The organism is Acidicapsa dinghuensis (assembly GCF_025685685.1).
GTDB classification, from domain to species: Bacteria; Acidobacteriota; Terriglobia; order Terriglobales; family Acidobacteriaceae; genus Acidicapsa; species Acidicapsa dinghuensis.
Genome location: NZ_JAGSYH010000005.1, coordinates 692,059 through 805,962, shown reverse-complemented (window position 1 = coordinate 805,962; position 113,904 = coordinate 692,059). Strand labels below are relative to the sequence as shown.

At 57.8% G+C, this 113,904-nt stretch carries 109 protein-coding genes (2 of these 109 cut by a window edge); 38 read left to right on the top strand and 71 right to left on the bottom strand.

Annotation, left to right across the window (positions count from 1 at the left end; translation table 11 throughout):
* The 3 genes in view from OHL22_RS18170 to OHL22_RS18160 are tightly spaced (each overlapping or abutting the next) and all read right to left on the bottom strand, a layout consistent with a single transcriptional unit that may run on beyond the window.
* On the bottom strand, positions 1-691 hold the 5' portion of the coding sequence (locus tag OHL22_RS18170; protein WP_263340491.1) for an MFS transporter. It extends 503 nt beyond the left edge of the window; the window shows 691 of its 1,194 coding nt (coding positions 1-691); its start codon is at positions 689-691; the stop codon falls past the left edge of the window.
* Positions 682-897, bottom strand: a complete 216-nt coding sequence (locus OHL22_RS18165) for a hypothetical protein (protein ID WP_263340489.1) — start codon at positions 895-897, stop codon at positions 682-684. The genes OHL22_RS18170 and OHL22_RS18165 overlap by 10 nt, the downstream gene beginning before the upstream one ends.
* A complete protein-coding gene (locus tag OHL22_RS18160) occupies positions 890-1,459 on the bottom strand; it encodes an isochorismatase family protein (RefSeq protein ID WP_263340486.1) in 570 nt (189 codons plus the stop codon). Before OHL22_RS18160 ends, OHL22_RS18165 begins: the two co-directional genes overlap by 8 nt.
* 51 nt (positions 1,460-1,510) lie before the next feature.
* On the opposite strand from OHL22_RS18160, the gene OHL22_RS18155 reads away from it, so the two are divergent.
* The 3 genes from OHL22_RS18155 to coaD all read left to right on the top strand — a co-directional run bounded on the left by OHL22_RS18155 (position 1,511) and on the right by coaD (position 4,123).
* Positions 1,511-2,125: a TetR/AcrR family transcriptional regulator gene (locus OHL22_RS18155; RefSeq protein WP_263340483.1), complete on the top strand. Its 615-nt coding sequence runs from the start codon at positions 1,511-1,513 to the stop codon at positions 2,123-2,125.
* 291 nt (positions 2,126-2,416) lie between these two features.
* The gene (recA, locus tag OHL22_RS18150) at positions 2,417-3,487 is read left to right on the top strand and encodes a recombinase RecA (protein WP_317890907.1); all 1,071 of its coding nucleotides are present in this window, start codon (positions 2,417-2,419) and stop codon (positions 3,485-3,487) included.
* Between the two features lie 150 nt (positions 3,488-3,637).
* Positions 3,638-4,123 carry a pantetheine-phosphate adenylyltransferase gene (gene coaD / locus OHL22_RS18145; protein WP_263340476.1) on the top strand — a complete coding sequence of 162 codons (486 nt, stop codon included), beginning with the start codon at positions 3,638-3,640 and terminating at the stop codon, positions 4,121-4,123.
* A gap of 108 nt (positions 4,124-4,231) precedes the next feature.
* On the opposite strand, the gene OHL22_RS18140 is transcribed toward coaD, so the two are convergent.
* The 3 genes from OHL22_RS18140 to OHL22_RS18130 form a co-directional block, all read right to left on the bottom strand.
* Positions 4,232-5,575, bottom strand: coding sequence for an alpha-amylase domain-containing protein (locus OHL22_RS18140; RefSeq protein ID WP_263340472.1), 1,344 nt, complete (start codon positions 5,573-5,575; stop codon positions 4,232-4,234).
* Between the two features lie 139 nt (positions 5,576-5,714).
* Positions 5,715-6,164 (bottom strand): carboxypeptidase-like regulatory domain-containing protein, encoded by a 450-nt coding sequence (locus tag OHL22_RS18135; protein ID WP_263340470.1) that lies wholly within the window; start codon positions 6,162-6,164, stop codon positions 5,715-5,717.
* The gene (locus OHL22_RS18130) at positions 6,161-6,364 is read right to left on the bottom strand and encodes a hypothetical protein (protein WP_263340467.1); all 204 of its coding nucleotides are present in this window, start codon (positions 6,362-6,364) and stop codon (positions 6,161-6,163) included. The genes OHL22_RS18135 and OHL22_RS18130 overlap by 4 nt, the downstream gene beginning before the upstream one ends.
* Before the next feature lie 151 nt (positions 6,365-6,515).
* On the opposite strand from OHL22_RS18130, the gene OHL22_RS18125 reads away from it, so the two are divergent.
* The 3 genes from OHL22_RS18125 (at position 6,516) to fabD (ending at position 9,921) form a co-directional block, all read left to right on the top strand.
* Positions 6,516-7,997: a M28 family metallopeptidase gene (locus OHL22_RS18125; protein ID WP_263340465.1), complete on the top strand. Its 1,482-nt coding sequence runs from the start codon at positions 6,516-6,518 to the stop codon at positions 7,995-7,997.
* Between the two features lie 84 nt (positions 7,998-8,081).
* Positions 8,082-8,900 (top strand): rhomboid family intramembrane serine protease, encoded by an 819-nt coding sequence (locus OHL22_RS18120; protein ID WP_263340462.1) that lies wholly within the window; start codon positions 8,082-8,084, stop codon positions 8,898-8,900.
* Positions 8,901-8,964: 64 nt separating this feature from the next.
* Positions 8,965-9,921: an ACP S-malonyltransferase gene (gene fabD / locus OHL22_RS18115; protein WP_263340459.1), complete on the top strand. Its 957-nt coding sequence runs from the start codon at positions 8,965-8,967 to the stop codon at positions 9,919-9,921.
* A 25-nt stretch (positions 9,922-9,946) separates the two neighbouring features.
* Here fabD and OHL22_RS18110 read toward each other — a convergent pair whose 3' ends face one another.
* The 3 genes from OHL22_RS18110 to rocF all read right to left on the bottom strand — a co-directional run bounded on the left by OHL22_RS18110 (position 9,947) and on the right by rocF (position 12,874).
* Positions 9,947-10,450, bottom strand: coding sequence for a hypothetical protein (locus OHL22_RS18110; RefSeq protein ID WP_263340457.1), 504 nt, complete (start codon positions 10,448-10,450; stop codon positions 9,947-9,949).
* A 142-nt stretch (positions 10,451-10,592) separates the two neighbouring features.
* Complete coding sequence (locus OHL22_RS18105) at positions 10,593-11,792, bottom strand: D-alanine--D-alanine ligase family protein (protein ID WP_263340454.1); 1,200 nt, start codon at positions 11,790-11,792, stop codon at positions 10,593-10,595.
* Between the two features lie 65 nt (positions 11,793-11,857).
* Positions 11,858-12,874, bottom strand: a complete 1,017-nt coding sequence (rocF, locus tag OHL22_RS18100; RefSeq protein WP_263340452.1) for an arginase — start codon at positions 12,872-12,874, stop codon at positions 11,858-11,860.
* A gap of 324 nt (positions 12,875-13,198) precedes the next feature.
* Here rocF and OHL22_RS18095 point away from each other — a divergent pair, with 324 nt between their 5' ends.
* The gene (locus tag OHL22_RS18095; RefSeq protein ID WP_263340449.1) at positions 13,199-15,454 is read left to right on the top strand and encodes a diguanylate cyclase domain-containing protein; all 2,256 of its coding nucleotides are present in this window, start codon (positions 13,199-13,201) and stop codon (positions 15,452-15,454) included.
* Positions 15,455-15,481: 27 nt separating this feature from the next.
* Here the strand turns inward: OHL22_RS18095 and OHL22_RS18090 are convergent, their stop codons facing one another.
* The 5 genes from OHL22_RS18090 to OHL22_RS18070 all read right to left on the bottom strand — a co-directional run bounded on the left by OHL22_RS18090 (position 15,482) and on the right by OHL22_RS18070 (position 21,929).
* The gene (locus OHL22_RS18090) at positions 15,482-17,578 is read right to left on the bottom strand and encodes a S9 family peptidase (protein ID WP_263340446.1); all 2,097 of its coding nucleotides are present in this window, start codon (positions 17,576-17,578) and stop codon (positions 15,482-15,484) included.
* A gap of 85 nt (positions 17,579-17,663) precedes the next feature.
* Positions 17,664-18,128 (bottom strand): ATP-binding protein, encoded by a 465-nt coding sequence (locus tag OHL22_RS18085; protein ID WP_263340443.1) that lies wholly within the window; start codon positions 18,126-18,128, stop codon positions 17,664-17,666.
* Between the two features lie 62 nt (positions 18,129-18,190).
* A complete protein-coding gene (locus OHL22_RS18080; protein ID WP_263340440.1) occupies positions 18,191-18,526 on the bottom strand; it encodes an STAS domain-containing protein in 336 nt (111 codons plus the stop codon).
* A gap of 113 nt (positions 18,527-18,639) precedes the next feature.
* Complete coding sequence (locus tag OHL22_RS18075; RefSeq protein ID WP_263340438.1) at positions 18,640-20,334, bottom strand: SpoIIE family protein phosphatase; 1,695 nt, start codon at positions 20,332-20,334, stop codon at positions 18,640-18,642.
* Between the two features lie 149 nt (positions 20,335-20,483).
* Positions 20,484-21,929, bottom strand: coding sequence for a GH1 family beta-glucosidase (locus tag OHL22_RS18070; RefSeq protein WP_263340435.1), 1,446 nt, complete (start codon positions 21,927-21,929; stop codon positions 20,484-20,486).
* 392 nt (positions 21,930-22,321) lie between these two features.
* On the opposite strand from OHL22_RS18070, the gene OHL22_RS18065 reads away from it, so the two are divergent.
* Both OHL22_RS18065 and OHL22_RS18060 read left to right on the top strand, forming a co-directional pair.
* Positions 22,322-22,642, top strand: coding sequence for a PadR family transcriptional regulator (locus OHL22_RS18065; protein ID WP_263340431.1), 321 nt, complete (start codon positions 22,322-22,324; stop codon positions 22,640-22,642).
* Positions 22,643-22,651: 9 nt separating this feature from the next.
* The gene (locus OHL22_RS18060; RefSeq protein ID WP_263340429.1) at positions 22,652-25,408 is read left to right on the top strand and encodes an ABC transporter permease; all 2,757 of its coding nucleotides are present in this window, start codon (positions 22,652-22,654) and stop codon (positions 25,406-25,408) included.
* A gap of 123 nt (positions 25,409-25,531) precedes the next feature.
* Here the strand turns inward: OHL22_RS18060 and rpoD are convergent, their stop codons facing one another.
* A complete protein-coding gene (gene rpoD, locus OHL22_RS18055) occupies positions 25,532-27,214 on the bottom strand; it encodes an RNA polymerase sigma factor RpoD (protein WP_263340427.1) in 1,683 nt (560 codons plus the stop codon).
* A 374-nt stretch (positions 27,215-27,588) separates the two neighbouring features.
* On the opposite strand from rpoD, the gene OHL22_RS18050 reads away from it, so the two are divergent.
* Entirely contained in the window at positions 27,589-27,915 is a 327-nt protein-coding gene (locus OHL22_RS18050; RefSeq protein WP_263340424.1) for an addiction module protein, read from the top strand.
* Positions 27,916-27,919: 4 nt separating this feature from the next.
* Positions 27,920-28,213, top strand: coding sequence for a type II toxin-antitoxin system RelE/ParE family toxin (locus OHL22_RS18045; protein ID WP_263340421.1), 294 nt, complete (start codon positions 27,920-27,922; stop codon positions 28,211-28,213).
* A gap of 20 nt (positions 28,214-28,233) precedes the next feature.
* Here OHL22_RS18045 and OHL22_RS18040 read toward each other — a convergent pair whose 3' ends face one another.
* From OHL22_RS18040 to OHL22_RS18025, 4 genes are all read right to left on the bottom strand, one after another.
* On the bottom strand, positions 28,234-28,674 hold the full coding sequence (locus OHL22_RS18040) for a hypothetical protein (RefSeq protein WP_263340419.1): 441 nt from the start codon (positions 28,672-28,674) through the stop codon (positions 28,234-28,236).
* Positions 28,675-28,705: 31 nt separating this feature from the next.
* Entirely contained in the window at positions 28,706-30,550 is a 1,845-nt protein-coding gene (gene dnaG, locus OHL22_RS18035) for a DNA primase (RefSeq protein WP_263340417.1), read from the bottom strand.
* 266 nt (positions 30,551-30,816) lie between these two features.
* Positions 30,817-31,218 (bottom strand): VOC family protein, encoded by a 402-nt coding sequence (locus OHL22_RS18030; protein ID WP_263340415.1) that lies wholly within the window; start codon positions 31,216-31,218, stop codon positions 30,817-30,819.
* A gap of 76 nt (positions 31,219-31,294) precedes the next feature.
* Positions 31,295-32,935: a GGDEF domain-containing protein gene (locus OHL22_RS18025; protein ID WP_263340412.1), complete on the bottom strand. Its 1,641-nt coding sequence runs from the start codon at positions 32,933-32,935 to the stop codon at positions 31,295-31,297.
* Positions 32,936-33,348: 413 nt separating this feature from the next.
* On the opposite strand from OHL22_RS18025, the gene OHL22_RS18020 reads away from it, so the two are divergent.
* Positions 33,349-34,800, top strand: a complete 1,452-nt coding sequence (locus OHL22_RS18020) for an MHYT domain-containing protein (protein WP_263340409.1) — start codon at positions 33,349-33,351, stop codon at positions 34,798-34,800.
* A 31-nt stretch (positions 34,801-34,831) separates the two neighbouring features.
* Here OHL22_RS18020 and OHL22_RS18015 read toward each other — a convergent pair whose 3' ends face one another.
* Together OHL22_RS18015 and OHL22_RS18010 are read right to left on the bottom strand one after the other, a co-directional pair.
* Entirely contained in the window at positions 34,832-37,345 is a 2,514-nt protein-coding gene (locus OHL22_RS18015; protein WP_263340405.1) for an ABC transporter permease, read from the bottom strand.
* A 27-nt stretch (positions 37,346-37,372) separates the two neighbouring features.
* The gene (locus tag OHL22_RS18010; protein WP_263340402.1) at positions 37,373-37,708 is read right to left on the bottom strand and encodes a PadR family transcriptional regulator; all 336 of its coding nucleotides are present in this window, start codon (positions 37,706-37,708) and stop codon (positions 37,373-37,375) included.
* 255 nt (positions 37,709-37,963) lie between these two features.
* On the opposite strand from OHL22_RS18010, the gene OHL22_RS18005 reads away from it, so the two are divergent.
* The 3 genes from OHL22_RS18005 to OHL22_RS17995 all read left to right on the top strand — a co-directional run bounded on the left by OHL22_RS18005 (position 37,964) and on the right by OHL22_RS17995 (position 40,172).
* On the top strand, positions 37,964-38,302 hold the full coding sequence (locus tag OHL22_RS18005; protein ID WP_263340399.1) for a YciI family protein: 339 nt from the start codon (positions 37,964-37,966) through the stop codon (positions 38,300-38,302).
* Positions 38,303-38,404: 102 nt separating this feature from the next.
* Positions 38,405-38,830, top strand: a complete 426-nt coding sequence (locus OHL22_RS18000) for a YciI family protein (protein WP_263340397.1) — start codon at positions 38,405-38,407, stop codon at positions 38,828-38,830.
* A 40-nt stretch (positions 38,831-38,870) separates the two neighbouring features.
* Positions 38,871-40,172 (top strand): RNA polymerase sigma factor, encoded by a 1,302-nt coding sequence (locus tag OHL22_RS17995; RefSeq protein ID WP_263340395.1) that lies wholly within the window; start codon positions 38,871-38,873, stop codon positions 40,170-40,172.
* Here OHL22_RS17995 and pdxH read toward each other — a convergent pair.
* The 3 genes from pdxH to OHL22_RS17980 form a co-directional block, all read right to left on the bottom strand.
* Complete coding sequence (gene pdxH, locus OHL22_RS17990; RefSeq protein WP_263340393.1) at positions 40,163-40,798, bottom strand: pyridoxamine 5'-phosphate oxidase; 636 nt, start codon at positions 40,796-40,798, stop codon at positions 40,163-40,165. The genes OHL22_RS17995 and pdxH overlap by 10 nt on opposite strands.
* A gap of 122 nt (positions 40,799-40,920) precedes the next feature.
* Positions 40,921-43,641 carry an ABC transporter permease gene (locus OHL22_RS17985; protein WP_263340390.1) on the bottom strand — a complete coding sequence of 907 codons (2,721 nt, stop codon included), beginning with the start codon at positions 43,639-43,641 and terminating at the stop codon, positions 40,921-40,923.
* The gene (locus OHL22_RS17980; RefSeq protein WP_263340388.1) at positions 43,638-43,985 is read right to left on the bottom strand and encodes a PadR family transcriptional regulator; all 348 of its coding nucleotides are present in this window, start codon (positions 43,983-43,985) and stop codon (positions 43,638-43,640) included. The genes OHL22_RS17985 and OHL22_RS17980 overlap by 4 nt, the downstream gene beginning before the upstream one ends.
* A gap of 131 nt (positions 43,986-44,116) precedes the next feature.
* Here OHL22_RS17980 and OHL22_RS17975 point away from each other — a divergent pair, with 131 nt between their 5' ends.
* A complete protein-coding gene (locus OHL22_RS17975) occupies positions 44,117-45,043 on the top strand; it encodes a DMT family transporter (protein ID WP_263340386.1) in 927 nt (308 codons plus the stop codon).
* 186 nt (positions 45,044-45,229) lie between these two features.
* Here the strand turns inward: OHL22_RS17975 and OHL22_RS17970 are convergent, their stop codons facing one another.
* The 11 genes from OHL22_RS17970 to OHL22_RS17925 form a co-directional block, all read right to left on the bottom strand.
* Positions 45,230-45,472: a phage tail protein gene (locus tag OHL22_RS17970; protein WP_263340384.1), complete on the bottom strand. Its 243-nt coding sequence runs from the start codon at positions 45,470-45,472 to the stop codon at positions 45,230-45,232.
* Between the two features lie 235 nt (positions 45,473-45,707).
* Positions 45,708-46,298 carry a DinB family protein gene (locus OHL22_RS17965; RefSeq protein ID WP_263340381.1) on the bottom strand — a complete coding sequence of 197 codons (591 nt, stop codon included), beginning with the start codon at positions 46,296-46,298 and terminating at the stop codon, positions 45,708-45,710.
* Positions 46,299-46,505: 207 nt separating this feature from the next.
* Positions 46,506-47,072 carry a DUF3592 domain-containing protein gene (locus OHL22_RS17960; protein WP_263340379.1) on the bottom strand — a complete coding sequence of 189 codons (567 nt, stop codon included), beginning with the start codon at positions 47,070-47,072 and terminating at the stop codon, positions 46,506-46,508.
* A gap of 237 nt (positions 47,073-47,309) precedes the next feature.
* Complete coding sequence (locus OHL22_RS17955; RefSeq protein WP_263340374.1) at positions 47,310-48,806, bottom strand: choice-of-anchor tandem repeat GloVer-containing protein; 1,497 nt, start codon at positions 48,804-48,806, stop codon at positions 47,310-47,312.
* Between the two features lie 185 nt (positions 48,807-48,991).
* Positions 48,992-49,540, bottom strand: coding sequence for an ester cyclase (locus tag OHL22_RS17950; RefSeq protein ID WP_263340371.1), 549 nt, complete (start codon positions 49,538-49,540; stop codon positions 48,992-48,994).
* 85 nt (positions 49,541-49,625) lie between these two features.
* Positions 49,626-49,964 (bottom strand): LysR substrate-binding domain-containing protein, encoded by a 339-nt coding sequence (locus tag OHL22_RS25125; RefSeq protein WP_377819680.1) that lies wholly within the window; start codon positions 49,962-49,964, stop codon positions 49,626-49,628.
* Positions 49,965-50,173: 209 nt separating this feature from the next.
* Positions 50,174-53,806 (bottom strand): MFS transporter, encoded by a 3,633-nt coding sequence (locus OHL22_RS17945; protein WP_263340368.1) that lies wholly within the window; start codon positions 53,804-53,806, stop codon positions 50,174-50,176.
* Positions 53,807-54,052: 246 nt separating this feature from the next.
* Positions 54,053-54,700, bottom strand: coding sequence for a hypothetical protein (locus OHL22_RS17940; protein WP_263340365.1), 648 nt, complete (start codon positions 54,698-54,700; stop codon positions 54,053-54,055).
* A complete protein-coding gene (locus OHL22_RS17935) occupies positions 54,697-55,032 on the bottom strand; it encodes a PadR family transcriptional regulator (RefSeq protein WP_263340363.1) in 336 nt (111 codons plus the stop codon). Before OHL22_RS17935 ends, OHL22_RS17940 begins: the two co-directional genes overlap by 4 nt.
* 82 nt (positions 55,033-55,114) lie before the next feature.
* Positions 55,115-56,029 (bottom strand): GntR family transcriptional regulator, encoded by a 915-nt coding sequence (locus OHL22_RS17930; RefSeq protein WP_263340361.1) that lies wholly within the window; start codon positions 56,027-56,029, stop codon positions 55,115-55,117.
* A gap of 281 nt (positions 56,030-56,310) precedes the next feature.
* Positions 56,311-56,781: a hypothetical protein gene (locus tag OHL22_RS17925; RefSeq protein WP_263340359.1), complete on the bottom strand. Its 471-nt coding sequence runs from the start codon at positions 56,779-56,781 to the stop codon at positions 56,311-56,313.
* Positions 56,782-57,428: 647 nt separating this feature from the next.
* Between OHL22_RS17925 and OHL22_RS17920 the strand changes: the two genes are divergently transcribed.
* A complete protein-coding gene (locus tag OHL22_RS17920) occupies positions 57,429-58,295 on the top strand; it encodes a 2-dehydropantoate 2-reductase (RefSeq protein WP_263340356.1) in 867 nt (288 codons plus the stop codon).
* Positions 58,296-58,367: 72 nt separating this feature from the next.
* On the opposite strand, the gene OHL22_RS17915 is transcribed toward OHL22_RS17920, so the two are convergent.
* The 7 genes from OHL22_RS17915 to OHL22_RS17885 form a co-directional block, all read right to left on the bottom strand.
* A complete protein-coding gene (locus OHL22_RS17915) occupies positions 58,368-58,628 on the bottom strand; it encodes a hypothetical protein (RefSeq protein ID WP_263340353.1) in 261 nt (86 codons plus the stop codon).
* 8 nt (positions 58,629-58,636) lie between these two features.
* Positions 58,637-59,005 (bottom strand): hypothetical protein, encoded by a 369-nt coding sequence (locus tag OHL22_RS17910; RefSeq protein ID WP_263340350.1) that lies wholly within the window; start codon positions 59,003-59,005, stop codon positions 58,637-58,639.
* 416 nt (positions 59,006-59,421) lie between these two features.
* Positions 59,422-60,024 (bottom strand): REP-associated tyrosine transposase, encoded by a 603-nt coding sequence (locus OHL22_RS17905; protein ID WP_263340347.1) that lies wholly within the window; start codon positions 60,022-60,024, stop codon positions 59,422-59,424.
* Positions 60,025-60,033: 9 nt separating this feature from the next.
* Entirely contained in the window at positions 60,034-60,246 is a 213-nt protein-coding gene (locus OHL22_RS17900; RefSeq protein ID WP_263340345.1) for a hypothetical protein, read from the bottom strand.
* A 76-nt stretch (positions 60,247-60,322) separates the two neighbouring features.
* Positions 60,323-61,483, bottom strand: coding sequence for a nucleoside hydrolase (locus OHL22_RS17895; RefSeq protein ID WP_263340343.1), 1,161 nt, complete (start codon positions 61,481-61,483; stop codon positions 60,323-60,325).
* 41 nt (positions 61,484-61,524) lie between these two features.
* Positions 61,525-62,268, bottom strand: coding sequence for a DUF4262 domain-containing protein (locus OHL22_RS17890; protein ID WP_263340341.1), 744 nt, complete (start codon positions 62,266-62,268; stop codon positions 61,525-61,527).
* Positions 62,269-62,343: 75 nt separating this feature from the next.
* The gene (locus tag OHL22_RS17885; RefSeq protein ID WP_263340339.1) at positions 62,344-62,973 is read right to left on the bottom strand and encodes a hypothetical protein; all 630 of its coding nucleotides are present in this window, start codon (positions 62,971-62,973) and stop codon (positions 62,344-62,346) included.
* 210 nt (positions 62,974-63,183) lie between these two features.
* Here OHL22_RS17885 and OHL22_RS17880 point away from each other — a divergent pair, with 210 nt between their 5' ends.
* The 4 genes from OHL22_RS17880 (at position 63,184) to OHL22_RS17865 (ending at position 67,820) form a co-directional block, all read left to right on the top strand.
* Positions 63,184-63,966 (top strand): hypothetical protein, encoded by a 783-nt coding sequence (locus OHL22_RS17880; protein ID WP_263340335.1) that lies wholly within the window; start codon positions 63,184-63,186, stop codon positions 63,964-63,966.
* 38 nt (positions 63,967-64,004) lie between these two features.
* Positions 64,005-64,604, top strand: a complete 600-nt coding sequence (locus tag OHL22_RS17875; RefSeq protein ID WP_263340333.1) for a TetR/AcrR family transcriptional regulator — start codon at positions 64,005-64,007, stop codon at positions 64,602-64,604.
* 351 nt (positions 64,605-64,955) lie between these two features.
* A complete protein-coding gene (locus OHL22_RS17870; RefSeq protein WP_263340331.1) occupies positions 64,956-66,008 on the top strand; it encodes an SDR family oxidoreductase in 1,053 nt (350 codons plus the stop codon).
* Positions 66,009-66,461: 453 nt separating this feature from the next.
* A complete protein-coding gene (locus OHL22_RS17865; protein WP_263340328.1) occupies positions 66,462-67,820 on the top strand; it encodes a cytochrome-c peroxidase in 1,359 nt (452 codons plus the stop codon).
* Between the two features lie 7 nt (positions 67,821-67,827).
* Here the strand turns inward: OHL22_RS17865 and OHL22_RS17860 are convergent, their stop codons facing one another.
* Entirely contained in the window at positions 67,828-68,637 is an 810-nt protein-coding gene (locus tag OHL22_RS17860) for a carbohydrate-binding family 9-like protein (protein ID WP_263340325.1), read from the bottom strand.
* Positions 68,638-68,956: 319 nt separating this feature from the next.
* Positions 68,957-69,115, bottom strand: a complete 159-nt coding sequence (locus tag OHL22_RS17855; RefSeq protein WP_263340323.1) for a hypothetical protein — start codon at positions 69,113-69,115, stop codon at positions 68,957-68,959.
* 78 nt (positions 69,116-69,193) lie between these two features.
* Between OHL22_RS17855 and OHL22_RS17850 the strand changes: the two genes are divergently transcribed.
* Positions 69,194-71,551, top strand: a complete 2,358-nt coding sequence (locus OHL22_RS17850) for a tRNA uridine-5-carboxymethylaminomethyl modification enzyme MnmG/GidA (protein ID WP_263340321.1) — start codon at positions 69,194-69,196, stop codon at positions 71,549-71,551.
* Between the two features lie 190 nt (positions 71,552-71,741).
* Here OHL22_RS17850 and OHL22_RS17845 read toward each other — a convergent pair whose 3' ends face one another.
* From OHL22_RS17845 to OHL22_RS17835, 3 genes are all read right to left on the bottom strand, one after another.
* A complete protein-coding gene (locus OHL22_RS17845; protein ID WP_263340318.1) occupies positions 71,742-72,146 on the bottom strand; it encodes a VOC family protein in 405 nt (134 codons plus the stop codon).
* Between the two features lie 89 nt (positions 72,147-72,235).
* On the bottom strand, positions 72,236-72,859 hold the full coding sequence (locus OHL22_RS17840; protein WP_263340316.1) for a nuclear transport factor 2 family protein: 624 nt from the start codon (positions 72,857-72,859) through the stop codon (positions 72,236-72,238).
* A gap of 85 nt (positions 72,860-72,944) precedes the next feature.
* On the bottom strand, positions 72,945-73,517 hold the full coding sequence (locus OHL22_RS17835; RefSeq protein WP_263340314.1) for a hypothetical protein: 573 nt from the start codon (positions 73,515-73,517) through the stop codon (positions 72,945-72,947).
* Positions 73,518-73,729: 212 nt separating this feature from the next.
* Between OHL22_RS17835 and lepB the strand changes: the two genes are divergently transcribed.
* From lepB to OHL22_RS17820, 3 genes are all read left to right on the top strand, one after another.
* A complete protein-coding gene (gene lepB, locus OHL22_RS17830) occupies positions 73,730-74,569 on the top strand; it encodes a signal peptidase I (protein WP_263340312.1) in 840 nt (279 codons plus the stop codon).
* Between the two features lie 258 nt (positions 74,570-74,827).
* Positions 74,828-76,216, top strand: a complete 1,389-nt coding sequence (gene dnaB, locus OHL22_RS17825) for a replicative DNA helicase (RefSeq protein WP_263340310.1) — start codon at positions 74,828-74,830, stop codon at positions 76,214-76,216.
* Between the two features lie 257 nt (positions 76,217-76,473).
* The gene (locus OHL22_RS17820) at positions 76,474-77,331 is read left to right on the top strand and encodes a trypsin-like serine protease (RefSeq protein WP_263340307.1); all 858 of its coding nucleotides are present in this window, start codon (positions 76,474-76,476) and stop codon (positions 77,329-77,331) included.
* Between the two features lie 291 nt (positions 77,332-77,622).
* Here OHL22_RS17820 and OHL22_RS17815 read toward each other — a convergent pair whose 3' ends face one another.
* A complete protein-coding gene (locus OHL22_RS17815) occupies positions 77,623-78,531 on the bottom strand; it encodes an alpha/beta fold hydrolase (protein ID WP_263340306.1) in 909 nt (302 codons plus the stop codon).
* Between the two features lie 518 nt (positions 78,532-79,049).
* On the opposite strand from OHL22_RS17815, the gene OHL22_RS17810 reads away from it, so the two are divergent.
* Both OHL22_RS17810 and OHL22_RS17805 read left to right on the top strand, forming a co-directional pair.
* Positions 79,050-79,805, top strand: a complete 756-nt coding sequence (locus tag OHL22_RS17810; RefSeq protein ID WP_263340304.1) for a hypothetical protein — start codon at positions 79,050-79,052, stop codon at positions 79,803-79,805.
* A 258-nt stretch (positions 79,806-80,063) separates the two neighbouring features.
* Positions 80,064-80,930: a dienelactone hydrolase family protein gene (locus OHL22_RS17805; RefSeq protein WP_263340301.1), complete on the top strand. Its 867-nt coding sequence runs from the start codon at positions 80,064-80,066 to the stop codon at positions 80,928-80,930.
* Between the two features lie 107 nt (positions 80,931-81,037).
* On the opposite strand, the gene OHL22_RS17800 is transcribed toward OHL22_RS17805, so the two are convergent.
* On the bottom strand, positions 81,038-81,748 hold the full coding sequence (locus tag OHL22_RS17800; RefSeq protein WP_263340298.1) for a M24 family metallopeptidase: 711 nt from the start codon (positions 81,746-81,748) through the stop codon (positions 81,038-81,040).
* Between the two features lie 54 nt (positions 81,749-81,802).
* Here OHL22_RS17800 and OHL22_RS17795 point away from each other — a divergent pair, with 54 nt between their 5' ends.
* Genes OHL22_RS17795 through OHL22_RS17785 form a run of 3 tightly spaced genes read left to right on the top strand, consistent with a single transcriptional unit; the run spans position 81,803 to position 84,010 of the window.
* Complete coding sequence (locus tag OHL22_RS17795; RefSeq protein WP_263340296.1) at positions 81,803-82,885, top strand: thioredoxin family protein; 1,083 nt, start codon at positions 81,803-81,805, stop codon at positions 82,883-82,885.
* Between the two features lie 20 nt (positions 82,886-82,905).
* On the top strand, positions 82,906-83,496 hold the full coding sequence (msrB, locus tag OHL22_RS17790) for a peptide-methionine (R)-S-oxide reductase MsrB (protein WP_263340294.1): 591 nt from the start codon (positions 82,906-82,908) through the stop codon (positions 83,494-83,496).
* 19 nt (positions 83,497-83,515) lie between these two features.
* The gene (locus tag OHL22_RS17785; RefSeq protein ID WP_263340292.1) at positions 83,516-84,010 is read left to right on the top strand and encodes a GAF domain-containing protein; all 495 of its coding nucleotides are present in this window, start codon (positions 83,516-83,518) and stop codon (positions 84,008-84,010) included.
* Between the two features lie 4 nt (positions 84,011-84,014).
* Here OHL22_RS17785 and OHL22_RS17780 read toward each other — a convergent pair whose 3' ends face one another.
* Both OHL22_RS17780 and OHL22_RS17775 read right to left on the bottom strand, forming a co-directional pair.
* Positions 84,015-84,350 carry a CHY zinc finger protein gene (locus OHL22_RS17780; RefSeq protein ID WP_263340290.1) on the bottom strand — a complete coding sequence of 112 codons (336 nt, stop codon included), beginning with the start codon at positions 84,348-84,350 and terminating at the stop codon, positions 84,015-84,017.
* A 53-nt stretch (positions 84,351-84,403) separates the two neighbouring features.
* Positions 84,404-85,537: a glycosyltransferase gene (locus OHL22_RS17775; RefSeq protein ID WP_263340287.1), complete on the bottom strand. Its 1,134-nt coding sequence runs from the start codon at positions 85,535-85,537 to the stop codon at positions 84,404-84,406.
* A gap of 252 nt (positions 85,538-85,789) precedes the next feature.
* Between OHL22_RS17775 and OHL22_RS17770 the strand changes: the two genes are divergently transcribed.
* Complete coding sequence (locus OHL22_RS17770) at positions 85,790-86,749, top strand: hypothetical protein (RefSeq protein ID WP_263340284.1); 960 nt, start codon at positions 85,790-85,792, stop codon at positions 86,747-86,749.
* Between the two features lie 80 nt (positions 86,750-86,829).
* Here the strand turns inward: OHL22_RS17770 and OHL22_RS17765 are convergent, their stop codons facing one another.
* The 8 genes from OHL22_RS17765 to OHL22_RS17730 all read right to left on the bottom strand — a co-directional run bounded on the left by OHL22_RS17765 (position 86,830) and on the right by OHL22_RS17730 (position 95,842).
* A complete protein-coding gene (locus OHL22_RS17765; protein WP_263340281.1) occupies positions 86,830-88,209 on the bottom strand; it encodes a DUF3863 domain-containing protein in 1,380 nt (459 codons plus the stop codon).
* 89 nt (positions 88,210-88,298) lie between these two features.
* Positions 88,299-90,035 carry a peptide-N4-asparagine amidase gene (locus OHL22_RS17760; protein ID WP_263340279.1) on the bottom strand — a complete coding sequence of 579 codons (1,737 nt, stop codon included), beginning with the start codon at positions 90,033-90,035 and terminating at the stop codon, positions 88,299-88,301.
* Positions 90,036-90,204: 169 nt separating this feature from the next.
* A complete protein-coding gene (locus tag OHL22_RS17755) occupies positions 90,205-90,534 on the bottom strand; it encodes a PadR family transcriptional regulator (RefSeq protein ID WP_263340277.1) in 330 nt (109 codons plus the stop codon).
* A gap of 87 nt (positions 90,535-90,621) precedes the next feature.
* The gene (locus OHL22_RS17750) at positions 90,622-90,957 is read right to left on the bottom strand and encodes a hypothetical protein (protein WP_263340275.1); all 336 of its coding nucleotides are present in this window, start codon (positions 90,955-90,957) and stop codon (positions 90,622-90,624) included.
* Between the two features lie 3 nt (positions 90,958-90,960).
* Positions 90,961-91,527: a hypothetical protein gene (locus tag OHL22_RS17745; protein WP_263340273.1), complete on the bottom strand. Its 567-nt coding sequence runs from the start codon at positions 91,525-91,527 to the stop codon at positions 90,961-90,963.
* A gap of 33 nt (positions 91,528-91,560) precedes the next feature.
* Complete coding sequence (locus tag OHL22_RS17740; protein WP_263340269.1) at positions 91,561-92,436, bottom strand: transporter; 876 nt, start codon at positions 92,434-92,436, stop codon at positions 91,561-91,563.
* A 507-nt stretch (positions 92,437-92,943) separates the two neighbouring features.
* Positions 92,944-95,115, bottom strand: a complete 2,172-nt coding sequence (locus OHL22_RS17735) for a S9 family peptidase (protein WP_263340267.1) — start codon at positions 95,113-95,115, stop codon at positions 92,944-92,946.
* Positions 95,116-95,230: 115 nt separating this feature from the next.
* Positions 95,231-95,842 carry a hypothetical protein gene (locus tag OHL22_RS17730; protein WP_263340264.1) on the bottom strand — a complete coding sequence of 204 codons (612 nt, stop codon included), beginning with the start codon at positions 95,840-95,842 and terminating at the stop codon, positions 95,231-95,233.
* A gap of 137 nt (positions 95,843-95,979) precedes the next feature.
* Here OHL22_RS17730 and OHL22_RS17725 point away from each other — a divergent pair, with 137 nt between their 5' ends.
* Positions 95,980-96,594, top strand: coding sequence for a cupin (locus OHL22_RS17725; RefSeq protein ID WP_263340262.1), 615 nt, complete (start codon positions 95,980-95,982; stop codon positions 96,592-96,594).
* A gap of 11 nt (positions 96,595-96,605) precedes the next feature.
* Here the strand turns inward: OHL22_RS17725 and OHL22_RS17720 are convergent, their stop codons facing one another.
* From OHL22_RS17720 to OHL22_RS17690, 7 genes are all read right to left on the bottom strand, one after another.
* Positions 96,606-97,745 (bottom strand): hypothetical protein, encoded by a 1,140-nt coding sequence (locus OHL22_RS17720; RefSeq protein ID WP_263340259.1) that lies wholly within the window; start codon positions 97,743-97,745, stop codon positions 96,606-96,608.
* A 62-nt stretch (positions 97,746-97,807) separates the two neighbouring features.
* Entirely contained in the window at positions 97,808-98,326 is a 519-nt protein-coding gene (locus OHL22_RS17715) for a hypothetical protein (RefSeq protein WP_263340255.1), read from the bottom strand.
* The gene (locus OHL22_RS17710; RefSeq protein ID WP_263340253.1) at positions 98,323-98,652 is read right to left on the bottom strand and encodes a PadR family transcriptional regulator; all 330 of its coding nucleotides are present in this window, start codon (positions 98,650-98,652) and stop codon (positions 98,323-98,325) included. The genes OHL22_RS17715 and OHL22_RS17710 overlap by 4 nt, the downstream gene beginning before the upstream one ends.
* A gap of 11 nt (positions 98,653-98,663) precedes the next feature.
* Positions 98,664-100,019: a methyltransferase family protein gene (locus OHL22_RS17705; RefSeq protein WP_263340250.1), complete on the bottom strand. Its 1,356-nt coding sequence runs from the start codon at positions 100,017-100,019 to the stop codon at positions 98,664-98,666.
* Complete coding sequence (locus tag OHL22_RS17700; RefSeq protein ID WP_263340247.1) at positions 100,016-100,915, bottom strand: hypothetical protein; 900 nt, start codon at positions 100,913-100,915, stop codon at positions 100,016-100,018. Before OHL22_RS17700 ends, OHL22_RS17705 begins: the two co-directional genes overlap by 4 nt.
* 59 nt (positions 100,916-100,974) lie before the next feature.
* The gene (locus OHL22_RS17695; protein WP_263340244.1) at positions 100,975-101,673 is read right to left on the bottom strand and encodes a TetR/AcrR family transcriptional regulator; all 699 of its coding nucleotides are present in this window, start codon (positions 101,671-101,673) and stop codon (positions 100,975-100,977) included.
* 145 nt (positions 101,674-101,818) lie between these two features.
* Positions 101,819-104,293: an ABC transporter permease gene (locus tag OHL22_RS17690; protein WP_263340242.1), complete on the bottom strand. Its 2,475-nt coding sequence runs from the start codon at positions 104,291-104,293 to the stop codon at positions 101,819-101,821.
* 94 nt (positions 104,294-104,387) lie between these two features.
* On the opposite strand from OHL22_RS17690, the gene OHL22_RS17685 reads away from it, so the two are divergent.
* Positions 104,388-105,401: a carbohydrate kinase family protein gene (locus tag OHL22_RS17685; RefSeq protein WP_263340239.1), complete on the top strand. Its 1,014-nt coding sequence runs from the start codon at positions 104,388-104,390 to the stop codon at positions 105,399-105,401.
* On the opposite strand, the gene OHL22_RS17680 is transcribed toward OHL22_RS17685, so the two are convergent.
* From OHL22_RS17680 to OHL22_RS17665, 4 genes are all read right to left on the bottom strand, one after another.
* Positions 105,369-106,217, bottom strand: coding sequence for a DUF4145 domain-containing protein (locus OHL22_RS17680; RefSeq protein ID WP_263340236.1), 849 nt, complete (start codon positions 106,215-106,217; stop codon positions 105,369-105,371). The two genes, OHL22_RS17685 and OHL22_RS17680, sit on opposite strands and share 33 nt — an antisense overlap.
* Positions 106,218-106,506: 289 nt before the next feature.
* Positions 106,507-106,917 carry a RidA family protein gene (locus tag OHL22_RS17675; RefSeq protein ID WP_263340233.1) on the bottom strand — a complete coding sequence of 137 codons (411 nt, stop codon included), beginning with the start codon at positions 106,915-106,917 and terminating at the stop codon, positions 106,507-106,509.
* 93 nt (positions 106,918-107,010) lie between these two features.
* On the bottom strand, positions 107,011-107,415 hold the full coding sequence (locus OHL22_RS17670) for a hypothetical protein (RefSeq protein WP_263340230.1): 405 nt from the start codon (positions 107,413-107,415) through the stop codon (positions 107,011-107,013).
* Positions 107,412-108,149, bottom strand: coding sequence for an RNA polymerase sigma factor (locus OHL22_RS17665; protein WP_263340227.1), 738 nt, complete (start codon positions 108,147-108,149; stop codon positions 107,412-107,414). The genes OHL22_RS17670 and OHL22_RS17665 overlap by 4 nt, the downstream gene beginning before the upstream one ends.
* A 190-nt stretch (positions 108,150-108,339) precedes the next feature.
* On the opposite strand from OHL22_RS17665, the gene OHL22_RS17660 reads away from it, so the two are divergent.
* Positions 108,340-108,795 carry a hypothetical protein gene (locus OHL22_RS17660; protein WP_263340224.1) on the top strand — a complete coding sequence of 152 codons (456 nt, stop codon included), beginning with the start codon at positions 108,340-108,342 and terminating at the stop codon, positions 108,793-108,795.
* A gap of 75 nt (positions 108,796-108,870) precedes the next feature.
* Here OHL22_RS17660 and OHL22_RS17655 read toward each other — a convergent pair whose 3' ends face one another.
* Positions 108,871-110,805, bottom strand: a complete 1,935-nt coding sequence (locus OHL22_RS17655) for a DUF6600 domain-containing protein (protein WP_263340222.1) — start codon at positions 110,803-110,805, stop codon at positions 108,871-108,873.
* Between the two features lie 233 nt (positions 110,806-111,038).
* Between OHL22_RS17655 and OHL22_RS17650 the strand changes: the two genes are divergently transcribed.
* From OHL22_RS17650 to OHL22_RS17635, 4 genes are all read left to right on the top strand, one after another.
* Positions 111,039-111,656 (top strand): hypothetical protein, encoded by a 618-nt coding sequence (locus tag OHL22_RS17650; RefSeq protein WP_263340220.1) that lies wholly within the window; start codon positions 111,039-111,041, stop codon positions 111,654-111,656.
* A 76-nt stretch (positions 111,657-111,732) separates the two neighbouring features.
* Positions 111,733-112,443 (top strand): zinc ribbon domain-containing protein, encoded by a 711-nt coding sequence (locus tag OHL22_RS17645; protein ID WP_263340219.1) that lies wholly within the window; start codon positions 111,733-111,735, stop codon positions 112,441-112,443.
* Positions 112,444-112,538: 95 nt separating this feature from the next.
* Entirely contained in the window at positions 112,539-113,105 is a 567-nt protein-coding gene (gene pyrR, locus OHL22_RS17640) for a bifunctional pyr operon transcriptional regulator/uracil phosphoribosyltransferase PyrR (RefSeq protein WP_263340217.1), read from the top strand.
* A 177-nt stretch (positions 113,106-113,282) separates the two neighbouring features.
* Positions 113,283-113,904, top strand: the 5' portion of a protein-coding gene (locus OHL22_RS17635) for an aspartate carbamoyltransferase catalytic subunit (RefSeq protein ID WP_263340215.1). 401 nt of this gene lie beyond the right edge of the window; the window shows 622 of its 1,023 coding nt (coding positions 1-622); it begins with the start codon at positions 113,283-113,285; its stop codon lies off the right edge, out of view.

Genomic DNA, 113,904 nt, shown 5'->3' with positions numbered 1-113,904 from the left:
TGCGCCCGCAACTGCGAATCAGATAGAGCGGCAGCAGCATCTGCGTGGCATACACAATCCCGTTCTGAAGAAACTGGGTCTGCGCCGAGACCGAAAAGGCTCCCTTACGAAAGAGCTCCAGATCCACGAGCGCTCGCCGTCCTTTGCGCAGGGCTGTGCGCGCGAACACGCATATCACCAGAACTCCGGCGGCAAAGCAACCCTGTCCTTCACGAATGCCGATGTGGTCTGCTCCGTAAAGGAACAACACCAGCGCCGGAGACAACAGGAGGAAACCTTGCACATCGAAGGCTCGCTTCTGGGCCCGTGTTTCACTCCGGGGCAGAAAAAGAACCGCCAGCAGCAAGCCCAGCGCGCCTATAGGAAGGTTCACCAGGAACAGCCATCGCCATGTGAGATATTGCAGGATCGCTCCGGCGATAATTGGCCCCAGGAGCGGCCCAAGCAGGATAGGCACAGCGGCATAACCCAACACCTTTGCCATGTGCCGCCCGGCGGCCTGAGCCATGATCAACTGGGCCATGGGCGCAAGCAGCCCACCCGCCATGCCCTGCAGAATGCGGAAGCCGATCAGGGACTCCGCCGACCATGCCGCGCCGCACAACGCAGAGGCAAGCGTGAAGGCGCTGAAGCACCAGAGATAAAGCGTCCTGACGCCAACGCGATCCACAAGCCAACCGTTCAGAGGCATCTCAGCAGCGCAAGAGCCAGCAGGTAGCCACTCGTCACCCACTGCATTGTCTGCAGCGTGCTGTGCAGGCTCACGGTGAGGCTGGACAGTGAAACGTTGACCACTGTCGAATCGATCTGCGCCAGCAACGATCCGAGGATTGCGACCGAGGCTACCTTCCAGATATGCGCAGGCAGCCTCTCGGATGGAACTTCCAGGCTAGGCAATAGCTTCCAGAACCTGCTGTGTCGTGCGGACATGCGACAGACGCGGGAAGATCGCCTTGAAGGCAAAGTTCTGCATCTCAGGCGAGAAGGTGCTGCACGCATCCTCCACCGTCACAAATGCGAACCCCAGCCCTGTACCTTGCCGCAGCGTGCTCTCCACACCCATGTTGGTGGCGATACCTGCAAGCACCACCGTCGCAATGCCGCGGCTGCGCAGTTCGCTTTCGAGGGGCGTCTGTGCGAATGCCCCCCAATGACGCTTACTGATGAGCAGATCACCGCTTTGCATAGCTGCGGCCTCTGCAATTTCGCTGGCAGCGGCAGGGAGATCCTTCGGCAGAATCACCGGTTCATCTGTAGGCAGGGAAAGAAAGTCGCTGAGAGGAACGCGCACGTACACTACTAACGCTCCTTTGGAGCGAAATGCTTCTGCCATGGCGTGCGACCGCTCCACGACCTCACTGGCGGTGTAAGGGCTGGTTTCACGGCCCAGAATGGCGTTCTGCAGATCGATCAACACCAGCGCGGTCGTCTTCGGGTTCAGTTTCCACTCGGCACTCATCTTCACTCCTTTGCAATGTGAGGGTCTCCTCACATTCACTAGAGTTAGAATATGAGGGTGGGCTCACATTCGTCAAATACCGTCCGGCGCTCTCCTCAGCAGGATCGTTCGACCCGGCGAGTCGGCGCGTTTCTCGAAGCGGCCGAGACACTGTTTGCCGAGCTTGGATTTGAAGCTGCAACGATGACAGAGATAGCCGAGCGGGCAGGCTCGTCGATAGGTGCTTTATATAGCTATTTCCCAGACAAGAAATCAATCGCCCTGGCCTTGCTGGACACCTATGCGGCACAGATTGAAGAACATTGGCGGCCACTCTTCGATGAGATTGTTTCGCTTTCGGCGGAAGATTTTTCCGAGCGCTTCATTGACCGCTTTCTTGACTTCGTCGCCGCGCACCCTGCCTACCTGCAGCTGCAGGCCGCGCCTATTCGGCTGCGTCGAAGCGCCGCGGCAAAACGCGCCTTTCGCGCTTCTCTCATCAAAGCGCTGTCGCTGCGTGTCCCTTCCATGCCGCAGCAGAGATCCGAGCTGTGCGCAAATGTCGTATTGCAAATTGTGCGCGGCATGATGCTGATGTACAACGACGCGGAACTCTCCCAGCGGGCGATTGTGAGCCGGGAGTTTAAGACCGCTCTTTCGGCTTACCTGAAGACTGTTTTCAGGTGATCGCTGCCGAGACCGGTCCTCGCAGCCCGACTTGTGTCCCCTATGGAGCGATAATCAGCCTCCCAGCAACACAGGAAGCTGGCTGGCCCCTATTCCCACTCTCACGCCTCCCTTGCTACCCTCTTCACAGAAGCCCAATAACCATCAACACATCTTCGCTTTTTCTTCTATCTTTCTCCCCGTCTGCCCTGCTACAATCCCATTCGAATACGCGATTTCCGCCCTGCATTTTCGCGGGTTTTCCCACGAGAACAGCATTGCGAACCGCGACAGGAGACGTACATCATGCCCATCGCGGACGACCGCGCCCGAGCAGTAGAAAGCGCACTCTCACAAATCGAAAAGCAGTTCGGCAAAGGCTCCATCATGCGTCTCGGCGCAAAAGAAGCCATTGTGCCGATCTCCGTTATCTCGACCGGCTCCATCAGCTTCGACGCCGCCCTCGGCGTCGGCGGCGTTCCCCGTGGCCGTGTCATCGAGATATTCGGCCCTGAGTCTTCAGGCAAGACCACCATCACCCTGCAGATCATCGCCGAGGCGCAGCGCAACGGCGGCCTGGCCGCCTTTGTCGATGCCGAGCATGCGCTCGATCCCGTCTACGCCAAGAAACTCGGCGTTGACACCGACAACCTGCTCATCTCGCAGCCTGACTACGGCGAGCAAGCCCTCGAAATCACAGAGGCTCTGGTCCGCTCCGGCGCTATCGATGTCCTAGTTGTTGACTCTGTAGCCGCTCTCGTTCCCAAGGCCGAACTTGACGGCGAAATGGGCGACTCTCACGTAGGCCTCCAGGCTCGCCTAATGTCTCAGGCGCTACGCAAGCTGACCGGCACGGTCTCCAAGTCGCGCACTTGCCTCATCTTCATCAACCAGATCCGCGAGAAGATCGGCGTTATGTTCGGCAACCCCGAAACAACTACCGGTGGCCGCGCCCTCAAGTTCTACTCCTCGGTTCGCGTCGACATCCGCCGCATCGCTGCCGTCAAGGAAGGCGACACCGTCGTTGGTTCCCGCACCAAAGTCAAGATCGTCAAGAACAAGGTTGCCGCGCCTTTCCGCGAAGCTGAATTCGACATCCTCTACGGCGAAGGCATCTCCCGCGAAGGCGATGTGCTTGATCTTGCCGTGCAGCACAACATCGTCGAGAAGTCGGGCGCATGGTACAGCTATGACGGCGAGCGCATCGGCCAGGGCCGCGAAAACGTCCGCAACTTCCTCAAGGAACACGCCGACATATTTGCGAAACTCGACGCTCAGGTTCGCCAGAAGCTCAACATCGGCGTCCAGACCAAAGCCGAAGTTCCTGAAGTTCCAGCCGACGGCCCGGCTGTAGCTCAGCAGGCTGTCCGTTCCCGTCGCTAGCAACGAAACGCTGCCGGCCTGACCGGGACCGTGCAACCAAGTCTCACAATCCGGGCGGCTGTCATTCGATCCAAGACAGCCGTCTTTCTCCGCGCTGCTAGAATGCGTGAAGTTGTGCGCAGCAAGATGCGCTGAAGGACCAGCATTGGCATGGGCGTAAAGGCCATCTATCCCGGAACATTCGATCCGCCCACCAACGGCCATCTGGACCTGATTACCCGCGGCTCAAAGCTCTTTGACGAGCTAACTGTCGCCATCCTCAACAACCCCGTCAAAAATCCGCTATTCACAGTCGATGAACGCGTAGAGATGTTGCGCGAAGTCACCCGGCAGATCGGCAACATCCATGTCGCAACATTCGAAGGACTGATGGTGGATTTTGCTAAGAAGATCGGCGCAACGGCTGTTTTGCGGGGCATCCGCGCCATTACCGATTACGAGTATGAGTTTCAGATGGCGCTGATGAATCGGCGGCTGGCTCCAGAGATTGAGACGGTGTTTCTACAGCCGGCGGGACGTTACTCGTTCGTGAGCTCGCGGCTGGTGAAAGAAGTGGTGAGCTTCGGCGGCAAGGTGGATGGACTGGTGCCGGCGAATGTGGCGCGGCGGCTCGTGGGCCGCATGAAGCGCGGCTGAACACTCTCAGTCACCGGCATTCTCCTGGTCGGCCTCAATCCTTAAAGCAAAAATTGGCGCAGGCAGATTGCTCTACCGAAATATCGCGGTAGAGCCTTGCTTTACGCTTCAATCAAAGACTGGAATATAGACACAGTATCCGCGGGGTGGTGCGGGAAATTCCGCGTTGCCTTCGGCATCGGTCGTGCGTTCGTCAGGGTGCGCAGCGTCGTGGCCGTCCCATGCAACGGGACGGAACTTTGTGTTCTGCCACTGTGTCTTGACTGAAGTACCGCTCCATTTATCGCCAAGGTTGTTGAGCACGTAGATGAGGCCGGGCTGATCGACAATATCGGACTTGTAGCCGGCGCGCTGCATGATGTAAAGATCGGGATCGGCGTGCAGGATCTGTGAGTCGCCGCCGGCGTGCGAATGATGCACGGCGATGAGGGCGTCGATACCGTTGGGAGTGCCTCCACGGCCAAGCCCATTGTTGTAGTAGTCGTACCAGAAGATGCAGGGATAACCTTCATGAACCATGATGAAGGAGTAGGCAAGCATCTTGTCGTTAACGATGGCGTTGTCGCCCATGTCGTGGTTATCGACGAAAGTGGTGGCGTGCATGGGACGCTGCGTGACCACTGCGCCATTGTCGGTGAGGTTGCGCAGATCGTAGTTGGGGGTGTCGCAGACGTCTTTAAGTTTATAGCGCATGGGAAAGTCAAAGCAGGAGATCTGGTTGTCGGTCATGGCGTTGACGCGTTCGAGCCATGCATTGATCTCTTCCGTGCCTGACCATAGCTCGGCTACAACGAAAGGCGTGAAGTCGTGTCCGTCTTTGACGTAGCGGTACTTGGCAAGAACGCTGATCATCCATGAGCCGAAGCCCTTGGCGAAGTCGAAACGGAAGCCGTCGAAGCCGAGCTCTTCGATGAGGAAGCGCGCATAGTCAAACATGGCTTTGTAGACATCGGGATTGCGATGACAGAGGTGCGGGAAGTCGGCGAAGTGCTCGCCCTCGATCATGACCTGCTCGAAGCGGCTGGGGTGAAAGCTGTTCCAGTCACGGGGAAATTGGCCGCTCTTGGGGCGGAATTTGGTCCAGCGCTTCTGGCCGTCGAGAGGATTGACCTCCTGCTCATCGGCGCCTGAGTTGTGGTTGATGACCATGTCGGCGTAGAGGCCAATGCCGTGTTCGTGGGCCTTTTTGATGAGCGCTTCAAGCTCGGCGCGATTGCCGTATAGAGTCTTGACGCCGCCCTTCTGATCGTAGTCGCCGAGATCCCAGTAGTCGTAAGGGTCGTAGCCGTTGCCGCGGTGGTCGGCGGCTTTGGAAACCGGAGGCAGCCACAAGGCATTGATCTTCGAACCCGCCAGAGCTTCGATGCGCTCACCTATGTAATTCCACCAGTTGTACTCCTGCTTTTCCAGGATGGGCGCATCCCAGTAAAAGGCCTGCATCATGACAGCCATCGCCGTTCTCTCCTATGAAGACGGAAAGTGTGATGCAGGCCGCCAGAGGAAAGCTGTACGCAACCGGGAAGCTTACAAAAGGAGGGGTGAACGCGCAGCCGTCATTGGATCGGCTGCGCGTCTGTGGAGAGCTGCTGGTTTACTTCAGGTGCAGATCGAAATCGACTTCCTTGCGGGAATCGAAAGAGCTGATAGTTTTAACCGAGCTCTTCTTTTTACCCTTTTCAGCCCAGACCTGGTAGTCATCAACCATGCCCACCTGAGCAAAACGGAAACTTCCGCTCTGTGGGGTGGTAAAGCTTTTGACATCCCGGCTCTTCACGTTCTCCAGGAACACGGTAGCGCCCACAACCGCTTGTTCGCTGTCGTCAAGAACCTTGCCCTGAATGACGCGCTGGCCAAAGTTCTGAGCCTCAGCCTCAGGGGCAACGATCGACGGCTCAACATGGGAAGAGCCCCAGGTGAAACTCGCTCCCGGCGTTATGCCAAGCGCAATACCCGCTGCGGCGATCGAGAGAACTTTAAAGGCAATTTTTGAGCAATAGCGCAATCTGTCCGTTCCATATCTGTAGCGTGTTGGCAGGTTCACTCCTCTTCCTCTTCTTCGTCAAGAAACTCGTCATCATCTTCATCGTATTCGTCGCCCTCGACGTGTGCCAGCTCGATGGGATCGGTACCGACGACTTCGAATTCGGTTCCACACTCGTCACAGGCGACGATGTCGCCCTCTTCTACTTCATCTTCTTCGAAATCCAGCGGGGTCTCGCATTCTGGACAATTTTTCGGCATTTCGCCTCCTTCTTTCTATGTACCAGCCAGGGATTATGATGGCAACTACACGTACAGGTGTTTCGTTTAGTTTGAAAAACGGTACCGCTGCCGGTCAAGACCAGTGGAAAAGCACGCATATTGGAATATCCGTTTTACGGAAAGGAATCCGATGAAAATTCGGGTAATACGGCGCGTTGTTGAGTCTGGTCTACCACGCTTTCTCCGGATGCCGATAGCGGCTCTTGCGGTTGTATCCGTTTTGACGCCGGCACTGGCGCAAACGGATTACAAACTTGGCGGAGAACCTGTAACCGCAGCCAAGGCCGATCCGGCAATTGTGGCAGCGCTCAGCCAGGTTTCACAGACCCGCATTCGTCAGACGATTGAGAAGCTGGTTAGTTTCGGCACGCGGTCTACGCTGTCGAGCATGGCGACAGACCTGCCCCTGGGACAGGGCGTAACGGCTGCGGCGGACTGGATCTATAGCCAGTTTGAGGAGATCTCGAAGGAGTGCGGCGACTGCCTGGAGGTGAAGCGCGACACCTTCACCAACCCCGTTGCGGAGCGAATTCCGAAGCCGACGACGATTACGAATGTGTACGCGATTTTACGGGGAACGGGCGCTGCTGACGACAAGGGATACGGTCGCATGTACCTGGTCACCGGGCATTATGACTCGCGCAACTCCGACGTAATGGACGATCATGGCACGGCACCCGGGGCGAATGACGATGCCTCAGGCGTGGCGGTTTCGCTGGAATGCGCGCGGGTGCTGAGCAAGTTGAAAGAAAAGCTGCCGGCTTCGCTGGTATTTGTAGCAGTTGCGGGCGAAGAGCAGGGACTGAATGGCTCGTCGCACCTGGCAAAGCTGGCGAAGGATGAGGGCTGGGATCTTGAAGGCGTGCTGAACAACGACATTGTTGGCGGCAACACGACGCCGGGCGACACGCTGCAGCGCAAGGATGTGGTGCGCGTGTTCTCTGAGGGTATTCCGACGGTAGCTACGCCGGAGCAGGTGCGGCGGATTCGCGCGCTGGGTACAGCAGACGATGCCCCGAGCCGCGAACTGGCGCGGGCGACGGCCGATGTGGCGCGAACCTACGATAAGGGAAGCAATGGGAAGCTGGGCTTTGCGCCATTTCTGGTTTCGCGGCCTGATCGCTATCTGCGCGGCGGTGATCATACGAGCTTTAATCGCGAGGGATTTGCGGCAGTACGGATCACGGAATGGCGCGAGGACTACAACCATCAGCACCAGAATGTTCGCATGGAAGATGACGTGCAGTATGGCGATCTGCTGCAGTATGTGGACTTCAAATATGTGGCGAATGTGGCTCGGCTGAATGCGGCAACTCTGGCAACGCTGGCGGCTTCGCCGGGCATACCAGTTGACGTGAAGGTGAATGCGCGGAAACTGGAGAACGGCACGACGCTGACGTGGAAAGCTCCTGCGGGCGCGGCGGCGGGACTGCACTATGAACTGCTGTGGCGCGAGACAAACGCTCCTGACTGGCAATATCTGAAGGTGATTCCAGCGGCGGCTGGCTCCGATGAGGTAACGATCACCGTACCTGTCTCAAAAGACAACGTCTTCTTTGGTGTGCGGGCGGTGGATGCCGCCGGGCATCGTGGACTGGTCGCTGTCCCATAACGGCGAGGTATCGGTACCGGAGTGGTCATATCGGCATGACACTGGAACGGCTTTGGTTGTAGGCTCGGGATGAGAGGGCCAGCGATGCCGGGGCAGATCCAATTTGCGATGCCTGATTTCAAGGGCGCGACTCGACGCCTGATTCTGTGGAATCTGGGCGCTTTTTTCGTCGTGCTCCTGGCCGGCGTGGCGCATATCGACGCACTGGCTTCGTTCTTCGGCAGCGTGGCCTTGCGGCCGGAGATGTTTCTGGCTGGGCAGGTATGGCAGCCGTTTACCTACAGCCTGATCCATGTGGGCGTTATCAACACGGCGTTTGAGCTGCTCTCGCTATGGTTTCTGTGCGGGTTTCTGGAGATGATGCACGGTGACCGCTGGCTGATGTGGCTCTATGCGATCTCAGTGCTGGGCGCGGCGATTACGGCAATCGTGATCTTCGTAGTCGGGATGAAGATTGGCTATCCGCCTCCGCTCATTCCGATTTACGGCTGCATGGGCGGCATCTTCGGACTGCTGGTGGCGATCGGGCTGCTGCACGGAGAGACCGAGTTTCAGCTCATGTTTGTGCTGGGGATGAAGGCCAAATACATGGCCATCGTCTATGGGCTGATTACGCTGGCCATGACCTTTGGCGAGTCCCGTATGTATGCCTTCGCTGAGCTTGGCGGAGGACTGGCCGCGCTGTTCTATGTGCGCTTTGCGCCCAGCAAGGGCTTTGGCTTTGCCTTCAGTGAGAGCTGGTATGGCCTGCGCAACCGATATTACCGCTGGAAGCGCCGCCGCGCCGCAAGCAAGTTCGAGGTTTACATGAAGAAGCAGGGGCGAACGGTGCGGTTTGATGGGCAGGGCCGCATGATCGATGACGACGATGTGCGGCATGACGACCGCAAGCGGTGGAACTAGCGAGTCCATCAAGCTACATAGTGCTCTGTCTCGTCAATGCTCAATCCGTTAGAATTCCCTTCGGATGAATAACAAAAAGATCGCTTTTCTCTTTCCCGGCCAAGGTTCGCAGACCGTCGGCATGGGGCGTAATCTCGCCGACAACTTTCCCGTTGCCGCAGCCACCTTTGCCGAGGCCGACGAGGCGCTTGGCTTCCCGCTGAGCCACATCTTTTTCGATGGCCCGGAAGAAGATCTGCGGTTGACGGAGAATACGCAGCCCGCAATCCTGACGGTGAGCGTGGCGGCGATGCGCGTGCTCGTAGAGCATGGCGTTACACCTGCGCTGGCTGCCGGGCACTCGCTCGGCGAGTGGACTGCGCATGTGGCTGCCGGAACCATCAGCTTTTGCGATGCGGTTCGCGCGGTGAAGGCGCGTGGGCGGGCAATGCAGATCGCCGTGCCAACCGGCGAAGGTGCGATGGCGGCGATTCTGGCTCTGCCTGCGGATCAGGTAGGCGCAGCGTGCGATGAGGCTGCGGCGGAGACGGGGCTGACGGTGTCAGCTGCGAACTTCAACTCGCCGGATCAGACGGTGATCTCAGGCTCAAAGCTGGCCGTCGAAAAAGCCGCCGAACTGGCCAAGGCCAAAAGGGCTCGCAAAACCGTGATGCTGCCGGTGAGCGCGCCTTTCCATTGCACGCTGATGCGGCCTGCGCAAGATGCGGTGGCGACTGTGCTGAGCGAACTTACGCTACATCAACCGGCATTTCCGGTGGCTGCGAACGTGAACGGCTCACTGGTAACAACCGCCGATGCAGCGCGCCAGGCGCTGATCGATCAGGTGACGGGAACGGTGCGCTGGGTGGACTGCGTGCGCACGCTGGCAGGTGCGGGAGCCGAGATCTTTATCGAAGTGGGACCCGGCAAGGTGTTGACCGGCCTGCTGCGACAGATCGATCGCGGACTGAAATGCGTGAATGTAGAAGACGCGGCGAGCCTGGAGAAAGCACTGACAGAGCTCAATTCCGCTGCGTCCTGAGGCGCAGCGGACGAGCAGCTGAATCTCAATAGGGATTCAGGTTCAGCTCAAAGGGTGAGAAGCTCAGCGTGTGGTCATGCCGGTCAAAGGCGAGAAAGAGCGGATGGCTCTTGCGCCCATTCATCATGGCCGCCACGATGAGCGCCGAGCCAGTAAGCCTGCGCGCGACGATCTCATGGCTCTTGATGGTGCCGTAGTCGTTGGCATTGCTGTTTGGGCCGAAGTCCTGCTGAAAACGCGCGAACGTATAGGTCTGGTACTTGTCCGGGTGATTACGCCAGTCGAAATCGTTGTTCCAGATGGCGTAGGCGCGCACCATGTCGTTGCTTTCCACCGCTAACAGGAACTGGTTGACGTCTCGCTCGCCCGCCCAGTAGGTCCACCAGGTCCAGGGATAGTCAAAAGGCCGGCCCGTAAAGAACCACAGGAAGACAACAAGAACGAGGACTCCGATCAGCGTTCCTGAGATGATCTGACCGCGGCGTTTGACGCGAGCTGCATCGTACTTGGGCGCATCCATTATTGTCATCGTCTTCCACCACCTCCATGCGGCGGGCCTGTCAGATGGGATATCGTCGGGCAAGGCTTAGGTTGTCCGGATAAAGAGACGCGGACACGAAACCACTATTTATAGAGACAACGAAGAAGCTAAAACTGTTCCCGCAAGTGGCTCATTTTGATTCTTTTTGATCTGGAACATCGTAGCTGAATGTGGTGCGGGCGCGGTCTTTGTGCCGTTCAAGGCCAAGCTCGATAAGACGCGTGATGAGATCGGAGTAGCTAAGGTCCGAGGCCTGCCACAGCTTGGGATACATGCTGATCGAAGTAAAGCCGGGCAGAGTGTTCACTTCATTGAGATAAATACGACGCTTGCCGTCTGGCTCCATGAGGAAGTCGACGCGGGCGAGACCGGCGAGATCGCAGGCGCGAAAGGCCTGGACGGCCATCTCGCGGATACGCTTCGATTCTTCACGCGTAAGTTTTGCGGGGATGATGGGAATGGAACCATCACTCAAATACTTGGCTTCGTAATCGTAGAACTCCTTGCCGGGTACGATTTCGCCGACAACCGAAGCCTTTGGATCGTCATTGCCGAGTACGGCGACTTCGAGCTCTCTAGCCTTCTTTGCCTTGCCCGATTTGCCCGAACCGGTGACACCCTGCTCGATGACGATCTTGCGGTCGTAGCGGGCGGCAAGTGCGATGGCAGGGCCTAACTCTTTGCGGTCATGAGCCTTGCTGATGCCGACCGAGGAACCGAGATTCGCTGGTTTTACGAAGAGCGGGTAAGTGAGCTCTGCCTCAACAGACGAGATCGTCTTACGCGGCGAGGTTTCCCAGGCTGAGCGCAGTACGGTGATGTGCTTGACGATGGGCAGACCGGCCTGGGCAAAGAGACGCTTCATCACGTCCTTGTCCATACCGGCCGAGGAGCCGAGTACGCCTGAGCCAACATACGCGATATCAGCTAGTTCGAAGAGGCCCTGGATGGTGCCGTCTTCGCCAAAAGTGCCGTGGAGAACGGGAAAAACAACATCGAAAGGCTTGCCGCTGGAGGCGGATGAAGCCGAAGCGGTCTGGATGGCATTGAGAGCTGCGGCATCCGGCACGAGAGCATCGACAGTGCCTACGGGTGCGGCTTGAGAGCTGGCGCTAAGCACAAGGCCGGACGACTCGGCGGACGTACCCTCGAGCAATGCCTGGGCCGCACCGCCAGTGAGCCAGTGTCCCTGTTTGCTGATGCCGATGGGGAAGACTTCGAACTTTTTGCGATCGATCGCCTTGAGAATAGAGGCAGCAGAGAGCAGCGAGACCTCATGCTCGCCGCTGCGACCACCGAAGAGAATTCCGACACGAAGCTTTTTAGCCATTCCCCTTCGATTCTAGTGGCCGTAGCGCTGCCGGTGGCCCGCGCCGGGTAACCGCGCAGGTTCAGCTAGAGAATCTTCTTCCCAAACGCGGAGCAGGCAAGTTCCACGGCGAGATCGGCAGTTCGGTTGTGCTCGTCGATCACGGGGTTGACTTCGACTATCTCGAAGCTGAGCAGGTGGCCGTGGTCGGCGAGGATCTCCATGGCAAGGTGAGCTTCGCGATAAGTGACACCGCCACGGACGGGAGTGCCGACGCCCGGCGCGTCTTCCGGGTCGATCCAATCCATATCGAGCGAGACGTGATAGCCAGCGGTTCCCTGCCCTGCCGCGCGGATGGCCTCTTCCATCACGGCGCGCATGCCGCGCTCATCAATATCGCGCATGGTGTAGACGTGGGTCATGCCGGCGCGGCGCAGGTTTTCGCGCTCTGCCGCGTCGATGTCGCGCACCCCGACCAGCACCGTGTTTTCGGGCGCGATCTTGGGCGAATAACCAAGCAGGCCGGTGAGCGGCGCCAACCCCGCATCGACACCGAGGCCAAGCAAGGCGGCCAGCGGCATGCCGTGGACGTTGCCGGAAGGCGAAGTCTGTGGAGTGTTGATGTCGGAATGAGCATCGATCCAGATGACGCCGATTTTCTGGTCCCGACGGCGGTAAAACTCCGCAACGCCCGAGACGGAGCCTGCGGCAAGGGAATGGTCACCACCGAGAACCAGTGGCATCATACCGTCGCTCAGCGCGCGGATAACGGCGTTAGCGGTATGGCTGCAGGTTTCGGCTATCTCATTGAGAAAACGTGCGTGGACATCGCCTGTGCTGCGCGTTTCAGCGATTTCAACCGCCACGTTGCCACCGTCTGTGACCTGATGACCGAGCGATTCAAGACGCGCTTCGAGGCCCGCGACGCGGACAGCGGAAGGTCCCATGTCCACGCCGCGCCGGCTGGCGCCTAAATCAAGAGGAACGCCAAGGACGCAGATGCGCCGGGTGGGCAGCGACTGTGTTCCACCCTGCGAGTACTGCGACGGAACCGGCATCTGCGCCGGTGTCTGGAGATCTGTCAGATTGTTTACCACCGCCATCTCAACTTATCCGTATCATTAACTACAGCGCGCCCGGGGCTCGCGCAACCGTCATTAGACCAGATTGGGCCAACACCTGACACTTCTGGCGTACGTTTGCACATTCGGGGTATTGGCTACTGCGCGACGGCGTGAGAAACTAAGTGCCACCATACAGAATTCATCCCGTATATCAGTGTGGGGCAATGAATTTTCGGATAGATCCGTGTCTGTATTTCCGGTGAGAGAGCCGATAAGAAAGATAAGAAGGACGGTGCAAAGGCAATGCGAAAGGTTCGATGGATCTCATCGATTACCGTAACTCTTTTCGCTTGCAGCGCAGCTATGTCTGCGCAAACTCAGTCGGCTCCGCTAACGTCCATTCCTGACATACATGCACTAACTCCTGGGCAGGCCGCACAGGGATTGCCGGTCCAGTTAGAGGGTACGGTTACGTTTGTCCAGCCCCGGGACAGCAGTCTTTTCATACAGGAAAATAATCAGGGAATCTATGTTGATTTTGACAAAAACATCGGGCTCCAGCCGGGAGACAGGGTAGCTCTTACCGGAAAGACAGTTACAAGTTTCAAGACCGATGTGAACGCCAGTAGCGTTCAGCTACTGGATCATGGCAAACTGCCGTTGGCTCCAGAGGCGGGATTCGCCGATCTGATCGACTCCAAGTTCGACGGCGAGCTGGTGAAGGTCAGGGGGCACATCATCTCGGCGACGAGAGACCGGGGTTCGGTCTATTCCGACCTTCGCTTTCACCTGAAAGTGCCGGATGGCATGATCGAGGGCGAGATAGCTTATCCCGGCAACCTCAGCCCGGAACAGCTTCTGGATGCCGATGTCGAGATGACGGGTGTTGCGGGTGGCGCCTTCGACAGCAAGATGCAGATGGGCGGCGTCTGGCTTGATATCGATTCGCCTGACCAGGTGACAATTCTGCAGCCAGCAGCCGCAGATCCATGGTCGATCCCATCAGTGCCGCTGGATCAGGTCATTCAAGCCTATCGTCTGGGCGATGCCAGCAAACGCGTTCGCATTACTGGCACGCTGACATATTTCGAGCCCGGCGCCGTCGCTGTTATCCAGAACGACGGGAGGTCTTTGCTGCTGAACACAGGCACAACGGAACCGATGCACACCGGAACTGAAGTCGAAGCCATTGGATTTCCGGAAATCACAGACGACAGCGTCTGGATGAACCACGCGCAGTTACGCTCACTGAAGCAGACAAGCCTGATTAAGCCGCAAACGATCAATTGGGGAGATGCCTCACAAGGCAAGTTCGCCTATGACCTGGTTTCGATGGAAGGTGAGATCGTCGGCACCGTCCATGACTCTCGTGTGGATCTCTTCATTATTAAGGCCGACGGGCATCTGTTTTCAGCGACACTCCGGCACTCCTCTTCCGATGCAACCCAGACCACAGCTGATGCCTCGCTTGACACCGGCACCAAGGTACGTGTCACAGGTATCTGTTTCACAGACCCCGGCAATCATTGGCGCGACCGCCTTTGGTTCGATGTCCGGATGCGATCGCTCAACGATATCGCAGTGGTAGAACCGCCCTCATTGTGGACCGTCCGGCGGCTTTCCATTGCCGTGACTATTTTGAGCGTGGTCATTCTCCTCGCCGTAATCTGGGCCGGCCTGCTCGATCGGCGTCTGCGCCGCCAGACCGAAGTGTTGGCAAGGCAGAGTCAGGAAGACGCCATTCGCGAACGCAGGCGCGCACGTCAGGAACAGCAGCGGAGCCGCATCCTGGAGCTCATCAGCAGCTCCGAGCCATTACCGAATGTGCTGAATGATATTCAAGGGATTGTGACCGCCCGCCTGCTTGGCGCCAGATGCTGGATCGAACTGCCAACGGCTTCGGGAGAAGATCCGAGCGCAGGCACTCAATTACCTGCTGGATCCGTTACGCGCATTCTCAAGTCTCCCGATGGAACCGTGCTGGGCTATCTGCGCTCGATTCCGCAACCGAAGGCTACGTCCCCGCAGGAAGTGGATGACGTCATGCTGGCAGGAGCCTGCCTGGCGGAACTGGCGATCGATACGCGAAGGCTATACACCGACCTGCGGCGGCGTTCAGAGTTCGATCTACTGACCGACGTCCCAAACCGCTTCAGCATGGAGAGAAAGCTGGATCAGCTGATGCTGGCTGCCAACAGCAGCCACGAGAGATTTGGTCTGATCTATGTTGATCTGGATCACTTCAAGGATGTGAACGATCAATACGGCCATCGTATCGGCGATCTGTATCTGAAAGAAGTGACAAAGCGCATGAAGCTGCAGCTACGCTCGCATGATTTTCTGGCGCGAATTGGGGGAGATGAATTCATCGCCCTTACTCCTGTCTCAGATGGCCGTGCCGATGCGGAAGAGATTGCCCTGCGGTTGCAGCGATCCTTTGAAGAGCCTTTCCTGATCGAAGGAATCCAGCTCTTTGGCGGCGCGAGCATTGGGCTGGCGATCTACCCCGAAGACGGCATCAATAAGGAAGACCTGCAAAAAATCGCGGATACGGCGATGTACACAGATAAGGAAAGCAAGCGGCCAAATCGCCGCGGCGATTCCCGCATGACTGTCTAGGTTCCATTCATCCCATGCAGCCACAATTCACTCTGTGGCCTTCTTCGCGGGCTTTGGCTCAGGCGTGAGCGCGGGCGCCAGCGGATCGCCCCAGATATAGTGATCGAACCAGTTCTCGTTCTCTTCCATCACAGCGCGTTGCTGCTTAGGTTTGTTGATTGGGTGCCCGAAGCCATCGTAAAGCACCATCTTGACCGGCACATTGTGATCTTCAAGCGCCTGCCGCAGTTCAAAGCTGTCGGGCACGGGAACGCGGTGGTCCACGCTGCCCTGCTCGATCAGCGTGGGTGTCTTTGCCTTGGCGATGTAAGTGATCGGCGAAGTCTTGCGATAGATCTCCGGATCGTCCCACGGTGTAGCGTGGAGATACTGGCGCGTAAAGGGTGTGATGTCGGTGTTGACGTAATACGTCGTCCAGTCGGAAATGCCGGCACCAACGGAAACGGCTTTGAAACGATCACTGAAGGTCGTGATGAAGGCCGAAATGTAACCGCCTTCACTCCAGCCCATCGAGCCCACGCGGTCTTTGTCTACGAAGCCCTGAGCGATGAGATAGTCCACGCCGGAGATAACGTCGGCATAGTCGCCTACTCCGAGATTGCGCACATTGAGCGAGCGGAACTTTTCACCATAACCCGCGGAGCCGCGATAGTTGGGGCGCAAGATCAGCGCGCCTTTGGCAATGAAGCGCTCGATGGGGTAGTAGCGATCAGGATTGATGTTGGGCATGTCGATGCCCGTGGGACCGCCGTGAATGACGACCAGCAGCGGATACTTCTTTTGGGAATCGAAGTCCGCCGGCTTATAGAGAACGCCTTCAATCTCGGTACCGTCGCCCGATTCCCAATGCACCACTTCGCGTTTAGCCGTATCGAAATCGCTGAGTTGTTCACCCGCGTGGGTGACTTGTTTTGCAGTATTCAGCGGAAAGGCTCCAGTGAAGATCTCGGAGAATTTATTTGCGCCAGAGCCGCGATATGCAATGTTCTTGAAGTCTTTGGAAAAGGAGAATTGCGCCGCAATTTCGGAGCCGGGAACATCGATGGGTTTGACCGTATCCGCCTTCGGATCGGCGAGGAACAGGCCTGAGCGCGTCTTCTGCAGGGCGGAAAAGTAGATGCCTTCGGGCGACCATTCGAGCAAGCCAGGATCTTCGTCGAAGCCAGCCGTGACAATATGCGGCGTGCCGCCATTGGCACTTACGACGGCGATGCGCTGATCGGTGTAGAAGAAGTAAGTGCTGGCGTTGGCTGTCACATAGGCTATCTGTGTGCCGTCCGGTGACCAGTGCGGATCGCCGTCCGGCCCGGGCGTATCGACGAGCTTTTTCACCGCACCATCGGCAACAGTGACGGCATAGATATCTTCCGAGCCCGTCGAGATCAAATCAGGATCCTTAGCAGCGGCGAAGGCAATGCGCTTGCCATCGGGTGACCACTTGAAGCTGCTCACGCTGAAACTGTCACCCTGCGTCAAAAGTTTCGGCTCAGCAAGCGGTTTGCTACGTCCGGCTTCATCTGCGGTGGGCAGATCGACGAGCCAGAGGTGGCTCATCTGGTAGTCGGCATGGATGACGTGATAGTCGCCGAAACTGTCCTTGCGGTCCTTCATCGACTTGCTCTCGGGCGACTCGGCGGATATGGCAAAGCGCTTTGAATCAGGCGACCAGTCGAACCCGTCGACGCCGTTCTCCATCTTTGTAACCTGCTGCGCTTCGCCGCCATCGGCGGGCATTACGTAGAGTTGCGTTTTGCCGGCGGGCGAGTCCTTGATCTGGCCGGAACGCGATGAAAGAAATGCGATCCATTTGCCGTTCGGCGACCAATCTGCGCCATGGCTGGAGCCTGCCGGAGCAGTGAGCCGGTGGCTCTCGCCGGTCTGTGTATTGGCAATCCACAGATCTGTCTCGAAGCTGTTGTTTTCCCAATCGGTACGGCTCTGCTCGTAGATCACTCGTGTGCCGTCAGGCGAGATGCGCGGAGACGAAACGCTGTGCATCTCAAGCGACTGATTGATGGTAGGCGTGCGGCTGGTAGCGGGTGTTTGAGCAGTGAGGATCGCTGCCGGCAACGTGACCAACGAAACAATGAGAACAAAAGCAAAATTCCGAGGAAGGCTGCGCACGCTGGTTCTCCTTGGCATAGGCTGGCTGGAACCGTGAGTGAACGCAGTATACCGGCGGAGCGGCCCTGTTCGGGCGATGTTCTCTTCAGGAAAGTGAACCGAGTGTAAAGCCGATGGTCAGGCGGTTGCCGGCGGGCAGCGCTTCGTAACGTAGAGTGCCCGCATATTTACGCAGCAGGCCGATGCCGCGGCCACCCTCGGCGATCTCTTCAATGGATGCCGGTGCTGCCTTGATCTGCGCCACAGGTGCAGCGAGAGGATTGAAATGAGGAGCGTCGTCTTCGATAACGAAGTGCAATTCCTGCGCTCCATCTGCTTCATGAAGGATCGACCGCACCACAACGGAATGATTGCAGTCATTGGCCAGACCATGCCGGACGACGTTTGAGATTGACTCTTCCAGGCACAGATCAATGATGAAGCGCTGATTGACGGGCAAACCGAGATCGGCAACGACCCGGTCAACCCAGGGTGTAACCAGCACGAGGTCTTCCAGCCTGCTGCACAGCGTCAGTTGTTCTTCACGTTCCATCGAGAGCGATCCCAGCATTCTCCCGCCTTATCTTCGCATTCCTGCTGGACAAAATCTGCCGCGAGCCGCACAACTGTGCGTCAGCGCAGCGCCTGCACCGCTGCATCCAGATCGTGATAGATCGGAATGATCTGGTCGATGTTGCTGGCCTTGATGACTTCCTCAACCATCGGTTGCGGAGCAAACAGAGCTGTTTTGCCGCCGCGGCGATTGACGTTCTTCGCTGGCACGACGATGGAGCGCAGCCCCATGGATCCTAGAAACGCCACATCTTTCAGATCGATCAGCAGGAGCTTCGCACTGCCTGCGATGATATTCATCTTCAGATCGACTTCCGCAGCGCCTGCGATATCCAGCCGTCCATCCAGAACGACCCGTGTAATGCCGCCATCCATCTCTTCTACGGAGATATTCATTCCTGATCCTTTCAGGTGCGCTCAATTCAGATGCGCTCAAGGAGCGATGCTGCCGGGAAATCTTCTTCATGCTAGCCGCCTAGTGTGAATAGCACGTTACATCGATTAGGCAGCTAACCCAGGTAGCGCACCGTCAGCATGGTGATGTCGTCGGACTGACTGGCTCCTGCAGCGAATGTCTCGATGGCGTCGAGTACGTTCTGCTGCACCCGCTCGACGGTCGCAGCGGCATCGATGGCGAGCGTCTTGCCAAGACGATCGAAACCAAAGAGATTGCCTGATATATCCTCTGCCTCTGTCACTCCATCGCTGTAAAGAACCAGCGTGTCGCCGGCCTCTAGCTGCACGCTGACCGAGGCGAAGTTTGCCTCGTCCACGAGTCCAACAGGGAACGAGCCGCCCTTGTAGAGTTCGGTAACCGTGCCGTCGCGCAGCAGCATGGGCGAGGGATGCCCGGCGCGTATGTAGTCGAGTTGCCCATCGCGGCCAAGCACAGCAAAGAACATTGTCGCGTAACGGCCCAGGTTGCCGTGCTCGCAGAGAAAGCGGTTCATCTGCTGGATTACGCGCGCGGGATCGACACCGAGAGTCATGCCGGAAAGCGCGCCCTGCAGCATGGTAGTCAGCAGCGCAGCGCCGAGCCCTTTGCCTGAGACATCAGCGATGAGGATTGCAGTGCGATCGTCGTCGATGGAAAAAATGTCGAAGTAGTCGCCGCCGACCTCATGACACGGACGATGAACGCTGGTGATCGCCAGGTGAGGATACGAGTCGAGACCGCGCGGCAGGAGCGCCATCTGAATCTCGCGGGCGATGGAGAGCTCCTGCTCCAGGCGCTGGCGTTCACGTTCACGGGCGACGAGATTGGCATTGTCGAGAATGCTGGCGGCCTGTGCACCGAGCGCATCGAGGATCTGTCGATCAAGAGCCGAGAATGCCGCCGTATGCTTCGAGTCGAGATAAACCGCGCCTAGAAGATTTCGCGCGAATGGCCCGGCTGGATCATCAGCACCGCCGCGAGGCATGGCGTAGAGCGGAATCACAACCGTGGAGCGCAGCAACTGATAGACGACCGAGTGCGCGCTCTGCACGGTGAGATTAGCAAGGTTCACATCGGCGTTGATGACAGCGCTTTGCTGCTCGATAGCCTGCGCGATCACCGTACGGCTCGGCTTCATGTTTTCGGCCGGCAATGGCTCGCCTTTGCTGTTATGGGCAAGCTGCACCGCGAGCGTACCCGAAACTTCGGGAACGAGCAGCATGCCGCGATCCGCACGGGTAATCGCGATAGCGTGATCGAGCATTGCACCGAGTACAAGTTCCAAAGGCCGCTGCGAATTGAGCAGCAGCGATGCTTCAAGCAGCAGGTTGATCTTGTTCAGGCCCTCGGCAGGCCTCTGGAATTGTGCCGTCGGAACCTGCTCCACTTCCTGAATGACCCTCTCGAAGGCGGACCCGGCGGCATGCGTGCGGAAGATAAGTTGATGTCCGCTTTCGCCGCCGATGGTAATGGTGTCGCCATCGCTCAGTCTCTGCTGCGTGATCTTTGCGCCGTTGACATAGATACCGAGAAGCTGACCGAGATCGTCGATGCGAAAACCGTCGTCTTCGCGAACGATAGCCGCACATCGTCGTGAGACGCGCAGGTCGTCGATGGGGAGATGATTGCCGTTTTCCGCTCCACGGCCGATGAGAAAGGGCGATTGAGCAATCGTGAAGGTGCGGCTGCCTGAACCGTCAGAGCTGACGCCAGCGCCTGCAAGGATGAGTTCGACGGAAGCTGTGGTCAAGGCTGCAGATTCAGGCATGGCTCGCGAGGTAGCAGAATTCTAACATTCGCCGCGAGCTACCCTTCAATGCCGGGCTCTGATGTGCATAGCCGCCACGAAATCGAACGCGCCGGATGCGCTACCTGAATGCGCGCCTCCGGCTTCCGTAAAGGCCAACAAAACGGAGGCTATACCACCGCATTCTCCGCAATCATCTGACGATAATACTCGGCGCTCTGTTTTGGCGTTCGCGTCAGGGTCTTGAAATCTACATAGTGGATGCCAAACCGCTTGCTATACCCATCCGCCCACTCGAAGTTATCGAGCAGGCTCCAGAGGAAGTAGCCCTTGACCGGATAACCCTCCGTAGCTGCACGGTGCAGATGCGTCAGATGGTTGCGCAGATACATCACGCGATCCGTGTCTTCGATATGTCCAGCGGTATTCGGCACATCGTCGGATGAGCAGCCATTCTCGGTGATGTAGATCGCCGGAATCTTCCAGAGATCGACCACGTTGCGAACGCCCCAGTAGAGGCACTCCGGCGCAATCTGAATCCAGGGCGAAGCCATATGCGGATAGGAAGTGGGCGCTGGTTCAACAGCAAATCCTAGCGGCGAGTTGTCAGCCCGCACATAAGACGGCGTGTAGATATTCAGGCCCACAAAGTCGAGCTTGCTGCCGATCGCTTCCATATCGCCCGGCTCAACCTTGGGAGCGTTTGCGTCTTCATGCCTCAGATACTCCTCTGGATATTTACCCTCCATCAAGGTGGTCAGGAAGGGCGCATTGCCAATGCGAGTGGCGCGCTGGGCAGCCTTGATATGCTCCTCCGTCTCCATCACCGGAACAAAGACATTTGCATTTTCCGCAAGGCCGATCTGGGTACCGCTAGGCGTGTTCGCTCGCAGCGCTTGCACACCCAACCCGTGGGCGAGAATGCCATGGTGCCGCACCTGGTTTGCCGGACCATCCGCAAGCTTGAGTCCCGGCGCAAAGCGGCCATCGCGATAGCCAAGATCGGTGAAGCAGACAAACTCATTGGTCGTCATAAAGTGCTTCACGCGGTCGGAGAGATGCTTGCCGATGAAGGCCGCGTAGTCGCCAAATGCCTTGGACGTATCGCGATTCTGCCAGCCGCCGGGCAGCGCCTGCGGCAGATCCCAATGAAAGAGCGTGATATACGGCGTGATGCCATTCGCTAGCAGCTCATCGACCACTCGGTTGTAGTAATCGAGACCCTTGGGATTGAGCGAGCCGGTCCCATTGGGAAAAACGCGCGACCACGAGATCGAGAAGCGATAGGTGCTCACGCCGAGGGCCTTGAGCAGCTGAATGTCCTCTTTGTAACGGTGATAGGAATCGTCGGCAACGTCGCCCGTGTCGCCATCGTGCGTCTTGCCCGGTGTGTGCGAAAAGGTGTCCCACACCGACGGCCCGCGGCCATCTTCCGCTGCTGCGCCCTCGATCTGGTACGCCGCAGTGGCGCATCCCCAGAGCATGCCTTTCGGAAAAGCAAGGCCACTCGAAGGCGTCTGGCTCCAGACAAATTCCGGTAGCACGCCGGCTGTCATCACTGCGGCTGCGGAAGCGATTGCTGATTTACCAAACTGACGGCGGCTGATCCTGGGCATGGACTGGTCTCTCCTTCTTCTCTCTAGGCATAGAACTGGGCAAAGTCCTCAACAAAAACGTTTGAGTTCTGCCCTTCTGAAATGCAAGCGCGATTATAGAGCAGCCGGCGAGGCATAGTCTCTGGTGAAAGAAAAGGCTGCCCACCCGTTCGAAATTTGAATGTTCGGAGTGTCGCTCTGATCAAGGCAGCTACCGGCAAGCCACTAACCGGGCCTCATCGATTCTTGGTGAGACTCGGGCGAAGGTTCCGAAAAACCGTTTTCGAGAGCGACAGAGCCAATCGTTCACTGTCAGCCATGTGCGATGAAAGGGACGCGCTGTTAGACAATCTTTACCCCTTGACATTCGACAGGTAAATCATGCATTCTCTTGTCGAATGTCGAGGGGAACAATGTCTGCTACTGATCTGCTGCAAGGAACGCTGGATTTACTGATATTGAGGACACTTGCCCTTGAATCGATGCATGGCTGGGGTATTGCGCAACGAATTCAGCAGGTGTCCAAGGATGCACTTCAGATTGGACAAGGGTCGCTGTATCCCGCTCTTCACCGGCTGGAATACAAGGGGTGGATACAGGCCGAGTGGGGAGCTTCGGAGAACAATCGCAAGGCGAAGTACTATTCGCTAACCAGGACTGGGCAGAAGCAACTGCAAGCTGAGCTCGAAGACTGGGGCCGCATTTCAACAGCAATCGCGTTAGTGCTGAAGTAGGAGGGATAGATGCTCAAAGAATGGTTGACTCGCCTTCGTTTTCTGATCTCTCCAAAGCCCCATCGTGAGATAGACGACGAGTTGCAGTTCCACATCGAGCGGCAGGTCCAGGAATACGTCGCGACCGGGATGCCGCAACACGAGGCACGGCGAAAGGCGGTTGTAGCGTTCGGGGGGATCGAGAGCGCGCGAGCACAAACTCACGAGCAACGTCCGAGCATCTTCCTCGGAACTCTTCTTCAAGACGTCAGCTATGCCCTCCGGCAGCTCAGAAAGAGCCGCGGCTTCACCGTCACTGCCGTTCTAACCCTCGCCCTCGGCATTGGAGCCAATGCCGCTATTTTCACGCTGGTCAACGCCATCCTGCTCAAAAATCTCCCTGTCGTTGACCCCGCCAATCTTATCCGCATCGGCGACAACAGCGAGTGCTGCGTTGACTCGGGAATACAGGATCCCGGTGACTACGCCCTATTCTCGACCGACACATGGCAGCAACTACAGAAGAACGCACCAGAGTTTGAAGAATTAGCCGCGATGCAGTCTGGCCTCGGCACCGTCATCGCTAGACGCGACAAAACCCAGGAGGCCGCCCGCTCGGTCGCCAGCGAATTCGTCTCTGGGAACTACTTTCGCACCTTCGGCCTGCAGCCGCGCATCGGGCGTCTCTTCACAGACGCCGACAATGTTATCGGCGCACCACTCGTCGCCGTTATGAGCTACAACACCTGGCAGAACAACTATGCCGGAGACCCCTCCGTCGTCGGCAGCATATTCTGGATCAACACCAAGGCTGTCATCATCACAGGCATCGCCCCCAAAGGCTTCTTCGGCGATCGTCTCTCCAGCTCCCCTCCAGACTTTTATCTTCCGATCGAAACCGTGCCTGTCTTGACCAACCGCACTTTCGTGCACGAACCCGAGCAGCGTTGGCTTTACATCATCGGCCGCGTAAAACCCGGCGTAGCTATCGCTCCTCTTCGAGCAAAGATCAATGAGTTGGTCCGCCAGTCGTTCGCAGCTACGACGACGTTCTCTAGCGAACTAGGCAAGCCCTACCTGGCAAAGGTCAGCGTAACCCTCTCGCCCGGCGGCGCCGGTATTCAGGAGATGCAGGACGACTATGCCTCCAAATTGAAGCTTTTGATGTGGATCTCCGGCCTCGTACTCCTCATCGCCTGCGCCAACATCGCCAATCTTCTACTCGTCCGCGGAATGAACCGCCACGAAGAGATGTCCATCCGAACCGCACTTGGTGCGATGCGTACAAGGATCGTCCGCCAGCTGCTGACGGAGAGTCTTGTCCTCTCGATGATCAGCGGAATGGCCGGCCTCATCGTCGCCTACGCAGGCACTCGCATGCTTCTCGCCATGGCCTTCCCCGGCGCGCAGGGCGTCCCCATCGACGCCCGGCCCTCCGGAATGGTGCTCGCCTTCGCCTTCGGAGTTTCACTCCTCACCGGCATCCTCTTTGGCGTAGTCCCTGCATGGATCACATCGAATGCAGATCCGGCCGACGCTCTCCGCAGCGGGAGCCGCGCTACCACCTCCGGAGCCTCACTCCTGCAGCGCAGTCTCATCGTGTTGCAGTCTGCTCTTGCCCTGGTACTGCTGGTCGGAGCGGGCATGTTTATCCAAAGCTTGAATAAGCTCAGGAACATTGATCTCAAGCTCAACGCGACCAACCGATACATCGTTCATTTCAACCCACAGGCGGCGGGCTACTCCCCTGCGCAAGTGGAAGCGCTCTATCGAACCATCGAAGATCGCTTCCACGCCATCCCCGGTATCCGAAAGGTTGGCATCTCCTCCTACACGCCAATGGAGGCCAATAACATGGGCCGCGGCGTCCAGATCCAGGGCCAGCCCGACCTTCAAGACGGAGCATCCTGGCTCAGGACCAGCAGCGAATACTTCGATTCCGTAGGAACCCACATCCTCATGGGACGTGTCTTCACTGCCCGGGACACCTCGACCTCACCATCCGTCGCCGTCGTCAATCAGTCCTTCGTCAACCGATTCTTCAAGCTCGGCGAGAACCCGATCGGACGCCACTTTGGCTCACCCGGACCACAAACTTCAGGAGACTTTGAGATCATCGGCGTCGTCGAAGACACCGCATACAACTCCGCGACCTGGAAGGATCACCACATGTATTTCCTTCCATTAACCCAACGCGACCCTAAGAGTGCTCGCAAGGGCCCGATCGATGGGGACACTTCCCTCTACGCAGAAGCCATCGTCCTCCAGACCGATCGTCCCATGGACAATGTGCAGTCGCTCGCTCGCCAGACACTCGCTGCCATCAATCCGAATCTCTCTGTTGTTAAATTCCAGACCTTCGACGAGCAGATCGCCGACCGTTTCACTGAGGACCGCATGATCACGCGCCTCATGACTCTCTTCAGCATCGTGGCTCTTCTGCTCGCAACGCTCGGGCTGTACGGTGTCACCGCCTACACCGTAACCCGCCGCACCTCTGAGATCGGTATCCGCATGGCCCTCGGCGCAAGCCGCGGCTCCGTTGTCGGTATGATCATGCGCGGAGCCATGCTCCAGACCGCGATCGGCCTTGCAGCCATCGGAATACCCGTAGCCTGGTTTTGCGTCCGCTACATCGAATCTCAGCTCTATGAATCCAAGGGCATAAGTCTCGCCGTCCTCACCATCGCCACACTGACACTGACGGCGGCAGCCACAGCTGCTGGACTCATCCCGGCCCGGCGCGCAGCCTCAACGAACCCATCGCAAGCATTGAGGACTGAATAGCGATTTGCTCTCTGTTCGTAGAACTGTGATGGCATCGGCCTGACCCGTAAACAAGAAGGCAGCGTCTCCACTGGAGACGCTGCCTTTGATTCGTGTCGTGCCCGTTTCGCGACGAGCGTGGAGTTACAGTTCCTTCACACCTTCAACGAAGGCGCGCAGCTTGCGGCTACGCGAAGGGTGACGCAGCTTGCGCAGCGCCTTGGCTTCGATCTGGCGGATGCGCTCGCGCGTGACCTGGAAGCTCTGACCCACTTCTTCGAGCGTGTGCTCGGAGCCGTCTTCGAGGCCAAAGCGCATCTTGATTACCCGCTCTTCACGCGGAGTCAGTGTGCGCAGCACCTGTGAGGTGTACTCCTTCAGATTCACGCTGATGACGGCTTCCGAAGGCGAAACAGCCTGGCGGTCTTCGATGAAGTCACCAAGGTGCGAGTCTTCCTCTTCGCCGATCGGGGTTTCGAGCGAGATGGGTTCCTGTGCGATCTTGAGGACCTTGCGGACCTTCGCGACGGGGATGTCCATACGCCGGGCGATCTCTTCACTCGAAGGCTCGCGGCCAAGCTCCTGCACAAGCTGACGGCTGGTGCGGATGAGCTTGTTGATGGTCTCGATCATGTGCACCGGGATACGGATGGTGCGGGCCTGATCCGCGATAGCGCGGGTGATGGCCTGCCGGATCCACCAGGTGGCGTAGGTCGAGAACTTGTAACCGCGGCGGTACTCGAACTTGTCCACCGCCTTCATCAGGCCGATGTTGCCCTCCTGAATCAGGTCGAGGAACTGCAGTCCGCGGTTGGTGTACTTCTTGGCGATGGAGACAACGAGTCGCAGGTTGGCCTCGATCAGCTCTCGCTTGGCCTTCTCCGCGTCCATATCGCCCTGGATCATTTCGCGCTGAGTGCGGCGGAGTTCGGCAACAGAAACACCGGCCTCCTGCTCCAGGCGCTCGAGATCGACATGGCAGTTTTTCTGCTGCCGGCGATACTCCTTCTTCATCTCCTCGCTCTTCGAGGTGTCGAACTTCTGATCGAGCGATTTGATCTGCCGTTCGAGCGAGCGCATGATCTCGACGGTCTTATTGACCTTATCGAGCAAGCGCTTGCGCTCCTGAGGCGTGTACTTGAGCTCGCGAACGATACGGGAGATGTAGACCTTCTCACGCGCAATCATCCAGCGCGTCTTGCGCGCTTCGCGGGCCTTGGTCTTTACCTGCGCGACGGTTTCAAGCTTCTCTTCAAAACCTGCGATCTTCTTCTGGTGACGCACGATGGCGTCGATGCGGCCGGCTGTGGCTTTCACGCGGGCCTGCACTACATCTTCGGTGAGTTCTTCTTCATCGAAGGTGACCACTTCCTTGACGTTGCGAACGCCGCGCTTGAGGTCTTCGCCGAGGCCTACGATTTCGCGAATGACCACGGGAGAACGCGACAGCGACTTAAGCACGCGCATCTGCCCGCGCTCAATGCGCTTGGCGATTTCAACCTCGCCCTCGCGGGTGAGCAGCGGAACGGTGCCCATCTCGCGCAGGTACATGCGGACGGGGTCGTTGGTTTTTTCCAGCGTGCCAGGGGTCAGATCGAGCTCGACATCTTCGCCGTCCTCGTCGAACTCCTTGTCGCTGTACTTCGGGCCGTCGAGCAGGTCGATGCCCTGGGTTCCGATCGTAGTGATCAGGTCGTCCAGATCGTCAGCATTGTGCATATCTTCCGGCAACATGTCGTTCACGTCGCCGTAGGTCAGATAGCCCTTCTCTTTGCCTGTATCGATCAGGTTTGTGATTTCGTCGTCGAATTTGTCTTCAATGGCCAAAGCGCTTATGTCTCCTGCGCAGAAAGTCTCGACTCACCTGCCGTGCGGGCGCACAACACAGCACGGCTTACCGGATTTATCGGCCGAAAAAAGCCAACCGCCGGATGCCGTGCAGGCAATAACGCCCAAAACATCGGAAAGCGATGTCTGTTTGAGTGGCTCGAATCGGGACTTAATGCGCTATTCGCCTGGATCTGGCGAGCCCCGGAGCCGCAGCTCTTCTGTGGGGCAGTCGTGCGCAAGTCCTTCAGAGAGCCCCAGAATACCACATTGCACCTCCCGGATTAACAGCAAAACATCCGCAGTCGTCAAGTATTTTCTTGCCGCCGCGGCCAGCCGGGTCTTTCCTGCCGAGGGCCGTGCAGTTCTCACTCATGTATATAGATGTATTTGCGAGCGTTTTAGCTTCCGCTCCAGAGAAGATCGGTGTACTAATTGGTTCATCGGTCCCGTGCTACCCTAGTTCCATGCTGATTACGGTTGAAATTTCAGAGCAATTTGCAGCGAGAGCGGCAGACCTTGGCCTCAGCCCGGAGGCTTATGCTCTGGAAATTCTGGCTGCAACAGCGTCCAATGAAGCCATTGAAGCGGGCTGGATCACCGAGGCAGAAAGGCGTGCTGCGGATATTGACTCTGGGAAGGTTACTCTGACCTCGTGGGAGCAAATCGAACAGCGGCTACGGCAGCGCATCGCAAGTTAACTGGATGCCACGAGTTACGGTTCACCCAGAAGCAGAAAATGAGATCGATCAGGCCTTCGAGTGGTATTGGGCTCAGAGCCGCGATGCCGCAGCCGACTTTCTCGACGAACTAGCTATTGTTCAGGCGCGAATCAGACGCAGCCCACGGCAGTTTCCATCGGTATCGTCCAGCCTCCGTAAAGCAACTCTGCACAGGTATCCGTACTACCTGCTCTTCCGCGAAGTTGATGAAGAAGTACAGATTTTGGTCGTGGCTCACGCCAAACGTAGACCTGGGTATTGGAAGAAACGGCTTTAGAACTGGCATGCTGCGCAAGCTTACTCTTTGGCGCGTTCCCGGTTGGCTTCACAAACTTCAGAAAACAGGTCGTGAAGCATATCCGTGTTCTCTGGGTTGATGATTGTTCTGCTCTCATCACCATCAACTGCAACTATCTCAAACACCCCCTCGAAGCTTCCGCCCGTTCCATCGATCAAATTTAAGAAATGAAAGGCGGTTGCTTCGGCGCACTCCTGCAGAAGCTCTTTCAATGTTTGTTGCCCTTCCTCATCCAATTGCACGAACCAAGCCGCCCGTCGCTGCTTGGCCAGCACGGCATCATTGAGCCACTTATCCAAATCAGTAGAGATTGGGTCTTGAGAATTACCTGCGGGCACTGGACGGGAGGAGCGCGGATTTTTCAGGGTCTTAAGAATATCTCCGACAGTTGGATCTACTGCCTCTCGCTTAACCATTTCCGCGAACATCCGGTTGTCCATTTTGTCTCCATGAGATAAAGGTTCTGAAAGACTATTCACCGCACTCCAGGTCGCGGAGTTTGCGCTCGAGTTGCAGGATTTCCTGCATCAGCCGGAGGGTTTCCGGCGAATTGGGGTCGGAGGCGGAACTGATGGCGGCACGCTTCTGGCCAAGGATCCACCGAAGAGCCTGGATCTCCAGGTCGCGGACGATCTCCATGTCTTGCTGATGGGTCTTCGTCAGTTCGCCGGCTTCGAGAAAAACCTTGCGCAGGAAAATCTTCTGCTCTTCGGTATCTCCTGTAATTTCAACATCCTGCTTCTGAGCGCGATTGACGAGGCGGTCAAAGAGTCCAGCGGGAAGATTGGGCAGAACATGGCGCTGCCAGTCCTCGCCGGATTGGGCGCGGGTCTTGTCGTCGAAAGCACGCAGGTTCTGGTGCAGTTCGGCATATTCTTCGGGTGATTTTTCGTCGTTGCAGGCGGATTCGACGAAGAAGCGCTCGAAGGGTAGCAGGCCTGCACTGTTGTTGTTTATCCCGCGCGGCTCGATGTGATCCTGGCGTTTCAATGCGGCCTGGCGCAGCTCTTCGCGCAGCAACGCTGAGTCGATGCCGAGCTTCTGCGCGGCATCATGAGCGAACTGGTCGCGCTCTAGCTTGTGAGGAATGCGCCGGATGTGCGGCAGCAAGTAATTCATTGCGTTGATCTTGTCAGCGGAGTTTGAGCCGGGATACTCGGCACGCGCCCGTTCGATGAGATAGTCAGCCTGGCTGCGTGCACCTTTGATGGCAGCTACATAAGCCTCAACGCCGCGTTCTCGAACGAAGCGGTCGGGATCAAGACCGCCGTCGAGGGTGATGATCCGGATAGAGAAGCCTTCCTCAGTAAGCAGAGCGATGGATTTTTCAGCGGCGTTGGAGCCAGCCAGATCCGGGTCGAAGTTGACGACCGCGTTCGTGGTCTGGCGCCGCAAGAGCGCTACCTGCTGCTCGGTAAAGGCGGTGCCGCTGGTGGCAATTACGTTCTGAATGCCCCGCATGTAGACAGAAATACAGTCCATCTGGCCCTCGACCAGAAGGGCGAACTCCATGGCGCGCATGGCGGCTTTGGCCTTGTCCAAATTAAACAAAACATGGCCTTTGGTATAAAGCGGTGTCTCCGGCGAGTTGAAGTATTTGGGACCGGCTTTTTCTCCTGCGGGCTGGCTTGGCGAGTCGACCAGGCGGCCGGTGAAGGCGATGACACGGCCGCTTTCATGGCAGATGGGGAACATGATGCGGCGGCGGAAGGCGTCGTAGAGCTTTGCCGGTGGGGGTGGACCACCTTCCTGGTCTTTCCATTTGAAGAGACCGCTGGCGCGCAGAGTTTCGGGATCGAACTGGCTGGCGAAGCGGTCGCGCAGGGCGTTGAAGTTGTCGGGAGCGTAGCCGATGCGGAAGGTTTTGACGGCTTCCGGAGTGACACCTCGACCGGAGAGATATTCGCGGGCGAGAGCGCCCTCGGGAGAGCGTAGCTGCTCTTGAAACCAGACGGTAGCGGCTTCGTGCAGGTCGAGGAGTTTGCGGCGCAGGCCAGCTTCGGCGGCTTCCTCGGCGGAGTGGAACTCCTTTTTCGGCAAGGGGATACCGCACTTCTGGGCTACAGCTCGGACGGCTTCGGGAAAGGTCAGATTCTCGATTTTGGCGACAAAGCTGAAGACGTCTCCGGACTGGCCGCAGCCGAAACAGTGGTAGAACTGGCGGCTGGCGTGGACAGAAAACGAGGGCGATTTTTCCTTATGGAAAGGGCAAAGGCCGTTGTAGTTCTGCGCTCCGGCTTTGCGCAGGCGAATGTAACCGCCGATGATCTTGACGATGTCGGCATGCTGCTTGACGGTCTGGGCGAAGTCGGACACGAGGGTTCTGTGCTTGCGTGGAATTACCGGTTGCAGGTTCAGAATAGAGCTTGCGGGGATGTGGGTTCAGAGAACCGGAATGCTGCATTGTGCAAAAAGACGGCGGAATCGCTGTTTCCACTGCGCAATCGGCGTCGAGCAATGTGCAATCGCTGCGCGGCAATGTGCAATCGGCGTGCGACGTTGCGCAATCGGTGCGTGACGATGCGCAATATTTGTCGCACGCTGCGCAATCCGCGTCAGCACGATGAACAAAAGCTGAGCCGTCAGGCGGATGGGCTTTGGCTGAGGCTGAGGACATTGCCGAAGGGGTCGCTGAGCCACGCGACCTGCGTACCGCCGGGAGCAGTCCAGATGGCGAGCGGGTGCGTGTCGTTCATGCCAGGGTAGCGGTTGAAGTGGACTCCCGCATCGAGCAGGCTCTGGATCTGACCGGCGATGTCTGCGACGTGCCAGCCGAGGATGGTGAACGGCTGCGGTTTGAACTCGCCGACAAAGGTGGCTCGGAGGGTGATGCCGTTCAGATCGAAGACAAGGGCGAAGGGCGTTTCATCGGAGAGCAGCGTGAGGCCGAGCTGATCGCGATAGAAGGCGAGAGCTTTGTCCTTGTCTGTGATGGGAACGAACGCGACGAGAGGGGCAGAGGCGAGCGATGCGGCGGCAGTCATGGCGTAGCCAGAGTACACGGTTTTCTGTTGTGAGAATGGAAAATTGCGGCGCAATTGAAGTGCGAGGAGTCTGGTTTCAGGCGGGCGAGCCGAGGTCGGCAGCAGCGCGGCAGAGGAGAGTGTTCGAGAGCCCATCCGCTTCTGGACGGATACCCGGAGATGGCTGCGCTATGCCGTGCGAAGGGATCATGCCGATGGCCTGGTCTTTGCCTGATTCCTTGGCCTGAATGAGGGCTTGATCGGCGAGATTGAGCACTTCTTCATAGCTGAAAGCGTTCACGTTGTCTTCAAGCCATGGAAAGGCCGCCCAGCCGATGGAACAGGTGCGGCGGAGGGTTTGGGTAGTATTGACAGCGAAAGGCTCGGTGCGCACAGCGCGCATGACACGGAGAGCCAGCGCGTCGGCAAATCTGCGATCCGCTGAGCGGGAGACGATGAGAAACTCTTCCCCGCCCCAGCGCATGAGGACATCGGTAGCGCGGATGGCGGACTGGAGGCGGCGCGCCGTTTCCACAAGAACGCGGTCGCCGGCGTCGTGGCCGCACTGGTCATTAACTTCCTTGAAGTTATCAAGGTCGATGAGATAGAAGATGAGGTCGCGCGTGGAGTGGTCCGCGCTTTCGGTAAAGGCGCGCAAGGTACGGGCGATATCGCTCTCGATGGAGGTGGAAAAGAAGCGGCGATTTCGGATGCCGGTGAGAGGATCCGTCATCGACGCCTCTTCGAGGATGTGGTTTGTCTGACGAAGATCCTGATGGAGGCGATGCTGTTTGAGGAACATCAGAATCGCGAGAATGAACATCGTGATGGCGGTGAGAACGATGCGGAAGTGAACAATGGCGGGCGGCTGAGAACGATCATTCACAGCAGCAACCACGATAACCGGCAGGGACAGAACTGCGACGACCGCGAGCCGGGACAGCCAGGAGTTGTAGCGTTGATCCTCGTCGGTTTCTAGCGTGGGGGTGAGATCGCGCGAGATGACCGCGACGATCAGGAAGAAGACAAAGGAAGCGGCAAAGGGAACGTCATACCAACTGCCGTTGTAGTAGGTTTTGGCTTCGATGGCGGTGTTTTCGGCGACTACAGAGAGGCAGTTGAGCGTGGAGGCCGCGAGGAAACAGGCGTAGAACCGCTTCCATTGGCCTGAGCTTTGCAGGAACAGCGGCACGAGAACCGCGAGCAAGATGACAAACTGCGCGAGATAGAGACGGTCGAAGTTGATGTTGTACTGCGCCGGGTCTTCGGAGACATATATCCAGCACATGACGAAATAGAGATAGATGTAGATCCACCAGAGCATGAGCTGGAGGAAGTCGAGAAAACCAAGGCGGATGCTGCGCGTGGATGGCAGCAGGTGAGGCCGGAGCAGCAGACCTGCCAACATTGGCACGCCAGCGAGAAAGAGGATGACGTCTCCTGGGAACATCTCAGGCATGGGCCGGCGCAGGATCACGTCATAGAGCATCCAGAAGCACTGATCCACCAGCCAGAGGAACCAGCCGAGCGATTGCAGTATCCAGACGGAACGGAGACGCCCCTGGCTGGCGAGGGCGTTGCGCGCAAATGCGATGACGAGCAGCAGGATGAGCACCGTGCTCACAACGTCGCTGACGGCAGTAAGTATGAGACCACCAGGGAGAAATGCGGATGCACAGGCCTGAGCGAACGCCAATGCCGCCGCGGCGCCGATCCATAACCTGGAACTGGCCTGCACAGATACCCCCTTACAGCACTCTCATGATTTTTATGAGCCTGGCAGCGATCTGGAGATCTGACTCTGCCGGGAAAAAACGCCGAACAAGGGCTAAGCCATCGACCGGACCGATCACAAAAACCTTAGTTCCAGATTCTAGGGTAGATACAACAGGATTGAAGTGATGAACAGCACACATCCACGGTATTTTAGTGCTGTCTGTACATATGAAGCACCATTCCGGGAAACTGGCGGTTGCGATCTCGCCGAGGAATGATCTAGTCCAGCAAAACGATCTAACTAAGGCAAAATCTGGCTGGCTGAAATTGATGCGATGAAACCGGCAAGAAAATGCAGGAACCTATAATGATTGCAAGCGGAACGATCCCGAGCCGGAGTTCCCTGTTCGCTCCAGCTCATTTCGAGGATATTGCTTGCCGGGCCACTATGATTCCTGGACGGTTTTTCTCTCGTTCCTGACGGCATGCCTTTCGGGGTTTGTGGCGTTTGAGTCCGTCGACCATACGCGACGCAGTTCGAAGCCGCGCTTGTGGGTGCTGCTGGCCGGAATTACGCTCGGCCTGGGCATCTGGTCTATGCACTTTCTGGGCATGATGGCGTGGCACCCGCCGTTTCCGCTGTATTACTCCATTCTTCCTACGCTGATATCAGTACTGGTTGCGATTGGCGCTTCATGGCTGGCGCTGCGGCTGGTGACAGAGGAAGTTTCGGAGCGCTCGAAGCTGGTAGGCGCGGGCATTGTTGGGGTGGGCATCTGTGCGATGCACTATATCGGCATGTCGGCGCTGACGTTTGATGGGCCGGTGCACTGGATGGCAGGCTGGGTGATTGCTTCGCTGGTGGTTGCGATCACGGCGTCGTGGGCTGCAATCGAGTTGCTGGCGCAGAGCGGCAGCGGCATCAACAGTCTGGGTCGCCAGATTGGCGCATCTGTTGGCATTGGCGTTGCAATCTGCGGCATGCACTACGTGGGCATGCAGGCTTTTATGATTGGCGGAAACAGCCGGTCTGTAGCCGGACCGTGGTCATTGAATGGGCAGATACTGGCGCGGGTTGGCGTGGGCAATGCAATGCTGATAACGCTGGCGCTGCTGGTGGTTTCGTATCACGAGAAGACGGCCTGGATTCAGATGGTGACGGCGGCGCGCTCGGAAGCGGACCGGCTCTCGGCCGCAGGCAAGATTGCCGCATCGGTGGCGCATGAGATCAACAATCCATTGGAGGCGGTGACCAACCTGTTGTATCTGGCGCAGATGGGCCAGATAGGAGAAGCCGAGCAGCAGTATCTATCGATGGCGCAGGCAGAGCTGAAACGCATTGCCGCGATCACCGCCCATACGCTGAAGTTTTACCGGCAATCGAGCTCGCCGGGGCCAACATCGGTTCCTGAATTGTTCGAGTCGGCGCTTGCGCTGTTTCATAAGGCGCTGACACGCTCTGGCATTATGGTCGAGAAACAGTGGCCGGATGAAGTGCCGCAGATAGTTTGCCGCGAGGGCGAGATACGCCAGGTGATTGCCAACCTGGTAAGCAACGCGATTGACGCAATGCCGATGGGTGGCATGCTGCAGTTGCGTATAGCGGTAGGGCGTGAGGATTTGGAGATCTCGGTTTCCGACACAGGCAAGGGAATTACGCCCGACGTGCAGAAGAGGATGCTTGAGCCTTTTTTTACGACGAAAGGATTGGGGGGCACAGGGCTTGGCCTCTCGATCAGCGCGGAGATCGTGGCGCGGCACGGTGGCAGATTCGGCTTTACCTCCGCGAGTGATGGCGCGGCATCGGGAACACGCTTTCGATTTACTCTGCCGCTTAAGCCGGTAGACGCGATTGCGCAGAAGATGGGACAACGGACGACAACCTAATTTGCAATCTGCTCATTGATAGCGGCGATTCTTATTCGTAACGCAAAATCGTGGCAAGCTGCAGACGCAGAGCGCGGGCCGCAGGCAGCAGCATCGCCAAAGCGATCATGATGCCGATGAGCGCAATGGCTGTGATGTAGCTGAGGGGATCGAGATTGTCGATGCCGAAGAGCACCATGCGCAAGAGCTTTGAGCCAAACGCGGCGAGGGTAATTCCAGCAAAGATACCGATGGCAACCGGCCAAAGAAATTGATGCAAGACCGCGCTGAGCACTGCGCCGGGACGCGCGCCGAGTGCGATGCGGATAGCGATCTCTTTGGTGCGCTGAGTGACAACGAAGGCGACGAGGCCGATGATGCCGACGGCGGAGATAGCGATGGCAACCATGCCGACGAGACTGATGATGCCGGCGACCTTCTCGATGCCATTGACGTTTTGGAGATAGAGAGCCTTGAGCTGGCGAATCTCAGGGAAGACGGATTGGTCGAGATTGCCTGCGATCGATTTTATGGTCGGCGTGAGCGAGCCGGGCGAACCAGCGGCGCGAAGGATGATGACCATGTCAGGCATATCGCCGGGCTGCATTGGCCAGTATTGTTCGACTGCGTCGTCATCGTTGAGGGCGTTGATATGCGCGTCGCCCGCGACGCCGATGACGGTGCTCTTGTCCGGGTCATCGCCCACGGTTTGTCCCAGGGGATTCTGGCCGGGCCATTGCTCTCGTGCGAAGGACTGACTGACGATGACAACGTTCTTTTCGCCGGGATGGAATGTGCGGCCTAGCTGCATGGGAATGCCCATGGTCTGAAAGAATTCGGGCGCGATCCAGTTGGGATAGATCATCACCTTGCGGTTGTTGATCTCGGTGGTTTCGCGATCGGTCACATGGCCGAGCGGTGGCATCTTGACGAGCGAGACGGAGAGCACGCCGGGGGTGGCGCGAAGGCGGCTTTCCATTTCGGCGAGGTAGGCCTGCGAGGATGAATTGGAATAACCGTGGCGGCTGAGATGTGGATCGACGGAGACGATCTGCTCGTAACCGAAGCCGGGATCGGTATAGAGCGCATGCAACGCTGCACGCATCATGAGTGAGGCGATGATCATGAGGACTGAGCTGCCGGCGATCTGGATGCCGACGAGGATCTGGCGGGCAATGGTCTTGTGCTGCTTCTGACGCGCGATCTGAATGGCGGGCATGAAGCCGAAAGAGACAGATGCTACTACGGTTGCGACGACGGTGAAGAGGAGCACGCGCCAGTCGGGCGTGGGGCTGATCCACTTGGGCGCATCAAGCTGCGCGAGCGTGATGCGGAGCACAATGTAAGCGAGAACGATGGCGGCGATAGAGCCGAGAACAGCAAGCATGAGGCTCTCTGTGCAGAGCTGACGGAAGATGCGCCAGCGGCCCGCGCCAACGGCTACACGAATGCCCATCTCATGCTGGCGTGCGACGGCTCGCGCGGTGACGAGGCCTCCGAGATTGGCGCATGCGATGATGAGGATCAGCAGCGTCAGCACGCCAATCATGACGGCTACGCGATACATCTCCGGTTGCATGACCTGCAGATGGCCGCCCGGAGAGATAAAGATGAACTCGTCCTTCCAGACAGCATCGGGGTGATCGCGGCGAATAGCGTCGGTGAGAGCGCGCAGCTCCTGCGCCGCGGCAGCGGCAGTGACGCCGGGTGCTAGCTTGCCCCACATGCGGATGCTGGAGTTGGTCCAATCCTCAAGCACTTTGCTTTTGGCGATGAAGTAGGGTTGCTGCGCGACAGGAATCCAGATGGAGGGGCCCTGACCTCCGAGCGTGGCGACGTCGTAGGGCTCAACGCCGACGATGGTAGCGGGCTTGCCGTCCAGATGGATGACGCGGCCGACGATGCTGGGGTCGCTGTCGAAGCGATGCTGCCAGAGGAAATACGTGATGACTACTACGGGGGATGCGCTGGGGCTGGAGTCGCGCGAGGGATCGAGCATGCGGCCGAGAGCAGGTATAGTGCCAAGTTCGGTGAAGTAGTTAGGCGTGACAAACGAGACGGGTGTGGGTTGCACGTCATTGTCTAACTGCATCGGGGGGATGCCGAACACAGCTATGGCAGCAGAGAGTGTGTGTGCGTGGTCGCGATAGAACTCATAGGAGGGATAGGCCATCTCGCTGGTATAGGCGTTGGGCGAGCGACGCTCAAGGCGCACGATGCGATCAGCATCGCGTACAGGGAGCGGCTTGAGCGCGAACATGTCGAAGAGGCTAAAGGCCGTGACGTTGATGCCGATACCGATGGCGAGAACGAGGACAGCCATGAAGGTGAATCCGGGGGAACGGCGCAGGATGCGCGCGCCGTAGTGAAGATCCTGCACGAGACGGTCGAGCCATGTCCAGCCCCAGGCTTCGCCGGCGCGCTCGCGCATCAATTGCGGATTGCCGAAGTTTTTGCGTCCGGAGCGGGCGGCCATTTCGCGATGGAACGCCATCTCGTCCTGGAGTTCCTCATCGAGACGCCGCCGATGGAACAAGTAGTAGATCTGGCGGAATAGCTCTTTCATCGGCGGACCCTCCTGTGAGATGCGTGCTTATGCGGTGCGAAGAACTTCCTGAATAGCCTGGGTGATGCGGTCGTAACTGGAGAGCTCGGCTTTGAGTTGCGAGCGGCCTTCGCGGGTGAGGCGGTAGAAGCGGACCTGGCGGTTGGTTTCGGAGACGCCCCACTCAGACTCAACCCAACCTTTGCGCAGCATCTTCTGGAGCGTTGGATAGAGCAGGCCCTCCTCGACGGCGAGGACTTCGCTGGATAGAACGTGAATGCGTTGGGCGATGGCATAGCCGTGCAGAATTCCCGATTGAAGAACGCGGAGAACGAGCATGGGCAACGCGCCTGCAGGACTTACGACATCATTCCTATCGATCATAGGCATAACAATATTATGGGTATGAAAAATATGTCAAGAGACAAGTTTCGAGTGCGAGTGTGAAAGACGTATCGATGGTTAAGGAAAGGAGTGGCTTTTCAAAGGAAAGTAGCGGCAAGAATGATCGTGTGGGATACTCGTGAAATTTTTTTTGTAGTGGTTGTCGATTTTGAGTTGGCCTGGACGTTGTCAATATGAAGCCGGGGAGAAGCCAGCAGGTGGATTCCGGCAAATCATGAGAATGGAGAGTTTTCAATGCGATTTCTGAGCATCTACAAGTCCCCTGAGCGCGACACCCCGCCAACGCCCGAAGAGATGGCTTCTATGGGCAAGCTGATCGAGGAATGGATGAAGGCCGGCAAACTGCTGGGTACGGAAGGCTGCATGCCGAGCGCGCTGGGCGCACGCGTGCGCGTGGAGAATGGCGCGTTCACCGTGAAGGACGGTCCTTTTACGGAAGCGAAAGAGGTTGTCGGTGGATTTGCGATTCTGGATGCGCCTTCGAAGGAAGCTGCTATCGAGTACGTGAAGGAGTTTCTGAAGCATACGGGCGTGGGTGAGTGCGAATTGCGCCAGCTCTATGACATGGGGTGATCGGTGTAAATAATTTTTGATGAACGCGGCTCCTCTGATGCGTTGAGACAGCGGAGTCGCATTTCAGACACTGATATTTTTTGTACGAACAAGGAGATGACGATGCGGTTCATGGTGATTGTGAAGGCGACGAAAGATTCGGAAGCTGGGATACCGCCGGACGCGGAGATGCTGGAGGCAATGGGCAAGTTTAATGAAGAGCTGGTGAAGGCCGGCGTCATGCTTGCCGGTGAAGGTTTGCAGGCTAGCTCAAAGGGCGCGCGGGTGCGCTTCCTGGGAGATGAACGGACGGTGATCGATGGGCCGTTTGCCGAAACGAAGGAACTGATTGCGGGCTTCTGGCTGTGGCAGGTGCGGTCTAAGGAAGAAGCAATTGAGTGGGTAAAACGCTGCCCTGCGCCGTTTCGTACCGAGTGCGAGATCGAGATCCGGCAGGTATACGAAATAGAGGACTTTGGGCCAGATGTGCCGAAGGAGACACTGGAGCGGGAAGAACGGTTGCGAGCTCAACTGACCAATCAGAAGTGAGTTTGCCCGGTCAGTGCCCGGCGTGATGTGATCGATTGGCATGTCGAACGCCGATTTGCATCGCGCCGTAGAGGCCGTCTGGAAGATGGAGGCCGCAAAGGTGATTGCCGGACTCACACGCATGGTTCGCGATGTGGATCTGGCAGAAGACCTGGCGCAGGAGGCTCTGCTGATTGCGCTGGAGAAGTGGCCGGTCTCGGGCATTCCTCCCAACCCTGGGGCGTGGCTGACGGCTACGGCTAAGAACCGCGCGATCGATCATTTCAGGGCGACTGAACGCAGTGGGCGCAAGCATGAAGAGATTGGCCGCAGCCTGCTGGAAGTGGAGCGCACGCCGCCCGATTTCGACACTCCGCTAGATGACCCGTTTAACGACGATGTGCTGCGGTTGATCTTCGTTGCGTGCCATCCTGTGCTGTCAACGGAAGCGAGAGCTGCCCTGACGCTGCGTGTGGTTGGCGGCCTGACGACGGATGAGATCGCGCGGGCTTTTCTGCTGCCGGAGCCGACGATTGCGCAGCGTATTGTGCGCGCAAAGAAGACGCTGACTCAGAAGCGTATTCCGTTCCAGGTGCCGCGCGGGTTGGATCTGGCCGCAAGACTGTCGTCGGTGCTTGAGGTGGTTTACCTGATCTTCAACGAGGGATATGCGGCAACATCGGGTGCCGAGCTGATGCGGGTTTCTCTTTGCGAAGAAGCGCTGCGGCTGGGGCGCATCCTGGCGGAACTGGAGCCACGCGAGCCGGAGGTGCATGGGCTGGTGGCGCTGATGGAGATGCAGGCCTCGCGATTGCGGGCGCGTACGAATGCGGCCGGAGAGCCGATTCTGTTGCTGGATCAGAACCGTGCTCAGTGGGATTGGCTATTGATTCGTCGCGGGCTGACGGCACTGAAGCGCGCCAACGAGATTGCGGCTGCGAGAGGACCGTATCTGATACAGGCGGAGATTGCTGCGTGTCATGCGTGCGCGGTACGCGTGGAGGATACAGATTGGAGGAGAATTGTTTCGCTCTACTCTGAGCTGGGCCAGGTTATGCCATCTCCGGTGATTGAGCTGAACTATGCAGTTGCGGTGAGCATGGCGGATGGGCCGATTGCCGGTCTGAAGCTGATTGACGATCTGATGGAGGAGCCGGCGTTGAAGAACTACCATCTGCTGCCCAGCGTGCGCGGCGATCTGCTGGCGCGGCTTGGACGGCATGAGGAGGCTCGGCTGGAGTTTGAGCGCGCCGCTGCGATGACACGCAACGCACGGGAGAAAACCCTGCTGGCGGAGCGGGCACGCTTGAGTGCTGAGGCTGTACTGCAGAAAAGCATCGAGACGCAGGTAGGTCAGGGATAGAGGCGGGTTTTTAGCCATCCGTCGCCGCCGCGAGTAAATAGAAAACGGTCGTGGAGGCGGTTGGCGCCGTCGATCCAGAACTCGATGGATCTGGGATCGAGACAAAAGCCACGCCAATAGCCGGGACGTGGAATTTCGCCGGGATGCGTATCGGCGAAGGCTTCGAAGCGCTGCTCCATCGTTGCACGGTCGGCGAGTGCGCGGCTCTGGTCTGAGACGGCTGCGCCGATCTGGCTGGCTCGGGAGCGGCTGTGGAAATAGGTATCGCTTTGCTCTGCGTTTAGCCCGGTGATAGAGCCTTCGACGCGGATCTGACGGCGGAGAGACTTCCAGTGAAAGCAAAGAGCCGCGTGGGGGTTGGCGAGGAGCTCGGAGCCTTTGCGGCTTTCGCCGTTGGTGTAGAAGCAAAAGCGTTGGTGCGCAGTGGGCTTGACGAGAACCATGCGTACGCTGGGGATGCCGCCTGGCGTGCTGGTGGCGAGGGCCGCAGCTGTGGGGTCGTTGGGCTCAGTGGCCGTGGCGCGGTTGAGCCAGAGGTCGAAGAGGGCGATGGGATCGGTGGCGCTTTCGGCGAAGAAGGTTGAGAGTGGATCAGCCGTATTGTCCGGATCGCGCAGTGTGGTCACGATGCGATTGTAGATTGTTGCTCGATCAAAGCGACCCAACTGGTGGTTCGAGTGGTGATTGATCTTCCGCCAATTGCAACGGCGAACCGAGCGTTATTGGCTGCCGCGCATGAGTGAAGAGTTCAGGCTTCGCGCAACGCAACGATGGGATCGACCCGCATGGCGCGGCGTGCGGGAATATAGCAGGCCGCAAGCGCTACAAAGCTAAGTACAAGGGTGACGCCGGCGAAGGTGGAAAGATCGTTTGGTGACACGCCGTAGAGCAGTCCAGCCATGAGGTGCGAGACGATGAGCGCGCTGGCCACACCCAACCCTGCGCCGGCAGCGGTCAGACCGAGTCCTCGACGCAGAACCATTCGGAGAATGTCGCCCTTTTCCGCTCCCAGCGCCAGGCGAATGGCTATCTCACGTCTTTGTTCATTCACCACATAGGAGATGGTTCCGTAGATTCCAAGGCCGGCTAACAACAAAGCCGTTGCCGCAAAAAAAGCTACCATCTCCATCGAGAACCGCCTGACGGAAAGTGAGCTGGAGAGCATCTCATCCAGCGTCTCTGCGTGGAAGACGGGAAGTTGCGGATCGATGGATTGAATCTGGTTTCGCTCCTGTCCGAGAATCGCGCTCGGATCGAGTTGCCCGCGAAGAAAGACGGCCACGCTTTTGTCGGGGTGCTGATACAAGCTGCGGTAGATCTGCGGAATTGCCGCGTCGGCCAGCGATTCCGTGCGAGCATCCGCAATCACGCCAACGATCGTGGTCCAGGCCGGTGTGGCAGAGTTCAACAACTCGCGGTCATCCAGGTGCAAACGAACGCGTTTGCCAAGCGGATCTTGATTTGGCCAGTACATGCGAGCCGCGGCCTGATTGATTACCGCAACCTCGGGCGTATCCTCGACGTCATGGTCGCTGAAAAGGCGTCCACGCAACAGCGGCATGCCTAACATGTGGAAGTATTCGGGCGAAACGATGGGGCTATCGATCACAGGAGCCTGATTGTCCATTGTCTCGACGCCTTCACGGATCAATGGCTGCAAACTGGGTTGGCTGTGGCCCAGGGGCAGTGATGGCACGTCGCCGATTGCCGCTTCTTCCACGCCCGGCAGGCTTCGGCTGCGGCGAAGAATCTCGCGCAGCAAGACAGATTCCTGGGTCGCGGTTCGATAGATATCTGCGCTGGGATCGTTCGGTCCCGGCAGCCAGGTCTGAATGGCCACAACGCGGTCGGGATTGAAACCGGGGTCCGCCTTGTATAAGTCCCAGAAACTGCGCAGCAGAAGGCTTGCGGCAACCATAAGCACAAGGGAGAGCGCCAACTCGCTGACGACCAAAATCTGGCGTGTGCGCGAGCGTCCTGGAGAGCCCTTGGAGCCGCGTCCTTCCTGCCGAAGCGTACCGATCAAATCAACACCGCTCATCAGCCAGGCGGGAGCAAGCCCGAAGATCGTTCCGGCTGCGACGGAGACGGCCACGGCAAATACCAGCACGCCCCAGCCAATCGCGATGTCGCTGAGGTGCGGCAGGCTCTCCGGAACAAGCCGCAGCAGGAATCGCTGGGTGCAGAAGAGAATGGTAAAACCGGCGATTCCGCCAAGCAGGAAGAGAAGCAGAATCTCCGTCAGAAGCTGGCGGACGAGGCGTGTTCTTTGCGCTCCCAGAGCCTGTCGAACCGCGATCTCGCGGCCTCTCCCGCTGGCCCTGGCGAGCAGGAGATTCGCGACGTTAACGCAACTGATCAGCAGGACCAGACCTACCGCGCTGAGCAGCAGGATGAGGGATTGGCGAACACTGCCGACCACCGTTTCGCTGAGCGGACTTAGTCGCACGGTCCATGCGGCCTGCACCGGATACTCGGCGGGATACTGTTTTTTCAGCGAGTGAACCAGCACATCGAGGTGCCTTTGCGCAGTCGCAATCGAGAGACCGGGCTTCAAGCGCGCGACCACTCGATCTTGCAGGCGTGTACCGCGCAACGGGGGTGGAAACGGCAGACCGGCCATGCCAGCCGCCAACCAGATCTCCGTATTCCCCTCTTCGTTGGTTGAGCCCAGATCTCGAAAACCGTTCGGCATGACGCCCACGACGTGATAAAGGTCATTGTCCAGAAGCAGAGCTTTGCCGATGATGTCCGGGTCGGCTCCGAACTCCCTTCTCCAGAGCCCGTTGCTGATTACAGCCTCCAGATTGAAGCCCGGCGTGGTGTCGTGCGGATCGAATGTGCGGCCGAATTGCGCGTCGACACCGAAGACCGCGAAGTAATTCGCCGTGACATGCTTGTAGCTGAGACGCTCGGGCTGCGCACTGCCGGTCAGGTTCACGTTTGCTCCGTGACCGGAGATCGACACGGACTGAAATATCCCGGAGCTCTGCAGGTCTCTCCACTCAGGGACGGAGATGCCGACGTCTTGCGCGTCTACACCGGGAAGGTCGTCTTCAATGCGCACCAACTCTGCAGGCCTTGGATACGGCAAAGGGTGCAGCAGTGTGGCGTCGATCACACTGTAGATGGCGGTTGTGGCTCCAATGCCCAGCGCCATGGTGGCGATGGCAATGAGAGAGAATCCGGGGGATCGCAAAAGCATGCGAACCGCGTAACGAAGATCCTGCGACAGGGTCTCGAAGAAGGGCAGGTTCAGCTCGGCATGGTAGTTTTCGCGGATCGTCGCGGCCGCGCCGAACTTGAGCACGGCCTGGCGGCGTGCTTCGACAGCAGACATGCCGTCGCGAACATTGTCCGCTGTTTGTCGCGCGAGATGCTCTTCCATCTCTTCGAGCAGGCGTCGATCCGTGCGGTTGCCGGATGCGAGGTTGGAAAGACGGGCGAAAAAACGTCGCAGGGCTTTCATGAGAGATCCTCCGCTTTGGCGGCGAAAAATCGTGCAATGATGGCGGCGGTTCGCTCCCAATCACCGGTTTCGGCCTGCAATTGTTTGCGCCCTGCTTTGGTGAGACGGTAGAAGCGCGCGCGGCGATTGTTCTCCGAAGCACCCCAATCGGAAGCGATGGCGCCTTCATGCTCCAGTTTGAGCAGAAGGGGGTACAAGGTGCCCTGATTGACGGCAAGAAGATCGCCGCTGATTTGTTCGATGCGGCGTGCAATGCCGTAGCCATGGAGAGGTCCAAGCAGATCAAGCGTTTTGAGGACCATCAGAGCCAGGGTTCCCTGCGGGACATCGGACTTTTCAGGCATTGCGAAGCACCTCTTGGTTTCCAACATGAATATGCCACAATACATTTTGGAAAACAACAGGAATGTGCAGGCAATCTGAAAACTGAAGATTTCTATGACTGCAGACTTTGACTCGACGCGCCAAATACGTCATGTACGTTGGAAGAGTGATGGATGGGCGGGGAGCAGGGATTTCGGATCTGAGGGCGATTGGGTTTGCGCTGGCGGGGTTCACCTTCTGGGTGCTGGCGGATAGCTCGATCAAGCTGGTGGGGCAGTCGGGGCTGCCGGCGTATGAGATGGTGGCGTTCCTGGGCCTGTTCATGGCGCTGTTTCTGGGAATGTATGCCGTGGTGCGCAGGCAGACTTCATCACTGCGGCCGCATCGGCTCAGTTTGCAGGTGCTGCGTGCAGGGCTTGATATGGGCAACAACGTGTGCGTGGTGATCGCGTTGCGGCATCTGACGCTGACGCTTTTCTACATTCTGGTGTTTACCGCGCCAATGGTGATTTCGCTGCTGTCGGCTGTGTTTCTGCGTGAGGGGCTGGGATGGAAGCGGGCTGCGGCGATTGTGGCGGGATTTGCCGGAGTGGTGGTCGCCGTACATCCATGGAGTAGTGCGCGCGAGGGTGACTGGATTGGCTATGCGGCTTGCGGCGTGTGCGTGGCGTGCTTCTCGACGAACATGGTTTGGTCACGCGTATTGACGCGGACGGAGAAGCCGGAAAGCCTGGCTTTCTTTTCTGGCTTGGTGACTTGTGTTGTGGGTTTGTTGTGGATGGGGTTCTGGCATGCGGAGCCAGTGAATGGGCTGCTGACGCTGGGGCTGTTTGCGATGGGCGCATTTTGCGCGCTGGGGACGCTGTGCTTTTACATTGCGGTGAAGCATACTTCGGCGGCGAATGTTTCGCAGTATCACTACACGCAGTTGATCACCGGGACGCTGGTTTCTTACCTCGTGTGGCATGACAAGCCAGGTTTGTATGTGATTGCCGGTGGGGTATTGATTCTGGGGTCGGGGCTTTATATTGCGCTGGCGGCGCGCGAGGTAGTGCCGTTAACCGAGGGAGTGAGCTGAAATCCAGGGACCAGAGAACAGGGATCAGGGACCAGCCTGCAAGGATCAGGTTTCTGTGAGGGCTGACGCGGGTGGACAGCGCACAGCGAACAGTCTACGGTTCACTGCGCGCTGTGGAGGTTGATTGGCGCGGCCTTTGCGGAAATTGGATCTCTGGTCTGCTTTGTTGCGGCAGTGGCTGGCTGCTTATTGGCGGGATGGATAGATGCCCTGATAGCAGATGCAGTATTGGAGGCCTTCGTGGATTGAGCTGGCGTCGAGTTTGGGCAGAGCGAAGTCTGTCTGCCCGTTGCCGCCATACATGGTGCCGAGCAGGGAGAAGAGCGCCTGATACTGGGCGATGGGAAGAGTCTGGCCGTTACAGGGCATCCAGTTCTGCGGGGCGTAGTTGAAGGCAAACAGCTTGATAACTCCCATGTACTCGTCCATGGAGATCTCCTTTTGTGATTTGGGTGAGATTGGGGCCTAGTGGAGGTAGCGCTCCAGTCATACACGAGTGGTGTGGGAGTCGTCTATGAGTTTTATGTTTGGGCGCGGCGCGTCTCTTGCACCGGGAAACATCTGCAACGTTGGCCTGTCTATGACGATGGCCCGGATGTGCTCCCGATTCAGATGTGTTCCCGATGTTGAAAGAAGACGCGCTGCTGTGCTCTCAGAACCAGCGTCACCACCAGCCCCCGGACGGTACGCCGTCATTGAGGCGCAGGTACGTGACGAGATTGCCGTAATGCAAGGCGTCATGATTTCCGACTTGCGTCAGGATGAACATCTTGTTCGTCTTGAAGCCCCAGAAGTCGGCTGGGTCATTGAGATGCGCATCGGTGAACCCGGAGAACGCGTCATCGCAATAGGAGAACGAGCTTTTGACGTAAGCCATAATCTCGGCTTTTGTGCCCTTTGCGACAGCCGTTCCGGGGACTGCTACACCCTTCATATTGGCGCACAAATAGTAGGAGATATCCGCGATGTGAGTCAGGAGCTCGCCATACGACCGAACGTCTTTCGTTGGCCGGTAGCTGTACTTTGACTCTGGCATCGCCTCGGCGGCGTTCATGATCTTGACCTGCATGTTGCTGCGGAAAAGGGATTGCGTCGTCGTCAGCGGATTCGGCGCCGCGGTTGGATTGGGAAAGTCTGGTGCGATTTGGGCGTTGGCCGAGGGTGCCAGGGAGCAAATAGACGCTATGCCTATAAGCAGTGCGACGCGACCAACGTTACAGACTGTGCAGAAGAGATTTTTCCGGAAGTCTTGCATTCGACATCCTCCTGCCTGGCTATAACGTGCACGCGACGTTCCAGTCAGCGCGTTGAATGCAACCTCTTTTGTAGTTAGCAGATAACAGGAGGGCGACGGCTCTGGATTCTGTGCCGCACTGTCCATTTTCGATTCATAGTGTCCATTGGCAGCATTTAGACATCTCCGCACAGAGGACGCGCGTAGATATGGGGCACCCGGTAAGTTCTAAGGCTTTCTAAGTTGAACCGATCGAGGCCATGTGGCGCGGAGCAGTATTAGCAGGACGACAAAGCTGATGGAGGTGGCTGCGAGCAGCTTCAGGTTGTCGGGAGTGTGCGGGCCTGTGCGCGGGATGGGGTCTGTGACCGGAACGACCGAGGTGTGACGGCTGGGGTTGTAGCGCACTTCGATTGAAGTGCCCGCCGGATGGCGGTTGACCCAGTCGATGAACGGAGCGATCTGGTTGGGCGGCGATTGCCTGACTTCCGGCGGTGGCACGTTCATGGAATAGAGGTAAGCGACGGGCTGTTCTGTGCCCAGGTCAACGTGCAGGCGGCAGCGGATATGGAGCGCCAGCCGCCGGCCTGCGCTTGCGTGAACCATGGCGCATTTCTCCACATAGGCGGTTGCTGTGGGCCAATGCTGCTGGGCGTGCTCCTGCCAGGCTTGAAAGGCGGTTATGACTCCGACGAAGATGGTGCCGAGGCCGGTGAGTGCGGTCAGCGCGATGAGTGCGAAGCGGAGTAGCCCGAGTAATGCCGATTGATTCCCTGTCTGATTTCCTGTCGCCATTGCAGTCGATCTCTTCGCCCGCCTGAGCATGTTGGGCGGGATAGCTTCCGTTCGGATCGGATATGCGAATGATTGTCTGCCCTGATTATGCACCTTTGCGGAGTAACTCTGTGTAATGCGAGTGTGAGATGTGGAGTATGAAGTGTACGGGAAGGGTTCGCGCTGCGCACGAAAGGGGCCTCATATCTCCGCGCAAGGGACGCGCGTAGATATGAGGCCCTTATTGTTGTTCCTTGATTATTTTTCGTGGTCGTCGTGATTTGAAAATGGATCAGACCAGCCGTCGTGATGGCGGTCGTCGTCGCATTTGTTGTGAAGCGTCAGTTTGTATACGACACCGCAGCCACTAGATTCACAGCTCTCTCCTTCGAAGCTGCCTCCGTAGAAGGCGGTCCCATATAGATTTCCGTCTTCGTCTTGAGTGAGTTCGGACTCGGGGGCCGCTCCGTCGGCCTCACCCTGGAAGGTATAGAGAACGGTCTCTTTACCGGATTGGTCGAGCTTGTAGATTACGCCGGATCTGCCGAAGAAAGGAGCGCTGCCTCCGTTGGGATCGTCATCGAGTTTCCCACCGGCGGATGCGGTACCGTAGAGATCCTTTCCGATGGGCAATGGTGGCCCGAGGGGCGATCCTCCGTCAGCTTTGCCGGTGAAATTGTGGAGTATCGTATACTTTCCACTTTTGTCTAATTTGTAGACGATTCCGTAGCCCGATAGTCCTTGGGCAGTTTGATCCGGACTGCCCCCAAAAAAGGTTGTGCCGTAGAGCGTGCCATCCCGATCACGCGTCAGGCCAGTGGGATCATATCCGTCAACATACGCGTCGAATTGATGAAGAACGGTCTCTTTGCCGGCGCGATCGACTTTGAAGATCACTCCGCAACCAATAGGCAGCGCGCCATTCCCACCACGGATGTTGCTGAAGCACGCCAGACTATTGAGTGCGCCGCCGTACAATGTAGTGCCATAAAGATTACCCTCCTCATCGCGGACCAATTCTCCCTGCGGACTACCGCCGTCGGCGCCGCCAGTAAAGGCGTAGAGGACAGTTTCATGGCCGCGCGGATCGATCTTGAAGACTACTCCGCAGGTCGAGGGGTTGTAGTAGGGGCACTCGTTCTGGCCACCGGTAGAACTGACACCATATAGATTGCCTTCGCGATCGCTGATGAGAGCTCCAGACGGAGGACCACCATCGCCGTTGCCTGTGAATTGGTAGAGATCAGTTTCGCGGCCAGACGGACGGATCTTGTAGATGACGTTCGTTATATTGCCGTAGAGATTGCCCTCTTCGTCGCGAATCACATTGCTTTGAGGATACTGTTCACCTGCCACTCCGGTGAATGCGTATTCGACCGATTCTCTACCTTCACGGTTGACTTTAAAGACGGTTCCGCAACCTAGGGGGCAAAAAGCGCCGCCGACGGGTTCGCAGATGCCAGAGGGCAAGCAAGTCTCAACAAAGTTACCGCCAGCTTCAGTGGTGCCATAGACATTCCCTTCTCGATCAATCGCTAGCGGATTTGCTCCGATGGGCGCATATCCGTCTGCACCGCCGGTGAAGGTATAGAGGACGGAATAGGTTGGTGGGGTGTCGGCTGGGGTTTCGCCGGTTTGTGCATGGACGGCGATAGCGGCAACGAGGAGCAATGCTGTTACGTCTATGAGAGAGGCTGCCTTTCTTAGGGTCAAGATGGGCTGCAACGAAGGAGTGAACTGCAATTGGCTCATCATGAGAGTTACCTTCTGCCTGAGTGTGGGCGAAAGCTCAAGTGCGGCGAATTGTAGGGGATAGGCGAGAGATTCGTCTGTTCGGATCTAAACAGTTTTGGTAGCTTCAAAAAAACGGAAAGGTAAGGGGTGGGCCGCCTGCCCACCCGCCACCAATGTTGAAGCGGGAATGATAACTCGTCCTATGGTTATTTAAGCTGCGTAATCAATTGAGCCATATTTTCGACAGTCACGAGATCGGTCAACTTCCCGTTCTCATCGAAGGTGAAAAACTCCGAACCGTCCACATGAATTGATTTGTTTGTGGCTTTGATCACCGTACCACCCATTTCAAGGTCGCCCTTTTGAGTACCTGTGATAACAAACCGAACAGCAGCAGTGTTCCCATCTACAACAGTGATCAGATCCGTGATCTTCACATCCGGGAAAGGGCCGACAAATCGTGCGATTCGCTGTACGAAAGCATCGCGCCCATTCAGTTCTGCGCCGTTCGAATTGACGTGAAGATTCTCAACCACCAGATCTCCATTCTTGCCGAACTCACGGTTATTAAAGTTACGGTGAAATGTCGAAACATTCTTCAAAATCAGTTTCTCGTATTCGCTGTAATGGTGTTCTTTGTGGATGGGCGGTGGCCCCTTCACTAGATCGTGGGCCTTATCCTGTGCTTGCGCAAACGCGGTGCTAAAGATCAACAGCGCTAGTGCTGCTCTTTGGATCGAGATGGAATTGAACAAAGCAGTGCTCCTTTTCAAGTGTGAGGGTTGAGATGTTTAGGGTATGGATGCATAGCAAACCGCAACTTTGCGGATGACATGCTGCTCACGTTTTATTTATGTGCTTTTGGAACTCCGTTCTTCTGGACCGGATGAGATCCAGGAAGCTCTGCTGTACGCGAGTGAGCCCCTTTGAGCGCCACACAATGAGAGCATCTACATGGCATGCGCTTTCGCGGAGCCGGCGAAAGACGATGTCGTTTGATCGAAGATACTGCACGCAATGTGGAATGAGCGCAATACCTTCTTCCGCCTCGACCATCGTGAGGAGTGACTGCCACGATCGAGGTGTGTCTACGATGCGGGGTGAGAACTTTGCTTTTTGGCAAAGTAGTGTGATCGCGTCGTAGATCTCCGGTGCCGCTTCGCGATAGTAGACCAGCAATCATCGCTTAAGCGCAGGACACTTCGCTGTTGAGGATTGTCTTCCCTACATTGCTTCACACATGCATCGCTTCTATGCAACAGAAGTACGGAATTGATCTTGGCGCTGCCGCTTGACTGTCGGCGGCGGCGCCAATCTAACCCACCGTTAGTAGAACGCTAAGGCTGCAGCTACTGAGGCTGGTTGCTATCAATTTGAGCTTCGATCGGTCAGATGGTGTTAGCTAGCTCTGTGGCGCGGTTTTTCACACCGCGCAGGTCCATTTTGCCGGTGCCTAGCATTGGTAACGCTTCGACCTGGAAGAACTGATTGCTCTTGGGTTTCCAGAGGGTGGGCAGGTCGCTTTGGGCTAACTTGCTTAGAACGGCTGCGAGTGGCTCGGGTTTGAGTGTGGTCAGGACGGCCAGACGCTCGCCTTTCTTTTCATCGGGCAGGGAGGTTACGGCGAAGGCCTGGGCTGTGATGTCGATTTGGGCGGCTTCGGCTAACTCATGCAGTTTTTCTTCGACGCGGATGTGGGGGACCATTTCGCCGCCGATTTTGCTGAAGCGCGAGAGGCGGTCGGTGATGGTGAGGAAGCCGTCTTCTTCCATGGTGGCGATGTCGCCGGTGGTGTACCAGCCATCGTGGAGGACTTCGGCGGTTTTTTCGGGGCGGCTGAGGTAGCCCTGCATTACGTTGGGGCCTTTGACGAGGAGCATGCCGCTGGCTCCGGCGGCGACGGGTGCGCCGGTGTCGATGTCGACGATGCGGACGGAGACGCCGGGGAGCGGGTGGCCGATGCGTCCGCGCTTGCCGGCGACCTGACGGAAGCCGGGGGCGCGGAAGTCGCGTCCATTGACGGCGACGACGGGTGAGCACTCGGTGCAGCCGTAGCCCTCGAGTGGGCGGATGCCGAAGGTGTCTTCAAAGGCGAGGGCGACGCGCTCCTGGAGTTTTTCTGCTCCGACGAGGACGTACTGGAGCGAGCCGAACTGCTCGGGTGTGCAGCGGCGCATGTAGGCCTGCATGAAGGTGGGCGTGGCGACGAGGAAGGTGACGCGATAGCGGTGGACGAGGTCTCCGACGACCTGCGCGTCGAGCGGGTTGGCGTGGAAGACGACTCCGGTGCCATGGACGGCGGGAAGCCAGAGGCCGGCCATGTAGCCGAAGGAGTGGAAGAAGGGCAGGATGCCGAGGATCTTGTCGCGGCCATCGAGCATGAAGACCTGGCAGACCTGGCGGATGTTGGCCATGAGGTTGAAGTGGCTGAGCATGACGCCTTTGGGGTCGCCGGTGCTGCCGGAGGAGAAGATTACGGTCGCGAGTTGATCGACAGCCTGTGGCTTGAGAGTCTGCGTGAGTGCTGGCTTGGTGCTTCGTGCTTCTGTGGTATCCCACTCATTCCCCGACCACCCCAACGACGAAGACCCGTCGCTGGGGACCCCGGTGCGCGGAATGAATGGGGCACCCTCGGTTGTGGTTTGGGGTTCGGTTTGGGGCTGCGGTTTGATTGCTCCGAGGGCGCGGCGCATGAGGGCGGCGGGCATGAGCCAGGTGAGGGCGAGGGCTGTGAGCTTTTCGGTGAGGCGGGGTTTGGCTAGTGCGTCTTCGAGGAAGAGGGTGCGGCCGGGGATGGCGAGTGTGGGGAAGCGCTCGACGAATGCTTTGGAGGTGATGACGGTGTCGATGTTGCACTGGGCGGCGCAGGAGGCGATGACTTCGCCGGATGAGGTGTAGTTGAGGTTGACGGGGACGCGGCCGAGGAGCATGAGGGCGTAGTTGGTGAGCGCTCCTCCGACGGAGGGTGGGAGGAGGAGACCGACCATGGGCTCATTGCCGATCTGGCCGCGCAGGCGGCGGGCGATGTAGAGGGTCTTGGTGAGGGCGGAGATGAAGGAGAGCTTCTCGGTTTTGGGGTCGGCCATCATGAAGCGGAAGGGATAGCGGCGTGCGGTCTGGACGAAGGCGCGATCGAGGGTGCGCATGTGTTGCTTGCGGCTCGAGAAGGCGTTGGCCTGGAGTTCCTGGACAGCGGCGCGGACTTCGGTGGCGGGCGTGGTGGGCGCGAGTGGCTGGCCGAAGCTGACGGTGACGGGATAGCGAAGGTGGCGGGGCATCTTCCAGAGGAAGCGGCCGCGCTCGAAGCTGAAGATGCTGCCCCATACGCCGTCGAGGTTGACGGGGAGAATGGGGCGGGTGACACCTTTCATGATGCGTTCGAGGCCACGGCGGAAGGGGAGAAGCTGGCCGGTACGGGTGATCTGGCCCTCGGCGAAGATGCAGACGATCTCGTCCTGCTCGAGTGCTTCGGCGGCGACGCGAAGAGAGCGGATCATGTCCCGGGGGTGCTGTTCACTGGAGATGGGGATGCACTTGAGAATGCGGGCGAAGGGCTTGATGAATGGATGATTGTAGATGCCCTCGTACATGACGAAGCGGATGGGGCGGTCGGTTGCGGCGGTGAGCAGGGCGGCGTCTACGAAGGACATGTGGTTGCAGACGATGAGCGCGCCGGTCTTCTGAGGGAAGTTGTCGCGGCCAACAACCTTGACGCGATAGAGCGTGTGGGTCACGAAGAAGAGGATGAGGCGGGCGAACCACTCCGGCAGCAGATAGAGGACGTAGATGGTGCTGATGGCGGTGATGACCGATGCGGCGACGATGACCTGCTTCGGATCGAAGTGGATGAATTTGGTGAAGACGAAGTAGACGCCGGAGGAGATGGCGATTCCGACGAAAGAGAGCAGGTTGGAGGCGGCGATGATGCCGCCTTTGTCTTTGTCAGCTGGACGATGCTGGATGAGGGCGTTGACAGGGACGGCGAAGAATCCGGCGAAGAATCCCAGGAGCGCGAGGAGCACTGCGGAGCCGAGCATCTGCTGGTGAGTAAGGCCGAGTATGAAGCCGATAACGGTCATGCCGATGGAGCCGAGGGGGATGAGGCCGTACTCGATTTTGTGATCACTGATCCAACCGGCGGCCATGCTGCCGATACCGATGCCGATGGCGAGGGTTGCGTTGAGGTAGCCGGTCTTGGTTTGGCCGACGTGGAGCACGTCTGGTCCGTAGACAACGATAGTGGAGAAGAGCAGAGATCCGAGGAACCAGAAGTAGGTGTTGCCGAGGACGGCGAGGAAGAGTGCCCGGTCGCGGCGCATGAGCGCGATCTGCGACCAGAGATCGCCGAAGAGGTTGAAGTTGAATCTCTTCTCGGGTGCGGCGGGTGGGACCTTGTCGATGCCGAGGCTGGTGGCGAGGCCAGCGAGCGAGAGCGCGAGCAGTGCGTAGCCAGCGTAGATTTCGTGGCCGTGGAACTGCTCGGCCATCCATGCGCCGGTGACGGTGCCTAGGATGATGGCGAGGAAGGTGCCGAGCTCGATGACGCCGTTGCCCCAGGAGAGTGATTTTTCGGGGAGAAGCTCGGGGAGCAGGCCGTATTTGGAGGGCCCGAAGAGCGCGGCCTGCGTTGCCACCAGGGTGAGAGCCACGAGCGAAAGGCTGAGGTGATGCGAGGCGAGCCCTGCGGCGGCGAGGAGCATGGAGGCGATCTCCATGACCTTGGTCCAGATAGTGACCTGGCGCTTGCTGAAGCGGTCGGCGAGCCAGCCGCCGGTCATGCTGAAGAGCAGGAATGGCACGGAGAAGATGAAGGTGACGATGGAGATGAAGGTTTCACGCTGGCCGCTGCCGAGGCCCATGCCGACGATGATGGAGAGCAGCAGGTTGCGGAGGATGTTGTCACTGAACGCGCCCTGGAACTGGGTGGCGATGAGTGACCAGAAGCCGCTGCGATTGCGGATGGAGTCGGCGGGGGTTGATTGCGTCTGCGGGGGAACGGTAGTGGTTGCGGCTGCGTTCATCATGACCTCCGGGTAATCCCGATGGAGGAAGAGTAGCTATCCCTCTGGCCGCAAAAATGGGGGCTCCAGACAGTTTCGTGAGTGTCACAAGACTGCTGGTTACAGAACGACCGGTGGCTGCGAGAAGCGGGCAAGCTCTTCGCGGGCTGAGTCGGCTAGCAGGGAAAGACGATAATACGCGGGCCGTGGGGAGATGTGCGAGTGGCCTCTCGTGTTGAGCCCATTTTCGGAGTAGGCAGTATGAGGCTACGAGGTTTTGTGTCCTGTCTGTCGGACTTTGCTGGCGCTCGGCTTCATCGGACAGCCCAGCCACGCCGCAACGAGAAACGTAGAGACCAGGAACAAGACTTGTACGGCTTGCGGAATGATAAGGACTTTGACGTAGGGGTCCCCCGGAATAGGCCGAAGCAAACGGGGAAACAAGTCTATTGAATAGTGGCTAACCGTGAGCAGCGCAATGTTGATGATCCAGGTTCGAAAGATATAGGTCCATCGGAACGAATGCTCAATCAAGAGGCCCGCGGCTAAGACGGATAACGCCACTAATGTAACGACAACCGGAGCAGCCCCTTCAAATACAAATTGGCTCAAGGGCCAGGGAAGTTCACTCCAGTGCAGCCAAATAGACATCTTTATAGGCGCATACCTGGGCATAAGGCACATTGCGGCAGAGCCGATGATCGCATAACAGAAGAATGCCCAGCGGCGTCGAAGTTCACTAGCTGCACCTGTGATGGAGGCGATCAATGTCTGCTTCCAGAACCAGCCGCGCGTTGCTCCCTCTCGAAATCTTTCGATGAGATCTCCCGTTAAGACTTCGTTGTGCTGACCTGGACACATGTGACGGAGCCACCAAAGAGCAAATTCTGGCGGATTCGATTTTTTGGAAGTCATGCGCTTTTTCCTTTCAGTGCGGGTACGTCACTCCACAATCGTGTGAGCGATTCGCGCGTTTGCTCCAGTGTCCGAACGCCGGTTCGAGTTACATGAAAATATCGCTTCGCGCGTCCTCCGCGCTCGGGCGTCGGCTCACCCAACGATGAAGAAACGAACCCTTTGCTCTCAAGCCTTTCGAGGGCGGCGTATATGCTGCCCACGCTAACTTCTCTCTGCGCAATGAGCAGCAACTCTTTGGAGATTGGAACGCCATAGGCGTCATCGCCCAGCCGCACTACCGCCAGAAGGACCATCAATTCCATCTCACCGAGATAGTTTCGTCGCACCATTTATTCATATATAGCGAAGAAATAGAATTGACACAACTGTTAAGACCGCTTTGGATCGGCATTCGCTGTTTCAGACGACTTATTAAGGGACGACGGGAGGTTGGGAGAAGCGGGCTAGCTCTTCGCGGGCTGAGTCGGCGAGGAGCGGAAAGATGATAATGCGGGGGCCTTTGGGCAGAGCGCGGGTGGCGGCGGTGTAGGCGTCGCAGAGGATGGCGCTGGTCTGGTCGAGGCCGCGGGACCAGCGAGGGCGGCGGGGGTCGCGGAAGATTAGCGATTCAGGGCTTAGCCCGGCGGCGATCAGCATGGTGCGCGCGATGGTGAGGAACTCGGGCCAGTGGGAGACCACGCCCATGAGCTCGCCTTTGATTTCAGGGAGCCAGGGGTCGAGCCAGCGATGGGCGGAGCGGATCTGGAGTGTGACTAATTCCGTTCCCATGGGCAGAGCCGCGCGGACGAGCTTTGTCTTGCTGGGGCGGCAGAGAGGGATGGCGCGTTCTACGACGTCGGGACTGGCACAGTCTTCGACGGTGCCTCCGCTGGCGGGGAGCTGGGTCAGCTGACGGATTTCCGTGAGGAGGATTTCTCGGAGGTCGGCGTCGGGGTCGATGAGGAGAAAGTGGTCGGGCGGGGGTGAGGCGATCCAGCGGGAGACACGCTCGCGGATCATCGTAGCGGAGAGGTTGAGCTCGCGGACGGCGCGGAAGAAGGCGGCGATGTGCTGGTCGAGGATCTGCTCAGGTGTAGTGGGCGTGTCGGCGTTAGGGCTGACGTAGACGCCGCTGCCGTGGCGGGTTTCGGTGAAGCCTTCGCGCTCCAGCTCACGGTAGCCGGCGCTGATGGTGTTGGGATGGATGCCGAAGCGGCGGGCTAGTTCGCGGGTGCTGGGGAGGCGGTCGCCGGGCTTGAGATCGCCGCTGAGGATGGCGAGCGAAATCTGGGTGACTAGCTGTCGGTAGATAGGGACTTCACCGCTTGATGAGAACCAGAGTCTCACTTCCCTCTCCCGCGCCGCTGTTGGATCGTTCTGAGGCTCTATGGTAGCTGGTTTTGGGATGTGAGTGTGAAGTGTAAGTGTGAAAGGACGGCTCGTGCTTTGCGCTCGCTGACAGTAGATTCCCTTTGGAAATGACAGAAGGAAAAGCGAGTGCAGATTTGTGGTTCCCAGGTCCTAGAAGCGAGACCTCCACCCCAGCGACGAAGACCTGTCACTGGGGACCCCGGAGTGTGGCACCCGAATTTGTGGAACTTCTGAAAGAAAAACGACGTGGTTGGTGCTTATTGCGTGGGTTGGGCCGTGTCCGGGTGAGTGGCTTTGAAGGCTCCGTCGTAGGAGGAGAACTGCCATGTGCCGGTAAGACTGGTGGTTTTGTCGTCGAATTTGCCGTCGATGTGGAGCGGGGCGGTTTCGTTGGCCTCCTCCGAGGTGGTCTCGAAGAGCAGGCTGAGGTGGCCGTCTTTGAAGGTGCCTTTGACGGCACTGGGTCCGAAGGTGCCGGTGACGTTGCCGTCGGGATCGACGGTGAATTCGGCTTCGAATTCGCGGTCGCCGCCTTCGGTGTCGAAGACGAAGTGCCACTTGCCGTTGATGCGGACGTCGGGCTTGGCGGCGTCAGGGGAAGACTGGGCTTGCGGCTCGGCTCCTGCGGGCTGGGGCTGCGACGGCTGGCCTTGATCTTGTGACCGGGCGATGCTGGAACCAGTGAGGACGAGGGCAGCGGCCAGGATGGGATAGAGAAGTTTCTTCACGCGTACACTCCTGAGGCAGAAGTGTAGCGGAGGTTTGAGGCTTATGGCTATGGCCGCCGCTGGCTGCGGGAGCTGCTGACGACGGAGGCGAAGAAACGGAAAATCAGAGGGGGAGGGGGAGTATTTATTTTCTTGCCAACAGATGGATACAGCTTTATTTACCGATTCGATAACAGGACCGGTGGAATGCAGAGCTGGCTGTTTCTATTGTGCCTGTTTGAGGGAAATTTATGCGCAAAGTCGATCGATTCACTGTCGACACTGAAGAGGAATGGCCGGAAATCCTGCGCTCCGCGAAAATAGCGTTACCGTTTACAACGCGATCCCTATGTTTGCCATCGAACATAACGAGGTGTGTTCTGGCAACAAATGTACAGGTGGTCAATGCTCTCCGTCTTACGATTCAGCACCTGGAAGAGGATATGGTACTGAGCCCAAGCGATTCAGCGTTGGAGACACTCAAGAGGCAATTGCTCCAGCGAATTGCTGCAAAGACGATTGAAGACGAAGACCTAAAGCACCCTCCGTCCCGAAATCACTCCGATCCGGTTGTTTAATTCTTAACTCCCTGCTGGATGTAGGGTTGTGAGACGAATCGGAGTGTGTCCTGCGCGTGGCCCCTGACTTTTCTTGAAATAATGGATCGCATGGCGCGCATTGCGGTGGTGGGGGTAGGGGCAATTGGAGCGGTGATAGCCGCATTGATCCATTCAACCGGGCAGCATGAGCTGGTACTGTGCACGCGACGGCCGCTCCCGAAGCTGGACGTGGAAACTCCTGAGGGCGACGTCAACCTTACATGCACTAACTACACCGATCCGGCACAGGCGGGGCCTGTTGATTGGGTGATGGTGGCTACCAAGGCTTACGATGCTGCGGGAGCGGGCGCGTGGCTTCAGCAACTATGCATACAAGGTGCGCCGGTGGCTGTCTTCCAGAACGGGGTGGAGCACCGAGAGCGCTTTGCTCCTTATGTCCCGGCGGAACAGATTGTGCCTGTCATTATTGATTGTCCTGCGGAACGGCGTGCGCCTGATAGCGTCCGCCAGCGCGGTGCTGCTGAACTCTTTATTCAGGATGACGGGCCGGGGCGCGCTCTTGCTGGGTTGTTCCATGGCTCTGCGGCGCAGATCACTTTGACTACGGATTTCGTCTCCGCTGCGTGGCGCAAGCTGTGCATTAACTCTGCCGGATCTATCTCTGCGCTTTTGGGTAAACCGGCAGGCATCTATCGCGACGAGGCTATCGGCCAATCGACGCTTGAGGTCGTGAGCGAGTGCGCTGCTGTGGGCCGCGCTGTGGGCGCAAAACTCGACGCGGATCTTCCGCAACAGGTGCTTGCGCAATACCGCAATTATCCCGTCGACGCAGTCAACTCGCTGCTTGCGGATCGGCTTGCTGGCCATGAGATGGAGACGGATGCGCGCGTGGGTGTGATTGTTCGTCGTGGACGGGAGCACAACGTTCCTACGCCGCGGAATGCGCTGTTGTTTTCGCTGCTCAAGGCGTTGTGAGCCGCCCGCCGGAGGATGGTGGAAGCAGTCCCGCCCACTCATCGCGATGAAGCTGCGATGAATGGGGCACAACTACTCTGGTGGGATGAGAAGCAGCGGGGTCGATGACTGGGCCACCTGCCCTTTTTCAGGGTTAAGACTGTATCGCCAGTTTGCACTGCCGACAACGGCAACGTGTTCGACAGCTTGAAAAAGCGACTGAACTTTATCCCGAAACAGTGAGTAGCTCGCGATATCAGAAAAGGCATGCGCCTCGTCGGACATGAGGTATTCTCGAGCCAAGATGTTCGGTTCGCCAAAGCGGATCCTTTCTAAAAATTCAACGCGCTCCATATTAGTTACTATTCGCTCTCCCCAGTCGGTGCTTCACTCAGAGCCGAGAGCCATCGCTCAATAACTTGATATGAACCGGAGTTCACGTCCCGGAGCGGGGTTATCGTAGCTGTCATGACAAGGTTTTCCCAGATGCGAGCGTTCTTGACGAAATCTCCATAGTAGTGAACATCATCGACTTTCCGGAAGTGTCGAAACCAGACACCTAACTCCGGAGCTCGTGAATGGATGTAGTTGTATGGGCCGGACACCCTTACTAGCGCAAAGGGGAAATGATGAGTGAATAATAGCACTCGGTCACCTTCCGTCATCTCGAGAGCGAACGCCCAGTAGTGGCGCTCGCTCTCGGGAAGAACGTCGCGGGTGACGGTGGTCATGTCGGGTACTCCTGACGAAAAGTCCAAGCCAATATACCCTGCGCATAAGCTTTCTACTGTGTGCCGGACGGCCTCGTGGGACTCATCGGGGTGTAGCTGCATACGCCAATATGCCATAATTCTTCCCTTCTCTATCGAGTATCGGTTTGTTTCTTCGTCAGTATATTCTCCGAAATTAGTATGCGAAATTTGTAGCAGAACATCCGACACGCGTTACATGAATGACAGTGGTGCTAATCAAGCCCGCGAAAGATATTTCGTGAGGATTACGCATGCCAGCTCATAGGTACAAGCGTAGAGGCAATTTCAAGAATTATTTCAATGTGCAGAGCTAGTCATCCGATCCGAAGACAGGCAGGTGGTCCGGCGACGCTTCGTCCCCTATCGTGACAGCCACAAACCGGACTGTGCCCCATTCATTGCGGCTTTATCCCGATGAGTGGGGGACGCAGTCTCGCTGTCCACTCCGATTCGATCTCCACCACACCTCGGGCTCCAGTTGCGTAATGGCGAAAGCTGGACCATGCCCAGTCCTCCGGTTTTGCCACCAATCCCCTCTTTACTGGATTGCGATGGATGTAGCGAACGACCTTGGAATGGGCTTCTTCGCCGCGAATGTTGCTGTCATAGTAACGCGACTGCCAGAACTGGCGTCCCGCCCACTCATCGCGATGAAGCTGCGATGAATGGGGCACAACTGCGTCCGTGGAATACGGATGCATAGAGGCCGATGTCTGGGACACCTGCCTCCGCAATTGCCGCGAAGTCATCTGTTTGAGGGATTTGAGAAATTGTGCGAGCAGAATCCGGGGCGGTTCGTTGATGAGCAGATGCACGTGTTCAGGCATCAAGACATAGGCGTAAATCCGAGCCTCGTGACGGGCTCGCGTTTCCTCGAGGATGGTCTCAAATGTTTCCTTTGTGGACGGAGCTTGGAGGAGTGGAAGACGGTGGAAGCAGCTGAAGGTGATGAAATGGAGCGCTTCCGCCTTCTGAAAGCGTTTCAATCCGGAGGGCATGAAAGCATCTTAGATGAGTTCCGCCCACTCATCGCGATCAAGCTGCGATGAATGGGGCACAGATTCGTTGGTGGGATGCTGAAGTGCGAACCGGATGAGTTCCGCCCACTCATCGCGATCAAGCTGCGATGAATGGGGCACAGTTTCGTTGGTGGGAGGCTGAGGCGCGAGTTGGATGAGTCCCGCCCACTCATCGCGATAAAGCTGCGATGAATGGGGCACAGTTTCGTCGGTGAGGGTATGGGGGATCGAGGCTGATGGGTGGGCTGTCTGCTCAGCGTCTGGGAAAATCGGCTGTTTACTGCGACGCAGATTGGGTCATGAGGTCGAGGAAGAGTTTTTCGAAGCGGGGCAGGTCGAGGTCTAGCTGGGCGTGGACTTTTTGGACGCCTGTTTGCGGGTGGAACTGGTCGGTCCAGGTCAGGGTGTTGCCGTATTCGGGGCCGTGGTTGATGTCTACGTCCATGTAGACCTGGCGCTCTTTGGTGATGAGGGTGGGATCGATGAGGGCGGCGGCGGTGATCTCGTCCCACATGTAATAGCGCTCTTCGGAAAATTTGGCGAGATATTGGGCGGCGGGCGAGGAGGATTTGGCGAGGGCGTCGACCATGGCCTGGGTGTAGCTGGCTTTTAGGGAGATATCGACGGTGGTGACGACGACACCAATGCCCGGATACTTATCCTCGGGGCGGGGCCAGGGCGCGCGGAGGACGATGCTGGCGGCTTCGGGGTCGAACCAGAAGTTGAACTCGTGGCGCGGGGTTTCGGTGAATTCAGGATCGTTGGTTTGGGGGTTGAGGCTGCCGCCCATGAGGACGATTCCCTGCGTGAGCTCGGCGAATTGAGGGTCGGTGCGGATGGCGAGGGCGATGTCGGTCATGGGTCCGCAGGCGAAGATGGTGACCTGGTGGGGGTGGGCGTGGACCTGGCGGATGAGGAAGTGGATGCCGTCTTCTGCAATGGGTTTGAGTGTGGGTGCGCCCTCGGGCAGGGGTGGGACTTCGTAGGGGCCGTGGGTCTTCTGGTAGATGACGGACTGGCCTGCGGGCAGGCGTTCGGGTGCGCCGGTGCTGGAGAGATTCGTTGGGCCGCCGCCCCAGGCTCCGAGCCAGTCGACGTTGCCGACTAGCGGGGCTTCGAGCTTTGTTTCCTGTTGCGTGCGGATGAGCGGGAAGACTGCGCCGAGGCTTAAGGGGATGTCGGTGTGGTGGGTGAGCTCGAGCATGCGCAGGGTGTGCTGGGCCTCTTCATCGCGCCAGGCGTTGCCGGTGACCATGGTGATGCCGAGGACTTGGATGTTTGGCGACTGGAGCAGGAGGAGCATGGACATCTGATTGGAGCCGCCGGGGCCGCTGCCGTCCTGGTCGATCAGGACTAATTTGCGTGGGGTGTCGGGGTGCTGCTGGGCGGTGGCGGCGATGGGCAGGGCTAATGCGAGGATGAGGGCTAGAGGGCGCATGGCCGGTATTGTTGCATACCCTTATTGGGAATGCTCTTCGGTTATTTCCGGGAATGCCAGGGATGCCAGTCGGAGCTTGCGTCGCGCCACAGACCCTCTCCTACTGCTAAATCAACTATTGGATCGAGGGACTTGTCTGCCGCTAACAAGGTTCCCAGCGGAACGACGCGCATTTCGTTTTCCGTTACGTCTGGACCCGCACCAGCGAAGATCTCCCATTCGTTTTCCTCCCAACGTGCAGCTTCGGTTGTGCGCTCGCCACGCAGGGCTTGAATGTTTGTTGTAGCGACGGAGTTGACGGGAATTGCATAGGTCCAGGATTCATGCAGCCAGCGCCATGCCCCCGCCGTCGTGGAACTCCATGGCTCGCTCATATCGGGGATGTCTACGGTCCAATGATCATTATCGGGAACGATCTGAACCACTGACATTTCCTTCACCTGGTAATAGTCCAAGGCGCCTAATAACAGCGATGAGGACCAACTCGAATGAGTCTCGCGAAGAGTGAATATTCCCTGTGAGCCGACTGCAAAAGGTGTTTTGGAGAAGCGACCTACTAGCTTCAGTTCTCTTGCAATGTTATTGATGATTTGATTGACATCCTTATACAGGTAGAGGATTGCTCCTGCGAGAATGAGTTCAAAGCTCACTTGCTCCGATAGCCCTATGGTGTAAGCAAAACGAGGACATGATCCTCCGGAAACCACATAGATATGATGGCCATTTCGGGCAATGTTTTCGCGAATCTGATTGAGTGCGCGCTCGCGTCTCTCGTCTTTGCTCATAATGATCCACTCTAGCTCACCGGCAATCTGAGATGTGGAACGTTGCATGGTGTTGCGTGTTAGATATTGGTGCGATCAGGGGGCGCAGGGGTAGGTGAGCTTGCGGGGGATGAGTGGGGTGGTGGGATTGTTGGTGAAGCGGATGGGGCTGGCGGAGAGAGCGGTGAGGTTGGCGCAGTCGTTGGAGAGGAATTCAAAGCAGGCGTAGCTGTCGCCGGTGACTATGCAGGTGGCGGTGCCGTAGATGGTGTTGGGTCCGTTGGCGTTCTGGGCTTTTGCGGAGCCGGTGGCGACGGCGGCGTTGTGGCCGGAGAGTTGGTAGCCGGAGCTGGGATTCATGTCGGGCTTGCCGAACTGGCCGAGCATGTCGCGGAGGACTTTGGAGACGGCGGCGGTGGGTCCGGCGGAGACTACGTAGGGGCTGATGCAGGATTGGTCGTAGCTCTTGAGAAAGATCATGTTGAAGCTGGTGCGCATGTCCATGACGGCGATGGGGGTGGAGACGCAGTCGGTGTCGGAGGCTTTGCGGGGGTTGGCGGTGAAGGTGGCGGGATAGGTGAAGTCGAAGTTCATCTCTTCACTGTGGTAGGTGGTGGTGCGGAGTGCGCGCGTGTAATGCTGGCGCGACTGCCCGGCGGCGAGCAGGGACAGGGTGCATGCGAGGGGCAGGATACATGCAAGGAGCAGGGCAAGACGGGGACGCATGGTGGGATTGTTGCACAAGAGGGCTGATCGTTTCGTGGATTTGAGGGTAGTTGACGGAAGACGGCTTTGGCGGCGAACCTGCTGCAAATTAGACAGTTTTGCGGGGTGGGAGCGAAGGTTTTGGTTCTGATTTGGGACTGCTGTTGTGTCTTGCACATTGGGGGATTTCGCGGGGAAAACCGCTCGCATCTGATGCCCTGATGGTGCGAGATGAGAGAGTTCGCGAGCAAGGTGTTGATGGCCTGCGCCGCGCTGTGCTGGTTGACAGGATGCCGCAGCAAACCGGCGGCTCCGCAGCGGCATGTGGTGGTTGTAGCGCAGCTGAAGGTTAAGCCGGCTCCGGCGACCCCGATTGCTGAAGAAAAAGTTGAGCTGGGTGAGGAGAGCTGGGATCCGGCGTGGGATTTGATTGTCGAAAAATCTCTGCCGAAGGAGATGGTGTGGTCGCGGAGAGCGGCGCGCGACGTACGGCCGTATTGTCCGCGATTTGGGGAGTTGAGCGAAGCGGACCGGCGGGCGTTCTGGGCGTATTTCTTTCAGGCGCTGGCGGGCGCGGAGGCAGGGCTGAAGCCGACTACGAATGTTCGCCATACTGAGCCGGAAGTGGCTGTGGTGGACAGCGTAACCAAGCGGATGGTGCGAAGCGAGGGATTGCTGCAACTGACGTACATGGATGCGGACCGGTATGGATGCGATTTTGACTGGGACGCGGATCGAAAGCTGAGAGAGCATGATCCGGAGAAGACGATTCTGCAGCCGGAGAACAATCTGACGTGCGGGATCAGGATTCTGGATAACCAGTTGTTTGTGCTGCACAGGCCGCTGCTGAGCCGATTGAGCTACTGGTCGACGCTGCAGCCGGGGACGGCGAGCTATCAGGTGTTTCGCAAGCAGATGGCGAATGTGCCGGAGGTGTGCCGGGTGAATCGGGCACAGGAGAAGCTCGCGCGTGCAAAGACAGCTATGGCATCGGCACCGATCGGGACGAAATGAGCGGCGGGCTGCTGGTAGAATGATCGTTCTATATTGTCATGCTGGGAGCGGGCGCGGCTGACTTTGCCGGCGACGTGCGAATGGAAACGAGCGACAAGCGAGAAGCGATTCTTGAGGCGATGCTGGACCTGATCGTGGAGCGGGGGTTTCACGATGCGCCGATGTCTGTGCTGGCGAAGCGGTCGGGAGCGAGCGCGGGGGTGATCTATCACTATTTTCCGAGCAAGGATGAGCTGATTCGCGCGGTGTATGAGCGCGTGAAGGCAGTGAAGCATGAGGTGTTGCTGAAGGGCTATTCGCAGGACATGAAGCCGCGCGAGGCATTTTTGCAACTGGCGCAGAACAGCTACCGGTTTTATCGCATGCACCGGCGTGAGGTGCGATTCATGGATCAGTATGTCAACTCGCCGTTTTGCGGAGATGGGACGGCGTGGATGGAAGATCCGAATGCGGCGAAGGTGTTGTGGTGGTTTCGGCCGAAGAAGAAGGGTGGGGTGTTGAAGGATCTGCCGCAGGAGGCGATTGACGCGCTGACGCAGGGGCTGGTGCAGAGCCTGGCTAAGGCGGATAAAGGATTTTCCGCAGAGACGGTACGCCGCGTGGCGGAGACGGTGTGGGAGGCTATCGCGGTGGGGTAAATCTGGAATTGGCTATGCGCTTCCCTGCAAAGCAGTTTTTGCTTTCGCATAGGCCAGGTCCGCCAACCCTTAAACCGCGCACAAGAGTTGAAAAGCTCGCCTCAGGGGCTAAAGCCCCCAAGATGTCATTGACTTTGTGCCGGGGATAAATCCCCGGCCTACCTTTTTGGGTGACCTGCCCTCTCGCGGGTTTGTGAGCATGGTTCGCGCTTTGCGCGAATGTGGTGCCCACATCTCTTCGAGATATGTGCACCCCGCCAGGAGTTGTGGCGTGTTTATTTTTTGCATCGACTAGAATGAACGTTCGATCTATTCTGTTGTTGGACGAATTTTTTGAAGACGAGAGATGGTATGAGTTCTGTTCTGGTGACGGGTGGATCAGGGTTTATTGGAGCGCACTGCATTCTGCAATTGCTGGAAGCGGGGCATGACGTGCGGACTACGGTGCGGAGCCGGAAGCGCGAGACCGATGTGAAGGCAATGTTGAAGGCGGGTGGCGCGAATCTGCTGTCGGGACCGGGGGCACGGCTGAGGTTTTTTGAGGCGGATCTGGAGAAGGATGCGGGATGGGCCGAGGCTGTGGCGGGATGCGAGTATGTGCTGCATGTGGCTTCGCCGCTGCCTCCGCATGCGCCGAAGCATGAGGATGAGCTGATTGTGCCGGCACGGGAGGGGACGCTGCGGGTGTTGAGAGCGGCGCGCGGTGCTGGGGTGAAGCGGGTGGTGGTGACTTCTTCGTTTGCGGCGATCGGGTATGGACATAAGCCACGCACGAAGCCGTTTGATGAGACGGATTGGACGGATCCGAATTCTCAGGGGCTGGCTGCTTATCCGAAATCGAAGACCGTGGCGGAAATGGCGGCGTGGGACTGGTGGAGACGCGAGGGCGGAGAGCTGGAGATGGCTGTGGTGAATCCGGTGGCGGTGTTTGGGCCGGTGCTGGGACCGGATTATTCGGCATCCATTCTGCTGGTGCAGCGGCTGATGATGGGGCAATTGCCGGGATGTCCGAAGCTGTGGTTTGGGATAGTGGATGTACGGGATGTGGCCGATCTGCATCTGCGGGCGATGACTGCCGCGGAGGCGAATGGAGAGCGGTTTCTGGCGGTTGCCGGTGAGGCGTGGCCGATGGTGCGGATGGCGCGTGCATTGCGCGAGAGGCTGGGTGAGGCAGCGAAGCGCGTACCGAGGCGGGTGATTCCGAACTGGATGGTGCGGCTGGTGGCGCTGCGGGACGAGGCCGCGAAGCTGATATTGCCGGAGCTGGGTAAGGTGAAGCAGATGAGTCATGCCAAGGCGGAGCGCGTGCTGGGTTGGAAACCGCGATCGAATGAGGAGGCGGTGGTGGCTACGGCTGAGAGCCTGGTGGGGTTGGGGTTGCTGGGTGATTATGCTGGGAAGTGAATTCGGGATAGCAGCGAAATGGATGGCCTGAGGTGAAAGATACACTCGCGTACAAGTACCCGCTGATCAAGATCAAAGCTCGCCTCAGGGGCTGAAGCCCCGATGTTGGAGTTGGCTTTGTGCCGGGGATAAATCCCCGGCCTACCTGTTGATGGTGCCCTGCCCTTAGGGGGAGCACGAGTGTCTCTGATCTTTCCGTTTTGCGCTTTGCGCGAATTTGGTCCCACATCTCTTCGAGATATCAGGCACCCACACCCGGCTGTAGTCCTGAAAAAGCGGTGAAGAACAGTTTCTTCATGATCTAAACATCGGATGAGCTTGATCCGTTCGGTTCTGACTCTTCTCTAAACCTCGTTTTTATCTGAAATGTAATAGAGGCGCGATATCCTCACTTCTCGTGTCGGCGTTTTCGCTGCTGAGCTGGCGTTTACCGGCGTGAGGATTGAGTAAGTCATGCGACTGATTCCGCTGCTTGCTGCGATTGTGATTACCGTAGCCTGCTGGTCGAGCCAAACGCCCATGCAGGGAACGTCCAATGCGGCACAGAGAGGGAAATCTTCTAACACTACGGCCGTTGAACAGGCGGCAGGGGCGCGGCTGGATGCTCCGGCGGTGCCTTTGAGCGCGATGGCGCGGCTGGGCGAGAAGATGTTTTTCGACCCGAGCCTGTCCGGTTCCGGCAAAATGTCGTGCTCTACCTGCCACGACCCGGCACATGCTTATGCGCCGGCCAATGGGCTGCCGGCACAATTGGGCGGAAGCGAGCTGCGCCTGCAGGGTATTCGCGCGGTGCCGACCCTCACGTATCTGGAGCGTACGCCGCGATTCAGGGTCCGTCTGGATAGCGCTTCCGATCCTGACGAACATGTTGTGGCCAAAGCCTCCAGACTTTCTGCTTCGTTGGCGAGTGTCAGGATCACGCCGGGAAACTATCTGAATCCTTTGCATGGCGAACCGGTTGTTCCTGAGGGCGGCATGGATTGGGATGGCCGCGCGGCGACCCTAGCCGATCAGCCAAGCGGTCCGCTACTGGACCCAAGGGAGATGGCCAACAGAGACGCCGCGGCATTGCTGGCTAAACTCAAGGCCGCGCCGTACGCCAATGAATTCACTGCTGTCTTCGACGCCGATGCGCTTGGGTCGCCGAAGGCCGGCTTAGCCGACATGTATCTTGCGCTGGCGCGGTTCATGACGGAGGACCGCAGTTTCCATGCGTATAACAGCAAATTCGACTACTATCTGGCTGGCCGTGTGCAACTCACGGCGCAGGAGTTGCGTGGTTTGCAATTGTTTGACGATCCAAACAAGGGCAATTGCGCGATGTGCCATCTGGACAAGCCGACGAAAAACCGCGCTGCGCCTGCATTCACGGACTATGAGTTCGAAGCGCTGGCGGTGCCGCGCAACAGGCATCTCGCGGTCAATCGCGATCCGGCGTACTTCGATGAAGGCCTGTGCGGTCCGCTGCGCAAGGATGTTACCAACCTGAGCTATTGCGGACTGTTCAAGACGCCCACGCTGCGCAACGTGGCGACGCGGCGAGTTTTCTTTCACAACGGCGCGGTGCATTCGCTGGAGGATGCGGTTCGATTCTATGTGGAGCGGGAGACGCGACCGGAGAGATGGTACCCGCGCAGAGCGGATGGTACTGTGGCGATGTATGATGATCTGCCGCCGGGCCACCGGGCTGCTGTCGACGTCAAGGATGCGCCCTTTAATCGACATCGCGGCGAAAAGCCTGCTCTTGATGAGCAGGAGATCAAAGATATTGTGGCTTTTTTGAATACGCTGACCGATGGCTACAGGCCATGATGCCGGCTCAGGGTTGGTTGCGGAAGTTTAGATAGCCCCAGTGTTCGGGGATGTGCATGTTGATTTCGCCTTGCGGGGTCCAGACCCAGTTGTCTTCGGTGTGGACGCCGGGTTTGTTGTTCGCGGGGTTGTGGCCATCGACGCCTTTGGGCCACTCGACACGGCTGAAGTTGGCGCGCCATTGATCGCCTGCGTGGGGTGCGGTGACGGGCAGGCGGCTGGCGAAGGCGGCGAAGGGGATGGCGATTTCGACGGTCCAGCCGTGGTCAGTGTCGGAGGGGTTGTTGAGTGTGCCCTGCACGGCTACGGCGGTTTTCAGGCCGGGGATGTTCCAGCTTGAGTCGGCGTGACCGCCCAGGCGATAGGGCTTGTCGAGGTAGAGATCCCAACTGGTGTTAAGTGCGTTGATTTCGAATTCGAAGTAGCCGGTGGCTGGCTGTTTTGAGCCGTCGGGAGTGTCAACTTCGGCGGGGGGCTTGAGGAAGAGCTCGAAATCGTTGTCGTGGTAGATGACGGCGTCGTGCTGGGTGATGGTGGCTTTGACGTCGGGCTCCTGAAGCTCGGCGGCGATATAGAGGTAGGTGTCATCCCAGAGGAGCTTGGCGCGGGTGCGGAAGCGGGGAGTGGGGCCTGCGTCTCCACGGATATCGACGAAATCGGTGGTCCAGGAGGCGCGACGCCATGCGGGGTCGTCAAGCTTGCCGTCGATCTTGATGGGGTGCGGGGCGCGGTAGCAGTCGTAGGACCTGGGGGTTTCGGGGGCATGGGCTGAGGCTAGCGATGCGGTGAGAAGAAGGATGAGCGCGCTGCGGTGCATTTTGGGATTGTTGCATACGGGAGCAGTGTGAGGGGGATGTGTGATGCTGGTCTTTGGGGCAGTGAGCGGCGCGGGACTTGACGCTTTGCTATGGAGAAGCAGATCCTTCGCTGCGCTCTGGATAACAACTTGAAGGGGAATCTCAATCTGGTGGAGCTTTGGAGCTTGGGGAGCGTCCTATCCGGCGATATGTAGTCAGTAATAGACGATGCACAATGGTTGTCCGTACGTTGGCATCTTGGCAAAACATCGTTGTATAAGAGCACGATCGCTCGGGGCTTTGTCTCGGTTGCCGGCAAGTTCACTGTGTGGCCAAACCTTATTTGCAGGGAAGCAACTGAAGTAAGAGCGCCACGAGCGCAAAGATCAGGAATGGGACGATCGACCTGGAGAGCGCATTTTTCTGCTCTTCGGGATCGATGGAGCGATATATCACACGCTTGCCGTTCCTCACTGTCGGCTTGTAGTAGGTCGACATCGCTTTATGCTGTCAGGGGTGTTGGCGCAGCCCAATAGCAAATGCGACAAAATTTGGAAATCCGTAGAATGGGTATATATGGGTTTTACGGAAGAGTTTGATGTGGCTGTTGTTGGGGCGGGGCATGCCGGGTGCGAGGCTGCTATGGCGGCGGCGCGCATGGGGTTGAAGACTGCCCTGATCACCATGAATCTGGATCTGATTGCGCAGATGTCTTGCAACCCCGCTATTGGCGGCATTGCCAAGGGGCACCTGGTGCGCGAGGTGGATGCGCTGGGTGGCGTGATGGGTGTGGTGGCGGATGCGGTGGGGATTCAGTTTCGGCTGCTGAATACTTCGCGGGGGCCTGCGGTTTGGAGTCCGAGGGCGCAGTGCGATAAGGCGCAGTACCGGGTGAAGATGCGCGAGGTGCTGGAGGGGCAGCGGAATCTGCATATCAAGCAGGCGGAAGTGACTGATCTGGTGCTGGAAGAGGTGGGTAGAGATCAGGGGTCAGAGATCAGAGGTCGGGTGGCTGAGGACGCGAGATTGGTGGTACCCACCCTTTCGGCACAGAACGCCGAAAGGATGGGGCACCCGGCGGATTCGGTCGAGGGACCAGGGACCGGTGAAGCAGGGACCAGGGACCAGGGATCAGGGACCAGCGAACAAAAGCGAATTCGAAAGGTGCTGGGGTTGAAGCTTAGAGATGGGCGGCGGTTGATGGCTCGGGCTACTGTCATCACTACTGGCACGTTTTTGAATGGGTTAATTCATTGCGGGGAGGAGCGGTATCCGGCCGGGCGGAGTGGGGAGCCTGCTTCAGTGCTTTTGGGTGAGGCGCTGCGGCGGCTGGGGTTGCGGACTTGCCGGTTGAAGACTGGGACGCCTCCGCGGCTGGATGGAAGGACGATACGGTGGGAGGCTTTTGCGGAGCAGCCGGGGGATGCTGATCCGACGCCGTTCAGTTTCAGGACGACGAAGATTGTGCAGCCGCAGGTGAGCTGCCATATTGCTTACACGACGCCACGGACGCTGGAGATTATTCGCGAGAATGTGGGGCGGTCGGCGATGTATTCGGGGCAGATTGAGGGCGTGGGACCGCGGTATTGTCCGTCGATTGAAGACAAGATTGTGAAGTTTCCGGATAAGACGCAGCACCAGTTCTTTCTGGAGCCGGAGGGGCTGAACACGCATGAGGTGTATGTGAACGGGATGTCGACTTCGCTGCCGATGGAAGTGCAAGCAGAGATTGTGCGGTCGATTCCGGGACTGGAAGATGCGGAGATGCTGCGGCCGGGTTATGCGATTGAGTATGACGCGGTGGATGCTACGGAGCTGGATCGTGCGCTGAAGGTGAAGTGCATGGAGGGGCTGTATCTGGCGGGGCAGATCAATGGGACGAGCGGCTATGAAGAGGCGGCTTGTCAGGGGCTGATGGCCGGGATCAATGCGGCGCTGTGGGTGAAGGGCGAGGCTCCGTTTACGCTGGACCGGACTGAGGGGTATACGGGGATATTGATTGATGACTTGATCTCGAAGGGGACGAACGAGCCGTACCGGATGTTTACTTCACGGGCGGAGTTTCGGCTGCATTTGCGGATTGATAATGCGGATCGCCGGTTGACGGCTTATGGCCGGAAGCTGGGGCTGGTGGATGATGCGACTTGGGCTGCTTATGAGCGCAAGCAGGAGCGGATGGCGGCGCTGGAGAAGCTGCTTAAGACGAAGAAGGCGAATGCGATTGAGGGACCAGGGATCAACCACCCCAGCAGGGACCAGGGACCAGCCAACGGGGGGCAGGGATCAAAGATCAGAGATCAGGCCACTGAGGACGGGGGATTAGTGGTACCCACCCTTTCGGCAGAAAGCGCCGAAAGGATGGGGCACCCGGTATCGCTGGTGGAGTTAGTGAAGGCGAATCCGGGTGCTACCTGGGCGGTGCTTTTGAAGCGGCCTGAGGTGACGATTGATCGGGTGCTACCGGCGCTGGTGAATGAATTGAGGAGCGATCCTTTGCTAGTGGATTATGCGCTGATTTCGCTTCAACATCGAACATCGCTCTCACATCTGGACGACAAAGAACGTCATCCAGATATAGGGCACCCAGATTCGATATTGAAGACAGAGGATGCTGTGGCTCGGTCTGTTGCGCGGAATGAGGCTAAGGCTGTCGAGACGGAGATCAAGTTTGCCGGGTATCTGGAGCAGCAGAAGAAGGCGATTGAGAAGCTGAAAGCTGCGGAGGGTGTGCGGATTCCGGAGTGGCTGGATTACTCGGTGATCAGTGGGTTATCGCGGGAGATGCAGGAGAAGCTGGGGCGGGTTAGGCCGGAAACGATTGGGCAGGCCAGCCGGATTCCGGGGGTGACTCCGGCAGCGCTGGGGCTGGTGCATGTTTCGATACGGATACAAGGGGAGAAGCGGGCGCGTGGGCCTGAGGTCGTTGTCGCTTAGCGACAACGACTGTGGAGTGGGAGTGTGAACGGCTCCGCGATGGTGGATTACGCTCGCTTGTTGGGGAGAAGCAGATTCGGTTTGGGAATGACCGAAAGACCGGCGAAGACAAAAGCAGATCCTTCGCTTTGCTCAGGATGACAACTTTTGTTGGTGTCGGAGGCTGCTTGCTGATTGATGCGCCGCTGGCTTATTCGATGATCTGGCCGAGGCCTATGGTGTAGCCGTTGCAATCGCGGATGGTGAATTCGCGGCAGCCGTAGGGTTGGTCGCAAAGAGGCGCAGTGATGGTGACACCTTTCTGCGTGAATTCTTCGTAGAGGGCATCGGCGTTGTCGATCCAGATGTAGGCGTCCCAGATGGTTTGTTCGGGATCGACGGTGCTGTTGGGGCGCATGGAGCCGGGCTGCGCGGGCTGGCTGAGCATGATGTGGGCGCGGTTGCGGTGAATGATGGTGAAGCACGGCGGATCGCCCCAGACCTGCTCATAACGGAAGCCCAGTTTGTCGCGATAGAAGTTGGCGGTTGCGATTACGTCATCGACGATGAAGTACGGTGCGGCGTTCCAGCGAGGCTTGCGTACGGCTTCTTCCATGGATGGCCTCCGATACTGCGAGGAAGTGTACCGCAAGCAGGAAAACCCCTTACGCTGCGAGAAGAAATTCACAGCTTTTTGAAAACGCGCTACTGCTTGGGATCGTCAGTTGGGCCGGTCTGTTTGTCTTTGCTGAAGATGGGGATGTGGAAAGGCAGCTCGGCGTCGGACTTTTCTTTCTTCTTTGCCTTGGCCTTGTTGGGTGAGTCTTCGCGAATGGCGGTGCGCTGCGCGTTGAGGCAGTACCAGTTGCCGTGCTGACGCTGGAAGACGTGGGTGAAGACGCCCTTATCGATGACTTCATTGCCATTGACTTTGTGCCGGTAGGAGTAGGTGCCGTTGGCTACCGCTACGTCGCCGAGCATGCGGACGGTGATGACATGCATGTCGGTAACGGCGGTTTTGTCGTCCTGGTTGATGAGGGCTACGATCTGCTGATTGCGGGTGGTGACGTCTCCGTTGGCGGCGACGTTGATGAAGAGCGGCGAGAGAACGAGTTCAAGGCCGTACTGATCGCGCTGATTGAGAGCGTCTGACCACTTGGTTTCAATCTTCTGCAGATCGGCGATGGCGGGATTGTCGGTGGTGGTGATGGGCGCGTTCACAACGGGCGGCGCGGTTGATGCGGCTTCCTGAGCGAAAGCAGGCATGGCCAATGCGGGCAGGCTAAGGACGGCAAAAGTGGTGCGAAGGAGAAATGCGAATGACTTCATAAAAGAGCTACCCCTTAAGACCATTTTAGTTGGCTCGGGGTGAGCAGCTGGAAATGGAAGCTGGCAGGTGACCGGTGAGTTTCGTTTAAGGATTGGGTGAAGACTGCATACGGGCGCGGAGGTGGGACTCGGCTTCGTCGCTCCAATAGCGGCAATTGAGGCGAATGAAGACTGAAGTGTAGGGGATGGCGAGGTGGGTTTTGAGGACGAGGATGTGGAAGGTCCGGCTGGCTTCGGCAATGTTGGCGATGATTTTTTCGTGGGGCAGTGAGGTGACGTTGTATGGATGCAGGAGGTCTTTGATCTCGTCGCGATAATGCGAGACACCGGGGGCGTCTTCTTCGGGAACGTAGGGGAGTTCGGCGTCGAGGGTGATGTCGGGGCGGACGTGTTCGGAGCGATTGATTGTGCCGAGGACGTAGCGGAGGACGTCGGTCATGCCGTCGTTGGTTTCGATGGTTTCGATGCCGGGCGCGGATTGGAGCGGATAGGCGGAATCGACAACGAGGATCCAGTTGCGATGGCCTAGGAGCGGCATTTCATTGCGGACGGCGGCGTGCCAGTCGGCTGGTGGATCGGGCGCGGCGGCGTGGAGGGTGACGGCGGCAGCGAAGAGCATGAGAGACAGCAGATTGAGAGCAGGGATCTTACGGAGCATCGCGAGGAGACCTCGTTGAGAAATTGGCGCGGCAATAACAGGACGCAACAGCGGCGGGGATCATTCTAGTCTGCTGAACACCGGCCAGGTTGTTCTGACGAGGTAATTGGACTTGTCACCCAAATGGAAATAGCCCAGCGGCTATATTGGTGACAGCAGCCGGGGTTCAAGGCCTGTCTTGAGAAACGTGCTCAAAGGATTGGGATTAATACATGGGAAAAAACAACATGCAGCCCGCGATTGTGGCGCCGGCGAATCCTGACGCTCAGGGTGGAGATGCGGACAAAGAGACGCCGTTTGAAGCGGTCGCGAGCATCTGTCTGGTGCTGGTGGTGGGGCTGTTCATCCTGACGTTTATAGGCCAAAACTATATGATTCCGTCGGGGTCGATGGAAAACACTTTGCTGGTTGGCGATCATCTGCTCGTCGATCAGATCACGCTATCGCCGCCCGCTTCGTGGATGCCGCTCATAAGGTATCGCGAGCCGAGGCGCGGCGATATTGTGGTGTTCCGCAAGCCTGTTTATCAGTCAGGTATTGATGCCACTGACGCGGATGGAACACCGAAATACACTCCCCTGGTGAAGAGGTTGATTGGCGTACCAGGCGATCATATTCATCTTCGCAACGGCATCGTGATCGTGAATGGCGTCGCGCAGCCTGTTGGATTTGCGCAGCCGACGACGACGGATAACTTCAACGAATTCCTCGATGATTTTCCCGCAGTACCCCCATCGGAGGCGACTGGGGCCGCAGAGTCGTGGGCTGTGAGCTTCTCAAATTATGTGCACGACGGCGACTTGGTGGTTCCACCCGGCATGTACTTCATGATGGGCGACAACCGGCACAACAGCCTGGACTCGCGCTTTTGGGGCTTCGTGCCGCGGGAAAACATTATCGGACGGCCATTGTTCAACTATTGGTCTTTCGAAACGCCGGATGACCAAGGTGAGAAAAAAGGGATTGGCAATTCGCTGGCGTGGATGGGGCATGTGGCTTTGCACTTCTTTACCGGGACGCGCTGGAGCCGGACTTTTCATATGGTGCGTTGAGCGAAGTCTCGACGGAAACCGGCTCTAAGCTATTGACAACGTAGCAAAGAGCCAGAAGCCTGCGTCTATCTTTACCGTTATAGTGCAAGCATCTGTGGTGAGAGACCGGGGCTGAAGCCCCGTTCTTCCCACCGGATGATTCAGGGGCATGAATGCCCCTGCTCCCTCCGATCTCCCTTTTGCAGAGACCGAGAGGAGATTTCCTCACTGTCCACAGGCACAGAAAAACGGCTCTGTTTCCAATAAACTTGGATTGAGATGGCCGCTTCTTCCACATTCAGTCTTGACCAGGGCTTACCTGCGAACGTATCCGCCGAGAAGATGATTCTTGGGGCGATTCTGCTGGACAACCAGGCGATTTCCGAGGCGCAGGAAAAGCTGACGGCTGAGGACTTTTCGCTGGATTCGCATCAGCGCATTTACATGCGGATGACGGAGCTGGAGTCGGCCGGGCATGCCGTTGACCTGGTGACGCTGGCGAATGAGCTGGCGCGGTACAAGGAGATCGAGTCGGTGGGCGGCGTGGCGTATCTGACGTCGCTGACCGAGGGGCTGCCGCGGCGGCCGATCATCGAAGAGTACATCCGGATCGTCAAGGACAAGAGCCTGCTGCGGCAGCTGATGCTGATCTGCTCGGCGGCGATTGCGCGCGCTGCCGACCAGAGCGAGACGGCACTGGATGTGCTGAATGCCGCCGAAGGCCAGCTGATGGTGGTCGGCGAGAAGAGCATCTCGAAGGGGCTGGCGAGCCTGGAGGATATTGTCGCCGGGTCGTTCGGGTCAATCGACAACCTGTATTCGCAGGCGCGCGAGGTTACGGGGCTGGCAACGCACTTTATCGAGTTCGACAAGATGACGTCGGGGTTGCAGAAGAGCGAGCTGATCATCATTGCGGCGCGGCCCTCGATGGGTAAGACGGCGTGGGCGATCAACATTGCGCAGAACGCGGCGGTGCAGGGCGGCGCGGTGGTGGCGGTGTTTTCGCTGGAGATGTCGAAAGAGGCGCTGTTGAGAAGAATGCTTGCTTCGCAGGCGTGGGTTGATCAGCGCAAATTGCAGACGGGCTTTTTGGGGCGCGAGGATCAGGAGAAGCTGCGCAGGGCGTTGGAAGAGCTGGTGGAGTCGAAGGTGTTTATCGATGACACGCCGGGTATTTCGCTGGCGGAGATGCGGGCGAAGACGCGGCGGCTGAAGCAGGCGAATGGCGGCAAGCTGGATCTGGTAGTGATCGATTATCTGCAGCTCATGACGGCTACGCTGCCGACGCAGGGCGGTAAGAAGTACGAGAACCGGACACAGGAAGTTTCGGCGATTTCGCGCGGGCTGAAGGCGCTGGCGAAGGAGATGGATGTGCCGGTGATTGCGCTGAGCCAGTTATCGCGTAACAGTGAACGGCGCGGCGATGACAAGAAGCCACTGCTGAGCGATCTGCGTGAGTCGGGATCGATTGAGCAGGATGCAGACGTGGTGGCGTTTATTCACCGCGAGAGTTATTACAACCGCGATAAGGAAGAGAATCCGGACGATAAGAACAAGGCGGAGATTATTATCGCCAAGCAGCGTAACGGTCCGACGGGATCGGTGGAGCTGGCGTTTCTATCGCAGTTTACGCGGTTTGAGAATCTGGATACGCATCACCAGGAGTAGGCATTCGCGATCGAGCGGCAATCGTGATTGTCCGAATTTATGCTCGATTTTATTCCTGCGGATCGTGTATCAATGGCGCTTTGACCTGATGTGGCCAGTTAAGAACTCATCCGCTCTACCGATGGCTTTTCTCAAACGGATTCATGCATGATAGAGAAGATTGCCTTGCGTGAAAATTCACCTCGATCTTCACCTGAAAGCTGGCGTTCTATGAGGTCCTTTCTATCTATCCTTCATTTGCCTGAGGAAACCGCTCCTTGAAGTCATCTCGCTATTTCTTGCTCGCCTTGTTAGGAGTTGCCATTACAGCTCATGCCATCGTTATCCGGCATGATGTTCCCGATGCAAAATATGCCGTTTCGGGAAAAGACTTTCCGGCACTCGTTGATTTGCCAGGGGAAGGTCATGGTGTATTGATCGCAAAGCAATGGGTTGTCACGGCCGCACATGCCACGATGGATATGCAGACCACGCATAATTACGTGGTGATCAATGGCAAGCGGAGAGAAGTTTCAAAGATCGTGCGCTATCCCGACTACATGGCCTTCTCAATCACCTGGAGCAAACTTTTCCGAGACGTAAAATCAGTAGATGCAGAGTCATGGCTGGCGAGGCATGCTTCTGCTCGGGCATCCATGCATGATATAGCGCTTCTCGAGTTGACCAATCCCGTTGAGGACGTGGTTCCCGTAGCTCTGTACAGGCGTCTTGACGAGCAAGGGCAAGTGGCAAAAATTTACGGGAAGGGTGCTACAGGGAACGACCTGCAGGGCGCTGATCCAAAAGCGCCAACCAGGGGCGCATTGCGCAGGGCATACAACCAAGTCATCAGCACAGACAATCAATTGCTGGTCTATAGATTCGACTGTGGTGCGAAAGCGTTGCCTTTGGAAGGTGTGATTGGTGGCGGTGATAGCGGTGGCCCTGTCCTACTCAACGACCATGGAGCGTGGAAATTGGCCGGCGTAGCGCATGGCCTGGACGCACAGAAAGCGGATTATTTCACGATGCACTCAGACACGTATCGTCAGGGGATTTGCGGACAGGATTTTTCGAACGCTCGCATCTCCTTTTTCGCAAGCTGGATCGACAGTGTCATAGGCAATGCAAGGTAAGGTCGTCGCATATTTAGCTAACAAGTAAGCTTGGCACTCACCCTTCCCTATTCGAATTTAGCGGCGTTTCTCTCGCAGTCTACTCGGTTTGAGAATCTGGACACGCATCATGGCGGGGAGTAGCCATTCGCGATAGAGCATTGATCGGATGATTATTCCATTCCTGTTTGATTGATCTTTGCGGATGGTGTCTCGGGTGAGCGCATTGCTCTGGAGCCAATAGTTGAGATTACTGAACACAAGCCGGCTCATCGTTATCAACCTGTGGTGTCTGCTTTCGCATTGCGCGGACTAGAGGGCAGCGTCTTCAGAGGCCGTACTCTCCCCGTGTTCCATTAGAAACTCACGCATCGCAATGGATATTTCCCGCAAGTGAGTTTCAAGCGCGAAGTGTCCCGTTGGCAGGAACCTGACGGTAGCGGTCGGGATGTCTTTCTTGAACGCTTCTGCTCCAGCAGGTATGAAGTACGGATCGAACTTGCCCCATATTGCGAGGAGCGGAGGTTTCGCGGTTCGAAAGTACTCCTGGAATTTGGGATACAGCTTCACATTATTGGCATAGTCGAGGAACAGATCGAGCTGAATATCAACGTTTCCAGGACGCGCCAATAGCGCAGCGTCCAGGGTGTAGCCCTCGGGTTTGATGAGAGCCGGGTCCGGGATTCCGACTGAATACTCGTGACGCATTCCTTCCGCGGTCAGGCCTGTGCGGATGGCATTCCGATGCTCCAGTGTGGGTTCGCGCCAATAGCGTTGGATCGGCTGCCAGGCATCGCCCAAGCCTTCTTCATAAGCATTGCCATTTTGCGAAATGATGGCGGTCACACGATCGGGCGCCATCAACGCCAGACGGAAGCCCGTAGGCGCTCCGTAATCAAATACGTACATTGCGTAACGGGTAAGTTTGAGAGCCTGAGTAAAGGCGAAGATGGTTTTTGCCAAGGCGTCGAAGGTATAGTGATAGCCGCGCTCCGCAGGAACCTCAGTGAAGCCAAAGCCCGGCAAATCGGGAGCGATCACCCGATAGCGGTCGGCAAGGCGCGGAATCAGCTCTCGATACTGAAACGATGACGTGGGGAATCCATGGAGCAAGAGAATGACCGGAGCGTTGGTGGGACCCGCTTCGCGGTAAAACACATGAACCCCGTCAGCTTCGATGCGATGGTGAGACGTTAGAGGAATATCGGGAATGCTCGTCATAGACTTCTGCCTCGAAATGCTGGGTTGCTGGTTGAAATTGAACCAAGCGATCTTGCGACGAAAAACGTCGAGTCCCACAACCGCGGATGCGAGAAAACTGCGGCGATCAAAGCTCAAGGACCACCTTACCTTTGCTGCCTCTGGCTACGGCATCGTAGGCGCGGGCAATATCGTTAGGTCCAAAACTGCTTTTCAACCAGCAGGGGCTCTAGTTGATGCTGCTCGGCGAGCTCTGCTGCCTATTAAGAATATATCCATGATTTGAGCGCCCGACGCCGTAAGCAGCGGCAGGAAGCAGTTGACGGGAAATCGCTGCTACGCTTGCTGAAGAGTCGCAAAAGGCACAACATTCTTCATCTTGCAGCAATCGATTTCGCTTGTTTCGTTGCTGTAACTTCAATCGGACTCACTTTTCTATGGAAATTCACGCGGTTTGAGAATCTGGATACGCATCATGGTGGGAAGTAACTGCTATTCGTACCCAGCGACAGTAGTTATAGCTCAGGAAACAAAGTGCTATGCTCGTGTGCATGGCCGTGTACGGGTATAGCGAAGAGACAATCGAGAAGGTCCGTGCCAAAGCGAAACGCAATGCGCTCCCGATGAGGATCATCGGGGTGACTCTGATCATCGGCAGCTTCGTCGCGATGATTGTCGATACTCGAATTGGCCTGCGTTCTGATCCGCTGCGCTCTCTTCCCGTTGTCCTCATCGTTCTCGGAATGCAGCTTATGGGCTGGACTTTCCGAAGAGGGCGAAAACAGCTAACGGACGTTGTGGACGCAATCGTCGGCAGGAGTTACATAGTGACTGAAGGTGAGGTCCGCCAGCTCTACCCAAATGGCGAAGAGCGGCGGTTTAGTCGCGAGGAGATTGTTCGAGCCGAGGAAGTCCGATTGGTCCGCGGACTCTATATTCGCAGCTCCAATCGCTATCGATGGATTCTGGTTCCGGAGACGATCGACCGTTACGACGAATTCAAGGACGAGCTTCGACGAATGGGGATACCGTTTGTTCGCCGCGCTCTTCCTATGAATCCGGAAGAGTGGTTGTTCGTAGCGGTCTACATCGGAACGCTGATATGCCCGCTGGTGACTCATGATCGGGGGATTCTTGTCGCAGACTTTGTAGTCGCGTTGTGCCTGACGTTTCCTGGGATGTTGATCATCCGCGCTAATCCGGACAATCGCCGACTTCGGAAGCTGGCATATGCGGGCTCATTCCTTCCTGCGGTTCTGATTCTTGCATTTCTTTGGTTGATGAAGATGCCGTAAGGTTGCCGTACGGAATCAGGATGGCCTCGCTGCCGGCGCCTCTCTTTCTGCGAGAGCGTGTGTTTCCCGAGGTTGATCGACTTTTTGCTATTTGGGCGATGGCGATGTGGTTCTTGAATACGTGCCGACTTTTGCTGTGACACATTTTTCGCCGCGAAGAGATATTCTTCTGTGGCGGCGCATCGCCGGTATCGATGAAGCGATACAGAGTGAACCGTACTGCCAATTCAACATTCGGAAAAAGAGGGAGAAGCGCTTATGTGCGATGAATTTATTCACCAGGGCCTGACGCATGATCCTACGGTTTCGCGGAGGGCGTTTATGGCTGCTGCGGCGACGACGGTGGTACTGAGCTCGGCGGCTGCGGCGGAGCCTATCAAAATCGTAGAGAAGGATGTGAACGTGCCGATGGCTTCGGGGGTTTCGGACTCGGCGCTGTTTTATCCCGAGGGTAAAGGGCCATGGCCTGCGGTGCTGGTATGGACGGACATTCTGGGGTTGCGGCCGGTGTTTCGCGAGATGGGCAGACGGCTGGCTGCGCAGGGCTATGCGGTGCTGGTGCCGAATCCGTTCTATCGCAATGCAAAGGCGCCGGTGGTGGATGGATCGTTTGATTTTTCGAAGCCGGAAGACCGCGCGAAGGTGATGCCGATGGCGCAGGCGCTGACGGCGGATGCGAATATCAGCGACGCAAAGGCGTATGTGAGTTTTCTCGATGCGCAGCCGCAGACGGATAAGACGAAGAAGATGGGCGTGCAGGGATATTGCATGGGAGGTCCGCTTACGTTTCGCACGGCGGCGACGCGAGCTGACCGCATTGGCGCGGCGGCGACCTTTCATGGCGGCGGGCTGGTAACGGATAAGCCCGACAGCCCTCACCTGATGGTTGCGCAGATGAAGGCCGAGGTGCTGTGCTGCGTGGCGGATAACGATGACAAGCGCGATCCTGCGGCGAAGGACAAGCTGAAGGAAGCTTTCGCAGCGGCTCATCTCAAGGCTACGGTGGAGGTATTCGACGGCTGTAACCACGGCTGGACGGTGCGCGGAAGCCAGGTCTACAACGAAGCCGGAGCCGAGCGGGCTTGGGCGGAATTGACGGAGTTGTATAAGCGGAACCTGGGTTAGAGCCGAGTTACCTGAAGGCATCGGAAACGGCCATGATGGCTTCGACGCGGATGTTGGGGTCGCGTGCGCTGTGGGCTCGCTGGAACGGAGCTCATGACTCGGGCTTCTTATACGGTGAGTAGTTCTTCGAAGAAGCCGCCTATTTCGCGCTCGCGATCGACGAAGTGGATCTCGAGTATCCAGTGGCGTTTCTGGCCTTTTTCATCCAGCGAATGCATGGGCAAATTACTGTCTGGATGGACGTAGAGGGTGATTTTGTCGCCGGAAATTTTTTCGTGTGGGAACTGGCCGATGAGATGGCCCGCGATGGGGCCGCCGAAGTCCCATCCGTACTTTGCGGCGAGGGATGTGGCATGCGCAAATAGCTGGTTGGCGGTGATGTCGGGATGCTGGTGGAAGTAGCGTTTGCCTTCAGCGAACGCTGCGCCTACGTCGTCGCACAGCTTGAGCTTTGCTGGATCGGAGCCGATGACGAAGGTGCGGCCGAAATCCGCTTCCCAGTTTTCGAAGACGGGCCCGAGATCGAGAAAGAGAATGTCGTCTTCCTGGATGAGCAGGTCGGGTGGGTTTTCGGCGTAGGGTGCGAGGGTGTTTTTGCCCGCGCGGACTATGCGCTTATGCCAGTAGGTCAATATGCCGAACATTTTTTCCGCAAGGGCGTAGATAGCCGCGTTTACCTGGCTTTCGGTGATGCCGGCGCGAATGATGTTTTGCGATTCAATTTCGTTAAACAGCTGTTCGGCTTTGATTTGGGCGTTGCGGAGCTCTGTAACTCGCTGTTCTTCCGAAGCATCTATCTGAAGGGTTTCGTCTGACAAAGGGCCAGCACCTCACTACTATTTATAGTGCTCGCGGAAAGGGATGGAAACCGGATGGCTGTTGTTTCTTACCGGCGTGGGATGAAGCTGTCGCTTTTTGCGGCGGTTGCCGCGGTGTTGTGCTGTGTCGTTGCCAGCCAATCCATTGCTCAGGAAAACGAGCACAGCATTGTTGGGAGCTCGCCTTTGTATGGGCTTACTGGCGCGACGGGGTGGATCAATTCGAAACCGCTGACGCCGAAGCAGCTTAAGGGCAAGGTGGTGCTGGTAGATTTCTGGACTTACTCGTGCATCAATTGCCTGCGGGCTTTACCTTATATCCGCGCGTGGGCGGATAAGTACAAAGATAGCGGGTTGGTGGTGATTGGCGTGCACTCGCCGGAGTTTGGGTTTGAGGGCGAGCAGGAGAACGTGCAAAAGGCCGTGCAGAAGCTGGGGATCACTTATCCAGTAGCGCTGGATAGCGATCACGCGATCTGGAATGCATTTCACAATGAATTCTGGCCTGCGCACTACTTCATTGATGCGAAGGGCAAGGTGCGGTACGAGCATTTTGGCGAGGGACAGTACGACCAGTCAGAGAAATGGATTCAGGAGCTGCTGCAGGAACGGGCTGGAGCAACTATGCCGGGCAATACAGCGGACGTTCAAGGAAAAGGAGTGGAGGCCGCGCCTGATATGAGGGAGGTGAAATCTCCTGAGACCTACATTGGATATGCGCGGGCTGCGCACTTTGCTTCGCCGGACGGAATCAAAAAAGATGTAGAGCATGCCTACACTGAACCGTCTCACCCTGCCTTGAACGAATGGGGAATGGCGGGCAAGTGGACGGAACACGATCAGAATGCAGTGCTGAAGGCGGCTGGCGGGAAGATTATCTTTCACTTTCATGCGCGCGATTTACATCTTGTGCTCGGGCCGACTTATAACGGAAAGCCGGTGCGCTTTCGCGTGACGATCGATGGTCATGCGCCGGGTGAGAATCATGGCGTGGATACGGACGATCAGGGCAACGGAACAGTGACGGAATACCGGTTGTATCAACTGGTGCGGCAGAAGGGGTCTGTGGAAGATCACGTCTTCGCCATTGAATTTGAAGACCCGGGTGTACAGGTATTTTCCTTTACCTTCGGATGAAGATCCAGATGGGAGGGGTCATGATTGATGCGTCAGACAAGATGACGAGGCTGATGACTCGTCGCGGATTCGTTATCGCAGGCGGTGCGGCTGCAGCAATGATTGCTTTTCGTCTTCGCTATGAAGTTGAATCGGTTGCGGCGAAGAACAGCGCGCCGAAAGATGTAAAGATCGTGAAATTTTCGGATGGAGGACAGAGGCAGGATGTGGCGACTTTGCCTCTTGTTGTGAAGACCGAAGCAGAGTGGAGACAGCAGCTATCTCCTATTGCGTTTGAAGTGACGCGCCATGCGGGTACGGAACGCGCGTATTCGGGAGAGTACTGGAATCTGCATGACAAGGGGCTTTACCGCTGTATCTGCTGCGATACGGCGCTTTTCAGCTCAGATACCAAGTTTGAGTCGGGAACGGGGTGGCCTAGTTTCTGGCAGCCGATTGCGAAGGAAAATGTTCATGAGGGCGGCGACCTGTCGCTGGGTATGATGCGTACTGCGGTTTCGTGCCGGCTGTGCGAGGCGCATCTTGGGCATGTCTTCGACGATGGGCCGAAGCCTACTGGTCTTCGGTATTGCATGAACTCGGTGGCTCTGCGCTTTGTGAAATCGGCTTGAATTCTGTTTGAGTCACACGATGGACAATAGAAGAATGACGATGATGGCTTTTGAGGAGATTGTCGCCGAGATAAGGCGGTTTGCAGCGAGTGCTGATGATCTCGCTTCTCTGCAGCGGTTTAGTGTCGATCTGATTGCCGAACGCTTGCCGCATTACAACTGGGTTGGGTTCTATATGCTCGATCCGGATGATGAGAACGTGCTTGTGCTGGGCCCTTTTCATGGGGCGGCTACGGAGCATGTTCGCATACCGGTGAGTGAGGGCATTTGCGGAGCAGCTGTGGCGCAGGGAGAAACGGTGATCGTGGACGACGTCTCTGCAGACCCGAGATATCTGGCTTGTTCGATTGAGACGAAATCGGAGATTGTTGTGCCGATCACGGCGGCCGGAAAGATTGTTGGAGAGATCGATATCGATAGCCATGACCTCAGCGCCTTTGGAGCGGGGGATCGAGTGTTTCTGGAGGAGTGCGCTTTGATCTTCGGCGAGTTTATCGAGGAACACTCTCGTTAGAAGCTCAGGGAGTGACTGCAAAATAAAAGTGGTAGTGGTTGCGGCAGCCAGGGTTAAAGGCTGCGCCGCAGGCAGGGCATTCATAACCGCTGGCCATGTATTGCTCGATACTCAATTCTTCTCCGCATACACCGCAAAGCACGGCTGGCTGTGTCCACTCGGACTGAGGCCATGTCTCGACAGAATGGCCTGCTAGCGCTTCATGACAATCTTTGCAGGCATAGTAGACGCCGCAGCATTTCATCTTAATAGCGATGATGTCGAGAGGACTTCGATAGTGAGCGCAGCGTGTTTGTGCATCGAGATCGATTCCCTGGACTTTTGGACGTTGCAGCGACATAAATAGAAGATTATTACGCTTGCAGGAAAAGATGCATGCTCGCGCCAATCGCACTATGCGGCGGGAGTACCGGGGTAGACGCGGTTTTTCCAGCCGCCGCCTTGGCCTGTGTAATGGCGCACTGCTGAGGCGATGGTTGCGCCTAGATAGAAGAGACTGATGATGGGCAGGGCTGCGCCCCAGAGCGGTGAGCGCTGGTAGCGGCGCAGTGTGGGCTGGAAGGTGAGCGCCATCGCGAGCCATGAGGCTGCGCCGAGGATGCGCGACATACCGTGAGCGAAGAGAGTGAAGACCGGTGGGGCGAGATAGATGAGGCTCATGCCGAGGACGCAGCCTAGCAGCATGATTGGCGAGTGGCGGAGCTGAACATAGGCGGTGCGGGCGATCATGTTCCAGATTTCTTGCCAGTCTTTGTAGACGCGTGTCGATGTGGCAGACTCGGCATGGCCGAGCCAGATGCGGCCGCCGGTGGATTTGATTTCTTTCGCTAGCGCGCAGTCATCGATGAGGTGATGGCGGATGTGGGAGACGCCGTCGATGCGGTCTATTGCCGCGCGTGAGACGAGCATTGCGCCTCCGGCTGCGCCTGCGGTTTGCCTGGCTGGATCATTGACCCAGTCGAAGGGGTAGAGCATCTGGAAGAAGAAGACGAAGGCGGGGATGAGAGCGCGCTCGGCTGCTGTTTCGCAATGAAGACGAACCATCTCGGAGGTGAGATCGAGATGATCGGCTTCTGCTTTCGTGGCTAGCTGCGAGATGTGATTGGGCGCGTGGACGATGTCGGCATCGGTTAGCAAGTTGTACTGGGCTTGTTGTGCGACGGGATGGTTGAGGCCTTGATGGACGGCCCAGAGCTTGCCGCTCCAGCCGTGTGGCAATGGCGATCCGCTGATGACGTGGAGACGATTGCCTGCGTTGAGCGATGCTGCGATTGCTCCAGTGCCGTCGGTGCTGTTGTCATCGACGAGGATGATGGATAGCTTGCCGGTGTAATGCTGCGCGAGGAGCGAAGTGAGGCACTCGCGGATACTCTCTGCTTCATTGCGCGCGGGGACGATTACGGCTATCGCTGCATTGCCGCATGGAGTGGCGGCATCGAGTGTTTGAGACGTACTCCATAACCTGCCGTGCAACACGACTAGATATATCCAGATAAGGCACGAGAGCGCTGCGATGACGGTGATCATGCGATGGATCTATTGTCGTCGATCGCGATTGCCAAGCGGAAGATGACCAACGCGAACACTCGCGATCTGATCTACGAGTCGTGTTTATGCGCTTCAGATGAAGATGAGAAAAACGCGCGAGTTTTGTCGACGTCTGCAACGATGCGGGTCAAGGCAGCACTAATAGGCAGTACGAAAGCGGACGGTCTGCGCAATCTAACCTAGAGATTCCGAAACCGCATTTCGAAGTTCAATGCGACAGGAGTATGGATTATGTTTCGGAATTCAGTGTTGAAGTGTTTCACGCAGTCGATTGCCTTAACCGCGTTTGCAGCCAGCCTGACGGCAGCGCAAGCCCAGAGACCAGCGGGACAGATGCGTCCTGCTACCGTTCCCGCAGAGTATGTGATTACGCCCTACGGATACTTTCATCCAAGCTGTGTTCAGCACCTGAATAAAGGTGATGAAGTGCGGAAGAATGAGAACGCTATTCGTCATGCCGATGGTACTTATTCGGACATTCAAAGCTGCTCGTTTGCGCACTTTGATGCCAAGGGTCAAAAGGTCTCTGAGGAAGCATCTGCAACGAAAGAGCCTACGATTTCGCATGCGTGGGTTGAGTATGCCGGCACTACGACGAGCAGCTCCTTTGGTGAGCTTGTGGCGGAATGGACAGTTCCACCAGCGCCCAGCGCGAATAACGGCCAGACCGTGTATCTGTTTCCGGGCCTGGAAGACTATGCAGACGTGAAGACTATTCTTCAGCCGGTGCTGGGATGGAATTCGGATTATGTATCGGCTTGGGGTATTGCGAGCTGGAATTGCTGCTGGAGCGGCACTGTCTTCGAGGCTACGCCGCAGAAGGTAGCTGCTGGAGATACCATTCTTGGCGAGATGTGGGATACGTGCTCGGCGGGTACTTTGTCCTGCGCTACTTGGGACATCCTGACATACGATCTCACGAGCGGGAAGTATAGCGAGATGCTCAATACTTCGAGCCAGGGACAGACTTTTAATTGGGCATTCGCGGGTGCGCTTGAGGTTTACAACATCGCTCAATGCGCGAATTACCCACCGAATGGCTCTATCTCATTCCACAATATCGCGCTCTACAACGACAGCTTCTCGCAGGTCGTTGATCCGGCGTGGTCGGTAACGAATTCTTCGTCTGGATTGACTCCGCAATGCGGATATGGCGGCGGTCTGTCACAGCAGGCGAATCTTTATTACTAACAGCAAATCAAAGATCGAACATTCGATGAAGAACGAATTGCTGCCGGGCCTGATGGAGCGGCAGCAATTCAGCATTTTGTCTATGCGAACTTTTTTAGCTCTGGATAGCGTGTGAAGATGCGCTGCTGATCCGCTGCGGAGAGCTGACTGAGACGCTTTGGCTTGTCCTGGGGGCGGGTGCCTTTCTGGTTGAGTACGTTCATCAAGCTCCACTCACGCTGGGGGTTTGGCGGCTCTTTTGCGGGCAGGTCGTAGCGGGTGAAGTCGATGGCGTTCCAGGGACTGTTGGTGGTCCAGTTGTGAAGCAGGGCGAGGCGGAACTCCTCGTTCATGTACCAGCGGATTTCGAGGTCTTTTTCGGAACCTGGCGCGCCGGTGCCTCTTTCATCGAAGCGGTAGTTGATGGCGGCGTTGGAACGATAGTGTTTGCGCCATTCCAAGCCGAATTCACCTTCGGTGATGACTTGCGTGTCGGGCCAGCGTTGCTTGACGTTTTGCAGCCACCAGGTGAGATCTTTGTCGTGGCCGATGGAGACTTCCCAGATGGCGGTGACGAAGCCGAAGCCGTTGAGGGCGTGGCCCTGGTCGAAGTGGATGGCGGTGGTGGCGAGCATTTCGTGATGGCCGACCTGTTCGCCGAGATCGGCGACGGTTTCGATGGGGCCGACACCGAGGCGTGAGTTGAACTTGCCTTCGAAGCCGTTGCGGCGGGCGGTGAGGAAATCGCAGGTCCAGCCATCGAGACAGACACAGTCGATGAAATCTGCGGGGCCCTGGGCGGGCTTCAGGTAATGTTCGCGGCTGGGGTAGTAAGGATAGCAGATGCCGCCGTCCCCGTCGCCGTTGTCGATGGCGTGCTGGCTCCAGATCTGGGCCTGGCAGACGTGGATGCCTTCTTCGGTGGCGAGGAGGCGCATGTTTTCCGAATCCATGAAGCCGGCGACGATGGACTGTGGACGGTAGTGGTTGCCAACCATGTTGGTGATGAGCCCGAGCGCGTCATGCATGGTCTTGCGGATGTGTTCGCGGGTGTCGAACATGGGCGCGAAGTAGCCGCCGGGGATGAAGGTGATTTCATCACCGTAGCGGTCGTGATAGGAGGCGAGCAGTCGGCGGGCTTCCTGATATTCCTTGCGATTGTCGTGGAGAGCGAGCCAACTGATGGCCCAGGTCATGCGGCCGTTGGGGCATCCAGCGGCGAAGGCTTCGCGGCGCGAGCGGATGTGGTCCGGGCTGTTGAGTGGCGCTTCGTCTTCGCCGAGATTGCGGGTCGGAGTGACCTCGATCTGATTGACGCGAACGACGGAGATGTGGGTTAGATAGCGGCCCTGGAATGGCGGCGCTGCTGAACTGGCGAGGGCATTGGAGAGTGGTGACGCGATGGAAAGAGCGCCTGCAGATTGAGCTGCGCTGCTGAGGAACTTGCGCCGTGTCCAGTGGGAAGCCGTTATAGGTTTCATGACATTACTATCTTAGGCTGTCAGAAACCACCGGTAGCAATGGCGGAGCGTTGAGCTCCGCCATATTTTGCGCTTTTGCATGATGGAGTCTATCTCACTCGATAATCGTGGCAGTCTTTCTGATCTTTCACGTTGGTTAGTTCAAGATTGGCTGCTGTGATGGTGCGGTTGTAGCAGCCTCCATTGCTGTCGTGGTAGATGTAGGTCTGTTTGCTGGACTGACCGGTGCTGGGACCAAGGTAATAGCCACCATTAGACAAGACATACTCGGTGGAATCTTGCGTGGTGACTTCGTTACTGACATGCGACTCGAAAATCGGAAAGCCCTCGAAGGTGCGCTTGTGATCGACGGCGTATTTCTGATCGATAGAGGTGACCTGAGGCACGTCGCCGCTGGAAAGGAATGTATCCGAAAGATTGATGGTGAAGGGATACGAGACGTGGGTTTCCTCGGTGGTGAAGAAGGGACCCTCCTGCGTGGTGGTCTTTGCGTCGACGGTCGACGTCTGGACTTCGTCCTGGATTTCAGCAGGAGTGGTGGTTAGTGAGATGTTGGTCACGTTCTTAAAGTTGACCACCTCATCGACAGTGCTGACAACGCGGCCGTGTGAGGTGTTGATGTAGCCCGAGATGGTGAAGTTATGGCTATTGGTTGTAGTGATAGTTCCTCCACCGATGCCAGAGGAGTTGATCGAAACAGTATTATCGACGGTGGGATTGGGCGCGGTGAGCGTGTTCTTTGTTACTTCGCCTGTAATCTTCTTGCTGCCGTGGTCTTCGTTCAGCAGCAAGACAGCGTCAGTGCTGAACCAGCTGTAGGCGTTGTAAACGCTGATGCCGATGGTATGTTGCTGGCCATCACTCAACTGCCCGGCAAACGGCGTTAGATCGATGCGGTAGGGCTTGAAGTTGAGGGTCTGCACGCCGGGGATGGGGGTCCAGAGATAAGGATCGAGGCCACCGGTATAGATCCACGGAAAGACAGGAGCGACGCCGGCGGGTGTGCCATCGATGGCTACTTCTACTTCACGAAAAGAAGTGTCCTGGCAGTCGCCCAGCGTTGGCGCCAGGCTGGTCGGCACGCAGAAGAACCACTGTTCTTCGCCTGAACTGTTCTGACTTTGTGCAAAGACATCGAGATAGGCGCTTTCGATGTTGGTGGGCAGCGTGAAGCTCTGGCTCAGCACGGGATTGGCGGTATCGATGGCGAAGGTGCCGTTGGAGTTGTTGGGTATCGGCAGTACGGCATCGAAGGTGCGCGGAGCTGGATTGGCAAAGTCAGCAGGATAAAACTCGAGGTTGAATGTGCCGTGGATAAATGAGTTCAGACCAGGCTCAACGATGTTATAGATGGCCGCGAAACCGCTCTGCGAACTCTTGAAGAGCGCGGAGTAGTCGGTCAGGTCACGCTCGACATGCCAGGTGTTGGTCTGGTTCTGGAGCGGTTCTGCAGTTGTGCCAAAGTAGATATCAACGTTACCGAGAAAGATGTTTCCGGTGCGATCATATTGCACGCCGGCGTCTATGGAGAGATCGCCCGTGAAGACAACCTTGGCCCACGGTCCGGGGCACTTGGATGGCGGAGTATAGGTGAATGGCTTGTTGCTGTAATCGCCGAAGGCTTCGTCAGAAAGTAACGTCACGACGCAGGGTTTGGTGTGTGGGCGCGGAACAGTGGGATCTGCGGTCGCTTCGAGAGAAGAACCGATCTGGTAGCTGTTGGAAGATGTGGAAGACTGAGCGTGTGCTGGAAGCACGATCAATGCTGCCAAAGAAGCGAGCAGAACACTCTTCATGAATCGCGTGCCTGGGGTGTGGGATTGCATGGCGTCATCTCCTTGAGAATCTTGTGGCGGGGATCGAATGCCGCGCCATTGATGAGGGGCCCTGAAACTGCACGAATTGTAGAGCAAAGGAGATGATGCTGGAAATCAATACTCAGATGGAGTAGGAATCTTTGGCAAATGCGACGATAGTCCCGGATTTACTTATGCTCTATTTGCCTTCGCCCATCTCTTCGTAAAGCTCTTGCACTTGCTTGCGGGCTTTGACAAGGGCTTTGCGGCCTGCGGCGGTCGCAAGATAGACCTTGCGGTTGCGGCCCGCGACAAGCTGCAGCTTTGACTTGAGCCAGCCGCGGCGCTCCATGCCGTGCAGCAGCGGGTATATAGTGCCGGGGCCGAGGCGATAGCCGTGACGGCTGAGCTCGCGAATGATGCCGAGGCCGAAGATTGGCTCTTCAGCGGCGTGATGCAGAACGTGCAAGCGCACCAAGCCGATGTACAGATCCTGATTCTCGGAACGGCGTGATGGCTTCTTTGTCATTTTGATATCTAAATTGAATTGGTCTCGAAACCATGATAGGTTGCCGCGGCGCAGATGAAGCTTTCATGCCGGCATGAATTTGCAGGATTAGAAGAGATCGGCGATAGGCGGAAAGGTAAGTAGAACTCCTAAACAAAGCAGAGCCAGCGCTGCGATGTTGGCTCGCGAGGAGATGCTACGTGTGCACCAGCGCAGATGAAGGATGATCCATAAGAGCAGCCAGAGAAGGATTGCGCAGGTGGTGACGCCCGATAGCGGCCCGGTGGGGCGATAGAAGATCATGGCCTGGCGGAATTTTGGGAGTTTGTCGCCGAGGATGGAGAGGATTGCGAGCAGGAACGATGCGGCTCCTGCTGCCAGTGCGGCGGCCGTACCGGCACCGTTGGAAATCTCTGCGGTCTGTGATGCGTTTGCTGGCTGCATGACTTATTGCTCCTGCACGAGGTGAATGGTTGTTCCACCCTGAACCGGGGCTACCTTGTTGAGCATGGCGCCGAAGAAGCCTGCGATTGCCGCGGCGAGGAACGACACTGTGACGAAGGAGAGCAGAGTGGTTCGCAATTCGCGGTGATGGCGGAGGCTTGTGCCGTAGCGGAGCACCATCGCAGCGGCCATGGTGATGGAGATGGCGGCGATCCAGGCGATGTGCTCTTTCCACTCCATACCGATGGAGTGCCAAGCGCTGGTGGAGGGACTTGCGATGAGAAGGCGTTGTGGATATGCGGCAAGGTTTGAGGTGCCAGGCGGCGGAACGGCGCGGTACCAGGGATAGACGATGTAGGCTCCGGTGAGAACGGCGAGCCATGCGAGGGCGCTCATAACGACGAGCCAGACGCGAAGAAAATTTGTACTGATTGGACTGGCAAGCTTCGAGGCGGACGGCTGGAAATAACGCCGGATTTCGACGATAGCTCCGGAGCAAGCGAGGAGATAAAGCGCGCCGAAGAGCATGCCGTGGATCATGGTCCAAAGACCGTGCGATGTGATTTCCATAGAGTCGACCCTCGGTGTGCGGATTCAGAGAAGTTACTGTGAACCGTGATGCAATGCCTGCTGCCAGAGGAATGCATGATCGGCGGATGGTGCTTTGTCGTCGGCTTTGTCGTCTTTGCCCCAGGTCCAGTAGAGGCCGAGGTAGGCGTAGTTTTCTGTTTGCCCGGCGATTGAATGCCCGTAGCAGAAGAGAATCTGCTGATTGGGATTGCGTTTGAAGTGGTAGTAGCCGCCGAAGTCGATCATGGTGGAGGCTTGCGTTTGTGGGGCGGCGACGCCTTCCTTGCCGTGGGCGAATACTTCGCCGCCAAGTTCGAGGCGCTCGCTTAAGGTGTATTTCAACAGGAAGCCGCCGTAGGGGAAGTTGCGATAGCCGGTTTGCGGGACGAGGGTTTCTCCTGCACCGCCGTCGAGAAGCCATTTACCGATGTTCTTCTGCATCCAGAGCGGGAGGCGATACCAGACTTTGCCGACGCCGAGGCCTTTGTCGTAACTTCCGGTGGGCATCTCGAACATGGTGAAGGTGCCAATTTGCGGAATGTGCTTCGACTCTTTGATGTAGGCGATTTTTGCGCCTAGCTCCATGTCGGTGAGACCGAAGTTGGTGGGGCCTGTTCCGCTGGGCAGATAGACGGGATTGTTCAACGGAGCAGCGACGCCGAACGGAAGAATGGCGTGGAGCTGGACGCGAGGGATGGCTCCCCAGTTGAACTCGAACGCTGGGCCAGAGGAATCCATTTCGACAGGAGTGCCGTCGGCTGTGCCGAAGATGTAGAACTCGTAGTGATGCAGGTCGACGGGAACGGGATCGTCCGTCTGATAGGGTGGTCCCTGCGCCAGCAATGCCGGGCTCGCGATAGCCATGCACAGGACGAAGAGGAGAGCGGAGAAGCGGTGCACGGCTTTCATCTGCGAGACTCCGTGAAGAGTGATGACCGTACCGAGGTGTGATTCGGGATAATTCTTCAGGGAACAAACTCGCAATCAGCAGATGCAGATTGCTGAGAACATGCGAGCAGAATCGAATACATCCCTCAGTGGCTAAAGCCACATTCTTTTTGCAGATCTGATGGCACGAGTGAACTCGTGCCCCTTCAAAGCATATTGTTTCTCAGCAGCCCTGACGCAATCGGCATGTGTCGATTTACCTAGTATCGAGATTCGATAGTGGCATGAGTCAAGTTGCGCGGTCAACCGATGTCGAAATTCGATTACGAAGTGGTTAGATGCTTCGGATATGTGGTGATTGTTGTCTTTAGGGGCTTTTTTATATTGGGGAGAATTTAAGACAGGATCAGCCGAAGAACTGATTTCTTTAACTTTTTACATTCCGGATTCGCGCTAGTTGGGACTGCGGGCTCTTTCTATAAGGCATCGGCCCGGCGTATGTTGCGCCGGGCTGATGAGTTTTGTCTCTCAGGGTTTGAGGTAGCGGGCGAAGAAGCTGGTCTCTGCCGCGTAGGCGTGGAGCCAATCTTTGTGGAGCAGGAAGTCGTGGATTTCATCGGGGAAGATGAGCTCTTCGAGTGGAACGTGCTGCTCGCGCAGAAGGGCGATGAGCTTGGGGGTTTGTTCGAACTGCACGTTGCGGTCATCGTCGCCGTGGATGAAGAGGACGGGTGAGCGCCAGGTGGAGACTGACGCTACAGGCGACGATTCGTAGGCGAGGCGCGCGAGGTTGGGGTTGGCGGTGGGGTCGTAGCTGGTGTTCCAGTTGCCTAGCTCGATGTTCCAGTCGTGAACGCCGTGGAAGTCTACACCGACGCGGAAGAGATCAGAGGCGCGACCGAGTGCGAGCGCGGTGAGATAACCGCCATAGCTGCCTCCCCAGCAGCCGATGCGGTTGGGGTCAACGTCGGAGCGGCTGGGGAGGTAGAGGCCCGCGCCCATGACGTCGTTGAATTCGCTGGCTCCGGCGGTGCCGTAGTTGAGGGCTTCACGGAAGTTTAGGCCGTAGCCGATGCCGCTGCGGTAATTGATGGAGAGGACAACGTAGCCCTGGCTGGCGAGGTACTGATTCATGCCGTAGGCGTTGTTGTAGTAGAGCATGTAGTGCCAGCCGAGAAGCATCTGACGACGTGAGCCGCCGTGGAAGAAGACGAGTGCTGCATGTTTTTGCGTGGCGGAAGCTGGCGGGAGGAAGAGCTGGCCGTGAATCTGCATGCCGTCAGCTGCAGAGAAGATGACCTGCTGCGGGACGACGAGCTGCGATGCGGGAAAGTCCTTGGGGATGGCAGCGGGGTCGAGGTCTTCGGGTGTGCCGGAGCTGGATGCGTCTCCTCGGACGGCGGCTACGCGCATGGGCAGGCGAGCATCGGAGCGGAGCATGAAGACTGTGCCATCGCTGGCGAGTGCGGGAAAGACCTCGACGCCTTCTCCGACGGTGAGCGCTTCGGGTTTGTAGACATTGGAGGAGGAGACGGAAAGCTTCCAGAGATGCCTGCGGTCGATGTCCTGCTGGTTTGAGGAATAGACGACGATGGCGCGGTTTTGACTGAACGCTGCGTGTTCCACTTCGAAGTCGCCTGGAGTCAGAAGCGAAGCGGAGCCTCCGGCGGCCGGCACGGCGTAGAGATGAAGCCAGCCATCGGCTTCGCTGGGGAAGACGATCTGGTTGCCGGAGGTCCAGAAAAGCTGGTCTTCGGTAGCGAGCTCGTGGAAGACGCTTCCCTGCTCTGCTGAGGCTGTCCAGAGAACTCGGGGCTGGCCGGTGGCGATGTCGGCGATGTGGATGGACCATGGAGTGGTGGTTGAGCGGTCGGGGGCGAAGTCCAATTCGTTGTGAGCGGTGGTAGTGCGAATGAAGGCTAGCTGATGGCTGTCAGGCGACCAGGAGGGGGAGCGGTCGCTGTCGGAGCTGGGGTCGAGGTAGACGAGTGATTTAGTCGCGAGGTCGTAGACGCCGACGAAGCTGTGGTCGCCACGGTCGCTGACGAAGGCGAGATGGGTGCCGTCGGGCGAGAGGCGGAGGGTGCTCAGGCTTCCGCGTGTGTGGAGGAGCTGGGTAGGCTTGGACTCTTCCTGCTTCGCCGCTTTTGTCCCTGACGTGAGATCAATGGTCCAGAGCTGGTTATCGAGGACATAGATGAGCTGTTTGCCGTCGTGGGTGAAGACGGGGGAGTGGCCGTAGGCGATTTTGACTGGCTCGGAGGGCTTGCTGCCCTTGAGGGAAACGAGCCAGATAGCCTGCTGGATGCCGCCGGGGAGTTCGGCGGGGTTGGCGGCAGGTTTGGAGACGGCTTCGAAGTCGCCGCCGCGGACGTAAGCGATCTGCTGCGCATCGGCGGACCAGGCTACGTCGCCGAGGTCTACGCCGTTGTCTTCGGTGTAGTGGGTGAGCTGGCGGACGGTGAACTTGCCGTGATCGGGCTCAGCGATGAAGAGATTGCGACGGCCCTCGGCGTTGGAGAGCCAACTAACGCGGCCTAGCGCTGATGCGGCCTGGAGCTCGGTTGGAAATGGAGCGCTTAGGACTTGCTGGAGAGTGAAACCAGATTGAGCACGGGCGGTAAGGACGAAGCAGACAACAAGAGATGTGAGGGCAAGGAAGGACTGCAGTCTGCGATTGAGCAACTGGGAGATTTCCATTTCCGGATACTTGCATCGCGGGGAGGAAATGTCCAGATGGATTTGGCGGGGAGTGAGGAGCAAAGCAGAAGCAGATCCTTCGTCGCGTTGCTCCTCAGGATGACAACTCAGACTATCAGTGTGCGTCGTGGAAGCTGTCGCCGGGGAAGTTGGGTATGCCGAAGTGGCCGCGGAGACGGAGCAGGTCGACGGGGTTGAGATTGCCCGCGAAGGTGACGAGGCTGACGGAGCGGGGAGTGACGAAGAGAAGAGTGCCACCTTTGACGGTGATGCCGTCGGTGGCGAGCCAGAGGTCAGTGGCGTCGGTGTGCATGGGATCGCCGGAGCGGCCTTTGGAGACGAGATGTTGCCAGCCGTGGGCGTGATAGGTCTGGCGGAGATCCTGGATGACTTGCGGGTCGATTTCGGCTTCGTCGTGGAAGCGATAGAGGTGGACGGCGACTCCGTCTAGTTTGCGCAGGGATTGGCGAGCCTGGGCTTCGGAGTCAGGGAGCAGGCCGGAGACTGCGCTGAGCATGGTGCGGTCGAGGACGAAGCTGTTTTTAACCTCCGCAGACTGGCCGATGTAGGCGAGTTGCGGTGGAGTCCATTCAAGGGAAACGGGAATGGAGGGTGATGCGGATGGCACAGGGACTGGAGATGGGGAGGGCTCGGAGTACTGGGCCTGCGCAACGACAGCGAGCGACGCGAAGAGGCATACGAGCGCGAGATGTCTCGGAGTGGCCATATTGGGCGAAACACTGGCGGATGGAGGGAAGTTGCGGGGGCTAGAAGAAAAATCCGGAGAAAAGCGGGGCGGGACGAGGCATCGGATGGTGGCTTTTCGCCGTCTCTGAGGTAGTTAGAGGAAGTTGAGGATGAGCTATGAGCCGGGATGAGAATGGGCGCGCGAAGTTGAGAATGGATCGGCGAAAGTTTGGGGCGGCGCTGGCAGTATTGGGGGTTGGGATGGGAACGGAGATGTTTGCGTCGACGGGCGAACCGGAAGTGCTGCAGTTGAAACGCAATGGATGGATGCCGAACAACGAGCGACTGCCTGTTTTGCTGTATCGCGGGGCGTTTGCGGTGAAGGGTGATGTGGCGGCGGAGATGGAGCGCGTGTTTGAGCAGAATGAATGGCCTCCGCAGTGGAGGAATGGGGTGTACCCGTTTCACCACTACCACTCGACGGCACATGAGGTGTTGGGGTTTGCCGCGGGATGGGGGCGGATCATGCTAGGCGGCGAGGGCGGGCATGAGGTGCGGGTGAATGCCGGAGATGTGGCGCTGTTGCCTACAGGTACCGGACATTGCCGGGTTGAGGCGAGCGAGGATTTTCTGGTGGTGGGGGCGTATCCCGAGGGGGAACACTGGGATATCTGCCGGTCGGCGCCGGATGAGGCGGCTGTGGAGCGGATGAGGCGGGTGAAGTTTCCAGCTTCGGACCCGGTACATGGAGCAAATGGGCCGCTGGTACGGCATTGGATGGCTAAGGCGTAGACGCGGATTAGCTAGCTGCCGTCTGGCCAGCCGCCGCGGTGAAGGACCATCGGGAAATTGGGCAGAACTGCGGGCGTAAGCGCTTTGGAGCGCCAGCCGCCAAGATAGGGTTTGAGTCCGAGGAAGAGCGGCGAAGAGTGGGCGGTACCGTCGCCTGTGATCTCTCGGAGCTGTTCGCGGAGGGTTTTCAGGGGTTCGCCGAACTTCTGCTCCCATGAGTGTTCGATCTCTCTGAGGCGGTGCGGTTGCTCGTCGCGGAGGGCTCGGCCAAGATCGGTGAGTGTGATGGCGCGGAAACGGCTGCCGGGGGATTCGGGCGCCTCGATTGCCATGCCGCGAGCTTTGAGGAAGGTCATGGCCATGGCTATGGATTCTTTGGAGACTCCGGAGAGTGCGGGCAGATCCTTTAGGCGTAGGCCTTGATCGGGGACGAGACGCAGGATGTTGGCAGCGATGGCCATTGAGACGGGTGAGCCGGTCTCGTAGTCGATGGCGAGGGACAGCAGGGGTTTTGCGAGGAGTGCGGAGAGCGGAAGCTTTTCGGGGTCGATCTTTTGGGCTGAAGCAGTGACGCGTGACTTCTTTGCCGGACGACGGCCTTCGTAGCAGAAGAGGCCGAACTTGAGAATCGGCATGCAGTCGGGTAATGCGGGATCGAACCTGGACACGATGGCGGCGAGGGATTGGCGAAGGCCTGAGTAAAGGTCTGCTCCGAAGCGGTTGCGCCAGCGGTCTTCGATTTCGGCCTGAAGGGGACGCCAGATTTCGATGGCGAGCTGGCCGCCAGGCTTTAGGGTGATGAGCCATTCGGAACGTGGGGGTTTGGGACGCGCATCCGACGGAGCAGGCTGGATGCGGATGTAGCCCCAGCGCACCATACCGGGCAAATTGGCGGGTGTGCGGGCGCGGCGTTCGAGTTCTGCGACGGTGATTGGCCCTTCTTGCAGATGTTGCATGCAGTTGGTCCACATGGCGAGAGAGGCCAGCCATGGAGCGGCCAGCGCACCGGGAGTCCTGCCGTAGAGCGTGGTGGCGTGGGGGAGGCGGTGTTCGGCTTCGTTGTCGAACTCGATGGTGAAGGCGACCAGCGCGTAGGAGAGAAGAGCAGTCAGCGGACGTTCTACAGCGTGGGAACGGTGAGGAACAGCCATCGCCGCCATTATCGATCAGCGAAGTGAGGTGCGCACGCCGAGTGGAAACATCGGCATGAATTTTAACGATGGGCGAAGTGCATGAGGACGTGCGTGGCGAGAGCGACGGCGGTGATGAGGATGCCGGCGGCTACGGGTGTTCGGGTGCGCCAGAGGCGGACGGCAGCAGCGATGAAGATGATCTCCGGCAGGATGACGATGAAGAGGACGTGCGTCCACTCGATGCGGTCCAGGTGAAGCGACGGGACAAGCAAGTTGGTGAAGACGACCAGACCGAATGCAGCGAAAGCAAGGGCTAGTGCGAGGCCCATGCCGGTGAGGACGCCGAGGGTTTTGCGGGTGGTGGAGTTCATGGATTTCTCCTGAGGTGCGGGAAGTTTAAGAAGCCAGGCGCGGAGTGCGCATGCGGATTGACGAAGGATGGCTGCAGCGCTGCCGAGGGACCAGAAGAGCGATTCCCACTCGCCGGGGATGTAGTCGAGTTCGCGCAGCATGGCCTCAGCCCATTCCTCGGAGATGCCGGGAGCGCGGCGAACTACGGCGGCGAGGAGGTTGCGGGCGACGGTGCGGATGCGACTCATCGGATGCGTACTCCGAAGAAGGCGAAGGATTCGGCGGAGATGGTTTTGCTGGTGGAACGGGATGGTTCGGCGAGATGGTTGGCGCGTGCGAATTGGAGCCCTTCAGCGGTGAAGCGATAGATGTGGCGCGGCGGTTTGCCGGGCTCTCCCTGCTCCCAGTCGGTTTCGAGAAGCTGACGCTCGGCGAGCCGCATGAGGATGGGGTAGAGCGTGCCGGACTTGAGGCCGGTCTGACGGCTGATCTCGTAGCCGTATTTCCAGTCGAGCGGCTTGTGGAGCAGGACCTCGATAATTTGCCGGGTCTGAGGGGTGAGACGGAGGTTCATGAAGACAAACTCTACATATGTAGAGTTTGATTGTCAACGACATTTTCCTGACCTGAGGATTTGTCGAGCAAGCCTGGAATATCCGGTCCCACCGTGCAAGCGGCCAACTCCTGTGGGCCAAAACCGCTGGCATCCATGACGAGTTGCACGAACTGCCAAATAAGAGGAAGTCGCAGGGCGGTACCGGCAATTGCCCAAGCGAAGCTTATATGCTCGAGAGCTCGGCCTAGTGCGCGGATTCCCTCTTCAGCGGAGTTTTGATCGGACGGATCGTAACGCAGACGACGGATGGAGCGGAATGGCAAGCTCTCGGCGGGAAGAATCTGGAGACCGATTGGATTTCGAGCTTCGAGCCAATGACGCAGTTCGGTACATGGTCCGCAACTAAATGCGATATAGAGCTTTGCCGGAGCGCCTGCATGATAGGGCCGCCAGCGGGGGAGCCAATCGTGCACTTCGGCGCGATAGTCTTGCCAGGCGCTGCCGAAGCGCTGCCGAAGATCCTGAGCTTCGCTCCATCGAGCGATGCCAATGCTGTAGATCACACAGATGAAAGGCACGAAGAGAAGCCATGGATTCCATAAGAGTAGAGACCAGGCGAGCGCGACGAGAAAGCACGAGAGCTGCATCGGGTTTGCGAAGTAACGGTAGATGCCGCTGACTACAAGCCGTGACGGCGGATCGTAGGGAATGGGAGTGCCATGACCGCGCTGCGCGAATTCCATTACTGCGCCTACGCCGGGAAGAGCAAGCATCGCGATGCATTGCAATGCGATCTGACGCGACCAGCCGCGCATGGAAAGAAGCGGCTGCCACGCTGAGGATGGATGCAGCGCAAAGGCTAACTCCGGCAGGAAGTAAAGGAAGATCAGGCAGGAAAGAATTAGCTGCAGACTGGCGCGCGCGCAGAGATGAGACGTTGAGATAGTCCAACGACCAAGACACAATGCTGGAAGCAACACGAGTAGTACCGCTACTGCTTCTCCGATGAGCCAGTGTGCATGTAGTTGCACCAATGGCCGGCAGGCAGGCATGGCAAGAAGATCAAGAGCCACAAAGCCAAGAACTGTGCCTGCGACAGGCAGCTTCACTGGAACAAACTGTGGGAGCACGCCCCACAACAGGATCCAGCCGAAGTACAGCTCGATCGGCATGCCTGCGAAGGTTATATCTGCTCCCGAAAACGACCACCATTGGGCCACGCCGTTGAGGTGGGCCAGTGCCAGCAGAGTGGGCACCGTCCAGAGTGTGCCCAACAAGCAGCCTATGAAAATACGAGGCTGACTGCGTTGCCGGATGCCTGCAAATAGGCAAAGCATCAATGGAACGTAGATTCCACAGAAGCGAATGATTTCTGTACGTGTCATTGTTTTGCTTCAGTGGGCGTTGCGTTGGATTCGATGAGGTATTCCGCGGCATCACGGACAGCGGCACGCTCCCATGGCGTGAAATACCAGGCCGGATCGAGTTTTCGGTCGAAAGAGATACGCCAGGAAACACTCGTATGCTCTTTGTCCAGTGGGGTCCATCGGACTTCAGAGGAATTCCAACTGATCCATTGGGTGAGCTTTGAGTTGTCACTCACCGTATCGAAGCGAATAAGGCCGGGCTGTGATTCGGCGACGCGCATCATGAGATCTCCTGGAGGATCTCCCTCAGCGCCAGCGAAATGGATGATCCGATATGAGCCGATGGCCGAACCGCTTCCGTAAGCCTGCAGTGGACGGGGAAAGCCGATGCGTAGAAATGCAGGTAGAGGCGTATCTATGCGGGGACTGCTGGAGAGGGCAAGAGCAATCGCGCTGGCGGGTGCATGGATCGTTTCGGTTACTTCCACGGATTGAGTGCGCCTGAATGATAGCTGCGGAGTTACGCCTTCAAAGGCCATGGGGATGAGAATGATCGAGATACAACTCAACTTTGTAAACCGCTTCCTTCGATTGTTTTCTGAGATGACGCCCACGACCGCACCAAGTAGATAGAAGAGTGGTGAGGCAATGAGAATGCAAAGATACCCTTCACCCATCAGCGGGGCTACGATCAGAAGAGCTATCGTAATGCCCTTCATTATTCCACCGGTGATGCTCTTCGCTTTCGGAGTGAGCGCGAGGAGGATCGTCAGTACAGCCGGGATCCCAAGGAACATAAGGGAGCTATGGCCGAGTCTTTCGTGCATCAGCAGACGGTACAGGATAGAACCTGCGCTGAGAGCGATGGCGAGAAAGATGATCGACCATTGTACGGGTGTGAGACTGCGGCTCATGGTTCCAGCTCCTGGTTTATAGCGACGACATGTTCTTCAAGCCCTGCGGTCCGTCGCGCTCAGACCGCGGGGAGAAACTGAGCTGCGCGTAACAACGATGTGATCTTTGCGCGAACGGGCCGGAGTACTGGAAGCTTCGTCAGGGCATAGAGTTTCCAGCTCAGATCCAGTGTTCCGTCGGCTAGTTTTCGAGTGCGTTGCTGATTTGGGGATTCATCGTAGAGAAACATGATGAGAAGTCCCATCTGCAGTGACCAGAGAGCAAGCGGAAGCAGCTCCTGTAGGTCTTTGGGCATGCGTTCGGTCTCGATCGCGCGTTCAAAGATGGCGATGCTCCGCCGGCGAATTGCTTCGGTACCTTTTCCCAGGCAGGAGAGAGGATGCGCGGGCTCGCCGGTGTAACGAAAGACGACGCCGAGCAATTTACGATCGTCTTTCGTCAGATCGAATTTTGTATGCATCGCGGAGGCTACTCGCTTTTTAAAGTCCGAACTTTCAGCGAAGTGTTCCTCGCAGACGCGGTCCTGCTCGTTCTGCACTGCTTCGTAATAGGCCTGAATGATTGCTTCTTTGCTGGGGAAGTAATAGTAAGCCGCGCTCTTGGCGACCTTAGCCTGCTCGGCAACGGCCTGCATGGTGACGTTATCGAAGCCTCTTTCACGAAAGAGCGTGAGTGCCGTTGCATAAATGTGGCGGCGAGTCTGTTCGCCCTTGTCAGTTGATGGATCAGATTTGACCATGGTCAAATATTGCGCCACGTACCATCAAAATTGCAAGATGTTTTTTGAACCTGGTCAATTTTATTTGGAAAGATGCGCTGAATTACTGTTCCACACCCATTATTTGGAACGCCTTTGGTAATGGCGATCAGCTCAGATCGATAGATGGATGTCAGGCTTGACTCTACGTCGAACGCAGGGTGCGGATTGGGTCGGCTTGGGCGGCGCGAAGGGCTGGCAGGAGTGACGCGAGGGCAGCGATGAGGATCATCATGGCTGCGCTGGCAAGATAGATGAGCGGGTCGGTGGCGGTGACTTCGAAGAGGAAGGACTGGACGAATTTTGCGAGTGCCAGCGAGATGAGTATGCCGGTTCCGCAGCCGTAGAGGGCGAGGATGAGGCCGGATTGAAGGATTAGCTGGGCGATGCTGGAGCGTTGGGCTCCAAGAGCCATGCGGATGGCGATCTCGTGTGTGCGCATGGAGACGGCGAAGGAGATGACGACGTAGATGCCGGTGATGGAAAGCAGAAGCGCGGCAAGGGCGAAAGCGCCAACGAGTTCGGTGAGGAAGCGGCGCGGTGCTTCGGTTTTGGAGAGGACGTCATTCATGGGCTGGATGTCATCGAGGGCCAGCAGCGGGTCGACCTCAGCTACGCTGGCGCGAAGGATGCCGGGCATTTGATTAGGAGGAATCGCGGCGCGAAGGATGATGTAGCTGGCGAGGGCGACAGAGCGGGCATCGGTGGCTGATGCGCCGTAGAGGGTCGCGGGCTGGCGGACGGGAAGGTACCACTGGTCGTTGGGTTTCGCGTCGCGCGCGCCGATGCGGGTGTTGCCGACGATGCCGACGACGGTGGCCCAGGGCAGGCCTTTTTTCGGATTGCCGACGTGCATGCGTTTGCCGATGGCGTTCTGGCCCGGCCATGAGTGCTGCGCCATGGACTGGCTGACGATGATGACAGGCGGCGCGTTGGGGCCATCGTCACTGGTGAAGGTGCGCCCCGCGATATGGGGGATGCCGAGAGCCTGGAAGTAGTCCCCGTCGACGGCGGCGAAGGCGGCGAATTTGAGCTTCCATGCTTCTGTGCGTTCGCCCTCAAGCGTGTAGGCGGACATGGCGGAATTGCCTGCGGAAGGAAGCGAATCGGCAATGCCGACAGAGGCAATACCGGGCTTGGAGCTCAAGCGATCGATGAGTTGCCGGTTGAATGTTTCGACGGAGAGGTTGGTGGGATATTGCGTGATAGGCAGGCGGTATCCGGCTACGAGAACGTGTTCGGGTTGAAAGCCGGGATCGATGGCGAGCATTTTCTGGTAGCTGCGCAGGGCCATGCCAGAAGCGGTGAGGAGCAGAAGAGCGATGGCGATTTCAGCGGATGCGAGGACAGAGCGGGTGGAGATGCGCCGCCCACTGGATGAAGCTGTTCCCTGCCCTTCTTTGAGTGCTGCGACGAGGTTGGTGCGCAGAGCCAGGAGAGCCGGGGCGAGACTGCACACGATTCCGGTGAAGAACGTGGTGGCGAGAGCGAAGCCTACGACAACACCATCAATGGAGATGGAGTCGAGGCGAGGCAGGGAGTCTGGCAGAAGACGCGTCACCGTCGGCAGAACCAGGGCTGCGACGGCGAGGCCGAGCAGACCACCTGTAAGACTGAGGAGCAGGCCTTCGAGCAGGGTTTCGCGGAGAATTGCGCCGGGACGAGCGCCGAGGGCTAAGCGTACGGCCTGGTCTCGCTGATTGCGGATGGCGTGGACGAGCATGAGGATGGCGACGTTGACGCAGGCGATGAGCAGGACAACGGCAGCGGCGAAGAAGAGGACGCGCAGTAGTGGACGGGCTTCGCCGGTGACGGCTTCGCTGAGCAGCTTGATGTCTCCGCGGATGTGGATACGGGACATGGAGGCTGGGTAGTTCTGCATGATGACACGGGCGACGCGAGCGGCGTCCTGGGCGGCCTGCTCGACCGTCACGCCGGGTTTCAGACGCGCGATCATCTGGTAGCTGAAGATGCCGGCGTTGGGCTCGGAGAGCTCTTCGGCGGTGAGGCTAAGCGGAACCCAGAGCTGAATCTCGTCTAGGTGACCGCGCTGCAAAGGAAATTCAAAGCCGCGTGGCATGACTCCAATGATGGTGTAGACCTGGCGATTGAGCTGGATGGTCTGGCCGAGGACGTTTGGGTCGCGGTGATAGCGGTTGGTCCAGATCTGGTAGCTGAGAACTACGACGGTGGCGTGGGTGTTCTCTTCCTGATGAGAAAAGACGCGGCCGAGGATGGGCTGGACGCCGAGGGTGGAAAAGATGCTGGCGTTGAGGCGGCCTGCAGAGAGGTATTCCGGAGTCGCGTTACCGGAGAGCTCAAAGTCAGTGGTAGCGAAACCGCCCACGGAAGAAAAGGCTGTGGCGGAGGATGAATAGGCCTGGATGTCGCGGGCCGTGACGCCGATGCCGGGATTTTCGCCGACGTGCTCGCCGAGCTGGACGAGGTTCCCTGAATCGGGGAATGGCAGGGGGCGCAGGAGGATTCCCTGGATGAGCGAGAAGATGGTGGTGCATGCGCCGATGCCGAAGGCGAGCATGAGGATGACGGCTAGAGAAAAGAAGCGGGCTTTGCGGAGACGGCGGAGAGAGTAGCGAAGTTCGCTGAGGAATGGGCCCATGGTGCACCTCGGTTGGGGTGTCCGTGCTGGGATTGAGTTTACGACGCAACATACTAAGGACGAACACCAGCCGCGTGGGATTTATAGTTGAGAGATGACCTACTCGCCGCAGAACGGGCATGGAGACGCTGGGAAGGCTCAGCACAATGGAGCCAATAGCGCGCTCGAAACCGTGGATCTGGTGGGGGTGGGGCTGAATGCTACCGATACGCTGATTCATCTGGAGCGGCTGCCTGAGCGCGGGTCGAAGATGGTGTACACGTCGGAGACGATTTTGCCAGGCGGGCAGGTGGCTTCTACTGTCGTGGCCTGCCAGCACTGGGGTTTGCGCACGCGGTATGTGGGCAAGCTGGGTGACGATGCGGCCGGGGCGCTGCACAAGGATGCGTTTGCGCGCGAGGGCGTGGAGACGCAACTGGTGGTGGTGCCGGACGGGGTGAGTCCGCAATCGCTGATTTTGGTGGATAAGACGGGCGAGCGGACGGTGCTGAACCGCAAAGATGAGCGGCTGGTGCTGCGTCCGGAAGATCTGCGCCGCGAGTGGGTGGTAAAGGCTCGGGCGCTGCATGTGGATGGGCAGGATACGGCTGCGGCGACGCTAGCGGCAACTTGGGCGCACGAGGCTGGGGTTCCGGTAGTGGCGGACCTGGATGTGCGCTTTGAGGGCGTCGAGGATCTGCTGGCCAAGGTGGATTACCTGATCGTGAGCCGTGATTTTCCGCTGCAGATGACGGGTGAAGCCGATCTGGAGACGGCTCTGAAGCGCATGCATACTGCGTATGGCGCGACGTTGACGGCGGCGACGCTGGGTGAAGATGGAGTGCTGGCGTGGGACGGACGGGAGTTCCACTACGCGGCGGCGTATCGCGTGCCGGTGGAGGATACGACGGGCGCGGGAGATATCTTCCATGCCGGGTTTATCTATGGGTTGCTGCGGGAGTGGCCGATGCAGCGGCGGTTGGATTTTGCCTGTGCGGCGGCGGCGCTGAACTGCATGAAGGCCGGTGCGCGCGGTGGGATTGAGTCTGTGGAGGCTATCGAAGAGTTGATGGCTACGGGCGAGCGGTATGAGTCGTCACTGCATGGTGCGCTGCAGACGCGGAACTGAGCTCAATTCCCTTCCAAGAAGCATCTGAAGCGCTTCGCGGGCGTTTTGCAGGCAGGTGCGGGCTTCGTCTTCTGACAATAGACCTTGATGGACGGCTTTCTTGCCGATGTCGTTAACGGCGTTGGCTAGTCGCGGGAAGCGCGGATCGATGCCGGTGGCGTTGAGATTGTTATTGACCTCGTGGAGCAGATTGCCGAGTGTGGGCGCGTTGCGGTAACGGGTGCGGATCTGGCGGTGCATGCTCTCGGGAAGGCGCTGCTTGATGGCTTCTTCAAGCACGGAGCGGCACATGACGGCGCTGGCGGTAAAGAGCGCGAAGAAGTAGCAGCGTGTGGCTTCGTCGAGGTAGCGGTCGGCTTCTTCGGAGGATGGCGTGGAGACGACGCACTCGCGGAGATGCGTGGCGCGTGCGACCGCGGGCTCGACAAGATCGAGGAACTCGGTGGCTACAGCGGCGCGGAGAAGATCGTTGTGGCTTGAGTCGAGAGCGAGTTGGATGGATTTCCATGCTGGCGCTTGATTGTTACCGGCTTGCTGGAGGCGGGTAAGCGACGTGAGACGCTGGCGGGCATGCTGGATGAAGCCTTGCTGCATCTCGCGGGCTAGCTGCTCCCATTGTTCGATGAAGGCGGCGGGATTGAGTTGATAGCGATCCCAGAGCTCTTCGTAGACGACGGTGGGAAGGACAGCGCGCAGATTGGCGAAGCGGCCGGAGCGGGCGAGCTCAGCGATAGAGGTGGCGAATTCGCGCCCTGGAGCGCTGTCGGCGGCCATTTGAAGAAGCAGCGTATTGAGACGCTCGATTTGTATGGCCATCGCTGCTTCCGTACCAAGACTGAGCGTGATGCTCTTATCCGATGCTCGTCTCTGGGTAGTGTAGGGGAGTTTCCGGTGATGTGCGGACCGGAAGACGATGCAGAGGTGCGCTGGCGATGCAGAAGTGGGACGCCGGAATGAGGGGTGCGAAATCAGGACTGCGCGGTTTGTGGAGCGGTCCCGCAAATTTCGGTGGTAGCCATCTGGAGAGAGCCCGCGGCTAAAGCCGCATTCTTCCGACAGGCAATTCAGGGACATGAATGCCCCTGCTCCCTCCCAATCGGCGGGGTTATGAGGGGATGAGGGCGACCAGGTCGATTTCGATGAGGGCGTCTTTGGGAAGACGCGCGACTTCAACCGTGCTGCGGGCGGGAGGTTGGCTGCCACCAGCGGCGAGGTGCTCGGCGTAGATGGCGTTCATGGCAGCGAAGTCGTCAAAGTTTTTGAGAAAGACAGTGGCTTTGAGCACGCTTGCGAAGCTGCTACCCGCGGCTTCAAGAATGGCTTTGAGATTGGCGAAGACCTGCGTGGTCTGGGCCTCGATGCCGCCCTCGACCAGCTGCTGGGTTTCAGGATGAAGGGCGACCTGGCCAGAGGTGAAGAGCAGATTGCCGGAGTGGACAGCCTGCGAGTATGGGCCGATGGCGCGTGGTGCTTCGTTGGTGGCGATGATGGTTCGGGAGTCAGTTTGGGAAGCCAAGGGGGTTCTCGTTGAGCTGGTTGCTCATGAGGGTATTTTAGCTTTGGCAGACGCAGCTTCTATTGCGGAGGCAAGAATTACGCGCGGATAGATTCAGCGGGTTGACCATCCGCCGGCGAGCTTGCTGCACAGGAAAACGCAGAGCCATGCACCAACGAGGGCGAACAGGGCTGGAGCGGCCTGTGTACGCAGAATGACGGCTGGCGTTGCGGTGGATCGCAGCCAGTGCAGCCAATCAGTGGTTAGGGAGGACTGGCTCGTCGCAGTGAAGGTTGTCGAGGCGAGACGATAGAGGCAATAGAGTCCGATGAGCAGCGCGGCGAGGCCGGGTAATGCGTGCTTCCAGGGAAATGGTATGGGCGCGGGTGCGGCGGCCTCGGCTTCGATCTGATCCATGACGGAGGCAGCGAAGCCGGATGTGGGCAGGAGCGTGTCTTCGTTGAGAAGAACCTGGTCGAGCGGGTCAAGCTGCGTGTCGGGCTGCTTGTGCTGGTTCATTTGCGGTCTCCTTTCGAGCCTTCTCTTCCCGTTCGGTGTTCAAACCCACTTGAGAACACTGTAGCGCTGGATGGTTCGGAGGCGAAATCGTCGAGGGATGATCGGAGCTGTGGGAAGCGATGGCGCAGGATGTCGCGTGCGCGGGAAAGGCGGGCTTTCATGGTGCCTTCAGGGATGCCCATGGTGGCGGCAGCGGCGGATAGATCCATCTCATGGAAGTAGAAAAGGATGACGGGCTCGCGGTATTTCTGAGGCAATGCAAGAACGGCGCGGCGGACGGCCTCGTCACGGACATGGCCGTCTAGCTCGGCATCCCGCAGGAAGGGTTGGGCGGGCTCTGGGGCTTTGTCGAGCGGGATGTTGATGGGGGCAATTCGCTTGAGCTCGTTGCGGTAGACGTTGGCGGCTACGGAAAAGAGCCACGTGGAGAAGCTGCCTTCGCGACGCCATTGGGCGAGGCCGCGCCAGGCGCGGATGAAGGCTTCCTGGGCCATCTCTTCGGCACGCGCGCGATCACGGCAGTAACGCCAGGCGAGATTGATAAGAGGCCCTTGCCAGCGGTGGACAATGGCTGAAAAAGCCTGTGTATCACCGGAAAGGATTCGATCCACTAGTGTTGCTTCGGTGGAGCTGTCCCGCTCTGAGCGAGATGAGGAGCCGGACGCGGTTGGCTCTGCCTCTTCACGCGTGAATGCGAAGTGACTGGATGCAACCGCGGTGGGATGAACTTGCAATCGTGATGACTCCTCGGAAGTGCTTGCTCATTAGCGTGGGACAGTGAGCGGCAAAATCCGGTTGCATTCTTTTTTGCATGAGCGGCATGAAGGCTGTCGAGCAGAAAAGTGGCGAGAAAATGCAACCGGCCGAGAGGCCTCCCTGTCGTACCAGGCGAAACCGGGATAGATGCCCGGAGAGGAGGATGCAATGACACACTCTTTGGTGACGCTATTCGACCTGGACCCATTTCGAACGTCCGGCGCCGGCTCGCTGTTCCTGTTTTTGAGCGTACTGATGATCTGCATTTTTACGATGGTCTCTATCGCGATCTGGACCGAGGCGCGGCGCAAAGAGCGGGAAGCCTATTACAAAGCGGAGACGATGCGGCGGCTGGCGGAGAGCTCGAATGATGCAGCGAAATATGCTCTGGAGATGATGCGCGAAGAACAAGTGGCGCAGAGCAGAGACTTTGTGCGCGAAGACCTCAAGCGACGCGAGGGCCTGAAGATTGGTGGATTGGTTAATATCGGCATCGGCATCGGGCTTTTCTTTCTGATGAAAGATGTCGGTGGTCCGCCCATGGTGGGAGCGCTGGTTCTTGGAATTGGAGTAGCGTTGGCGATTTATGGGTTTTTGCTGGCTCCAAGACATGAAGATCGATAACCAGACCACTCGCGCAAACAAAAGTCCGGTTGGCAAACGATGCCAACCGGACTTTTAGTTGATTGTTTGTGCAGCCTATTCGGGCTTCTTATCTTCCTCTTTTTTGTCTTCGGGCTTCTTGTTCTTGTCGTTCTTGCCCTGATTCGGTTTGGCCTGGTTAGCTGGCTTTTGCTGGTTTGGAGTGTTTGGATGTGCCTCCGTACCGGCAGCCGGCTGTGCTGGTTTGGATTGGGCAGGGTTTAGAGCAGGCTTCGGTTGTGGAGTAACTGCTTTTGGCTGCTGCACGGCAGGTTTTGGCTCTTGTGTGACCGGTTTCGCCTCCGGCATAGCAGGTTTCGGCTGCTGTTGAGGATTTGCAGGTTTCTCGGGAGTCGCAGCGTTACGCGACGGTTCATTTACCGGTCTTGTTGTTTGAGGCTGATTGATGGCCGGTTTAACAGGTTGTGCCGGAGTTTGAGCTGCAGGTCTGGCCGGTTGAGGAGGTGCAGGCTTGTTACCCACGGTGGCATTGCCAACGACAGCACGGCCTGGAATGGGTTTCGGTGCGGGTGGTGCAGCCTTGACCGGTACCGGGACTGGCTTGGCGTGAGGCACTGCCGCTGCCTGCTGACCCTTCTCATTGATCAGGACTGGCCGTGCCGCGGGAATTGCCGCAGGCCGGGCAACGGGATGGAAGATGACGGGCTGCGCTGGGGGTTTTGCTGCTGGTGCGGCAGGGTGGAAGTTCTGAACCACAGTGGCATTGACTGTGACTGCGGCGGCACGGGAAGGCCGGCCGGCGGCAAAGTCTTCCTGACGCATAGCTGTTACGCCAACGGTTTTGTTGACGTAGGTGATGTTGGTCACATTCGTCACGTTGGTGATGTTGACGATCTTGACGTAGTCAGTCTGCACATGCACCGCGGGAGCCGGGCGAATGTTCACGATGTTGATCTGGTTGATGTAGGTGGGACTGCATGGATACCAAGGCTTATAGGGCTCGCCGGGGCCAAGCGGAATCCATACCGAGAGGCTTGCACCGCCGAACTGTACTCCTCCGGCAAAGACGACCTGAGCGGGTGACCAGATGGGATGGACTTCCCGGGGCCCTGGAATCCAGCCCCAGCGACCGTTCATGACGACCCAGCGGCCGTAGTGGAAGGGCGCGGCGCCCCATGGCTCGTCAGCTACCCAGGTCCAGCCATAGAAAGGACGGTTTACCCAATGACCGTAGCGGTAGGGAGCCCAGCCGGCCTGGACACGCGGAAACCAAATTGCGCCGTAAGGAGACTGCGGTTGCCAGTCGCCCGAAGAATCAAGCATGTCCACGCCAGGCATCTCGGCGCTGACATATTGGAGCGAAAATGCATGCATCCGGTGGGAATCGATGCCATCTGCCCAGCTGCGGAAATCATCTCCGCCGGCGGGCCCAAGAGGCTGCGCAAAGACAGGGTTGGTGCCGGCAATCTGGAGGGATTCATCGGGACCAAGGTGAGCGTAGAAATCGCCGCCACTGTGGACATCGACGAAACCGTTGTAACGGAAGACAGAAACGACAGAATAGCCATCATCGCGATCGACATCCACGCGAAATCCTGCCTGGCCATTGACGGTAAGCGCTCCGTTGGGCGTTTGAACGACCAGTTGGACGCCTGGTGGCAGGCCGTTGTTGTAGAACTCGGCAGAGCCCTGACCGAGCCCGATTACGACTGTCTGGTAGTCGTTGTTGATCAGCGTGAGGTCGGTATTGTGATCGAAGTACGTGCGAATACCGGCTACATACAACGCGGCTCGCCCGTCCGGCTGGGAGTAGATGCGATCTCCAGGGTTGACGGGCATGTTGGGAGAAACCTGGTCCCAACCGTCGATACCGGACGGCTGAATCATCACGTTGCCCTCAAGATGAAGAACCTGCGCGGCGCTGGGTGGGGGGTCGGGTTGAGCTTGTAAGGAAGTGGCAGCGAGCACAAAACCGGAAAGAAATCCGGAGAAGAGCAATTTTCTGAGGTGAAACTTGTCTTGCACGTGCATTTTGAATTTTCCTCCGGGAGAGCGTTTGATGGTTCTCTGCCCGTTGCTGGGAATATTTCAATTTAGTGTTGTTCGGAACGAAGTTGCTCGAAACAAGGTCGCTCGAAACGAGTGTTGCACAGGGGATTTAACCCCTGAAACTCGAAAAAGACTCTACCACGCGATAGATTTGGGTGGAACACATAGCTACGAATTGACGTAAGGACTTCATAAGGATCGAGAGGAGCAGCGGGATGCGATACGGAATGGCGAAGGCGGGATGGATAACGGCTACAGTGATTTGCCTGGGTTTAACTGGCTGCTTCCGGGTGAGCGTGGATAAGGACGCGAACGGTAAAGAAAAGAAAGTACAGATCGATACGCCGTTTGGCGGGGTGCACGTGGACACTGATCAGACGACGGCCGCTGATCTGGGTTTGCCGGTGTATCCGGGGGCTTCGACCATCACGGACGATGATGGGCACAAGTCGGCCAATGTGCACCTTGGCTTTGGCGACTGGCAGCTTCGCGTGAAGGCGGTTAGCTATCAGACGCCGGACAGCCAGGACAAGGTGATGGCGTTTTACAAGAAGGCGCTGGGACGCTACGGCGATGTAATCACTTGCCAGGGCAATTCTCCTGTGGGGACCCCGGCAGCGACGAGCGATGGCCTGACATGCGCGGATGACGGCAAGCATAACAACGTGAAGTTCAATGAGAAGGATCTTGCTTCGGGACTGCAGTTGAAGGCTGGATCAAAACGGCATCAGCACATTGTGGGACTGGAAGACCCGAAGAATGGCAAGACGCGGTTTTCGCTGGTTTTGTTGGACCTGCCGGCCAATGTAGGAAACGATGGAGATAAGGAGTAGTTCACAGCAACGGTGTACTGTACAGGATTGCTCCGTTTTGGTCTGACGGTTTAGCTTCAAGAGTAAGAAGGTTTGTTTGGAAGCTACGTGCCAGCGTTGTCATGAATCGTTGCGGGAGGACGACAGGTATTGCCCGTCGTGCGGGTTGCCGCAGCTTACATTTTCTCCGGAGAGTGCAACGCCGGCTACGGGAGGCGAGCCACCGCCGTTTTATCCGCCTGGATCGCAGGGTGTGCACAACATTGTGTGGCGCGATGCGATGAAGGCTTCGCTCCTGCTGGCAATTCCAGCGGGACTGATGTGCCTGGCCCCGGGCGGGTCGCTGCTAAGCCTGTTCTGGATGGCCGGTGCAGCGGTGTGGGCGGTGAGCCTTTACTCCAAGCGCACGCACGTTGCATGGATTTCCTCCGGGGTGGGCGCGCGCATTGGGCTGATTACCGGACTGATTGGCAGCTGGCTGGCGATTTGCATACATGCCGTTGGTCTATGGATGGTTCGCTTCCAGTTCCACGAGGGCGGCCAGATCGATTCGCTGTGGAACTCGCAGATTCAAAACTGGCTGCAACTGGAACAGCGATTGTTATTGCAATCGGGAGAGTCTTCTGCGGACGTAACTTCATACATTCACATGCTGAGTGGATTTATCAGCACGCCGGAGGCGCGGGCTGGGTCGATTGTGGGCGGATATGCGTTAATCGCCGCATTTCTGGTGCTGATGGCGATGGCTGGCGGAGCTCTGGGAGCACGGTTTCTGACGCAGCCGCGCCGACCGCGCAGTATATCCTGAGTAGTTTTCGAATCCAGCAATAACATAATGGGATATCGGAGCGCGCGGGGCTGAGGCCCTACAATAGAGCGAAGTCTGCATAGCGAGAGAGCTTTATGAGCGAAGCGAAGCAAGCACAACTGCGCGAAAAGGGCCGGCTGATGTCAGCCTCGGAGATTGAGCGGACGCTGGTCCGGCTGGCACACCAGATTGTCGAAAAGACTGACGGAAATGACTCGATCACACTGGTCGGCATCAAGCGGCGGGGTATTCCGCTGGCGGAGCGGCTGGCGAGCCTGATCGGGACAATTGTGAAGAAGCCCATCCAGACGGGCGTGCTGGATATTCAGTTTTATCGCGATGATTTGAGCACTCACGATGTGCGGCCCGTGGTAAGCGAGGGCGAAATCGGCTTTGATGTGAACGCGCGCCATGTGGTTTTGTGCGATGATGTGCTGTACACGGGCCGGACCATTCGCGCGGCGCTGGATGCCCTGTTTGCGCATGGAAGGCCGAGCTGTGTGCAGCTTGCGGTGCTGATTGACCGTGGGCACCGGGAACTGCCGATTGAGGCAACGTATGTCGGCAAGCATGTACCGACGAGCAGCCGCGAGATTATTGAAGTAAAGTTCCGCGAAGTGGATAACGACGAGCAGGTGCTGCTGGTCGAGCGGGTAGACTGAGCAGTTTATTAACTACGGATTATTCACTGCGGGCTTCGCTGGTGAGCGCTGAAAACGAAGCCCAGTCGTAACCGGTGTTCCGCTTTCTACGAAAAGTAAAATTTCGGATTTCCAGAGCCGAACGGTAGCACTGGAGCCGGACGCTGTATGATGGCCTGTTTGTAAAACCGTATGCCAATGAATCCTTCTGCTCACGCCCGCGTGGTTGGTCCTGTTCGTGTGCCCACGCCGTCTTTTCCGGTTTCGTCGACGTATTCAACCGGATCGCTGCTATCGGTCACTTCGCTAACGCCGGAGAGCGTGAGCCACATTCTGACTCGGGCGACGGCGCTGGAGCACGAAGACCCGCTGGAGCGCGCGAAGCGGTTGGCGAAGCGGCGGATCGCGCTACTTTTCTACGAGTCGTCAACGCGGACACGCACCAGTTTTGAGCTTGCCGCGAAGGGGCTGGGCGCGGATACGACGCTGGTTTCAAGTTTGTCATCGAGTATCGAGAAGGGCGAAACGCTGAAGGATACGGGGCTGACGCTGCGCGCGCTGGGTGCGGAAGCGATCATTCTGCGGCATAACTCATCGGGCGCTCCGTGGCTGCTGGAACGAGAGACGAAGCTGCCGGTACTGAATGCGGGCGATGGGATGCATGAGCATCCCTCGCAGGCGCTGCTGGATCTGCGCACGATGCTGGCGCACTTGCGCGGCGGTGCAGAGACCGTGACAGCGGACACGCTGGCAGGCGTAACGGTAGCGATTACAGGCGACATTCTGCACAGTCGCGTGGCGCGGAGCAATGCGCTGCTGC

Bases quoted from the DNA above. Each gene is read 5' to 3' on its own strand.
- OHL22_RS17865 (WP_263340328.1), top strand. From the start codon at position 66,462: ATGCGACTGATTCCGCTGCTTGCTGCGATTGTGATTACCGTAGCCTGC.
- OHL22_RS18065 (WP_263340431.1), top strand. From the start codon at position 22,322: ATGTCTGCTACTGATCTGCTGCAAGGAACGCTGGATTTACTGATATTG.
- OHL22_RS17855 (WP_263340323.1), bottom strand. From the start codon at position 69,115: ATGTCGACCTACTACAAGCCGACAGTGAGGAACGGCAAGCGTGTGATA.
- OHL22_RS17655 (WP_263340222.1), bottom strand. From the start codon at position 110,805: ATGCACGTGCAAGACAAGTTTCACCTCAGAAAATTGCTCTTCTCCGGA.
- coaD (WP_263340476.1), top strand. From the start codon at position 3,638: ATGGGCGTAAAGGCCATCTATCCCGGAACATTCGATCCGCCCACCAAC.
- OHL22_RS17685 (WP_263340239.1), top strand. From the start codon at position 104,388: ATGACCTACTCGCCGCAGAACGGGCATGGAGACGCTGGGAAGGCTCAG.
- OHL22_RS17915 (WP_263340353.1), bottom strand. From the start codon at position 58,628: ATGGAGCGCGTTGAATTTTTAGAAAGGATCCGCTTTGGCGAACCGAAC.
- OHL22_RS17795 (WP_263340296.1), top strand. From the start codon at position 81,803: ATGGCTGTTGTTTCTTACCGGCGTGGGATGAAGCTGTCGCTTTTTGCG.
- OHL22_RS18060 (WP_263340429.1), top strand. From the start codon at position 22,652: ATGCTCAAAGAATGGTTGACTCGCCTTCGTTTTCTGATCTCTCCAAAG.
- OHL22_RS17750 (WP_263340275.1), bottom strand. From the start codon at position 90,957: ATGCAGCCAGCAAACGCATCACAGACCGCAGAGATTTCCAACGGTGCC.
- OHL22_RS18030 (WP_263340415.1), bottom strand. From the start codon at position 31,218: ATGACTGCCGCCGCATCGCTCGCCTCTGCCCCTCTCGTCGCGTTCGTT.
- OHL22_RS18070 (WP_263340435.1), bottom strand. From the start codon at position 21,929: ATGCCCAGGATCAGCCGCCGTCAGTTTGGTAAATCAGCAATCGCTTCC.
- pyrR (WP_263340217.1), top strand. From the start codon at position 112,539: ATGAGCGAAGCGAAGCAAGCACAACTGCGCGAAAAGGGCCGGCTGATG.
- OHL22_RS17700 (WP_263340247.1), bottom strand. From the start codon at position 100,915: ATGAGCCGCAGTCTCACACCCGTACAATGGTCGATCATCTTTCTCGCC.
- OHL22_RS17885 (WP_263340339.1), bottom strand. From the start codon at position 62,973: ATGCGTCCCCGTCTTGCCCTGCTCCTTGCATGTATCCTGCCCCTCGCA.
- OHL22_RS17725 (WP_263340262.1), top strand. From the start codon at position 95,980: ATGAGCCGGGATGAGAATGGGCGCGCGAAGTTGAGAATGGATCGGCGA.
- OHL22_RS17975 (WP_263340386.1), top strand. From the start codon at position 44,117: ATGTACGTTGGAAGAGTGATGGATGGGCGGGGAGCAGGGATTTCGGAT.
- OHL22_RS17770 (WP_263340284.1), top strand. From the start codon at position 85,790: ATGTTTCGGAATTCAGTGTTGAAGTGTTTCACGCAGTCGATTGCCTTA.
- OHL22_RS17690 (WP_263340242.1), bottom strand. From the start codon at position 104,293: ATGGGCCCATTCCTCAGCGAACTTCGCTACTCTCTCCGCCGTCTCCGC.
- OHL22_RS18015 (WP_263340405.1), bottom strand. From the start codon at position 37,345: ATGAAAGAGCTATTCCGCCAGATCTACTACTTGTTCCATCGGCGGCGT.
- OHL22_RS17735 (WP_263340267.1), bottom strand. From the start codon at position 95,115: ATGGAAATCTCCCAGTTGCTCAATCGCAGACTGCAGTCCTTCCTTGCC.
- OHL22_RS17730 (WP_263340264.1), bottom strand. From the start codon at position 95,842: ATGGCCACTCCGAGACATCTCGCGCTCGTATGCCTCTTCGCGTCGCTC.
- OHL22_RS17775 (WP_263340287.1), bottom strand. From the start codon at position 85,537: ATGATCACCGTCATCGCAGCGCTCTCGTGCCTTATCTGGATATATCTA.
- OHL22_RS17760 (WP_263340279.1), bottom strand. From the start codon at position 90,035: ATGCAATCCCACACCCCAGGCACGCGATTCATGAAGAGTGTTCTGCTC.
- OHL22_RS18010 (WP_263340402.1), bottom strand. From the start codon at position 37,708: ATGATCGATAGGAATGATGTCGTAAGTCCTGCAGGCGCGTTGCCCATG.
- OHL22_RS17815 (WP_263340306.1), bottom strand. From the start codon at position 78,531: ATGACGAGCATTCCCGATATTCCTCTAACGTCTCACCATCGCATCGAA.
- OHL22_RS17955 (WP_263340374.1), bottom strand. From the start codon at position 48,806: ATGATGAGCCAATTGCAGTTCACTCCTTCGTTGCAGCCCATCTTGACC.
- OHL22_RS18110 (WP_263340457.1), bottom strand. From the start codon at position 10,450: ATGACAATAATGGATGCGCCCAAGTACGATGCAGCTCGCGTCAAACGC.
- fabD (WP_263340459.1), top strand. From the start codon at position 8,965: ATGAATAACAAAAAGATCGCTTTTCTCTTTCCCGGCCAAGGTTCGCAG.
- OHL22_RS17880 (WP_263340335.1), top strand. From the start codon at position 63,184: ATGAGAGAGTTCGCGAGCAAGGTGTTGATGGCCTGCGCCGCGCTGTGC.
- OHL22_RS17860 (WP_263340325.1), bottom strand. From the start codon at position 68,637: ATGCACCGCAGCGCGCTCATCCTTCTTCTCACCGCATCGCTAGCCTCA.
- OHL22_RS18155 (WP_263340483.1), top strand. From the start codon at position 1,511: ATGAGGGTGGGCTCACATTCGTCAAATACCGTCCGGCGCTCTCCTCAG.
- OHL22_RS17840 (WP_263340316.1), bottom strand. From the start codon at position 72,859: ATGAAGTCATTCGCATTTCTCCTTCGCACCACTTTTGCCGTCCTTAGC.
- OHL22_RS18085 (WP_263340443.1), bottom strand. From the start codon at position 18,128: ATGCTGGGATCGCTCTCGATGGAACGTGAAGAACAACTGACGCTGTGC.
- OHL22_RS17965 (WP_263340381.1), bottom strand. From the start codon at position 46,298: ATGCAAGACTTCCGGAAAAATCTCTTCTGCACAGTCTGTAACGTTGGT.
- OHL22_RS18000 (WP_263340397.1), top strand. From the start codon at position 38,405: ATGCGGTTCATGGTGATTGTGAAGGCGACGAAAGATTCGGAAGCTGGG.
- OHL22_RS17670 (WP_263340230.1), bottom strand. From the start codon at position 107,415: ATGAACCAGCACAAGCAGCCCGACACGCAGCTTGACCCGCTCGACCAG.
- OHL22_RS18125 (WP_263340465.1), top strand. From the start codon at position 6,516: ATGAAAATTCGGGTAATACGGCGCGTTGTTGAGTCTGGTCTACCACGC.
- OHL22_RS18120 (WP_263340462.1), top strand. From the start codon at position 8,082: ATGCCGGGGCAGATCCAATTTGCGATGCCTGATTTCAAGGGCGCGACT.
- lepB (WP_263340312.1), top strand. From the start codon at position 73,730: ATGGGAAAAAACAACATGCAGCCCGCGATTGTGGCGCCGGCGAATCCT.
- OHL22_RS18050 (WP_263340424.1), top strand. From the start codon at position 27,589: ATGTATATAGATGTATTTGCGAGCGTTTTAGCTTCCGCTCCAGAGAAG.
- dnaB (WP_263340310.1), top strand. From the start codon at position 74,828: ATGGCCGCTTCTTCCACATTCAGTCTTGACCAGGGCTTACCTGCGAAC.
- OHL22_RS17995 (WP_263340395.1), top strand. From the start codon at position 38,871: ATGTCGAACGCCGATTTGCATCGCGCCGTAGAGGCCGTCTGGAAGATG.
- OHL22_RS17810 (WP_263340304.1), top strand. From the start codon at position 79,050: ATGCTCGTGTGCATGGCCGTGTACGGGTATAGCGAAGAGACAATCGAG.
- OHL22_RS18160 (WP_263340486.1), bottom strand. From the start codon at position 1,459: ATGAGTGCCGAGTGGAAACTGAACCCGAAGACGACCGCGCTGGTGTTG.
- OHL22_RS17680 (WP_263340236.1), bottom strand. From the start codon at position 106,217: ATGGCCATACAAATCGAGCGTCTCAATACGCTGCTTCTTCAAATGGCC.
- OHL22_RS17895 (WP_263340343.1), bottom strand. From the start codon at position 61,483: ATGCGCCCTCTAGCCCTCATCCTCGCATTAGCCCTGCCCATCGCCGCC.
- OHL22_RS17715 (WP_263340255.1), bottom strand. From the start codon at position 98,326: ATGAGTCGCATCCGCACCGTCGCCCGCAACCTCCTCGCCGCCGTAGTT.
- OHL22_RS18130 (WP_263340467.1), bottom strand. From the start codon at position 6,364: ATGCCGAAAAATTGTCCAGAATGCGAGACCCCGCTGGATTTCGAAGAA.
- msrB (WP_263340294.1), top strand. From the start codon at position 82,906: ATGATTGATGCGTCAGACAAGATGACGAGGCTGATGACTCGTCGCGGA.
- OHL22_RS18075 (WP_263340438.1), bottom strand. From the start codon at position 20,334: ATGCCTGAATCTGCAGCCTTGACCACAGCTTCCGTCGAACTCATCCTT.
- OHL22_RS17890 (WP_263340341.1), bottom strand. From the start codon at position 62,268: ATGAGCAAAGACGAGAGACGCGAGCGCGCACTCAATCAGATTCGCGAA.
- OHL22_RS17780 (WP_263340290.1), bottom strand. From the start codon at position 84,350: ATGTCGCTGCAACGTCCAAAAGTCCAGGGAATCGATCTCGATGCACAA.
- OHL22_RS17835 (WP_263340314.1), bottom strand. From the start codon at position 73,517: ATGCTCCGTAAGATCCCTGCTCTCAATCTGCTGTCTCTCATGCTCTTC.
- OHL22_RS18080 (WP_263340440.1), bottom strand. From the start codon at position 18,526: ATGAATATCTCCGTAGAAGAGATGGATGGCGGCATTACACGGGTCGTT.
- OHL22_RS17705 (WP_263340250.1), bottom strand. From the start codon at position 100,019: ATGACACGTACAGAAATCATTCGCTTCTGTGGAATCTACGTTCCATTG.
- OHL22_RS17960 (WP_263340379.1), bottom strand. From the start codon at position 47,072: ATGGCGACAGGAAATCAGACAGGGAATCAATCGGCATTACTCGGGCTA.
- OHL22_RS17985 (WP_263340390.1), bottom strand. From the start codon at position 43,641: ATGAAAGCCCTGCGACGTTTTTTCGCCCGTCTTTCCAACCTCGCATCC.
- OHL22_RS17805 (WP_263340301.1), top strand. From the start codon at position 80,064: ATGTGCGATGAATTTATTCACCAGGGCCTGACGCATGATCCTACGGTT.
- OHL22_RS17910 (WP_263340350.1), bottom strand. From the start codon at position 59,005: ATGACCACCGTCACCCGCGACGTTCTTCCCGAGAGCGAGCGCCACTAC.
- OHL22_RS17905 (WP_263340347.1), bottom strand. From the start codon at position 60,024: ATGCCCTCCGGATTGAAACGCTTTCAGAAGGCGGAAGCGCTCCATTTC.
- OHL22_RS17660 (WP_263340224.1), top strand. From the start codon at position 108,340: ATGACACACTCTTTGGTGACGCTATTCGACCTGGACCCATTTCGAACG.
- OHL22_RS17945 (WP_263340368.1), bottom strand. From the start codon at position 53,806: ATGAACGCAGCCGCAACCACTACCGTTCCCCCGCAGACGCAATCAACC.
- OHL22_RS17650 (WP_263340220.1), top strand. From the start codon at position 111,039: ATGCGATACGGAATGGCGAAGGCGGGATGGATAACGGCTACAGTGATT.
- OHL22_RS18140 (WP_263340472.1), bottom strand. From the start codon at position 5,575: ATGGCTGTCATGATGCAGGCCTTTTACTGGGATGCGCCCATCCTGGAA.
- OHL22_RS17850 (WP_263340321.1), top strand. From the start codon at position 69,194: ATGGGTTTTACGGAAGAGTTTGATGTGGCTGTTGTTGGGGCGGGGCAT.
- OHL22_RS17745 (WP_263340273.1), bottom strand. From the start codon at position 91,527: ATGGAAATCACATCGCACGGTCTTTGGACCATGATCCACGGCATGCTC.
- OHL22_RS17765 (WP_263340281.1), bottom strand. From the start codon at position 88,209: ATGAAACCTATAACGGCTTCCCACTGGACACGGCGCAAGTTCCTCAGC.
- OHL22_RS17980 (WP_263340388.1), bottom strand. From the start codon at position 43,985: ATGCCTGAAAAGTCCGATGTCCCGCAGGGAACCCTGGCTCTGATGGTC.
- OHL22_RS17920 (WP_263340356.1), top strand. From the start codon at position 57,429: ATGGCGCGCATTGCGGTGGTGGGGGTAGGGGCAATTGGAGCGGTGATA.
- OHL22_RS18045 (WP_263340421.1), top strand. From the start codon at position 27,920: ATGCCACGAGTTACGGTTCACCCAGAAGCAGAAAATGAGATCGATCAG.
- OHL22_RS17710 (WP_263340253.1), bottom strand. From the start codon at position 98,652: ATGAACCTCCGTCTCACCCCTCAGACCCGGCAAATTATCGAGGTCCTG.
- OHL22_RS17845 (WP_263340318.1), bottom strand. From the start codon at position 72,146: ATGGAAGAAGCCGTACGCAAGCCTCGCTGGAACGCCGCACCGTACTTC.
- OHL22_RS18040 (WP_263340419.1), bottom strand. From the start codon at position 28,674: ATGGACAACCGGATGTTCGCGGAAATGGTTAAGCGAGAGGCAGTAGAT.
- OHL22_RS17755 (WP_263340277.1), bottom strand. From the start codon at position 90,534: ATGACAAAGAAGCCATCACGCCGTTCCGAGAATCAGGATCTGTACATC.
- OHL22_RS17935 (WP_263340363.1), bottom strand. From the start codon at position 55,032: ATGGTGCGACGAAACTATCTCGGTGAGATGGAATTGATGGTCCTTCTG.
- OHL22_RS18105 (WP_263340454.1), bottom strand. From the start codon at position 11,792: ATGGCTAAAAAGCTTCGTGTCGGAATTCTCTTCGGTGGTCGCAGCGGC.
- OHL22_RS17970 (WP_263340384.1), bottom strand. From the start codon at position 45,472: ATGGACGAGTACATGGGAGTTATCAAGCTGTTTGCCTTCAACTACGCC.
- OHL22_RS17785 (WP_263340292.1), top strand. From the start codon at position 83,516: ATGGACAATAGAAGAATGACGATGATGGCTTTTGAGGAGATTGTCGCC.
- OHL22_RS18005 (WP_263340399.1), top strand. From the start codon at position 37,964: ATGCGATTTCTGAGCATCTACAAGTCCCCTGAGCGCGACACCCCGCCA.
- OHL22_RS17740 (WP_263340269.1), bottom strand. From the start codon at position 92,436: ATGAAAGCCGTGCACCGCTTCTCCGCTCTCCTCTTCGTCCTGTGCATG.
- OHL22_RS18095 (WP_263340449.1), top strand. From the start codon at position 13,199: ATGTCTGCGCAAACTCAGTCGGCTCCGCTAACGTCCATTCCTGACATA.
- rocF (WP_263340452.1), bottom strand. From the start codon at position 12,874: ATGGCGGTGGTAAACAATCTGACAGATCTCCAGACACCGGCGCAGATG.
- OHL22_RS17875 (WP_263340333.1), top strand. From the start codon at position 64,005: ATGCTGGGAGCGGGCGCGGCTGACTTTGCCGGCGACGTGCGAATGGAA.
- OHL22_RS17720 (WP_263340259.1), bottom strand. From the start codon at position 97,745: ATGGCTGTTCCTCACCGTTCCCACGCTGTAGAACGTCCGCTGACTGCT.
- OHL22_RS17870 (WP_263340331.1), top strand. From the start codon at position 64,956: ATGAGTTCTGTTCTGGTGACGGGTGGATCAGGGTTTATTGGAGCGCAC.
- OHL22_RS17940 (WP_263340365.1), bottom strand. From the start codon at position 54,700: ATGACTTCCAAAAAATCGAATCCGCCAGAATTTGCTCTTTGGTGGCTC.